This is a genomic window from Ornithinibacillus caprae (assembly GCF_009728145.1).
Lineage (GTDB): Bacteria > Bacillota > Bacilli > Bacillales > Amphibacillaceae > Ornithinibacillus > Ornithinibacillus caprae.
This window is the reverse complement of the sequence record NZ_WOCA01000007.1, coordinates 1-115,343: the sequence shown is the minus strand read 5'-3', so window position 1 is coordinate 115,343 and position 115,343 is coordinate 1. Positions and strand designations below refer to the sequence as shown.

Annotated in this window: 110 protein-coding genes, 1 tRNA gene, 1 other RNA gene and 1 riboswitch (1 of these 113 running past the window's edge); of the genes, 84 read left to right on the top strand and 28 right to left on the bottom strand. The window is 36.0% G+C overall.

From position 1 onward, the window contains the following. Both floT and GMD78_RS10810 read right to left on the bottom strand, forming a co-directional pair. Nucleotides 1-609: the beginning of a flotillin lipid rafts scaffold protein FloT gene (gene floT / locus GMD78_RS10815; protein WP_155668842.1), read on the bottom strand. It extends 957 nt beyond the left edge of the window; only the first 609 of its 1,566 coding nucleotides appear in the window; the start codon lies at nt 607-609; the stop codon falls past the left edge of the window. A 62-nt stretch (nt 610-671) separates the two neighbouring features. Next, complete coding sequence (locus tag GMD78_RS10810; protein ID WP_155668841.1) at nt 672-1,211, bottom strand: NfeD family membrane protein; 540 nt, start codon at nt 1,209-1,211, stop codon at nt 672-674. A 184-nt stretch (nt 1,212-1,395) separates the two neighbouring features. Between GMD78_RS10810 and csaA the strand changes: the two genes are divergently transcribed. From csaA to GMD78_RS10795, 3 genes are all read left to right on the top strand, one after another. Beyond that, nucleotides 1,396-1,728 (top strand): chaperone CsaA, encoded by a 333-nt coding sequence (csaA, locus tag GMD78_RS10805; RefSeq protein ID WP_155668840.1) that lies wholly within the window; start codon nt 1,396-1,398, stop codon nt 1,726-1,728. A 49-nt stretch (nt 1,729-1,777) separates the two neighbouring features. Then, the gene (locus GMD78_RS10800) at nt 1,778-2,719 is read left to right on the top strand and encodes a glycerophosphodiester phosphodiesterase family protein (RefSeq protein ID WP_246187630.1); all 942 of its coding nucleotides are present in this window, start codon (nt 1,778-1,780) and stop codon (nt 2,717-2,719) included. Between the two features lie 78 nt (nt 2,720-2,797). Then, nucleotides 2,798-3,490, top strand: a complete 693-nt coding sequence (locus GMD78_RS10795) for a CBS domain-containing protein (protein ID WP_155668838.1) — start codon at nt 2,798-2,800, stop codon at nt 3,488-3,490. 14 nt (nt 3,491-3,504) lie between these two features. On the opposite strand, the gene GMD78_RS10790 is transcribed toward GMD78_RS10795, so the two are convergent. Next, nucleotides 3,505-4,287: an NRDE family protein gene (locus GMD78_RS10790; protein WP_155668837.1), complete on the bottom strand. Its 783-nt coding sequence runs from the start codon at nt 4,285-4,287 to the stop codon at nt 3,505-3,507. 171 nt (nt 4,288-4,458) lie between these two features. Here GMD78_RS10790 and GMD78_RS10785 point away from each other — a divergent pair, with 171 nt between their 5' ends. The 6 genes from GMD78_RS10785 (at nt 4,459) to GMD78_RS10760 (ending at nt 11,238) form a co-directional block, all read left to right on the top strand. Further along, a complete protein-coding gene (locus GMD78_RS10785; protein ID WP_155668836.1) occupies nt 4,459-5,880 on the top strand; it encodes an MDR family MFS transporter in 1,422 nt (473 codons plus the stop codon). A gap of 159 nt (nt 5,881-6,039) precedes the next feature. Continuing rightward, on the top strand, nt 6,040-6,639 hold the full coding sequence (locus GMD78_RS10780) for a short chain dehydrogenase (RefSeq protein ID WP_343042253.1): 600 nt from the start codon (nt 6,040-6,042) through the stop codon (nt 6,637-6,639). A gap of 249 nt (nt 6,640-6,888) precedes the next feature. Beyond that, nucleotides 6,889-7,671: an HAD family hydrolase gene (locus tag GMD78_RS10775; protein WP_155668834.1), complete on the top strand. Its 783-nt coding sequence runs from the start codon at nt 6,889-6,891 to the stop codon at nt 7,669-7,671. 893 nt (nt 7,672-8,564) lie between these two features. Next, nucleotides 8,565-9,401: an alpha/beta fold hydrolase gene (locus GMD78_RS10770; protein ID WP_343042266.1), complete on the top strand. Its 837-nt coding sequence runs from the start codon at nt 8,565-8,567 to the stop codon at nt 9,399-9,401. 169 nt (nt 9,402-9,570) lie between these two features. After that, nucleotides 9,571-10,587, top strand: a complete 1,017-nt coding sequence (locus tag GMD78_RS10765) for a C45 family autoproteolytic acyltransferase/hydrolase (RefSeq protein ID WP_155668833.1) — start codon at nt 9,571-9,573, stop codon at nt 10,585-10,587. Nucleotides 10,588-10,779: 192 nt separating this feature from the next. Continuing rightward, on the top strand, nt 10,780-11,238 hold the full coding sequence (locus GMD78_RS10760) for a hypothetical protein (RefSeq protein ID WP_155668832.1): 459 nt from the start codon (nt 10,780-10,782) through the stop codon (nt 11,236-11,238). 197 nt (nt 11,239-11,435) lie between these two features. Here the strand turns inward: GMD78_RS10760 and GMD78_RS10755 are convergent, their stop codons facing one another. Next, nucleotides 11,436-12,053: a flavin reductase family protein gene (locus tag GMD78_RS10755; protein ID WP_155668831.1), complete on the bottom strand. Its 618-nt coding sequence runs from the start codon at nt 12,051-12,053 to the stop codon at nt 11,436-11,438. A 95-nt stretch (nt 12,054-12,148) separates the two neighbouring features. Between GMD78_RS10755 and GMD78_RS10750 the strand changes: the two genes are divergently transcribed. From GMD78_RS10750 to GMD78_RS10735, 4 genes are all read left to right on the top strand, one after another. Then, a complete protein-coding gene (locus GMD78_RS10750) occupies nt 12,149-12,832 on the top strand; it encodes an ArsR/SmtB family transcription factor (RefSeq protein WP_155668830.1) in 684 nt (227 codons plus the stop codon). Nucleotides 12,833-13,047: 215 nt separating this feature from the next. Beyond that, entirely contained in the window at nt 13,048-13,698 is a 651-nt protein-coding gene (locus GMD78_RS10745) for a YdeI/OmpD-associated family protein (RefSeq protein ID WP_155668829.1), read from the top strand. A 242-nt stretch (nt 13,699-13,940) separates the two neighbouring features. Continuing rightward, nucleotides 13,941-14,918, top strand: coding sequence for an HD domain-containing protein (locus tag GMD78_RS10740; protein ID WP_155668828.1), 978 nt, complete (start codon nt 13,941-13,943; stop codon nt 14,916-14,918). A gap of 121 nt (nt 14,919-15,039) precedes the next feature. Further along, nucleotides 15,040-15,828, top strand: coding sequence for a class I SAM-dependent methyltransferase (locus GMD78_RS10735; protein ID WP_155668827.1), 789 nt, complete (start codon nt 15,040-15,042; stop codon nt 15,826-15,828). 146 nt (nt 15,829-15,974) lie between these two features. On the opposite strand, the gene serA is transcribed toward GMD78_RS10735, so the two are convergent. From serA to GMD78_RS10715, 4 genes are all read right to left on the bottom strand, one after another. Further along, nucleotides 15,975-17,561: a phosphoglycerate dehydrogenase gene (gene serA / locus GMD78_RS10730; RefSeq protein WP_343042251.1), complete on the bottom strand. Its 1,587-nt coding sequence runs from the start codon at nt 17,559-17,561 to the stop codon at nt 15,975-15,977. After that, nucleotides 17,558-18,715: a pyridoxal-phosphate-dependent aminotransferase family protein gene (locus GMD78_RS10725; RefSeq protein WP_155668826.1), complete on the bottom strand. Its 1,158-nt coding sequence runs from the start codon at nt 18,713-18,715 to the stop codon at nt 17,558-17,560. The genes serA and GMD78_RS10725 overlap by 4 nt, the downstream gene beginning before the upstream one ends. A gap of 121 nt (nt 18,716-18,836) precedes the next feature. Beyond that, a complete protein-coding gene (locus GMD78_RS10720) occupies nt 18,837-19,025 on the bottom strand; it encodes a hypothetical protein (RefSeq protein WP_155668825.1) in 189 nt (62 codons plus the stop codon). Between the two features lie 429 nt (nt 19,026-19,454). Continuing rightward, nucleotides 19,455-20,561 (bottom strand): 5-methyltetrahydropteroyltriglutamate--homocysteine S-methyltransferase, encoded by a 1,107-nt coding sequence (locus GMD78_RS10715; protein ID WP_155668824.1) that lies wholly within the window; start codon nt 20,559-20,561, stop codon nt 19,455-19,457. Nucleotides 20,562-20,649: 88 nt separating this feature from the next. After that, a riboswitch (SAM riboswitch) is annotated at nt 20,650-20,751 on the bottom strand. A 435-nt stretch (nt 20,752-21,186) separates the two neighbouring features. Between GMD78_RS10715 and GMD78_RS10710 the strand changes: the two genes are divergently transcribed. The 7 genes from GMD78_RS10710 (at nt 21,187) to GMD78_RS10685 (ending at nt 30,366) form a co-directional block, all read left to right on the top strand. Then, nucleotides 21,187-23,826 (top strand): cation-translocating P-type ATPase, encoded by a 2,640-nt coding sequence (locus tag GMD78_RS10710; RefSeq protein WP_155668823.1) that lies wholly within the window; start codon nt 21,187-21,189, stop codon nt 23,824-23,826. A 247-nt stretch (nt 23,827-24,073) separates the two neighbouring features. Then, entirely contained in the window at nt 24,074-27,496 is a 3,423-nt protein-coding gene (locus tag GMD78_RS10705) for a hypothetical protein (RefSeq protein WP_155668822.1), read from the top strand. 111 nt (nt 27,497-27,607) lie between these two features. Then, entirely contained in the window at nt 27,608-28,228 is a 621-nt protein-coding gene (locus GMD78_RS10700; protein ID WP_196493781.1) for a 3'-5' exonuclease, read from the top strand. A gap of 38 nt (nt 28,229-28,266) precedes the next feature. Continuing rightward, on the top strand, nt 28,267-28,440 hold the full coding sequence (locus GMD78_RS21350) for a hypothetical protein (protein ID WP_196493780.1): 174 nt from the start codon (nt 28,267-28,269) through the stop codon (nt 28,438-28,440). Nucleotides 28,441-28,442: 2 nt separating this feature from the next. Further along, nucleotides 28,443-28,661 carry a YdbC family protein gene (locus GMD78_RS10695; protein ID WP_155668820.1) on the top strand — a complete coding sequence of 73 codons (219 nt, stop codon included), beginning with the start codon at nt 28,443-28,445 and terminating at the stop codon, nt 28,659-28,661. A 229-nt stretch (nt 28,662-28,890) separates the two neighbouring features. Continuing rightward, nucleotides 28,891-29,883 (top strand): signal peptide peptidase SppA, encoded by a 993-nt coding sequence (sppA, locus tag GMD78_RS10690; protein ID WP_155668819.1) that lies wholly within the window; start codon nt 28,891-28,893, stop codon nt 29,881-29,883. A 15-nt stretch (nt 29,884-29,898) separates the two neighbouring features. Further along, nucleotides 29,899-30,366, top strand: coding sequence for an RDD family protein (locus GMD78_RS10685; protein WP_155668818.1), 468 nt, complete (start codon nt 29,899-29,901; stop codon nt 30,364-30,366). A gap of 228 nt (nt 30,367-30,594) precedes the next feature. Here GMD78_RS10685 and GMD78_RS10680 read toward each other — a convergent pair whose 3' ends face one another. Continuing rightward, nucleotides 30,595-31,098 carry a spore coat protein gene (locus GMD78_RS10680; RefSeq protein WP_155668817.1) on the bottom strand — a complete coding sequence of 168 codons (504 nt, stop codon included), beginning with the start codon at nt 31,096-31,098 and terminating at the stop codon, nt 30,595-30,597. A gap of 204 nt (nt 31,099-31,302) precedes the next feature. Between GMD78_RS10680 and GMD78_RS10675 the strand changes: the two genes are divergently transcribed. Continuing rightward, on the top strand, nt 31,303-32,922 hold the full coding sequence (locus tag GMD78_RS10675) for an acyl-CoA synthetase (RefSeq protein WP_155668816.1): 1,620 nt from the start codon (nt 31,303-31,305) through the stop codon (nt 32,920-32,922). Between the two features lie 47 nt (nt 32,923-32,969). Here the strand turns inward: GMD78_RS10675 and GMD78_RS10670 are convergent, their stop codons facing one another. Then, complete coding sequence (locus tag GMD78_RS10670; protein WP_155668815.1) at nt 32,970-34,214, bottom strand: TraB/GumN family protein; 1,245 nt, start codon at nt 34,212-34,214, stop codon at nt 32,970-32,972. Between the two features lie 120 nt (nt 34,215-34,334). Between GMD78_RS10670 and GMD78_RS10665 the strand changes: the two genes are divergently transcribed. The 5 genes from GMD78_RS10665 (at nt 34,335) to GMD78_RS10645 (ending at nt 37,299) form a co-directional block, all read left to right on the top strand. Beyond that, on the top strand, nt 34,335-34,475 hold the full coding sequence (locus tag GMD78_RS10665) for a small, acid-soluble spore protein L (protein WP_155668814.1): 141 nt from the start codon (nt 34,335-34,337) through the stop codon (nt 34,473-34,475). 23 nt (nt 34,476-34,498) lie between these two features. After that, nucleotides 34,499-34,747 (top strand): sporulation protein, encoded by a 249-nt coding sequence (locus GMD78_RS10660; protein WP_343042265.1) that lies wholly within the window; start codon nt 34,499-34,501, stop codon nt 34,745-34,747. 81 nt (nt 34,748-34,828) lie between these two features. Further along, nucleotides 34,829-35,011, top strand: a non-coding RNA gene (gene ssrS, locus GMD78_RS10655) — 6S RNA. An 859-nt stretch (nt 35,012-35,870) separates the two neighbouring features. Next, a complete protein-coding gene (locus GMD78_RS10650) occupies nt 35,871-36,239 on the top strand; it encodes a VOC family protein (RefSeq protein WP_155668812.1) in 369 nt (122 codons plus the stop codon). Nucleotides 36,240-36,348: 109 nt separating this feature from the next. Beyond that, complete coding sequence (locus GMD78_RS10645; RefSeq protein WP_155668811.1) at nt 36,349-37,299, top strand: alpha/beta hydrolase; 951 nt, start codon at nt 36,349-36,351, stop codon at nt 37,297-37,299. A 38-nt stretch (nt 37,300-37,337) separates the two neighbouring features. Here GMD78_RS10645 and GMD78_RS10640 read toward each other — a convergent pair whose 3' ends face one another. After that, nucleotides 37,338-37,868, bottom strand: coding sequence for a hypothetical protein (locus GMD78_RS10640; RefSeq protein ID WP_155668810.1), 531 nt, complete (start codon nt 37,866-37,868; stop codon nt 37,338-37,340). Nucleotides 37,869-38,030: 162 nt separating this feature from the next. On the opposite strand from GMD78_RS10640, the gene GMD78_RS10635 reads away from it, so the two are divergent. Continuing rightward, a complete protein-coding gene (locus GMD78_RS10635; protein WP_155668809.1) occupies nt 38,031-39,482 on the top strand; it encodes an MDR family MFS transporter in 1,452 nt (483 codons plus the stop codon). A 110-nt stretch (nt 39,483-39,592) separates the two neighbouring features. Here the strand turns inward: GMD78_RS10635 and GMD78_RS10630 are convergent, their stop codons facing one another. Both GMD78_RS10630 and GMD78_RS10625 read right to left on the bottom strand, forming a co-directional pair. Beyond that, complete coding sequence (locus GMD78_RS10630) at nt 39,593-40,540, bottom strand: DMT family transporter (RefSeq protein WP_155668808.1); 948 nt, start codon at nt 40,538-40,540, stop codon at nt 39,593-39,595. A gap of 70 nt (nt 40,541-40,610) precedes the next feature. Continuing rightward, on the bottom strand, nt 40,611-41,186 hold the full coding sequence (locus tag GMD78_RS10625) for a Maf family protein (RefSeq protein ID WP_155668807.1): 576 nt from the start codon (nt 41,184-41,186) through the stop codon (nt 40,611-40,613). Nucleotides 41,187-41,315: 129 nt separating this feature from the next. On the opposite strand from GMD78_RS10625, the gene GMD78_RS10620 reads away from it, so the two are divergent. Beyond that, nucleotides 41,316-41,684 (top strand): cytochrome-c oxidase, encoded by a 369-nt coding sequence (locus GMD78_RS10620; protein WP_155668806.1) that lies wholly within the window; start codon nt 41,316-41,318, stop codon nt 41,682-41,684. A 61-nt stretch (nt 41,685-41,745) separates the two neighbouring features. Here GMD78_RS10620 and GMD78_RS10615 read toward each other — a convergent pair whose 3' ends face one another. Then, nucleotides 41,746-42,519, bottom strand: a complete 774-nt coding sequence (locus GMD78_RS10615) for a ribosomal eL19 family protein (protein ID WP_196493779.1) — start codon at nt 42,517-42,519, stop codon at nt 41,746-41,748. A 43-nt stretch (nt 42,520-42,562) separates the two neighbouring features. On the opposite strand from GMD78_RS10615, the gene GMD78_RS10610 reads away from it, so the two are divergent. From GMD78_RS10610 to GMD78_RS10595, 4 genes are all read left to right on the top strand, one after another. Beyond that, nucleotides 42,563-43,417 (top strand): GNAT family N-acetyltransferase, encoded by an 855-nt coding sequence (locus GMD78_RS10610; RefSeq protein ID WP_246187629.1) that lies wholly within the window; start codon nt 42,563-42,565, stop codon nt 43,415-43,417. A 4-nt stretch (nt 43,418-43,421) separates the two neighbouring features. Continuing rightward, nucleotides 43,422-43,880, top strand: coding sequence for an NUDIX hydrolase (locus GMD78_RS10605; protein ID WP_155668804.1), 459 nt, complete (start codon nt 43,422-43,424; stop codon nt 43,878-43,880). A 55-nt stretch (nt 43,881-43,935) separates the two neighbouring features. Continuing rightward, a complete protein-coding gene (locus tag GMD78_RS10600) occupies nt 43,936-44,529 on the top strand; it encodes a DUF4352 domain-containing protein (RefSeq protein ID WP_155668803.1) in 594 nt (197 codons plus the stop codon). 211 nt (nt 44,530-44,740) lie between these two features. Continuing rightward, on the top strand, nt 44,741-45,415 hold the full coding sequence (locus GMD78_RS10595) for a RibD family protein (protein WP_155668802.1): 675 nt from the start codon (nt 44,741-44,743) through the stop codon (nt 45,413-45,415). 627 nt (nt 45,416-46,042) lie between these two features. Here the strand turns inward: GMD78_RS10595 and GMD78_RS10590 are convergent. Continuing rightward, nucleotides 46,043-47,143, bottom strand: a complete 1,101-nt coding sequence (locus tag GMD78_RS10590) for an SDR family oxidoreductase (protein ID WP_155668801.1) — start codon at nt 47,141-47,143, stop codon at nt 46,043-46,045. Between the two features lie 109 nt (nt 47,144-47,252). Between GMD78_RS10590 and GMD78_RS10585 the strand changes: the two genes are divergently transcribed. The 10 genes from GMD78_RS10585 to GMD78_RS21960 all read left to right on the top strand — a co-directional run bounded on the left by GMD78_RS10585 (nt 47,253) and on the right by GMD78_RS21960 (nt 56,803). Further along, entirely contained in the window at nt 47,253-48,542 is a 1,290-nt protein-coding gene (locus tag GMD78_RS10585; RefSeq protein ID WP_155668800.1) for a M20 family metallo-hydrolase, read from the top strand. A 15-nt stretch (nt 48,543-48,557) separates the two neighbouring features. Next, nucleotides 48,558-49,661, top strand: coding sequence for a histidine kinase (locus GMD78_RS21860; RefSeq protein ID WP_155668799.1), 1,104 nt, complete (start codon nt 48,558-48,560; stop codon nt 49,659-49,661). Further along, complete coding sequence (locus GMD78_RS10575; protein WP_155668798.1) at nt 49,649-50,284, top strand: response regulator transcription factor; 636 nt, start codon at nt 49,649-49,651, stop codon at nt 50,282-50,284. The genes GMD78_RS21860 and GMD78_RS10575 overlap by 13 nt, the downstream gene beginning before the upstream one ends. Nucleotides 50,285-50,377: 93 nt before the next feature. Further along, complete coding sequence (locus GMD78_RS10570) at nt 50,378-51,184, top strand: cytochrome c oxidase assembly protein (protein ID WP_155668797.1); 807 nt, start codon at nt 50,378-50,380, stop codon at nt 51,182-51,184. A gap of 171 nt (nt 51,185-51,355) precedes the next feature. Next, nucleotides 51,356-52,288, top strand: coding sequence for an ABC transporter ATP-binding protein (locus GMD78_RS10565; RefSeq protein ID WP_155668796.1), 933 nt, complete (start codon nt 51,356-51,358; stop codon nt 52,286-52,288). A gap of 12 nt (nt 52,289-52,300) precedes the next feature. Continuing rightward, nucleotides 52,301-53,566: an ABC transporter permease gene (locus tag GMD78_RS10560; RefSeq protein WP_155668795.1), complete on the top strand. Its 1,266-nt coding sequence runs from the start codon at nt 52,301-52,303 to the stop codon at nt 53,564-53,566. Next, a complete protein-coding gene (locus GMD78_RS10555; protein ID WP_155668794.1) occupies nt 53,563-54,654 on the top strand; it encodes an ABC transporter permease in 1,092 nt (363 codons plus the stop codon). Before GMD78_RS10560 ends, GMD78_RS10555 begins: the two co-directional genes overlap by 4 nt. 84 nt (nt 54,655-54,738) lie before the next feature. Further along, nucleotides 54,739-55,239 carry a DinB family protein gene (locus GMD78_RS10550; RefSeq protein ID WP_155668793.1) on the top strand — a complete coding sequence of 167 codons (501 nt, stop codon included), beginning with the start codon at nt 54,739-54,741 and terminating at the stop codon, nt 55,237-55,239. A gap of 122 nt (nt 55,240-55,361) precedes the next feature. Further along, nucleotides 55,362-56,318, top strand: coding sequence for an alpha/beta hydrolase (locus tag GMD78_RS10545; RefSeq protein ID WP_155668792.1), 957 nt, complete (start codon nt 55,362-55,364; stop codon nt 56,316-56,318). 62 nt (nt 56,319-56,380) lie between these two features. Next, complete coding sequence (locus tag GMD78_RS21960) at nt 56,381-56,803, top strand: hypothetical protein (RefSeq protein ID WP_155668791.1); 423 nt, start codon at nt 56,381-56,383, stop codon at nt 56,801-56,803. Between the two features lie 67 nt (nt 56,804-56,870). Here the strand turns inward: GMD78_RS21960 and GMD78_RS10535 are convergent, their stop codons facing one another. Next, nucleotides 56,871-58,874: a S9 family peptidase gene (locus GMD78_RS10535; protein WP_155668790.1), complete on the bottom strand. Its 2,004-nt coding sequence runs from the start codon at nt 58,872-58,874 to the stop codon at nt 56,871-56,873. Nucleotides 58,875-59,096: 222 nt separating this feature from the next. Further along, the gene (gene dat, locus GMD78_RS10530) at nt 59,097-59,966 is read right to left on the bottom strand and encodes a D-amino-acid transaminase (protein WP_155668789.1); all 870 of its coding nucleotides are present in this window, start codon (nt 59,964-59,966) and stop codon (nt 59,097-59,099) included. A 201-nt stretch (nt 59,967-60,167) separates the two neighbouring features. On the opposite strand from dat, the gene GMD78_RS10525 reads away from it, so the two are divergent. From GMD78_RS10525 to GMD78_RS10470, 12 genes are all read left to right on the top strand, one after another. Continuing rightward, nucleotides 60,168-60,857 (top strand): Crp/Fnr family transcriptional regulator, encoded by a 690-nt coding sequence (locus GMD78_RS10525; protein ID WP_155668788.1) that lies wholly within the window; start codon nt 60,168-60,170, stop codon nt 60,855-60,857. Between the two features lie 157 nt (nt 60,858-61,014). Next, a tRNA-Gly gene (locus tag GMD78_RS10520) sits at nt 61,015-61,088 on the top strand. A 271-nt stretch (nt 61,089-61,359) separates the two neighbouring features. After that, nucleotides 61,360-63,063, top strand: coding sequence for an ABC-ATPase domain-containing protein (locus tag GMD78_RS10515; protein WP_155668787.1), 1,704 nt, complete (start codon nt 61,360-61,362; stop codon nt 63,061-63,063). Nucleotides 63,064-63,077: 14 nt separating this feature from the next. Continuing rightward, nucleotides 63,078-64,220 (top strand): tRNA epoxyqueuosine(34) reductase QueG, encoded by a 1,143-nt coding sequence (queG, locus tag GMD78_RS10510; protein WP_155668786.1) that lies wholly within the window; start codon nt 63,078-63,080, stop codon nt 64,218-64,220. Between the two features lie 10 nt (nt 64,221-64,230). Beyond that, nucleotides 64,231-64,749 (top strand): methylated-DNA--[protein]-cysteine S-methyltransferase, encoded by a 519-nt coding sequence (locus GMD78_RS10505; RefSeq protein ID WP_246187628.1) that lies wholly within the window; start codon nt 64,231-64,233, stop codon nt 64,747-64,749. Nucleotides 64,750-64,810: 61 nt separating this feature from the next. Continuing rightward, nucleotides 64,811-65,107, top strand: coding sequence for a DUF5316 family protein (locus GMD78_RS10500; RefSeq protein ID WP_155668784.1), 297 nt, complete (start codon nt 64,811-64,813; stop codon nt 65,105-65,107). Between the two features lie 43 nt (nt 65,108-65,150). Beyond that, nucleotides 65,151-65,996: an amidase domain-containing protein gene (locus tag GMD78_RS10495; RefSeq protein ID WP_155668783.1), complete on the top strand. Its 846-nt coding sequence runs from the start codon at nt 65,151-65,153 to the stop codon at nt 65,994-65,996. Between the two features lie 43 nt (nt 65,997-66,039). Further along, on the top strand, nt 66,040-66,513 hold the full coding sequence (gene trmL / locus GMD78_RS10490; protein ID WP_343042247.1) for a tRNA (uridine(34)/cytosine(34)/5-carboxymethylaminomethyluridine(34)-2'-O)-methyltransferase TrmL: 474 nt from the start codon (nt 66,040-66,042) through the stop codon (nt 66,511-66,513). 511 nt (nt 66,514-67,024) lie between these two features. Further along, on the top strand, nt 67,025-69,892 hold the full coding sequence (locus GMD78_RS10485) for a 2-oxoglutarate dehydrogenase E1 component (protein ID WP_343042246.1): 2,868 nt from the start codon (nt 67,025-67,027) through the stop codon (nt 69,890-69,892). Continuing rightward, the gene (gene odhB / locus GMD78_RS10480) at nt 69,879-71,147 is read left to right on the top strand and encodes a 2-oxoglutarate dehydrogenase complex dihydrolipoyllysine-residue succinyltransferase (RefSeq protein WP_343042245.1); all 1,269 of its coding nucleotides are present in this window, start codon (nt 69,879-69,881) and stop codon (nt 71,145-71,147) included. Before GMD78_RS10485 ends, odhB begins: the two co-directional genes overlap by 14 nt. Before the next feature lie 651 nt (nt 71,148-71,798). Beyond that, nucleotides 71,799-73,091, top strand: a complete 1,293-nt coding sequence (locus tag GMD78_RS10475; RefSeq protein ID WP_155668929.1) for an NCS2 family permease — start codon at nt 71,799-71,801, stop codon at nt 73,089-73,091. Nucleotides 73,092-73,299: 208 nt separating this feature from the next. Then, on the top strand, nt 73,300-74,487 hold the full coding sequence (locus GMD78_RS10470) for a NupC/NupG family nucleoside CNT transporter (protein ID WP_343042244.1): 1,188 nt from the start codon (nt 73,300-73,302) through the stop codon (nt 74,485-74,487). Between the two features lie 20 nt (nt 74,488-74,507). Here GMD78_RS10470 and GMD78_RS10465 read toward each other — a convergent pair whose 3' ends face one another. Then, the gene (locus GMD78_RS10465; protein WP_155668782.1) at nt 74,508-75,881 is read right to left on the bottom strand and encodes an MATE family efflux transporter; all 1,374 of its coding nucleotides are present in this window, start codon (nt 75,879-75,881) and stop codon (nt 74,508-74,510) included. A gap of 192 nt (nt 75,882-76,073) precedes the next feature. Here GMD78_RS10465 and GMD78_RS10460 point away from each other — a divergent pair, with 192 nt between their 5' ends. From GMD78_RS10460 to GMD78_RS10445, 4 genes are all read left to right on the top strand, one after another. After that, entirely contained in the window at nt 76,074-77,147 is a 1,074-nt protein-coding gene (locus GMD78_RS10460; protein ID WP_155668927.1) for an undecaprenyldiphospho-muramoylpentapeptide beta-N-acetylglucosaminyltransferase, read from the top strand. Between the two features lie 503 nt (nt 77,148-77,650). Next, nucleotides 77,651-78,643 carry an ABC transporter substrate-binding protein gene (locus GMD78_RS10455; RefSeq protein ID WP_155668781.1) on the top strand — a complete coding sequence of 331 codons (993 nt, stop codon included), beginning with the start codon at nt 77,651-77,653 and terminating at the stop codon, nt 78,641-78,643. Between the two features lie 94 nt (nt 78,644-78,737). Further along, on the top strand, nt 78,738-79,595 hold the full coding sequence (locus GMD78_RS10450) for an ABC transporter permease (RefSeq protein WP_155668780.1): 858 nt from the start codon (nt 78,738-78,740) through the stop codon (nt 79,593-79,595). Beyond that, on the top strand, nt 79,595-80,803 hold the full coding sequence (locus GMD78_RS10445) for a quaternary amine ABC transporter ATP-binding protein (protein WP_155668779.1): 1,209 nt from the start codon (nt 79,595-79,597) through the stop codon (nt 80,801-80,803). Before GMD78_RS10450 ends, GMD78_RS10445 begins: the two co-directional genes overlap by 1 nt. 35 nt (nt 80,804-80,838) lie before the next feature. On the opposite strand, the gene GMD78_RS10440 is transcribed toward GMD78_RS10445, so the two are convergent. Genes GMD78_RS10440 through GMD78_RS10430 form a run of 3 tightly spaced genes read right to left on the bottom strand, consistent with a single transcriptional unit; the run spans nt 80,839 to nt 84,601 of the window. Beyond that, nucleotides 80,839-81,972 (bottom strand): Ger(x)C family spore germination protein, encoded by a 1,134-nt coding sequence (locus GMD78_RS10440; RefSeq protein ID WP_155668778.1) that lies wholly within the window; start codon nt 81,970-81,972, stop codon nt 80,839-80,841. Next, nucleotides 81,969-83,084 carry a GerAB/ArcD/ProY family transporter gene (locus GMD78_RS10435; protein WP_155668777.1) on the bottom strand — a complete coding sequence of 372 codons (1,116 nt, stop codon included), beginning with the start codon at nt 83,082-83,084 and terminating at the stop codon, nt 81,969-81,971. The genes GMD78_RS10440 and GMD78_RS10435 overlap by 4 nt, the downstream gene beginning before the upstream one ends. 8 nt (nt 83,085-83,092) lie before the next feature. Beyond that, the gene (locus tag GMD78_RS10430) at nt 83,093-84,601 is read right to left on the bottom strand and encodes a spore germination protein (RefSeq protein ID WP_155668776.1); all 1,509 of its coding nucleotides are present in this window, start codon (nt 84,599-84,601) and stop codon (nt 83,093-83,095) included. 1,303 nt (nt 84,602-85,904) lie between these two features. On the opposite strand from GMD78_RS10430, the gene GMD78_RS10425 reads away from it, so the two are divergent. The 5 genes from GMD78_RS10425 to GMD78_RS10405 all read left to right on the top strand — a co-directional run bounded on the left by GMD78_RS10425 (nt 85,905) and on the right by GMD78_RS10405 (nt 92,620). Further along, nucleotides 85,905-87,656, top strand: coding sequence for an ABC transporter ATP-binding protein (locus GMD78_RS10425; RefSeq protein WP_343042243.1), 1,752 nt, complete (start codon nt 85,905-85,907; stop codon nt 87,654-87,656). After that, entirely contained in the window at nt 87,656-89,689 is a 2,034-nt protein-coding gene (locus GMD78_RS10420) for an ABC transporter ATP-binding protein (protein ID WP_155668775.1), read from the top strand. Before GMD78_RS10425 ends, GMD78_RS10420 begins: the two co-directional genes overlap by 1 nt. A 27-nt stretch (nt 89,690-89,716) precedes the next feature. Continuing rightward, entirely contained in the window at nt 89,717-90,541 is an 825-nt protein-coding gene (locus GMD78_RS10415) for a S1C family serine protease (protein ID WP_155668774.1), read from the top strand. Between the two features lie 199 nt (nt 90,542-90,740). Beyond that, nucleotides 90,741-91,475 (top strand): RNA polymerase sigma-I factor, encoded by a 735-nt coding sequence (gene sigI, locus GMD78_RS10410; RefSeq protein WP_155668773.1) that lies wholly within the window; start codon nt 90,741-90,743, stop codon nt 91,473-91,475. After that, the gene (locus GMD78_RS10405) at nt 91,472-92,620 is read left to right on the top strand and encodes an anti-sigma-I factor RsgI family protein (protein ID WP_155668772.1); all 1,149 of its coding nucleotides are present in this window, start codon (nt 91,472-91,474) and stop codon (nt 92,618-92,620) included. Before sigI ends, GMD78_RS10405 begins: the two co-directional genes overlap by 4 nt. Nucleotides 92,621-92,655: 35 nt before the next feature. Here the strand turns inward: GMD78_RS10405 and GMD78_RS10400 are convergent, their stop codons facing one another. Continuing rightward, complete coding sequence (locus GMD78_RS10400; RefSeq protein ID WP_155668771.1) at nt 92,656-92,892, bottom strand: YhdB family protein; 237 nt, start codon at nt 92,890-92,892, stop codon at nt 92,656-92,658. A gap of 170 nt (nt 92,893-93,062) precedes the next feature. On the opposite strand from GMD78_RS10400, the gene GMD78_RS10395 reads away from it, so the two are divergent. The 8 genes from GMD78_RS10395 (at nt 93,063) to GMD78_RS10360 (ending at nt 99,885) form a co-directional block, all read left to right on the top strand. After that, entirely contained in the window at nt 93,063-93,737 is a 675-nt protein-coding gene (locus GMD78_RS10395; protein WP_155668770.1) for a YhcN/YlaJ family sporulation lipoprotein, read from the top strand. 129 nt (nt 93,738-93,866) lie between these two features. After that, entirely contained in the window at nt 93,867-94,505 is a 639-nt protein-coding gene (locus GMD78_RS10390; protein ID WP_155668769.1) for a class I SAM-dependent DNA methyltransferase, read from the top strand. A gap of 20 nt (nt 94,506-94,525) precedes the next feature. Further along, nucleotides 94,526-94,987 carry an S-ribosylhomocysteine lyase gene (locus GMD78_RS10385; RefSeq protein ID WP_155668768.1) on the top strand — a complete coding sequence of 154 codons (462 nt, stop codon included), beginning with the start codon at nt 94,526-94,528 and terminating at the stop codon, nt 94,985-94,987. Between the two features lie 19 nt (nt 94,988-95,006). After that, nucleotides 95,007-95,927: a PLP-dependent cysteine synthase family protein gene (locus GMD78_RS10380; protein WP_155668767.1), complete on the top strand. Its 921-nt coding sequence runs from the start codon at nt 95,007-95,009 to the stop codon at nt 95,925-95,927. Nucleotides 95,928-95,948: 21 nt separating this feature from the next. Beyond that, the gene (locus GMD78_RS10375; protein WP_155668766.1) at nt 95,949-97,082 is read left to right on the top strand and encodes a bifunctional cystathionine gamma-lyase/homocysteine desulfhydrase; all 1,134 of its coding nucleotides are present in this window, start codon (nt 95,949-95,951) and stop codon (nt 97,080-97,082) included. A gap of 70 nt (nt 97,083-97,152) precedes the next feature. Beyond that, nucleotides 97,153-97,566 (top strand): hypothetical protein, encoded by a 414-nt coding sequence (locus GMD78_RS10370; RefSeq protein ID WP_155668765.1) that lies wholly within the window; start codon nt 97,153-97,155, stop codon nt 97,564-97,566. Nucleotides 97,567-97,602: 36 nt separating this feature from the next. Then, entirely contained in the window at nt 97,603-98,970 is a 1,368-nt protein-coding gene (locus GMD78_RS10365; RefSeq protein ID WP_155668764.1) for a dipeptidase, read from the top strand. A gap of 156 nt (nt 98,971-99,126) precedes the next feature. Next, nucleotides 99,127-99,885, top strand: a complete 759-nt coding sequence (locus GMD78_RS10360; protein ID WP_155668763.1) for a (S)-benzoin forming benzil reductase — start codon at nt 99,127-99,129, stop codon at nt 99,883-99,885. Between the two features lie 162 nt (nt 99,886-100,047). Here GMD78_RS10360 and GMD78_RS10355 read toward each other — a convergent pair whose 3' ends face one another. The 4 genes from GMD78_RS10355 to GMD78_RS10340 all read right to left on the bottom strand — a co-directional run bounded on the left by GMD78_RS10355 (nt 100,048) and on the right by GMD78_RS10340 (nt 102,771). Further along, nucleotides 100,048-100,152 carry a YjcZ family sporulation protein gene (locus GMD78_RS10355; RefSeq protein WP_155668762.1) on the bottom strand — a complete coding sequence of 35 codons (105 nt, stop codon included), beginning with the start codon at nt 100,150-100,152 and terminating at the stop codon, nt 100,048-100,050. Nucleotides 100,153-100,197: 45 nt separating this feature from the next. Next, nucleotides 100,198-100,293 carry a YjcZ family sporulation protein gene (locus GMD78_RS10350; protein WP_155668761.1) on the bottom strand — a complete coding sequence of 32 codons (96 nt, stop codon included), beginning with the start codon at nt 100,291-100,293 and terminating at the stop codon, nt 100,198-100,200. A gap of 116 nt (nt 100,294-100,409) precedes the next feature. Then, nucleotides 100,410-102,053 carry a putative ABC transporter permease subunit gene (locus GMD78_RS10345; protein ID WP_155668760.1) on the bottom strand — a complete coding sequence of 548 codons (1,644 nt, stop codon included), beginning with the start codon at nt 102,051-102,053 and terminating at the stop codon, nt 100,410-100,412. Continuing rightward, nucleotides 102,046-102,771: an ABC transporter ATP-binding protein gene (locus GMD78_RS10340; RefSeq protein WP_155668759.1), complete on the bottom strand. Its 726-nt coding sequence runs from the start codon at nt 102,769-102,771 to the stop codon at nt 102,046-102,048. The genes GMD78_RS10345 and GMD78_RS10340 overlap by 8 nt, the downstream gene beginning before the upstream one ends. Before the next feature lie 152 nt (nt 102,772-102,923). Between GMD78_RS10340 and map the strand changes: the two genes are divergently transcribed. The 5 genes from map (at nt 102,924) to GMD78_RS10315 (ending at nt 106,312) form a co-directional block, all read left to right on the top strand. Continuing rightward, nucleotides 102,924-103,676: a type I methionyl aminopeptidase gene (map, locus tag GMD78_RS10335; protein ID WP_155668758.1), complete on the top strand. Its 753-nt coding sequence runs from the start codon at nt 102,924-102,926 to the stop codon at nt 103,674-103,676. A 20-nt stretch (nt 103,677-103,696) separates the two neighbouring features. Continuing rightward, complete coding sequence (locus tag GMD78_RS10330) at nt 103,697-104,473, top strand: cobalamin-binding protein (RefSeq protein ID WP_155668757.1); 777 nt, start codon at nt 103,697-103,699, stop codon at nt 104,471-104,473. 235 nt (nt 104,474-104,708) lie between these two features. Then, the gene (locus GMD78_RS10325) at nt 104,709-105,437 is read left to right on the top strand and encodes an AzlC family ABC transporter permease (protein ID WP_155668756.1); all 729 of its coding nucleotides are present in this window, start codon (nt 104,709-104,711) and stop codon (nt 105,435-105,437) included. Beyond that, on the top strand, nt 105,434-105,733 hold the full coding sequence (locus GMD78_RS10320; RefSeq protein ID WP_155668755.1) for an AzlD domain-containing protein: 300 nt from the start codon (nt 105,434-105,436) through the stop codon (nt 105,731-105,733). Before GMD78_RS10325 ends, GMD78_RS10320 begins: the two co-directional genes overlap by 4 nt. 42 nt (nt 105,734-105,775) lie before the next feature. Then, a complete protein-coding gene (locus GMD78_RS10315) occupies nt 105,776-106,312 on the top strand; it encodes a GNAT family N-acetyltransferase (RefSeq protein ID WP_155668754.1) in 537 nt (178 codons plus the stop codon). Nucleotides 106,313-106,340: 28 nt separating this feature from the next. Here GMD78_RS10315 and GMD78_RS10310 read toward each other — a convergent pair whose 3' ends face one another. Beyond that, nucleotides 106,341-107,057, bottom strand: a complete 717-nt coding sequence (locus tag GMD78_RS10310) for an anti-sigma factor (RefSeq protein ID WP_155668925.1) — start codon at nt 107,055-107,057, stop codon at nt 106,341-106,343. A 5-nt stretch (nt 107,058-107,062) separates the two neighbouring features. Then, nucleotides 107,063-107,632, bottom strand: coding sequence for an RNA polymerase sigma factor (locus GMD78_RS10305; protein ID WP_155668753.1), 570 nt, complete (start codon nt 107,630-107,632; stop codon nt 107,063-107,065). A 152-nt stretch (nt 107,633-107,784) separates the two neighbouring features. Between GMD78_RS10305 and GMD78_RS10300 the strand changes: the two genes are divergently transcribed. From GMD78_RS10300 to GMD78_RS10270, 8 genes are all read left to right on the top strand, one after another. After that, nucleotides 107,785-108,927, top strand: coding sequence for a COG1470 family protein (locus GMD78_RS10300; protein ID WP_155668752.1), 1,143 nt, complete (start codon nt 107,785-107,787; stop codon nt 108,925-108,927). A 3-nt stretch (nt 108,928-108,930) separates the two neighbouring features. Next, complete coding sequence (locus GMD78_RS10295) at nt 108,931-109,896, top strand: ABC transporter ATP-binding protein (protein WP_343042242.1); 966 nt, start codon at nt 108,931-108,933, stop codon at nt 109,894-109,896. Next, complete coding sequence (locus tag GMD78_RS10290) at nt 109,874-110,896, top strand: ABC transporter permease (RefSeq protein WP_155668751.1); 1,023 nt, start codon at nt 109,874-109,876, stop codon at nt 110,894-110,896. Before GMD78_RS10295 ends, GMD78_RS10290 begins: the two co-directional genes overlap by 23 nt. Nucleotides 110,897-111,040: 144 nt before the next feature. Then, entirely contained in the window at nt 111,041-111,286 is a 246-nt protein-coding gene (locus GMD78_RS10285) for a hypothetical protein (protein ID WP_155668750.1), read from the top strand. Between the two features lie 443 nt (nt 111,287-111,729). After that, nucleotides 111,730-113,190, top strand: a complete 1,461-nt coding sequence (locus tag GMD78_RS10280) for a methyl-accepting chemotaxis protein (RefSeq protein ID WP_155668749.1) — start codon at nt 111,730-111,732, stop codon at nt 113,188-113,190. Nucleotides 113,191-113,294: 104 nt separating this feature from the next. Beyond that, nucleotides 113,295-114,581 carry an MFS transporter gene (locus tag GMD78_RS10275; protein WP_155668748.1) on the top strand — a complete coding sequence of 429 codons (1,287 nt, stop codon included), beginning with the start codon at nt 113,295-113,297 and terminating at the stop codon, nt 114,579-114,581. Nucleotides 114,582-114,602: 21 nt separating this feature from the next. Continuing rightward, on the top strand, nt 114,603-114,755 hold the full coding sequence (locus tag GMD78_RS21345; protein ID WP_196493786.1) for a hypothetical protein: 153 nt from the start codon (nt 114,603-114,605) through the stop codon (nt 114,753-114,755). Between the two features lie 419 nt (nt 114,756-115,174). Continuing rightward, the coding region (locus GMD78_RS10270) for an HTH domain-containing protein (protein WP_343042264.1) at nt 115,175-115,343 on the top strand (169 nt) is incomplete at its 3' end.

Below are 115,343 nucleotides of genomic sequence, written 5' to 3'. Positions count from 1 at the left end.
TAATGATTCCAAATAACCATTTTTATCTCGTACATCTTTTATGGTAAAGGAGACAATAATAAGTCCCATTTTCGCTAAGTCTTGAGAGGCTACACGTTGTACCTCTTGAGAGAACTTCTCACGGTTTTTATAAATTTCTTCGACTGTCATTGAACCTAGAATAGAACGAAGATGCCCTTCTAATACTTCTCTAGCCTCGTTTTCACGGTCTTCTTTTGATTTACCTAAAAATTGTTCTGCTGCTGTTGCAATTTCACCAATGGAACCACCAATTTTAATAATAGCTGTTCCATCAGCCATTACTGGAACCCCTTGTTCCGTATAAACTTCTGGGGTTGTAACATCTAGTTTGCTAGATAGTAAGCTTAGAGGTTCTGCTTGTTGGAAAACTGGTAATACAAACGTACCTCCACCACGAATGATTTTAATTTTATTACCAGATTCATCCGTATGTACGGTTTTTCCACCTAGGTAACTACCAGTTACAATAAGTGCTTCATCAGGACCGGCAGTTCGATATTTCTTAACAAATACTGCTACTAATGCAATTAATAAGAATACGACAATACCTATTACAATTGATATGCCTGTCAAGCCATCTGTAAACATGTATTTCCTCCTTTAAAATAATTATTTATAAATATACAGACCCTAATGGGATTGCATAATTATTAAGATTGCTCAGTATCCAAGTCTTCATAGGGAACAACGTGTAGGACACCTTTTTCAACTTCGATTACAAGTACTTGTGTACCTTCTTCTATGGGTGTATTTTCATAGCTAGCTACTGGTTTGGAAATGGTACCACTTTTACTTTCGATAATGATTTCACCAAATCCATCATCTGGGATCGGAATGATAATTTTTCCTACCCTTCCTTTCAGGGATTCTTCAGTGTAACTTAAAGATTCTTCCGCTGATGATAGAGGAACAAGTACAAAGAAATGTAGAATGGTATCTAGTATAAAAGCGGTAATTACTGAGATAACAATTATTAGAATGCTAGATAGTGAGGTAATTACTTCTAATATATAACCAGATGCAGAAAAAAACGTAATAAAGGATAAAATTAGGGCAGGATTTAAGAAGACAATACCTTCTCCTACGGCGTCCAACACATCTCCAAAGAAAATATATAGAACAGTGATACATCCTGAAACAAGTAGTATTGTTAAATAAAATGAGTGAATATCCATTCCAAAAACAGTCATATGCATCCATCCTTATCATCTGAAAATCTCGTATGTTATGACATACTATACGTTCATCATAAAGAAATAGTTTCAAAAAATCAAAATTATTTTATTTTTTTGGTGCCTGTCACTTGTCGAAATTCGACAAGTGACAGGCACCATTGGTATGATATAAGCAAAATATTTAGTTGGAGGGAAGTTTATGGCAACGTTTGATGATTTTATGAAGTTGGATTTACGGATTGGAACAGTAGTCAAGGCAGAGCCATTTCCAGAAGCTCGGAAACCTGCTATCAAGTTGGAGGTTGATTTTGGTGAGGAATTGGGGATTAAACAATCTTCCGCACAGATTACCAAACGATATGAAGCCGATCAACTGATTGGTCGACAAGTAGTAGGAGTAGTAAATTTTCCACCAATGCGAATTGCTGGATATAAGTCGGAAGTTCTAATCATTGGAGGAGTACCTAAAGAGGGTGATGTCGTTCTATTAAAACCAGATGAGGATGTAGAGAACGGGACAAAAATCTCTTAATAATGGATATCCATGTCTACGCTTATTAAAAATGGGGGGGATTACTTCATTGAATGGGAATGTTGAACTAAAAACAACAGCAAACAAAACAAAAAAGAAATCTTTGTTGAAAATAATAGGGATAATTCTCGGGGGATTGGTATTACTATGGGGTATTCTTTATTTTTTTCCAGTACCTAAAATTTCAGAACATCCCTACTTTGAGAATGATCGTCCTCTAGTAATAGCACATCAAGGTGGAGAGCATTTAGCGCCATCTAGTACGTTAGAGGCATTCCGTAATGCTGCGGATTTGGGAGTAGATGTCATTGAATTCGATGTGCATATAACGAAGGATGGTCACCTAGTAGCCATTCATGATCCTACGGTTGATCGCACAACAAATGGCGAGGGAATAGTCAACGATATGACATTAGCAGAAGTACAATCCCTTGATGCAGCAACGTATTTTACGGATATAAATGGAGAGAATAGGTATCACGACCAAGATGTGTATATACCGACCGTGGAAGAAATTTTTGATGAAATCCCCAATATGCGTTGGAATATTGAAATAAAGGATTCTAATTATCCTGAGTTGTACCTACCAATCGCTGAAAAACTTTGGAGTTTAATTCAGCAGTATGATCTAGAAGAGCATGTTCTGATTGCATCTTTTGATCAAGAAATAATGGATATGGTTAAGGAAATTTCCAATGAAGAAGCTTTAGTTAGTGGTGGAAGAAAGGAAGTTACCAAGTTTGTTGCCTTTCACAAATTTTTACTTAATGGATTATATTGGCCAACTGTAGAAGCGGTTCAAATACCAACACAAGAAGGCAGCTTTGATTTAATGGATCCGAAACTGATTAAAGGTGCAGAACGAATCGGATTGGATGTTCATTATTGGACAATCAATGAACAAAATCTAATGACTGACTTAATCGAACTAGGCGCAGACGGCATTATTACTGATAGACCAGATCTTTTAATAGACTTATTAGAGAAATAATTGATTCTATAAAATTATCGTAACATCATACTAGGGTCTCAAGTGAGAGTCTCTATTTTTTTCGAAGGAGTAAATATGATGTATAAGAATTCAGAAAAATTTTTAGCGGCTTTTAATCGAATTGAAAAAGCATTAAGACAGGAATTGCAAAATAGTAAAGGAATAGGGTTTGCAAAAGCAGTCAAGATTCTTGCGAAATATAATTCTATTGTAAGTAAATACAGTGATGATCTGTTAGAGTATGCGGAGCTACGTAACGCTATTGTTCACGATAAGATTGATACGATGCATGCTATTGCTGAACCTCATGACTCAGTAGTTAAGCATATTGAAAAAATTGAAAAAGATATTACACAACCAAAAGTAGTCATCCCTATGTTTTCTAGAAGGGTAGTATCCTTTCAGGTTAAAGATTCATTATCCGACGTTTTAGAGGCAATTCATGAAAAAGGTTTTTCAAAATTTCCTGTTTATTACGAGGATGAATTTAAAGGGCTTTTTACAGAAAGTGCTATTACAAAGTGGTTAGCGGATAATAAATTTTCTTCGGGTTCAGAAACTTTAATAGAGGAAATATTACCATATCAAAAGAACAGTAATTTTAAATTTATTGGTAGGGATACAACTGTATATGAAGCGATTGGCATCTTTAAAGATCAAATTGAAAAAGGAAATCGAATTGATGCATTACTTATTACAGAAAATGGTAAGAATTCTGAGGAACTATTAGGTATTATCACATCCTGGGATATGATGGGGATTCAATCATGAACATACCGACAGGGTTATATCTGTCGGTATTTTTCAATCTGAAAGGTATATTTCTTCTCATCAACGTATTTCCCGCTTTTATAGGTACGCTCTACAAAGGTCACTTGATTATCTTGATTAACGAGTAAAATCGTTGAACAACGAGTACCGTAGTCAGGCATATCGATGAAGAGTGGGGACAGCTTCCGTTCTAGTTTTGACCCCACTCCAGTGTCAGGAAGTTCTTCATCTTTTGCTTCTTCTGCATCCATTAGAATGTGAAAAAGCTCGTCTATGCTTAACTCTTTCTTATTTTTAACATATTGTTGCAAATTATTTTTCCCTTTAATCACTTTTGGCCAGGGAGTATTTAAGAAATGGTTGCTCAAGCCATAGGTCTGGCCACGTTCGATTTCTTTAATTTCATCTTCAATATTATTATAGTAATATAGTTGGTCAAGATTGCCTACTAGTACATTGAATCCAATATAATGATCTTTCTTGTCTTGTATATCTTGAAGATAATCGCTTGGTAGAGTATGACTTGCTAAGTAATTACTTACGATTTCTCCGCGTGAACGCTTTCCTACTCCCATATGTGCTGGGTCTCGATAATTGGTTAATGCAGCAAATTTTCCTTGCTTTGTTATTCCAAGCCATGTTCCCATTTGCAATAGATCACGTCCAGCTAAAATATTCGGGTGGTCTTCCCAAAACGTTGCTTGAGCAGTAGGTCGATTATAAAATTCATCACGATTTGCTGCAACAATTAGTTTATATGCTGGATGCTCATGAAATTGGAAGTTTATTAAGCACATTTGATAGACTCCTATTTTAGATTATTTATATAAGCATCTTTCTTTTCGTTACTTTTTCATTTGTGATACAATAACCTATTGTTATACAGTTAAAGGTCACAATAAGCATTCATAAAAAATGCTTGTTGTGGTATCAATATAGTAACAGAAATAGAGGAAAGAAGGAAGAATATGGTTAAAAGTCAAGTTCCTGAACAACCAGGAGATCAAACCACTATAAACAAAACACCACTGATGATTGTATTGCTTTCAGGGGCTTTTGTAGCTATTTTAAATCAGACACTTTTAGCCACTGCATTGCCTCATATCATGGCTGATTTACAATTAACAGAAAATACAGCCCAATGGTTACAATCAATTTTCATGCTAGTTAACGGGATCATGATTCCAGTTACAGCGTTTTTAATTGGTCGATTTACGACTCGTAGACTTTTTCTCACTGCAATGGGATTATTTGCTTTAGGAACATTAGTTGCAGCGTTATCACCAAACTTTACGTTTCTATTAATGGGTAGGGTACTCCAGGCAGCCGGTGCAGGGATTCTCATGCCGCTAATGCAAACGATCATGTTTTTGATTTTCCCAATAGAAAAGCGAGGGCAAGCAATGGGAATGTTTGGGTTGATCATTTCCTTTGCACCAGCAATTGGTCCAACACTATCTGGTTATCTTGTAGAACATTTTCCGTGGCGTAGTTTATTTTATGTCATTTTTCCAATAGTTGTTGTTGATATTATTGTTGCTTATTTCATTCTTAAAAATGTGACGAAGCAAACCTTTCCGAAGGTCGATGTTTTATCGATTATCTTATCTACATTTGGATTTGGGGGACTTCTATATGCGTTTAGTACGGCAGGAAGTACCGGCTGGACTAGTACACATGTATTAATTTCTCTAATTGTTGGAGCAATCACATTAACATGGTTTATCTTAAGACAGTTGAAAATCGATGAACCAATCCTTGAATTTCGAATCTTTAAGTATCCTGTCTTTACATTGACAACGATACTGGGTATGGTTGTATTTATTGCAATGATTGGTGGAGCTGTCATTTTACCGCTATATGTTCAGAATATGCTTGGATTTACTGCATTTGAGTCTGGGTTAATATTGTTACCAGGTGCACTTGTTATGGGATTCATGAATCCTATAACTGGGAGATTATTTGATAAATTTGGTGCGAAATGGTTATCCATTATTGGATTTATAATTTTAACTGTCACAACATTTATGTTTGCGATTTTAACGGAAGAAACAACATTTACTTATTTAACAGTCGTTCATGCATTCCGTATGCTGGGCGTTGCAATGGTTATGATGCCAGTTACAACTGCTGGTTTAAATTTATTACCTAACGATCTACTTCCTCATGGTACTGCAATGAGTAATACAATGCGTCAAATAGCAGGTGCAGTAGGTACAGCCTTACTTGTGTCCGTGATGACGTCTGCAGCAATACCGAAAGAAGGGATTCAAGGTGCTATTCATGGGGTAAATGTATCCTTTATTGTGGCAGGTATTACATCTGTACTGGGGTTAATAATTGCTATCCTAATAAAATACAAAAAACCTGAGCAAGAGAATACCACTTAATCGAAGGCAAATTTAAAAAAGCGACCCAGCGGGTTGCTTTTTATTACTATAATTATATGGCATATGAACAGCAGTTAGTGGATATGTTTTTATATAGAGGATTTTATAAAACATAATATGACAATAGTATCTCTAATTCGTAAAAAGGGGCTGTTATGCGTGAGGATACTTCTCGTCGGTGCAAGTGGAACAATTGGAAGTACAATTGCTAAAGAGTTAGAAGGAGAACATGAAATTATACGTGCAGGAAGAAATGGGGCAGATGTTTCCGTTGATCATACTTCTGTAGAAAGTATAAAAAACATGTATCAACAAGTTGGAAAAATAGATGCAGTGGTGAATGCGGCTGGTGGTGCTAATTTTGCCTCTCTATCTGAACTGACTCCAGAATTAAATGAACGGGGCATCCAGAGTAAGCTAAAGGGACAGGTAAACCTTGTTTTACTAGGGTTAGACTACGTTAATGATGGAGGGAGCTTTACGTTAACAACTGGTGTCATGATGGATGATCCTATCCCGCTCGGTGCATCCGCAGCGATGGCAAATGGTGGTGTAAAGGCCTTTGTTAAAGCTGCATCTATTGAAATGCCAAGGGGAATTAGAATCAATAGTGTTAGTCCTAACATTGTGCAGGAATCCTGGGATCGATTGGGAACCTTTTTTGCAGGATTTGAACCTGTTCCAGTTCAACGAGTAGCTCGTGCATTTAAGAAAAGTGTTGTTGGAAAGCAAACTGGGCAAAATTTTGAAGTGTATTAATTTTAGTTAACCAGAATAATCCAGTATCTTGTTAGCGAAAATCATGTTATCCTAGTATAGCGATGAGCTGATTTGTGTAAGTCGAGGAATAACGTAATACATGTGCATGTGAACCACATGATTCTTCGCCACAAATATACGTATAAAGAGACGTCTACTAATAGGCGTCTCTTTATTTTTGTAAATTTTTATTTGAAGCCGTGATTTAATACGTAACATGTAATATAGTGAAAGAAGGGGGCTGAAGTGATGATTAAAACTATTATATTTGATCTAGATGATACGTTGATCTGGGATGAGAAAAGTGTAAATGCTGCTTTTCATAATACTTGCTCCATTGCTGAAGAGAAGTATGGGGTAGCTCCATCCTTGTTGGAAGAAAAAGTAAGACTACATGCCAGGGAACTTTATGCGTCTTATGATACATATTCCTTTACTAAGAAAATTGGAATTAACCCATTCGAGGGGCTTTGGGGAGAGTTCGACGATGAAGGAGAATCGTTTCGTGAATTAAGGAAACTTGCTCCATCCTATCAAAATGAAGCGTGGACAAGAGGATTAAAAGAGATAGGTGTTGACGATGCATCATTGGTCGAGGAAATGTCTAATAAATTTCCAGAGGAACGGAAGAATAATCCATTTGTTTTTGAGGATACGTTCGAGGTTTTAGAAAAGGTAAAAGAAAATTATCAGCTACTACTTCTAACGAATGGTTCACCAAGCCTACAACAGACAAAATTAAGGATTACTCCACAGTTAAAAGATTATTTTGAGTATGTGGTGATTTCCGGTGACTTTGGAAGTGGTAAACCAGATCCTAATATATTTGATCATGCACTAGAGTTAGGTTCTGCAAATAAAGATGAAGCAATTATGGTAGGGGATAACCTACATACAGATATCCTTGGTGCGACAAGAGCGGGAATAAAATCTGTATGGATCAACCGAAAATTAAAAGAATCAACAAATATAAAGCCTAGTTATGAGATTGAAAGACTTGAGGAACTTTTGACTATTTTACCCCAAATATAATGAGGTGCCAGTCATTCGGGATGCGACCTTTATTCTTTTTACCCAAAAGCATATCGGAAAACTCAAAACGGTAACTCATCGAAGTGATGAGAGCCCAAACGCTGATGGGAAAATGCAAAACGGTAACTCATCGAAGTGATGAGATCCCAAATGAAGCGAGGAAGCACTCAAACGGTAACTCATAGAGCCGATGAGTGCCCAAATGAAGCGAGGAAGCACTCAAACGGTAACTCATAGAGTTGATGAGAGCCCAAATGAAGCGAGGAAGCACTTAAACGGTAACTCATAGAGTTGATGAGTGCCCAAATGAAGCGAGGAAGCACTCAAACGGTAACTCATAGAGCCGATGAGTGCCCAAATGAAGCAAGGAAGCACTCAAACGGTAACTCATAGAGCCGATGAGTGCCCAAATGAAGCAAGGAAGCCCACAAACGGTAACTCATAGAGCCGATGAGTGCCCAAATGAAGTAAGGAAGCCCACAAACGGTAACTCATAGAGTTGATGAGAGCCCAAATGAAGTAAGGAAGCACTCAAACGGTAACTCATAGAGCCGATGAGTGCCCAAATGAAGCAAGGAATCCCACAAACGGTAACATCCATGCGCAATGAAAAAATTTAGAATATTACGTTAAAAAATAAATCTGTACAAGAGAAGAGTAAGCAGGGATTCCGTTCTATGAACTTAGTTTTTTTACATAAAGATAAAAGAAAAATGATAATGGATACTGGGAAGCAGTAAGTATCCCTACGTTATTCACGGTACATATAAAATAGGATAAAGTTTTTGGTCAGATAGGAAAGTATAATCTTTTCTATCCTACATAAGTGCAACTTGTCATTCTTCATAAGACTTGTCGAATGCCGAGTTTTCTAAAAACCATGGAAGGATAAAATTAGGTGGACGAAAAGATATATTGATACCAATAGAGGAATTTTTGAAATCTTTGAAAAAGGAGAGGGAGAACCATTAGCAGTAACACATCATTATAGTGCTTTTGATGAGCGGGGAAATTCCTTTGCCAATCCTTTTACAGAATTTTATCACGTGTATTTGATTAATTTAAAAGGAGCGGGTAATTCAGAAAAAGCAATAGATGATCATGAATATAGTATGGATCATGCAGTGAACGATCTAGAAGCGATTAGAGAAACCCTCGACATAAACAGGTGGGCATTCGCAGGTCATTCAACAGGTGGAATGTTGGCATTAACATATGCGATTAAGCGATCCCCATCGTTAACGAAAATTATTGCGGGTGGAGCAGCTGCAAGTTATGAGTATGGAGCAGACCCTGAATGTATTTACTGTAGTAAAAATTCTAATTTTAAACGAATAGTTGAAATCATGGATAAATTAAATGATCCGACAACCCCTATTGAGAAACGCAGAAAATTAGGCTATGAATGGGATCTAATGTCTTATCACTCGGAGGAGAAACTCCAACTTGCGATGACAAAACCAAATAGTGGAAAAACTGTTGGAGAGCGGCTGGATTATTTTAGGAAGGTTGAATATCCTACCTATGACGTTAGGGAAGAATTAAAAACTGTAACTCTACCAAGTTATATCTATACTGGGAAATATGATGTTCAATGTCCAATGAAGTTCGGAGTCGAAATTGCAGAATTAATTCCGAATGCTAGATTAACGATTTTTAAGGAGAGTAATCATAATCCATTTTCAGAGGAGGAAGATAAGTTTAGGGAGTTTGTGATTAGCACACTATAAAGTTATTAATTCTCTCCGCAATTTCTTTAATGTTAAACGAAAAAGTTTTATATAATCAAAATTGTAAAAAAATCAAATCAGTCCAAATAAAGCACAAAATATCAAGCTAGATAAAAACATTCCGTATATACTTCCAATAAAGAGTATGGATAAGGAAGGGGGACTGATTTTGCGGGAATTTACAGTTCAAGTACTTCAAATGAGAGAAAGTTCATTTAGGATTGGGCTAAATATGGGAGAATATATTCGAAATAAACCAATAGTAAAGCTCTTGGAAGCTATTACAAGAACAGAGATCGATTATCAAAATATGAAATGTATATATTCTTCCTTTGCTCCACATTTACTAGACGAGTTAGAAGGATTATCACAAGGTTTAGAGATTTCATCTAGTAAAGCAGCTGCTTTATTTAGTGGATATGATGTTCCAAAAATGGAATCGATGGGATGTTCTTCCATCATTACAAAAGATTATTATGTCAGGAACTATGATTTTTCACCAGATTTTTATGATGGGATATTTAGCTTAATTCAATCGAATACCTCTTTCGCCTCAGCAGGGTATAATCTTCAACTATTGGGAAGGCATGATGGGGTAAACCAAGAAGGATTAGTGGCAGGATTGCACTTTGTAAGTAATAACGGATATACAACTGGTATTTCTCCTTGGGTTGCAATAAGGGTCATATTGGACCAATGTTCTTCAGTTGATGATGCAATTAATATGCTGAAAGAAATGCCTCATGCGGCCTGTTACAATTTTTCGCTCGGAGATAAAAAAGGTAGTATAGCTGTTGTAGAGGCAAGTCCAGAAAAAGTACATGTGAGAAGAGGAGAAGTATTATCTTGTGTTAATCATTTTCAGGACGATAGACTTAAAGATAAGAATAGAGTATCAATTGGAGGATCGGTACAACGGAATAGACACCTACAAGATTTATTTAAAAGTAAATTAACACATGATGAAATGTTTGATCATTTTAGAAGGGGAGATTCACCAATTTTTTTTACTAACTATGAAGAATTATTTGGGACCCTTCATACATTTTCATACTCCTATAATAAATCAAGAATTCTTACTACCATTGCACACAGTAATCAGGTTTTAGATATTAATTTTAAAGATTGGGTGCAAGGTGAAGATATAGATCGAGATTTTATACAGGGAGGAATAGTAGAAAAGTGAAGTACGAACACCAGGCTACCATAAGGTGCTTGGTGTTTTTTTGTTCTCTTTTATTAATAGATGCGATTCTTCCATACGAAGGGTCGTTTTTTCTTATTTTAAAGTATAGTTTTTGTAATTTAACAGGCTTTAAGGACAAAAACCCAAACGATACATAGTATGTTATATATTTTTAAAAAGTAGGTGAATGTATTGAATTATTACTATCCATACCGACAAGACTGGTCTTCTGTAGTACAGTATTTAAACTACAGTTTGAACGGTGAACAAATGGTTTGTTCCATGACGTCACAATTATTTCATATTCCTGAAACTGAAAATCTTGAAGGAAATGCAGAAATGCATAATCACCTTGTTCCAGCCTCCTACCATAGGGTTACTGCACTAGGCTGTGCAAATCGATTGCAGAGTGGAGAAGATCATGAATCCATTATTAAAACTCTTATAGCATGTGTTCAGAATGGATTAAAGGAAGACGAGGAAATAACAAAATGGTTAACTGTTATGAAGGAAAATGCTCCAAATAACTATAAGGGATTTATGGACTCAGTTATAGGCTGGCAGCAGCAAACAGAGCAAAGTTTAGCTATTGTCCAGCAGCTTCTAGGACAAATGGGATTAGATATGGAAGTTGAAAATGAACTTTACTAAATTAATCATTTTTAAAGTATACATGTATTAAACGTGGCTGACCCAAAAGACCATAAATCAATGGCTTTTGGAGTCAGCATTTTTCTGTTTTGAATATAGTAGTTATTATAAAAATACAGAAGATGAACTCAAGCGTTTCTTAGTACAAAGTTGGTTAGTAAATTATATTCATTCTTATATTTATAAGGAGTAAATGATCAAGTTTCTGAACGAAAGGTCTTTCCTAGCTCCTGACCCAATCCAAAGTAATGTCTAAAATTATAAATTAAAGGACTCCATTTTGATGGATCGATATAATTTTCATTTTGTATAATACTGTCGTTTGCATGGAAGTGTATTACTTGTGTTTCAACAATAGCAAACAATGAGTTATATTCAGGTATGCGAATAGTTTTAACTACTGCTTCCATATGAATAGGGCATTCTTTAATACGAGTGGGTAATACCGATTTCGAATATAAAGGTGTTAACTCAGCTGATTCGTATTTTTCTTTATTATAAGAGAACCCTATCTCTTTTTTATAAGGTGGTATCTCCTTTTTACCAGTGTAAGATGATATTTTTTCAATATTTCCCCAAAGGTTTGGACTAGGTAAATTGATGACACATTCTCTATGTCTTTCTAAGTTCTCTATTGCCTTTCCTCCAAGTCCAATTCCAAGAACAATACAGTCACCTAAAGCCCAAGATGAAGACATAGGGCTTATGTTTGTTGTTCCATCTTCATTTAACGTGTTTAGAAGTAGTGTTGGTGTCCCATAATACATAATCTTTGGTTTAATTTCTTTAAAGTTATGCGTATCCATTTTCATCATTTTCCGTTTTTTCCTCCCTTTAATGTATTACATTTATATTGTAAATGTTTAAAATTTCAACTATCATCGAAATATGAATGTAAGGAGGGGAAAATATGAATCCAAATGTTTCGAAAGTTGCTTCTCTATTATCTGATCCAACTCGATCTGCTATATTATTAAGTTTAATGGATGGTAGAATACATCCTGCCAGTGAATTGGCTTTTATTGCAAAAGTAAAACCCCAGACAGCAAGTTTCCATCTACATAAAATGCTTGAGGCAAATCTTATCAGCGTAGAAAAACACGGAAGACATCGTTATTATAAATTAATAAATAGTGATGTAGCAAAAGTGATAGAACAAATCTTAAGCATTTCACCTAACTCTCCAGTAACTTCATTAAAAAATTCAAGAGAAAAAAGTGCCATCCATTTCGCTAGAACGTGTTATGACCATTTAGCTGGTTATATGGGTGTGCAGATTACAAATTCTTTAATACAACAAGGTTTTGTCAATAAGGTAGATTTAAACTTTGAGGTAACACCTGAAGGTTCAAACTTCTTTCGAGAGTTCGGAATTGATTTAGAAGAACAAAAAAATAAACGAAGAGCATTTGCACGTTGTTGTTTAGATTGGAGTGAACGACAACATCATATTGCAGGAGCTTTGGGTAATGCATTGTTAGTAAAAATACTTGAATTACAATGGATAACACGTATACCTAACATACGTGCTGTTAAAGTAACATCGAAAGGTAAAACCGAACTACAGAAACTTTTTAATATAAATGTTGAATGATTTTATTCTTCTCTGAGGAAAATCAAATCTAGATCAGTACTCCATAGCATCTGCTTTTACGGATTGTAGAAGCAGGACTCATTTAGAAAAATTCTGAAATTTCGATTACGGAAATATGATATTATGCTAACATGGATATAGATACAGAAAATAGGGTCCATCATATAAATTATTCCGTTCTTTCAATAAGAACTATAATAAGGAGAAGACGTTTTATGACAATCATTAATAAGTTAAACCTTACTAAATACACAAATATGCCGGTTATTAATCAACCAAGTGATTATAATATTTTTACGGATCATCAGACAACACTATCTGGAAATCATGATGCTATTTTTATTTTTGTAGAATCGATTGATGAGATGGTTGAGCATACAAAACATATTATTAACGAGCAACATCTATTAGAAAAAGGTTACTTATTCTTCGCATATCCGAAAAAAGGTAACAAGAGATATCAAACCTATGTTCATAGAGATGAAATATTTCCAACATTGAACGTAGGTGAAGATGGGTATGTAGAAAATAGCCACTTGAAATTTTCGCGGATGGTAAGTATGGATGATGTTTTTACAGCTGTCGGTTTAAAACATGAGAAAAAGAATGCCAAAAAGTCGTCTACTGCAAGTCAATGTGTTGCAGATTATGAGGACAATGTGAAGGATGTAGAAAAACTATTGGCAGGCCATATTAATGAGTTGGAATTTTATCGATCGCTAACACCTGGCTATCAAAGGGATTGGGCACGTTATATATTTTCTGCTAAACAGCAAAAAACACGTGACAAACGCCAACAACAAATGATAGATATCTTATCACAAGGGTATAAATCAATTGACTTATATCGTTTGGATAAGAAATAGGGATTCCTTGCTGTGAAGTATATGTAAACAAAAAAAACTCCCATGGGAGTTTTTTTAGAGAGATGAGAAAGTATAAGCTTTCTTATGCTGCAAAAGCTAAGCTTTTAAATTGACTAACATGATCATAATCCATACATCTTAACTACCCATTAGAAATTTCTTAACTAACTCTTAAATTATTTTGGATACAAAAAATGAACGCCTTAATTAGTCCAAGTTCCAGTGATACGAGGAGGAATATAATGATTATTTCAGACAAGCTTTATGGAAAGGTTAAGGTCGAAAAAGTAATAGAAGAATTAATTTTAAGTAAGCCAGTACAAAGGTTGAAGGGGATACACCAAGGAGGGGCAAGTTATTTAGTGAATGAAAAATGGAATGTTACTCGGTACGATCATTCCATTGGAGTCATGTTACTAATTAAAAAACTAGGTGGTTCCATTGAAGAACAAATTGCTGGGCTATTACACGATGTATCACACACAGCCTTCTCTCATGTGGTGGATTTTGTTTTAGACCATCAAAATGAGGATTATCATGAAGTGATTTATGAATCTGTTATAAAAAACTCTGATATTCCAACCATCCTAGAAAAATATAATTATAGATATGAGGATATGTTGCTGGATGACTCCAAATGGACATTGCTAGAACAATCAGCTCCTGAACTATGTGCAGATAGAGTAGATTATACTTTACGGGATATGTATGAATATGGGCATATTTCTATGGAAGAGGTTCGTACGTTTTTAAGTAACTTAATCGTTATGGATGGAAAAATGTATCTGCAAAACGTTGATATAGCTGAGTGGTTTGTAAGAACATATTATAAAGAGGTCATTGACTTCTTTTTAGATCCTTTAAATATATATGGCTATGATATGTTGGCAAAGGTACTAAAGTTATCGATAGATAAAGAAGTTATTACGCTTAAAGATTTTCTGGAAGACGATGAGAATCTATTAAATAAAATAAAATCTTCTAATGATAAAGAACTCCAGGGTCTATTAAGCCAACTTAATCATCATGTGAAGGTTAGGGAGGATTCAACTAACTACGATATACACCTGAAAAAGAAGATTCGCCTCATTGATCCATCTGTTTTTAATGGCCAGGAATTAGTAAAATCATCTATTCTTTCAGAGAATGTAAGAGAAATGAGCAAAGAGGCATTTGAAAAAGCTTCAAAAGGAATGTATGTGAAGGTAATTCAAAGTTAATTTATGTACCTAGGATTGGGTTTTCTTATATAGTTATTATTAAGAAATATTTTGCTACGTTATGTTATATTATAAATTTTTAGATCAGAAGTCATACAAAATAGAATAGGAACGAATAATCATGATTATTACAACAGCAGGGCGTTCACAAAGTGAATTAGTATCCCAAGCAAAAAGACTGTCTCATTCATACGGTTTGCCTTACTTGGAAAGAAACGGTGCCCCCATTGAGAGATTAAAGAGACAATACCAGGAAGATATTGTTGTTGTTGGTAAGGAACGTTTATTTATTTCTCCACTACAAGGTGAAGAAAAACTGTTTTTTCACCCGAATTTAGCAATGGTTAGAGCGAAGCGCGTATTTAAAGGTGAAGAAGAACCGCTGATTTCGACTGCAAAGCTCAAAGAAGGAATGTCCTTTCTTGACTGTACGTTAGGGTTAGCATCAGATAGTATAATTGCTAGTATTGCGGTAGGGGCTAGTGGTTCTATTACCGGAATTGAAGGTAATCAGCTGCTATATTTTTTAGCTAGAGAAGGATTGGCATCATTTGTTAGTGGAAACGATTTCTTTAATCAAGCTATGAGAAGAATTAATGTTATTCACAATGACCATTATTCATTTTTGCTAGGAGCAGAAACTGGTTCTTTCGATGTTGTATACTTTGATCCGATGTTCCACACAGGTATAAACACGTCAACTGGAATCAATGTAATCAGGAAACAAGCGCTTACTACAAATATTTCCGTAGATGTAATTAATGAAGCAAAACGTGTAGCGAGAAAACGAGTAGTTATAAAAGATCATTGGAAAAGTGAAAGGTTTGATCAACTTGGGTTTACGCAGCATAAGCGAAAAACATCATTGTTTCATTATGGAACAATCGAATTAACATTAAAGAAGAGATGAGGTACAGGTTAGAATGCTGTACCTCCTAATTATCGGCCGTCAGAGCAAACAATCGGCGTTCAGGATGAAGAATCGGCCGTCAGCACAAACTATCAGCATTCATCCCAAAATATCATCCGCCCACTCCACTTCAATATTACCCACATCTACAAATCGATCGCTTTCACATCTTTTATTTCGTCTAAATCTTTTAAAGCCTTAAGTTCATCATTCTCTAGATGCTTATCAATTTTTAGTACCATAATCGCATCTCCACCCATATCGGAACGATCCACTTGCATGGTTGCAATATTAATCTGGTATTCAGCAAGTAGACTACCCATTCTCCCGATAACCCCAGGTTGGTCATTATGGTGAATGAAGACAATATGTCCTTTTGGAATAACGTCTACCCGGTAATTATCTACCTTAACAATTCGTGATCCTAACCCATTTAGTAATGTTCCAGAGATATTTCTTGTATCAGATTTTGTCTTTATTTCACAAGTCATCAGGTTGGTAAATCCTTTTTTCTGAGTTGTTTTACTTTCTTGTATGGTGATACCTCTTTTATTTGCAAGATACATAGCATTTACATTGTTTACATGTGTTCCAAGATGCCGTTTTAAAATTCCTTTCATTGTATTTCTTGTAAGGGGAGCAACTTCCAATTTGGATAATTCTCCTGCATAGGTAATGGTTACTTCTTCCACTGCTTCATCAATCAAGTGAATTAAAAATGTTCCAAGTTTTTCTGCGAGATTAAAATACGGTTCGATTTTATTCATAATCTCTTTAGGGACAGATGGTAGATTAACAGGGTGTCGAACAATTGAACCACTAAAGAAATTTAGGATATCTTCACTTACATCAACTGCAACATTTTCTTGTGCTTCAATTGTGCTAGCACCTAAATGGGGAGTAGCAATTACTTCTGGTAAATCTAAAAGCTTGTGATGGGAAATGGGTTCTTCTTCAAATACATCTAAAGCAGCGCCTGCTACCTTGTTAGAAAGAATCGCTTCGTAAAGAGCATCTTCATCGATAATTCCCCCACGAGCACAGTTTATAATTTGTACGCCTGGCTTCATAAGCTCAAAAGCTTGAGCATTAATTAAGTGCCTTGTTTCCTTTAATAACGGAGTATGTACCGTTATAAAGTCACTTACACGTAATACTTCTTCCAACATTCCATATTCAATGCCCATTTTAGCCGCTTTTTCTGGACTTAAAAATGGATCATATGCAATAACCTTCATTCGCTGTCCTTTAGCACGGGAGGCAACCTCGGCTCCAATTCTTCCGAGTCCAACAATTCCTAATGTCTTTCCTCTGACTTCTACACCAATGTATTTCTTTCGATCCCATTGATGATTTTTTAATGCGTAATAGGCCTGAGGAATTTTACGAGATAAAGCTAGAATCATTGCCATGGTATGTTCCGCTGCTGAATTGGTATTTGCATTTGGAGCATTTACGACCATGATTCCTAGCTCTGTGGCTGCTTCGATGTCAATATTATCAACTCCGACACCAGCACGCCCTATAATTTTTAAACGACTAGCATTCTCCAATAATAATCTCGTTACCTGAGTTTGACTTCTAACGATTAACGCATCAAACTCTGAAATTTTGTCATGTAATTGTATTGCTGATAATCCAGTATCCACAACGACATGTATATTCTTTGCATTCTTTAATGGTAAAATGCCAACTGCGTTTAATGGATCAGCAATTAATACGTTGTACATCACTTACGAAAACCTCCTAGATAAACCTCTTGAGCTGCTTGTGTTCCCGCACCAAGCGTAATCTTTTTACCAATCATTTGTAATCCTATTTCAATACTGCTTATCGTTTGCAAAACATCAGCAGGGGAGCAATACCCCATATGACCGATTCGAAATATTTTCCCTTTTAAATTTGCTTGGCCACCAGCTAAAACGGTATGAAAATGTTCCTTTACTATTTTCCGTAGTGAGTCTGCTTGAAAATCAACAGGTTGTATAGCAGTAACGGTTGGTGAGGCGTTCGTGTCATTTGTTAGTAATGGAATGTTTAGATTTCGGAATGCTGCTCTTGTCATGTGCATCATGAGCTGATGTCTAGCAAAAACATTTTTAAGACCTTCATTTTCGAAGAGCTCTAGAACCTGTTTTAAGCCATATAACAAAGAGAGAGAAGGAGTGAATGGTGTAGAATCTAGTAAGCTATTATCTCTGTACTTTCTTAAGTCTAAATAAAAGCGTGGTTGTTGGTTGGCATTAATAGCTTGCCAAGCTCGATCACTAATCGCAATGAAGGTTAAGCCAGGTGGCAACATGAATGCTTTTTGCGATCCAGTAACTACGATATCTACATCCCATTCATCCATTTTGGTTGGTACGGCCCCCACAGAAGAAACTCCATCAACAATAAACAATGCTTCTGAGGTACGACGTATAATGTTAGCAAGCTTCTCAACTGGATTTAATATCCCAGTAGATGTTTCACAAAAGGTAGCGAATACAGCTTTAATAGCTGGATGATTATTTAGATATGATTCAACTAAATCAAGGGGAACGGCTTCTCCCCATGTAACATTGATTCGGTGTGTTCTTAGGTGGTAGGTTTCACAGATTTGCGCAAAGCGATCACCAAATGCTCCAGTAACAATCACTAATACTTCATCATTAGGCTGTACACTATTTATAACAGCTGTTTCTAATCCAGCAGTTCCACTTCCAGCGATGATGGCAATATCATTTTTAGTATCAAATATCGGTTTGAGCTTTGGTTTTATTGTTTGAAGTAAATGTTTAGTTTCTTGATCTCGATGGCCAACCATAGGTTGACTCATTGCGCGCTGAACACTAGGGGGAATAGGAGTTGGGCCAGGAATACGTAAAAATTGTTGATCAGATAGCATGAATGATTTCTCCTCTCTTTATGCGATAAGTAATGAATCCATTTTACATAAGATTCTTTGGATAATCCACTGAATTTTACGAAAATTAAATCATATAAAAAGAAGGAGTCGCAAGAAAAAATTACTCGCGTTTCCTTCTTCGTGTAGGTTTATCACCTGCAGGAATTTCTTCTTTCCTTTTTAAACTTTTAAACCAATCGATTATTCTGCTTTGTCTTTTTCCAAAGGCAATGCGATTTTCTAGATAGTAAATGGTTTCTTCAATAACAATTAGTAGAATAATAATGCCGATTATCCAGTACCACCACATATGTATTTCTCCTTTTTGGCAGAACGGAACGTACAATATTTCCGATCCTGATAAAGTACAACTAAGTCTTTTACCATAAAAGGTTTTGGCAAAAGCCAAGTTTTCTAAATAATTTCACATTATATATTATATACTAAAGAATACCAATCATTACTAGAAAAGTGAATGTTTTTTTACTAGATTTAAAAAGCTTGCTGAGGTTATTTGTCCCGCATATAACTGGCCAAGTCCTATCGCATTATCGTCACTAGCACGTCCTGTGCGTCGTAAGCCCCCCCACTTCAAACCTACGAGGTAAAACTAAGAAGGTTAACTTGGGGCGCGGGCTACCCGTAAATGTCCGATTTGTTCAGTGGCCTTTAGGTCATAGCATTAAGGTGCAAACAATCAGTGGGGGATGAAGAACCCCCTGACTGATTGAAGCTTCAATTACTTATTCCATATTTCCTCAGCTATGTCTACTACGAATTTTAATTTAGCCCATTGCTCATCTTCAGTTAGTTTGTTTCCATGGTGTGTAGAAGCAAATCCGCACTGTGGGCTTAGGCATAATTGATCTAATGGTACATATTTTGCTGCTTCATTAATACGTGCTTTAATTAATTCTTTATCTTCTAATTCTCCACTTTTCGATGTAATTAGGCCAAGGACAACACGAGGTCCTTCTGTTGGAATATGTTCTAATGGCTGGAATGTTCCTGATCTTTCATCATCATATTCAAGGAAGAAACCATCGACATTTTCTTTAGCTAATAGAGTTGGTGCTATAAGTGCATAACTTCCTTCAAATGCCCAAGTAGATTGATAGTTACCACGACAAAGATGTGTCGTAACAACTAAATCCGCTGGTTTATTTTCTAGTGCACCATTAGCAACCCGTAATGCAAGATCAATTAAGTATTCTCTAGTATACTTTCCATCGTTAAATGGAATTTTCGGAGATGATAGTCCAGCTATATACACGTCATCTAATTGTAAGTAACGTACTCCAGCATTATAGAAAGCTTGGATTGCATCTTGATAGGTCGTAATAATATCAGCTGCATAATCTTCAATGTCTGGATAAATGTCAGGGTTGTAAATGCCTTTGTTAAACAGTTGGTTTGGACTTGGAATAGTTTGTTTTGCAATTGCGCGTCCATCCACAAAATGATTTAATTCAGCAAAGTCCTTGATAAAAGGGTGATCCGGATTAAAGGAGATTTTTCCTGTGTTTCTTACGTCATACTTTTCTGTTTCTAATCCTTCAAATTGATATCCTTGTTCTGGTACATAGCCTTCGATTCCGTTTAGGTGTTCTAAGAAGTCTAAGTGGAACCATGTTCGTCTAAACTCCCCATCTGTAACGACGTCTAGTCCAATTTCAATTTGTTTGTCTACGACACGTTTAATTTCTTGATTTTCAACTTCACGTAACTCGGAAGCTGAAATTTTACCGTCTTTATAATCCTTTCTGGCTTGGTGTAAAACCTCAGGTCTTAGTAAACTTCCTACATGGTCGGCACGGTATGGTGCCTTTGTTAGAGTTGTTGTCATTAGTAAACGCTCCTTTTCCTATTAGTGTTTATATAAAATAAAAAACCTCTTCTTAGATAAGAAGAGGTTGATTTTACACCGATCGCTCTTCTTATCTTCAAGCATAATGCTTCTGGAATTAGCACAGTACCCATTATGGTCTGTTGCTGAGGCTTCAAAGGGCCAGTCCCTCCACCTCTCTGGATAAGAATTGTAAAAATATTAAATTATAATAATTAACTTACACTTCTTAAATAAAGATGTCAAGGGGAAATTAGAATTATGCTTTTGTAAAATACTAATGGTATAATATGGATATATCCGAATAAACCTTGACGATTGTCATTGTAGAGTAACGTTTGGGTTATTAACTCCCAAATATAAAGTCATTTACATGACGTGTCCATTAAATATAAAAGGCTGTGTGATCCGAAAATATGGACTTTAAAGCGAGCTAGGTGAGGATTAACAGCCAGTAAATATCCGATTCGTTCATCTCTAAATAATCGGTGGGTTGAAAGAACTCCCAATGATTAAAGATTCACTTAGTGAGACCTCGCCCATTTTTAGGGTAGAGGTCTTTTTGTTTACATGGAAGATAGATTTGTGAAAAATTGGGATACTACATAATGAAAGGAGTTTTTTCATGGAATTTTATCGTAGAACTGCCGCTGAAGTATTAGATACAGTTAACGCTTCGGAAAAAGGTCTCACCAATGAAGAAGTGCAAAAAAGAATAGAGCAAGAAGGATACAATGAAATTGCAGATAAAGAAAAAGTATCAACCTGGAAGCTATTTTTAGAAACATTTAAAGATCCCATGGTAATTGTACTGTTAATTGCAGCAGGGGTACAGCTTGTTTTAGGTGAGATCGTTGAATCTGTCATTATCTTTTTAGTCTTAATATTAAATTCCGTTATTAGTGTTGTACAAACGAAAAAGGCTGAGAGTTCACTAGATGCATTGAGAGATATGTCTGCTCCAGAAGCGAAAGTTATTCGTAATGGAACGAAGCAATCGATTCCAGCTAGAGAATTAGTACCTGGAGATATTGTGTTTTTAGAGGCTGGTGATTATGTTCCAGCTGATGGAAGAATTATTGATAGTGGCTCACTAAAAGTGAATGAGGGGATGTTAACTGGAGAATCCGAAGCAGTTGAAAAGAGTGTGGATGCGATCCCAGACGAAGTAGCTTTAGGTGATCGTTTCAATATGGTTTTTAGTAGTTCACTTGTAGTTTATGGTCGAGGAACATTTGTTGTAACAGGGACCGCTGAGAAAACAGAGATTGGTAAAATTGCAGGATTGATTGCAACTGCTGAGGCAAAACAAACCCCACTTCAACAAAAACTAGAGGTATTTAGTAAGAGATTAGGTTTAGGGATATTACTTTTGTGTATTCTGATTTTTGCTTTACAGGTAGGAAGAATATGGTTTGGTGGAGATACAGTAGACACAACGACAGCTATTTTAAATGCATTAATGTTCGCAGTTGCTGTTGCAGTTGCTGCCATTCCGGAGGCACTTTCTTCCATTGTAACAATTGTACTTTCTGTTGGAACAAATAAAATGGCCAAACAGCATGCCATAATTCGGAAACTGCCAGCAGTGGAAACGCTTGGCTCAACGAGTGTCATCTGTACGGACAAGACTGGAACATTAACCCAGAATAAGATGACCGTTACCAATCATTTTTTACCCGGTAATCAAAAAGAAAAATTACCAGAAAATCCTGATGATTGGTCGGAAGCAGAAAAAATATTAGTCCATATCGCTGCACTTTGTAATGATTCTTATATCAATAAGGATGAAAAAGAGATCGGTGATCCAACAGAGGTAGCATTAATTAATTTTGTTAATAAAAATAATAAAAACTACCAGGAAATTAGAGATAAGTATGAACGGGAAGTGGAAATACCCTTTGATTCCGACCGAAAGCTAATGTCAACAGTGCATACGATAGATGGTAAGCGGTTAATGCTTACCAAAGGTGGGCCCGATGTTATGTATCGTCGTGCATCCCATGTTTTTTGGGATGGTAAAGAAGAATCGATTGATGACGAACTATTGAACCTATTTGAACAAGCAAATGAGGATTATTCAAATCATGCTTTGCGAGTACTTGCTTTTGGATATAAACAAATCCCACAGGACCAATCAACCATTTCCGAAGAAGATGAATATGATTTAGTACTAGTTGGACTTACTGCAATGATCGATCCTCCTAGAGAAGCGGTGTATGATTCTATTGAGGAGTCGAAAAAAGCAGGTATCCGTACCATTATGATTACAGGTGACCATAAGACCACTGCTCAAGCAATTGGTCGAGATATTGGATTGATGGAAGAAGATGACATCGCAGTTACAGGTCAAGAACTAGATGCGATGTCTGATAAGGAATTAGAAGAAAAACTTGGACAAATATCCGTATATGCACGTGTTTCTCCTGAAAATAAAATACGAATTGTACGAGCTTGGCAGAAAAATGGAAAAATTACCGCGATGACAGGCGATGGTGTTAACGATGCACCCGCATTAAAACAAGCTGATATAGGAATTGCTATGGGTAGTGGAACAGATGTTGCGAAGGATTCATCAGCTATGATTTTAACGGATGATAATTTCGTATCTATTGTTAATGCAGTAGGTGTTGGACGTACGGTATTTGATAATATTAAAAAAGCAATCGGTTATTTATTTGCTGGTAACCTCGGTGCGATTATTGCCATCTTATTTGCAGTCATTCTGAACTGGTCAAATCCATTTACTGCACTGCAATTGTTATTTATCAACCTAGTGAATGATTCGCTTCCGGCAATCGCTTTAGGAATGGAGAAATCAGAACCAGATGTTATGAAAAGAAAACCACGCCATGTTGATGAAGGAATTTTTGCAGGCGGAACAATGAGAGCTGTTTTAACAAGAGGTATTTTAATTGGGATTGCTGTTATTATATCTCATTATATTGGATTACAGCACTCCGCTGAGATGGGTGTAGCGATGGCATTTACTACATTAATATTAGCTAGAACATTACAGACTTTTACGGCACGTTCCAACTCCCAGTCCATTGTTGGAGTTGGGGTGTTTAGTAATAAATATGTACTTGGTGCTGTTGCAGTATGTTTCGTTTTATATAGTATTACCATTATGCCATTTGCGCGTGAGGTATTTGCTATTCCAACAACATTTGGCTGGAATGAATGGATAGTTGCTACAGGCTTAGCTATAGGTTCCGTATTGCTTATGGAGGTAGTTAAAGTGTTTATGCATAGAAGTAAATAGAAAACAGTCCCCAAGGCTTGGGGACTGTTTGATTTTGCGCATATGAGAGCTCTCTTGTGCGCAATTAAGGCTTTTGTCATAAATAATTGGCAAAAGCCTTAGTTATCTAAAAAGAGTATAAATCGGAGGAACCCACTACTTGAAATTTCCGAAAAGATATAAAATTAGGATTGATTTGTATCCATATATTGGTATGATGGAAATATCATGAAAACACCTAAATAAAAGAATTAAAAGGTGGGATAGGATGGACCGTTTAAACCCGAATGATAAACAGGATATAGTAAAAGAAGAGTTGAAAAAATTAGTATATGAAAATTTAATTTCAGAATCGATCTATCAGGAAGTACTTAATGGACATAGGCAATATTATAATGATCTAGCAAAGAAAGAACGTATCGTACCGAAAGAAAAAGAACAGGTGGAAAAATCAGTTGAACAACCGATTGTAAAACAGCCGGTTCAACCCAAAAAAGAGAAGAAGGTATTGACTCCTCAGCAAATTAGAGAACGAAATATTACATGGGCTCTAAATCTTGGGGTCATTTTATTATTGCTTGGAGGATTAGTATTAGCTACTAGTACATGGGAGACGCTCGGAAATTGGACGAAAACAGGAATGATTGCGCTTGTTTCAGTGTTGTTTTTTGGTCTCGCATGGATTTCGAAGCGAGTCTTAAACATAGAAAAAACAGCTTATGCGTTTGTAGTGCTAGGTAGTTTATTTTTACCAATCGTACTAATATCTGCAGGGTATTTTCAATTGTTTGGTACATATTTTTCGTTCTTTGGAGAAGGAAGGTATATTTATGGAGCCCTTGGAAGTTTAGCAATCTTACCACTTTATCTATACTTTTCGTATAAGCTTGGTTCACGTTTATTTGTTTGGTTTTCTTATATGACCATAAGTGTTTTTGTTAGCTTCGTAATTGGTGCGCTATATTTGCCAATCGACGGTTTTTATTTGGGTCTAATGGTATATAATGCAGTTCTCATGTTTGGTTACGGTTATTTAAAAAAGCATAAATTGTTACAGGCGTTTACAAAGGAATTTATTCCTTTTATTCAAGCTAATCTAATTCTGTCAACCTTGTTCATGTTGTTCTTTTCTAATCATGAATTACTTTACAGTTTCAATTTAATGTTAACAGCCGTATTATATTTGGCAATGATTTATGTGACAAATCAAAAATCCTATCACTTTGTATTTACGGTCATGCTCGTTTATGGTGTATACCAATTGATTGAGTTCGCTGGGATACATGAAGTTGGAAACATTTTATATGCGTTGCTTGGGTTCTTATTTATAGTAATTCCTAAGTGGTTGCAAGATAGAAATGATTTAAAGAAGTCATTTCAATATACGAGTGCGATTGTATCCTTTTTAGCATTTATTTATATCAGCTTTGAAGGTATCTTACTTCGAATGAATGAAGCTTCTATTGTTTTAGTCATTGCTTATATCATTATTTCATTGAATTTCTTATTTTTATCCAACCTAGTAAAACAGCGACTATTTATGTATTTGAGTCCTATTTTTATGGTAACTGCTTTATTCGAAATCGCCTTACTGGGGGAAGTGTGGTTTGGATATGAAAAAATCAGCTTGCCATTATTTGGGCTTAATTTGTTGTTATATATTGGGATCGGCTGTTTAATAAGAACATCATTTTTTCGCGTTATTAAACAAAGTACTCGTGATATAAGCAGTGTGATCATGCTGATATGCTTATTAGCAAGTATTCAATCCATGGATTGGTGGCACGTAGCGACGATGTTGTTGCTCTTGAGTTTTATCGGTTTATGGATGGAAAAATTTGAAGATCGTCCACCATTTATTGCGTTAGCTCCTTGGATTCATGCTATCGGTATCGCACTTTCCATTGTTTCTTTATATGCTTCGTTTATTTATTGGGATTGGATGTATGTCTATATATTCCCTTTAGAGGCTGAAGGGTATGTGTTGGGGAGCTTGGTTTTATTAGGAGTTAGTTTTCTATGGAGGTATGTTAAACAAACTGAAAAATTTAAGGCTGGATTTTTTAGTGCACAAATCATTTATGGATATGGAATGTTATTAACGATATTTACTGAGGAATGGATGAGAGTTATTATTCTGATTGGCGGAGTTGGGATGGCTTATCTTTTATATAGAAAAACAAAATGGTCGTCAACTCCTTTTGTAATGAGCGGATTAACACTTGTAAGTTATTTTGCCCTGTTAATTGCGGTTCACAATTATATGGAACAACTTCCTGACTATTTTAACTGGCTACAGTTTGCCTTAGGGACTGTATTATTACTGATTACTAGTGGCTTTTTTAATGATAAAGATACAAGGCTTATGAAAGCTTATCAATGGGTCGGACATCTTTACATGCCTTTTGCATTACTAATTAGCTTATTTCTATATGAAGAAAATGCTGTTTGGTCATTTTTAGTTGCTACTATCATATATGGTGTAACAACTCAATTTATAAAGCATGAATGGTTGATTAGAACATTTCTGTATGCTTGTTTTACGTCTTTTTGGTCTGTGATCAGCTTATTGATATGGTTAATAGAATATGATTCCTATAGCCATTATGGATTTTTAATTACAAGTGTTGTAATTGCTTTTTTCTACTATATAAGTAAGCCTGAATGGAATAAAAGAATTACATATTATCTCGTTCCTTTTTCAAGTATTGGAATAGCTGTTTTTACGGGGGCATATCCAATCGATTTAACCATGCTGGTAGTAACTATTTTATATGCCATTGGGTTGTTAGTGATTTTGCATAAACAAATGTGGACGATATTAAATGTAATTCCATTAATGCTGGTTTTTATTTCTACTCAAAATTTTGGTTATGAAAGACTAGGCTGGGAAGGGCAAATAATATTAATCGCTGCCTTTGCAGTAATTTTAATCATAGTTGGATTTGTAATGTATCCATCCATAATTGAAAAGTCTTCTTCTAGTAAACTACAGTTAAAAACAATAGATTGGTATTCCATAGTGGGCTTATTTGTCTTATTTATACTTTATGAATATAGTTGGGCTGGGCTTTGGACTAGATTACTACCTGGTATACTGATTTCTATATATATCGTATTACAAAGAAATCGTATACCGTTGCTCTCGGCAAGGTGGTTCATCTTTGCAGGAGGAATTTATCTATTACAGCCATACTATGTTCTCTTAGATCATTACGCACTACCAGAGTTGTTTGAGCGAGAACTATATGTACTTCCATGGGTCATTTACATTGTACTGTTGAAAAAAATAATTACTGAGAATAATAAAGCATTAGTGAACAACATACAATGGGTGGTTTTAGTAATTGTTTCCTTATTACTTGTTCAGGATGGATTAGCAAGTAATACGATTTATGATGCTTTAATTGTTGGGGGATTATCACTTGCCTCCATGGTAGGAGGAATGGTTTATCAACTTAAATCTTTCTTCTTTATTGGAGCGGGTGTATTACTGCTTAATGTCTTTCTACAAACACGACCATATTGGGGGAATCTTCCATGGTGGGGCTATTTATTAATCGCTGGGTCAATCCTGATTTCAGTAGCTAGTTACAATGAGTGGCATAAACAAAAAACATCTGATGGAAAAGAAACCTTGTTAACGAAGTTTAATAGAAAAGTTGTTCAAAAGGTAAGGAAGTGGGAATAACATCAGAGAGCAGTTCATGTATAGGGGTGCTTCTAATGTATTTGTTAAGGGACTGTCGCCAAAATCTATGATACGATAGAAGAAATTAATGCTTATAAAGGGATGTTTAGATTGGAATATATTTCAATAGACTTTGAAACAGCAAATGAAAAAAGGTTTAGTCCATGCGCTGTGGGGATTGTAGTAGCTAATGAAACGGGTATTATCGATGAATATTACAGCTTAATTAATCCAAATATGTATTTCAGTTCATTTAATACTCGAATCCACGGAATTACGGAGGATGATGTAAAAGAAGCACCCACGTTTGAAGAAGTATGGCCAACATTAAACCACTTTTTGTCAAACAGTCTAGCAATTGCTCACAACGCTAGTTTTGATATGAGTGTCATACGCCAAACACTAGACCGCAATAGAATCCAATATCCTGAACTGGACTATCTTTGTACCGCAAACATTGCTAAAAGCGTGTGGCCTGATTTACATAATCATAAATTAAATACGCTTGCTGATTATCATGGAATTTCATTTGATCATCACCATGCTTTAGAGGATGCTCGGGTAGCGGCAAAAGTCTTTTTAAAGGCACTAGAAGCATATGAAGCGGATTCGATTGATACCTTTTTAGAAAAAAGTAAAATTACTAAGGGTAGAATTTTTGAACGAGGCTATTATCCGCCAAAAGTAAAACGCGCGAAAAAACAAACGACGAAAATATATCTGCAACTATAAATTTTAAAAAATGAGGGAAGAATCGAGGGTATAGGAGAATGGATGGATCTTATTATGTTGGCTGGGGAACGTTAGCTTTAATTAATGCTGGTATTGCACAAGGGAAGAATCGGAGTGGATTAAATTGGTTCCTACTTTCCCTATTATTAGGGCCAATCGCTACACTGTCTTTAGTTCTTTTTGAAAAACGTGAAAGTAATGAAAGGATGTAAATATGGCGGAAATAAAATATGAAATCGTAGAAACGATTGCGGTATTATCTGAATCTCCTAAAGGATGGAAAAAGGAATTAAATCTAGTGAGCTGGAATGGCCGTGATCCGAAGTATGATATTAGAGATTGGTCACCAGATCATGAAAAGATGGGCAAAGGTATTACCCTTTCGAAAGAAGATGTTCAGAATTTAAAAGTAGCATTAGAAAACATTAACTAAATGCAGGATTTTTGATTGAGTGCCACAAATTTCTTCAATAAGCAGGGAACATTCACTCATATCTTTATAATACGAACTATATGTTCTTTACTAAAAACATGGGATCTTCAAGAAAGATTTCCATGTTTTTTATTATCTTTTGTTTTAGGTGGTCATATTAGAGATAAGCTATAAAATAGTGTATCATTTTATGTATAAAATCAACTTGGAAGAATTTGGAGGAGATAGAATGAATGCAAAGCGTTGGTATGCACTACTTGCAGCCGCAGTTCTATTAATTGTATCTGTCGGCTTTCAATTTATAAGTAGTTTTGCTACTTCTAACTTTGAACAGATATTTGCGCTTCAAGACAAGAAATTCAATGAAGAGGTAATCGAAGAAGGTCTTGGAAACAAAATAGTTGTTCTTCATCTTGATGGTGTTATTCAGGATACAGCACCAAGTACTCTCATAAACACTACTTCATATAACCATAAACGATTCTTAGAAATGCTAGAAGAAGCAGGGGAAGATCGTAGTGTCGATGGGATTATTTTACGTATCAACACACCTGGTGGTGGAGTAGTAGAAAGTGCAGAAATCCATGACAAAATCGTAGACATACAGGAAGAGTACAATAAACCGATCTATGTATCTATGGGGAATACTGCAGCTTCTGGCGGATATTACATTTCAGCACCAGCCAATAAAGTTGTTGCACACCCAGCGACATTAACTGGATCCATAGGTGTTATTATGGAAGGATATGACCTTTCTGGCCTAGCTGAGGAATTAGGAGTCGAATTTAATACGATTAAGAGTGGAGAATTTAAGGATATCATGTCTATATCACGAGAAATGACGGATGAAGAGCGTGAACTACTGCAAACAATGATTGATGATATGTACGATGATTTTGTTCAAGTAATTGTTGACGGTAGAGATATGTCAGAAGCTACTGTTAGACAATTAGGAGATGGACGAGTGTACACTGGTAGACAGGCTCAGGAGAATGGGCTTGTAGATGAGCTTGGTTCATTACAGGATGCCATCTCGATTATGAGTGAGGACTATGAATGGAATGATGTACAGGTAGTGAGATATAATAACCAATTAGGATTTGAACAATTCCTTGGTATGTCTATGCAAAGTCTATTTGCCAAGGAAACAGAATTTTTTAGCATGATGGATATGATTAGAGAATCCAATGCACCACGTGCTATGTACTTATATTCGAATTAAGGAGGTGCCATCATCATGGGTGAGGAAAATGCTCATACAGCAACAGATCATCTAATGCCGACAAAACGATATGCAGGGTTTTGGATGCGATTCTGGGCCTACATACTAGATTTAATTGTTGTATTTAGTATAAACGGTATTCTGTTTGTTCCATTTAAATTTATTAATGATGGTACAGTCATTAATATCGGATTTTGGACGTTAACAGGGATTATAGGTTCGATTATTTTCTATTTATACTTTTTATTAATGACAAGAAAGTTTGGTCAAACTTTAGGGAAAATGATCTTAGGCATCAAAGTTATACGAGAAGATGACCAGCCATTAGAGTGGAGTGATTTACTATTCCGGGAGGTAGTTGGAAGGTTTCTTCACCGTATTTTTGGATTTTTAGCCTTGCTTTATATTATTGTTGGTTTCACAAAGGAAAAACAAGGGTTACACGATATAATCGGAAACACGAGAGTCGTATTTGATGAGTAAAATAAAATTGGAAGAACATTATCTTTCAAACTAATGGATTGACTACCCATTAAAAGTGAATTTTAACGGAATGAGGATCCACTCTACTGATTTATCCGATCGGATCCTTATTCCGTTTTTTCTAATGCATAACGTTCATGGGTCAGTCATCTTTATACAACATAAAAACATACAGTTCACTCTGAGTTGAACTGTGCGATTAACTGTTTGAGTTTAATTGTAAAGGCGTTAATACCCCATTTTTAACGCCTTATTAGCTAGGTTCATATCATTTTGTAATAACTTTTGTATATCATAAGCTGGGTAAAGACCGTTTGCATACATATAGTTGAATACATTAGCGTGGCAGTTAATTGCTTTTTGAAGGTGATTTGTTAATGTCTTACGGACTTCGGGAGTTGCTGTTTCTGTAATTGCAATGGCATAATTCCGCACCGCAGTCTTACAAAATGCTAGTAGGTCTCCTGCAAAAAATCCTTGATCGAGCCTAGCAGAATCTTCATCCACCTCTGCTCTAGGTGCCAAGGAATAAAATTTTAATAAATCATTAATATTATTTTCAAGATCCTTAATGGTCTGCACATATAAAGCATGTAGTTTTTTATCACTGATTTTGCCAACTGAATTCTTTATCTTCATTAATCCCACCGATTGAAACGCTACCAATTCATGTATTTCTAGTGTTTCATGCCATGCTAAATGACGTGGCTGTCTATTCTCTGTCGTATCCATATTGAGTTCCTCCTAATATATAGTCATTTTCACTATATTCACATGAAAATTTTTAGGGACTTGACCATATGAAAATAGGCATGCATCACAGATAAGAGAAGGTTGAATTACACTTGCGATGAATATTTTTCTGAATTATAATAAAAAATAGAATTTTCCTTTTGTTTGTAGTCATCAAAATACTTTTGAGGAGTGGGAATTTATATGAACACAAATACAAACGTACTTGATGGTCTTGATAAGGTGTTGGAACGGGTAAGGAGAAATACGTTAGGTGATTTACTTGCTAGATCAAGAGAACGAATGCCTGAAAAATTTGCTTTAGCATATAAGGATCATCGCCTAAACTATGCTGAATTAGATGACTTTGTGAATCAAACTGCTCATGCATTTATGAATGATGGTATGAAAAAAGGTGACATGATTACAGTAATGTCGAAGAACAGTTTGGATTTTACTATCGTTAATTTTGCTTTGGCTCGGATTGGGGCGGTAATGATCCCGATAAATTACATGCTGACTGTGGAAGATGTAGCATATATTTTAGAGCATGCAGAGGTAGATGGATTTATTGCATCAGAGGAATATGCACCAATACTTGATGAAGCGACAGGACGATTAGTAATTAAATATCGTTATTTAATGGATGTAGTATCTGTAGATAAACTAGCAGACAACTTATCTTCATGGAAACCATTAATAACAGCTAGACAAGGACAATCAACTGATTTAGTTGACGCAGAGATAGCAGATGATGATTTAGCACATGTATTATATACCAGTGGTACTGAATCTCGTCCAAAGGGCGTTATGCTAACGCACAAAAGTATTATCAGTGAATACATGAGCTGTATTATCGATGGCCACATGTCTGAAAGTGATGTTTTAATTCACGCACTACCACTTTATCATAGTGCACAGCTTCATTGTTTCTTAGGACCAAGCATCTATTTAGGATCGAGTGGTATTATTCTGCCGGGTGCAAGTCCGGAATTGATTTTGGAGACAATTGAAAAGGAAGCAGCAACCCAGCTTTTCTGTCCTCCAACCGTATGGATTGCTTTATTGCGTCATCCTGATTTTGATAAACGTAATCTTTCTACTTTAGAAAAATGTTACTATGGAGCTGCAATCATGCCAAGAGAAATTTTGAAGGAGCTCTCAGAACGATTACCAAATGCGAGGTTTTGGAATTTTTATGGTCAGACAGAAGTAGCTCCATTAGCGACTGCTCTTCAACCAGGGGATCAGTTAAGTAAACTAGGTTCAGCTGGAAAACCAACACTAAATATGCAAACAAAAATTGTTGATGAAAATGATGTAGAACTTCCAAGAGGAGAAGTAGGTGAAATTGTTCATCGTACACCACATGCGATGAAAGGTTATTTACATGATCCAGAGAAAACAGCAGAAGCCTTTAAAGGTGGCTGGTTTCACAGTGGAGATCTTGGTGTGATGGATGAAGAAGGGTATATCACCATTATTGATCGTAAAAAAGATATGATTAATACTGGTGGTGTCAATGTATCCAGTCGTGAAGTAGAAGAAACGATATACCAGTTAGAAGGAGTATCTGAAGTAGCTGTAATTAGTATTCCAGATAAATACTGGATCGAAGCAGTTACGGCAATTATTGTTCCAAAGGACGGGGCAGTTCTAACCAAAGAGGACGTTATTGATTATTGTAAGCAAAAGCTTTCCTCATTCAAAGTTCCGAAATATGTTGATTTTACAGATTCTTTACCAAAGAACCCTAGCGGAAAAGTATTGAAGCGTTCATTGCGAGATCAATATGAGGATTTAGGGGGAAATGAAGAGCAATAATCATTCAAAACAAAAACACAAGTCCCGACGACTTGTGTTTTTGTCTACTAAAGAACTGGTTCTACCTCGTAACCTTCATCTTCTAAAATGGAGATTACATGTGGTTCAAGGATTAGATGTAGACTACCTACGATTACGAAATACGTTTCTCCACTATCTTCTTCTAAAAATTCTATAATCGTCTCAGCCATGCCATAATTTCGATTATCATTTAAAGCTTCCATAAATGCTTGTTCTTCATCACTAGCTTCTACATCTTCTGCAACTAGATAATTCAGTAGTTCTTCTGGATCACCTTGCTTATACATGGAAAACATATCTTGCATCTGTTGATCGAACGCTTCTATATCGATTAAGGATTCTTCTAGCATTTGAATTTGATATTCAGGGCTTGTATCAGAAAAAATACGTAATTGTTCTTCAACCGTTTCTAGTCCAATTACCTTCTTGTTATCCTGATCTGCTCTGTTTAAAAAGTATTCATCAACACCGTGGACATAACCTAATTGTTCCGTCATTAGCTGCTGTATGGTAGAAGATAAAAACCATGGTTTAAAGTTATTTAACATTTGGAGAGGCAGTCCTAATTCCTGTAATGTTTCATCTAATAGGCCATACAAATCCTCAGGAATATGGTCTTCTATTGTAGTGCCATCTTCATATGTAGCAAGTTCCATTGTAATCCCCTGCATTTCAAATGGGTTGACATTGTTTAAGTCGATCTCAGGCACCACTACATTGGATTCTGCATATGCCTGTTCAATTTTTTCATTAAGCGGATAGAAATCTTCTGTTCCAGCATGAATAGTTCCTTGTAAATATACAATTGTATCCCCATTTTCTACTTTCCACAGGAATCCACCTGGGCCATCTGGTGAACCAACGACTTCAACATCGAGTGTAGTAATAACTTCAATACCTTGTTCACTCAGTTTACTCAATAGATTTGATGTTTCATCAAAAGGGTTACCTACAATGATTACTTCTTTTAGATTATCTAGCTGTTCTAGTATGGAAAAGTCTTGAATGTTATTATCTTGTAAATTTAATGTCTCTAATGCATCGAAGAATTCTAGTCCTTCCAATTCTTCAATCTCTAATCCTGAGAGATCCAGTTCTGTAACTTCGTTAACATCAGATTCATATAGTTCCTCTTCATTTTGCTTTTCAATCTCTCCTCGTATCGCATCTTCCAACCTTTCATCAGAAAAAGATAGGGTCTCTTCTGATTGACATGCAACTAATATGAGAGTAAGAGCTAACGCAAAACACACATGTAAAAACTTTTTCATAAAATCAACTCCTCATCTAAGTTTATCCTAACTAAGTTAATTTTCACAACGATAATCTACATATTTTACAAGGATAAAAGCAAACTATTTTGAAACAATAATTAGTGGAGGTGTAGTTTCATGAGTAAAAAAAATGAAAATTGGAGTAAGAAGCGGGTAGATACGAGTGTAAACCCCCAAGGATTGACAGATGATGTTGCAGATCAACAACCAAGGTCCCAATTAGAGCAGCGGACAAAAAAGAAGAATACGAAAATTTAGTTGTGACAAAGTAGGTGAATATCATCGACAATACATTACTTTATTTGAGAGAATCGTTAGCAAACTATATTGAAAATGATTTGTGTAAGGAAATTTACCGTAAAATAGAGTCCAATCACTATGAAAGTGAAGAAGAATTTATTGAGGATTTAGATGACAAAGAAATGGCTTATTTGGATTCATTATTGGAAAGAGAGTTGAATTATGCTAAAAACGTTGGAGATGATACCAGAATTGACCAATTAACTGAGGTATTTGAACTACTTTTTTAAGTGAATATAGGCTGATTCACTCATTTTCCAGTATTGGTTGGAATTAACATTGATATATGTCCCTAACCATAGTAATATATAAACAAGCTACGATGTTCGTATTTATTTAAGTTTTAACCTCTAATGAGATAATAGGGAGTTTTACATTGAAGCTCTAATGTCGTGCCGTCAAGAGCGGAAGGCAGGAAGGTTTCTGCAAACACCCACTTTGGTGAAGTGGTGGTTTAAAACTTTTTATGAAAATACGGCATAGGTGGCTATTGAATACTAAATTGGCTGACCAACTTCCTTTAGGAGGTTGGTCTTTAACTTTTATGTTTAACTTACAGATTTTAAGAGATAGTAAGCCATTTCTTCAGATATGGGATGAATAATTAATTTGAAATGGTTACGCAAGACGGTAACTCATCGATGTTATGAGAGCCCAAACGCTGGTCGGAAAAGTCCAAACGGTAACTCAAGGGAGTAATGAGAGCCCAAACGCTCGTTGGAAAACGCAAAACGGTAACTAATGGGAGTAATGAGAGCCCAAACGCTTGCAGGAAAACGTAAAACGGTAACTCATGGATGTTATGAGAGCCCAAACACTGATCGGAAAACGTAAAACGGTAACTCAAGGGAGTAATGAGAGCCCAAACGCTGATCGGAAAAGTCCAAACGGTAACTCATAGACGTTATGAGAGCCCAAACGCTGATCGGAAAACGCCAAACGGTAACTCAATGGAGTTATGAGAGCCCAAACACTGGTCGGAAAAGTCCAAACGGTAACTCATAGACGTTATGAGAGCCCAAACGCTTGCCGGAAAACGTAAAACGGTAACTCATAGACGTTATGAGAGCCCAAACGCTGGTCGGAAAACGTAAAACGGTAACTCATAGACGTTATGAGAGCCCAAACGCTGATCGGAAAACGTAAAACGGTAACTCATAGGAGTTATGAGAGCCCAAACGCTGGTCGGAAAACGTAAAACGGTAACTCATTCCCGTTAAGCTGTGAGAGTATCAAAGGATTTTTTTGTAGTACATATAAGGAATTCTTTTCATCCTTGATTTGTAATTTGTATTATGCAAACGTACGTATTTCCCATAAGCTAGAACTATAAAGATTATGGGAGGAAATGGTATGGAATTTGAATACGATAGAATTGATCATGTTCAATTAGCAGCTCCGATTGGTGGGGAGCAGAAAGCACGTGATTTTTATCAACATATTTTGGGGTTCAAAGAAGTGGAGAAGCCCGATACCTTACGAAGACGTGGAGGCGTTTGGTTTCAAGCTGGAACTGTCCATCTACATATTGGTGTTGAGGAACCTTTTACCCCAGCTAAGAAAGCCCATCCTGCCATTCATGTGAAAAATATTGAAGGTCTGAAAAAGTATTTAGCTAAGATGGGAGTTTCTTTTCTAAATGACACAAATTTACCTGGAGCAAATCGGTTTTATGTAACCGATCCTTTTGGAAATAGACTGGAATTTCTAGAATGGGAGTGACTTTAGGAGACCTAGTTTGGGTCTCTTTTTTGTTGTTACTAAAAATTATGTGAGTATAAATAATGATAGAATAGTAGTAGGGGGCGTGTCATAGAGATGGGGGAAGATGATGAAAAAGCGAATCATAATGATTTCAGGAATAATAGCTGGGATCTTTATAATAGCTACGATATTTGCAGGTAATTATTTTTACAATGAAGGAATAAAACGTGGAACGGAAGTACAATTACATCAGGAATCAGAAGCGGTAAATGCGACAGTAGGTGAAGAAGCGCAATCTATTATTAAGGATGCAATAGAATGGTATAGTAATCAACAACCACAGGTTCTTGAAATAACTTCTTATGATCAGTTGAAGTTAGTAGCTGGTTTCATTGAAAATGAAGCGGATACAGGGAAAGCAGTAATTTTAGCACATGGATACCGAGGAAATCGAGATCATATGGATGACTTGGTTAAATTTTATTATGATCAAGGCTATGATATTTTAATGCCGGATGCTAGAGGTCATGGAGAGAGTGAAGGAGATTATATTGGCTACGGCTGGCATGATCGACTAGATTATTTAGAGTGGATTGATTTGATCATTGAAGATTACCAAGCTGAACAAATCATTCTACACGGTAATTCGATGGGAGCATCATTAGTGCTAATGGTTAGTGGAGAAGATTTACCGCAAGAAGTGAAAGGTATTGTAGCTGATAGCGGTTATACAACGGTGAAAGAGGAGCTAAACCATCAATTGAAGCACCTATATAATTTACCTCCGTTTCCGCTTCTAGATATAACAAGTATGATTACAAAAATCAGAGCAGGATATACCTTTGGGGAAGCTTCAGCTATTGATCAAGTAACGAAAAATACGAAACCCTTATTTATTATTCATGGGGATTCGGATGAGTTAGTCCCAACCGAAATGGCATATGAGCTTTTTGATGCTGCTGGTGGAGAAAAAGAATTATGGATTGTTCCAAATGCAGGTCATACAAAAGCTTATACTGTTGCAACAGTAGAATTTCAAGAGCGTTTGAGCGAATTTTTAAATAATAGTACAGAATAAAAATTAGAAGCACTTTCCAAAGTGGGGTGCTTCATAAATTATTCGTCTTCTTTTTTCACAAAGCCCTCAAAATCAATGTATTGCTCTTGCTTCAATCCAAGTGTCTCATATTCGATCAAGATTTGATGAATATCATGATCGTGGTTGAAATCCTTGAATTGAACTTTTAGTATAAGTCTTAATTCGCTTTCTTCCATCCTATAGTCGTTTACGGGGACATAAAAATCAGTAAAACCTTCACTTATTGCATACTCTTCATCGATAGCACCAGTGATAAGTTCACCTGTCTCCATGTAAGGTATTATGGTAAGCTGTTGATCATCTGTCCCCAACATTAATCCATCTTTTTTGATAAAGGAGATATGATGAATAGTCGGTGTGGTTATTCCATCCCAATGTAATGTATATCCCAAATAAAGGGCTTCATGACTTTCTATAGCTTCCTCGCCTGGCCAAGTATGGTTCCATTTAGAAAACTCTCCTTGTTTTACAACAAATATAAATAATGCAGGTATCACTAGAAAAATAAATAGAGATAAAGAGAGTATAAGTTTTTTTGACTGGATCATTTATACACCACCGACTTGTAATCTTGTTTTATATGAAGCTGTTTAAATTATATATGAAATTTTCGAAAAATAACACAAAATATTTGGATGTAGATATACGTGAGAAAATGGTATAATAAACATTCGACTAAAGAGAGTATTTAAACGGCATTCGTGAAGGAGATGAGGAGATTGAAGCAACCTTCTACAGTAGATATTCATCAAATGAAAAAATTTCCGATCGTTGCTGTATTGCTACCAGGTGCATTTTTAGCTATCTTAAACCAAACATTATTAGCTCCGGCGATTCCAATAATGATGGACGATTTACATATTACGGAAAACACAGCTCAATGGGTAATGACCATATTTATGTTAGTGAATGGTATTATGATTCCGATTACCGCTTTTTTAATTGAGACATTTACAACGAGAAGGCTATTTCTGTTTGCCATGACCTTGTTTGCGTTAGGAACGGCTGTATGTGCGGTGTCACCAAATTTTACAATACTTATGATTGGACGGATTATTCAGGCATCAGGTGCTGGCATAATGATGCCGTTAATGATGACTGTATTTTTACTGATTTTTCCTATTGAAAAAAGAGGAACTGCCATGGGAACAGTTGGTTTAGTTATTGGTTTTGCTCCAGCAATTGGACCTACACTATCGGGATGGTTATTAGAAAAATATACATGGCCGGTACTATTTTATATCGTATTGCCATTAGCAATTATTGATATGATTATCGCTTACTTTGTAATGAAGAATGTAACTACTAGAACATTTCCTAAGGTTGATGTCCTGTCTATTATCTTATCCACCTTTGGCTTTGGAGGTTTATTATATGGGTTTAGTAGTGCTGGAAATTATGGATGGTCTAGTTTATCAGTAATCGCTTCAATTATGGTTGGTGCCGTAACCTTAATCTTATTTATTCAAAGACAATTCAAATTAAGGCAGCCGATATTGGAATTCCGTGTATTTAAAAATCAAACATTTCGTATAACTACGATCATCGGGATGATTGCCTTTTTAGGTCTAATTTCGGCAGAGACCATATTACCAATCTACATGCAAAACATGGCAGGGTACTCACCACTTGATACGGGGCTAGTACTTTTTCCAGGAGCATTATTAATGGGGTTAATGTCGCCAATTAATGGACGAATCTTTGATAAATTTGGAGCACGTTGGCTAGTGATCATTGGATTAACGTTATTAACCGTAACTTCTTTCTTATACACACAGCTTACACCAACAACTTCTTTAAGTTTTCTTGCGATCGTATTTACTATTCGAATGCTAGGGATATCGATGGTCATGATGCCGGCAACAACAGCAGGGTTAAATCAGTTGCCCAATCGACTAATTCCTCATGGTACAGCAATGAATAATACAATGCGACAAGTTGCCGCATCAATTGGTACGGGAATTCTTGTTACGGTAATGACAAGTAAAGCATTTTTAACATCAAACTCTCCTGGATTAGTTGAACAAATTCAAGGGGTAAATGTTGCTTTTTTCGTTTCAGCTATTTTATCTTTAATTGCTCTTGGGCTAGCTTTCTTGATCAAAGGAACAACACCTGCAGAAGAACGAGCAACAATTGCTGAAGCAGAGAGTAAGTCATAAGGTAATCTTCAATCCTTCACTTCTTATAAATATCAGGTATGAAGTTGGTTGATCGTTTTATATAGAAAAGGTGCCTTTCATGTTAATGGGCACCTTTTCTACGTAATAAATTATGAAACTTGTTGGGTTAGTTCACTTTTTTTCTTATTAACATGTGATGATACCACACTATGCAATATCATCCCGAAAATTACAAGAAACATTCCAATAAAAGAAATAACTGTTGGAAAAGCAATATTTAGAACGATTAACTCACCAACTAAAGCAAACACGACTTCACCAGATTGTGTCGCCTCTACTCCTGCTAACTTTTGGTTATCATTCCGTACGAGTTCCGTTGCATAAAAGAATAAGACAGTGGCTATTATCCCAGAAGAAACAGCAACGATAAAGGTTTGCGTAAGTTGACTAGAACTTGGTGCGCCATGTGCAATAGCACCATAGATTGAGAGAATTAACCAAAATGGCATGGATGCAATAGTCATTCCTAAGATTCGTTGAAACGTGTTTAAACTTCCATCAACAACCTGCATCATTTTTCGATTTCCCAGTGGATAGCAAAAAGCTGAGATAATTAATGGAATGACACATAATACAACACTAGTAATTGGAACAGCTGAGGCATGTTCCAACTGCATAAGGAATACACCTGCTAGAATAACCAATGAAATAAAAACACTTTGAATGGGAATGCCTTGTTTAGCATTTTTATATAACAATGGAACTAATAATGAACCAGCAATAATGGTGATTTGGAAGGTTGCCGCAACAAGCCACCCTGGTCCGTAAATCGTAGCAAATGTTAAAGGTGCATAAAATAAACCAAAACCAATGGTACTCCAAAGGAACCATGAAAGTGGATTGTTTTTTATATGTTGGAGTACAGGCTTCATATTCTTTTTATATCCAACAATAATTAGTAACATGGGAAGCATAAATATAAAACGAAGGGAAGCACTCCATACCCAACTTCCCCCGTCTAGCTCCATGGAACGGTTTAAGACAAAAGTAACAGAGAAAAAGAATGCAGATAAAATACCTAGTAGAATCGCCTTCATTGTTCCCTCCAAAATTTAGAATAATTCGAATCTAATATTTATCATAACAGGTATTTTTAGGAGGGGAAAGTTATTTTTGGGGGTATATAGAGAAGCTTCTGAGTTCTCTTACTACCCGTGATATAGGCAAACCAACAACGTTGTAATAATCTCCAATGATTTTCTTGACTAATATTGCCCCCATACTCTGTATCCCATATGCACCTGCCTTGTCGTACGGCTCCTGAGTGGATATGTACCAATTAATATCTTCTTCTGATAATGTCCAAAACTCGACCGATGTTTTTTCAACAAATACTATCTCTTTTTCCAAGCTTCGGATCATAACACCAGTATACACCTCGTGTGTATTTCCACTTAATGCAGTGAGCATCTGAAATGCATTATCTTGGTTAACTGGCTTTTCAAAAATTCTTTGCTTAAAAGACACTACGGTATCAGCAGCTAGAATTACTTCATCATCATGATGAATTACTGCATTCTTCCCCTTTAGAGTTGCTAGTTTTCTTACTTTTTCCACGGGGTCATCTGAAATAATTTGCGTTTCATCAACAGATTGTTTTCGTGTGGAAAATGGAATCATTGCTTGTTGTAATAGTTCTTGTCTCCTTGGTGAGGATGAGGCTAATATTAATTTGTTAGACATGAAAAATTCCTCCAGTGACTTTTAGGATAATTGTAATGTATTTTTCTTGATTTGAAAAAAATATAGTCTTTTGTATTCTACTCTTTTCATATACTTTATAACGAACAAATTGAAAGGAGGGGGATATCGATGGGTAATACATTAATTAAAATATCAATTTGGTACTTTATTGTGGGAGTGACTTTAGGACTGTATATGTCTATGGCTCATAACTATAATCTTACTGGTGTGCATGTCCATGTGAATTTGTTAGGTTGGGTATCATTAGCCATTGCTGGTATCTTTTATAATCTTTATCCACATCTTGTTGAAACAGTATCTGCTAAGATTCACTTTTGGCTACACAATATAGGATTACCAGTAATGATGGGTGCATTAGCGTTAGCAATTCTAGGTGCAGGAGACATTTTCCTTACTTTTGTAGCAATAGGCGGCGTAGTAACTGTTCTAGGTATATATTTTTTTGGTTATAACATGATTAAGAATTTAGAGCAATAGTAAGCACCCCCCTTTTTACTTGTTAGAAGGGGGTTTTATGTGCTGTCATTTAAGGCAATTGCTATAAAGCCTTGGCAAAAGCCGAGTTATCTAAGGAGAAAATGATTAAGTTAAGTAGGAGAAGAGCGGAAATGTGTCGAATGATAATGTAGAAGAGAGTCAGTAAAGTTATATCATCGGACAGAAGCGTGAGAATATCGGACACAAGAGCGGGAACATCGGACGCAAGAGCGGGAACATCGGACGCAAGAGCGGGAATATCGGACGCAAGAGCGGGAATATCGGACGCAAGAGCGGGAATATCGGACGCAAGAGCAGGAACATCGGACGCAAGAGCGGGAATATCGGACACAAGAGCAGGAATATCGGACACAAGAGCAGGAATATCGGACACAAGAGCGGGAACATCGGACACAAAAGCAGGAATATCGGACACAAGAGTGGGAACATCGGACACAAGAGCGGGAACATCGGACACAGGAGCGGAATCATCGGACACAAGAGCGGGAATATCGGACGCAAGAGCGGGAACATCGGACACAGGAGCGGAATCATCGGACACAAGAGCGGAATCATCGGACACAAGAGCGGGAACATCGGACACAAGAGTGGGAACATCGGACACAAGAGTGGGAACATCGGACACAAGAGCAGAAACATCGGACACATGAGCGAGAACATCGGACACAAGAGTGGGAACATCGGACACAAGAGTGGGAACATCGGACGCAAGAGCGGGAATATCGGACACAAGAGCGGGAATATCGGACGCAAGAGCGGGAATATCGGACGCAAGAGCGGGAATATCGGACACAAGAGTGGGAACATCGGACACAAGCTCTCCCACACCATCCAAATTCAAAGTAGGAGGGAAATTATTGAACCATTCACCTGTAAAGTATACCGATCGATTAAGGAGAGTACTTGACCTAGCAATAGAGGAGATGAATCGGAATAATCAAAAGTCTATAAGACTAGAGCATATATTGATTAGTTTTTTTGAAGAAAAAACAGGAGCTCTAGCTGAAATCAGCCTTAAAGTAGGCGTAGATTTAGAGAGCCTTCGAAGTATTCATTTTCCAAACGATGAAGAGACCACAATATACCATGAACAACTTCAAACAACTTTAACTGCTGGAGTACAAACTGTGTTGGAGCAAGCAGAGAAGTACATGCATCGTTATAATCAAATCATGATAAACGAGGGACATGTGTTGAAAGCATTATTAAATGATCCTATGATAAACAGTATTTTTACGGAACAACAGAAACAGTTGTTATTAAACCTTGGTACCACAGCGAGAGATATGATTACCCATTTAGCGGATTACAACTTACCGAGAGATGCCCATACTCAACAGATTAGAAAAGCGATGAAGTCTGATAGCGATCATTTACTTTCTTTTATTGAAAAGGAGTTCTCTAGTGAGTGGATGCGTACCATTGAATCTGGTATGCAGGATGAACATCCGTCTATTTTTATTGCTATTGATGATGCTGAGAAAATAATAGGATTTGCTGCTTACGATGTATATCAACATAAAAAATGTTATTTCGGACCGATGGGAGTTGCAAAACGAAATAGAGTGAAAGGAATTGGTTATTCCTTACTGCATCATTGTTTAAAAGATATGAAGGAAATAGGCTATGAATACGCAATAATTGGTGGGGCAGGGCCGATGGAGTTCTATGAAAAAGCTTGTGACGCAGTAGTTATTCCTAAAAAGTGGTGATGTGATGATACGAATAGCAGTTGGCGCGATTGTAACATGTGGAGATCAGTTTTTGCTTGTACATAAATCAAAAATTAATACGAAAAACGGTAAACAAGATATGGAGAGTGAATGGGATTTTGTTAAGGGGGGTGTAAAATTACGTGATGCTGATCTAGAGAGCGCACTTATTCGTGAATTGGAAGAGGAAACAGGGACAAAGAGCTACAAAATATTAAATCAATTTGATGAGAAGTTATGTTTTCATTTTCCTGAAAAAATTCGGGGGGAGATTGGTTATGATCGTCAAGAAACGACTATGTTTCATGTTAAGTATATAGGAGATAAAGACAAGTTGATTCCACATGATGATGAAATAAAAGATGTGCAATTTGTAGATAGGGAGACCGCATTCTGTTACTTAACACATAAGGATACGAAGAAGTATTTTAAGAAACAAGTTGAATTAGGTAGGATCGTATAGTTTCAAAGCTTTTGGAAATAAATAGATGTGATAAAACTTATTTGGAGGGAACAAATTGAACAAAATAAGTAGTATTACATTATATTTATTGATTGCTTTTATACTAGTGTTATCAGGCTGTGGTGGAGACGATGCAGACAACGGTAACGATAAGGAAAGCCAAGATCAGGGCACCGAAGAAAACGGTGATGATAATGAAGAAGATGCTGCTGAAGATGAAAAAAATGGTGATAAACAAGAGGATAAAGATACAGAAGAACTGAGTGTGGGTGACTCTGCTGACTTAGAAGGTTTAAAGGTCACACTTAATGAAGTACGTGTAGAGCCAGGCGGAGAATTCGATGAACCGGAAAATGACCAATTTGTGGTGGTTAATTTAACTGCTGAAAATAATTCAGATGAAGAAATAGTGGTTAGTTCTATTATGAACGTTGAGTTATATGACGAAGAGGGGTATAGCTATACAACTACTATATTAACAGAAGGAATACAGGGACAGTTTGACGGAACGGTAGCACCTGATAAAAAATTGCGTGGAGAAATACCATTTGATGTTCCAGAGTCAGGGGAGTACGAGCTTCATTTTAGTGATCCGTTTGACTCCGGAAGAGCAGTATGGATTATTACATCAGAGGATCTTGGTAAATAAAAATAGTGGAAGGAGGGTTTCCGACAATGGTTACCTCCTTTTTTTATTCAGAAAAAGGGCAATATATTTCATGAGACAACACCCTATTTTTATATTTCATTAACGGAAGATCATGTGATCGTTCTACAAATAATTAAAAATTTCAAACATTTAATGACATAATTTTTGAAATTATTGTATAATTATAGTGAGCTATAAGAGAGGTGATTTTTTGAAGAGACCAGAGGTAATCTTGAACATTTTTTCTTCTGTTGATGGAAAGATTACAACAGCACCTAATCGGAATGTAGCGGAGTGGACGGTGGCAGGTATTGATGGGAATGCACATGATCAGGTGTATCGTTTGTATGATGAACTAAATTGTGATGGACTTATTTCCGGTAGTGAAACATTAATGGTATACGGAGAGCACTGGGTGGAACTAGAGGCCCCCATATATGAGCCGCAAAAATCGAAGGGGTATATTGTATTTGACGGCCGTGGGCGAGTCAATTGGTATCAAACTGATGGGCTTTTAGTTGTAACACGGGAAGATGTATCTCAGGAATATATCAATCAATTAAAGGAAAAAGGGATCCAATATATTCAAGCTGGTAAGGGAGAACATATAAATTTGTCTCTTGCGCTAGAGAAGATATATGAATTAGGCTTTAGAAAGCTAGGATTAAGTGGTGGTGGGGCTATAAATGGAGCGTTTTTAAGACATGGATTAATTGATGAAATCAGCTTAGTTCTTTCTCCAATAGCTGTAGGTGGAAGAACTACACCTTCTATTTTTGATTGTGATGAATTGAAGGAATTAGAAAATATAACCAAGCTAGAATTACAAACCATGAACAAAATTGGAAATGGTTCGGTTTGGTTACACTATAAAGTTAGTAAATAATAGAACTAATAGGACAAGCTATTAAATAATTTAGAGGAAAGATTGAGACGTGGAAGCAAGTATTAAATTCTATGTAGTATTTACCTGCTTCCATGGATCGAAATAAAAGATTAAAAATTTTGACAAAAATATATTGTAGTTAGCTTGGTTTATTTTGTATAATAGTTTTTGGGAGTGTTTAGCGACCATTCAAAAAAAATTACAGTATTATTTTCACATGGAGCTGAATACAATAAAAATCGAGTCGTAAGCGGCAACTTACGACTCTGACAGTTCATGTAAGATGCGGCGACTTCATTTAGGGAGCGAAAAAAGGTAATTATCCTGGGTTTTCCATACCGACAGGCTGATTACTTTTTTTCTTTGCTGTTTACAACCAACAACATGAGCGTTGAAAACATCAGCATCAATTCAATCGCTTTATCAATTGGTATCACAGACTTCAACCCCTTTCATAAGGGATTTAAAGTCGCCGATACTGCTCCTCTTGCTTTTAAGTCTTATTCACCCTACAATTCCTGTCCCCACCATTATACTATATTTTCAAAGTTTTAATATGAAATTAATTAGAAATGGTACAATATTCACTGTAATCTGTATGTTATGACAAATTTACTAGATGTTTTTTCAATTGATTTTAATTTGTCTTGAGTTATCGTGTTTATACTTTCGATAAAATTGAATCATTGGCTGTATGGTAGCTTTGAAATCAGGGCATGTAATACCAGAACCTTCTAAGTCAGTTACTGCTTGAGAGCAGTCATATGAGGAATGGACTGTAAAATAATCCAATGCTTCAGGTTCTATCTGTAACCATTTTCGTATTGAACTGCTTGCTAATGTTGCTTTAGCTACTGGAATAGGAATTTTTCCTTTTGGTGTTTTTCCTAAATAGTGCTCTGACAACATTCTTTGTAGTTCCCACATTTTATATGGCTTTGGATCTGTTAAATGATAGGTTTTCCCTTCTCCATTTGGATGAATAGATAAGTAACTTGTTGCTTGTAAGACATAATCTGATGGAACGAAATTTCCTTCTGCAGTTCCCTCTCCGAAATAAGGAATAATAGGAAATAACCTCAACTTGTCGAAAATATTCAACATAAAATAAAGGCCGTCAAATTTAATGGTTTCTCCAGTTTTGGAGTGTCCTTTTACAACACCTGGCCGAATGATGGTAGTGGGAACCTTATTTTTTATTTGTTGAACTAAGATCTCGGCATCATACTTCGTTTGTTCATAGTGATTTCGAAATAATTGCCCTTTAGATAATTCATGTTCAAAAATACGCCCCTCACGTTTGCCAGATACATAGGCTGTGCTGAAATAAATATAACGTTTTAATTCAGATAATGTGATAACCCAGTCATTTATATTTTTAGTACCGTTTACATTTACAGTAAAAGCAATATTTTTTGGTACAGCTAAGTCATATATTGCAGCAAGATGAAATACATGGGTTACAGATTGTTGTAGCACACGGTTAACCTTATCATCTAAATGAAGCTGTTTCTTTGTAATATCTCCAGTAATAAGTGTGAATTGTTTGTTGTTTAATGCGCACTTAGAAGAAATACGACTTAATTCTTCTAACGCCTGTTCTTTTAGGGTAGGCAGAACAAGTAAATAGATCTGGTCAATATGTTGCTGATGATCTTGGATGAGTTGTTGAAGCAAATTAGATGCTAGAAAGCCAGGATAACCAGTAATAAAATAAGTATCCTTCATATATGCACTACTCCTAATTTAGTGTTTAAACCTAGTATACTAGTACTCCAACCAAAAGTATGTAATTTTTGCAATATTTTTGGTAGGCTTAGATAAAGAGGTGAAAACAATGAGTACATTTAATTTAGAGAAAAAATTAATGGATCTTTACGATGGAAATAAAGATTATGAAGGAGTTTCAGGAAGTAGGTTAGCACATCGCTTAGGAGAAATTTCTAAAATTGGACTTACTACAGATTACGGCTCCAATCGTCCTGGATTTTCATATGAAGAAAAACAAGCAAAAGAGCTTGTGATGAAATGGATGCGAGAAGCTGGGTTAGAGGTTCGTATGGATGGTGCGGGCAATGTGATTGGTCGCCTAGAAGGGAAAAAGGATTTGCCTGCAATCTTAAGTGGATCCCACGTGGATAGTGTTCCAAATGGTGGACATTTTGATGGTCCACTTGGTGTTTTATCTGCCTTAGAAGTTGTTGAAGCATGGAAAGAGACTGGATACCAACCAGAGAAACCCTTTGAAGTAGTTATTTTTACGGATGAAGAAGGTGCTCGATTTAATGGAGGCTTTGGTGGTAGTGAAGCAATGCTGGGAACTGCCGATATAGATGAAAAACAAAAACAGGTTGATACAAACGGTTTAACTTTTGCAGAAGTGTTAGAGGAAATCGGTTTAACGGTAGATGGCTACGCAGCTTCCAATCGAAATCTGGATAACATAGAAATGTTTGTGGAAGTACATATTGAACAAGGAAAACGTCTGGAAAAAGAAAATCTTCCTTGTGGAATTGTTACTGGTATCGCAGGTCCTTGTTGGTTAGAATTTACCTTTATTGGAGAAGCAGGTCATGCAGGTAATACCCCAATGAACGATCGTAAAGATGCATTAGTGGCTGCTAGTGAATTTATTCAAGCGGTTCATAAACTACCTAGTCAGTTTAGTGATTCAGCTGTGGCAACGGTTGGGAAAATTCAGGTAGAACCAAATGGGGTCAATGTAATTCCTGGTGCTGTAACGTTATTTGTTGATATTCGTGATATTTATAAGAATACAAGAGATGCTCTTATTGAAGCCGTTATAGATACAGGAAAATCCGTTGGAAAGAAACATCATGTAGCGGTTACATCGAAAGAAAATATGCGTGTGAATCCTGTTCCTATCGAAGAAGAAACACAAAAGTTGTTAGAAAGATCTTTCAAGGAAAAAGGAATTAGACCATATAAATTGCCAAGTGGTGCTGGTCATGATGCAATGGTTGTTGGAGAAAAGCTACCAATTGCGATGCTTTTTGTCCAAAGTAAGGATGGGATCAGTCACAACCCTGCTGAATGGTCTGAACTTAAGGATTGTGTCGAGACAGTACATGTATTAAAGCAGTTTGTGGAGAGTCTACAAGTGTAAGGGTGGCCTATTATCGTGAAGATTTTTTTGCTTCGTTTTAGCTTATTTGTCCTATTGTGGGCTTATATGATTTGGCAATACAGCCCACAACTTTCTTTAAGTATATTCATTTTTTCAATAGCAGTCACTCTGTTTTTCTTCTTATCCTTAGAACGGATGCTGCTATTTCTTTACATAGGTCTATCATTAGTCACGATGATACATAGTATACTATTAATGGATGAGACTTTTATTACGTTTTTAATCATCCTATTTGTTACAGCTATTTCAGCATTTCAGTTGAGGGGTAGCCAAGAGCTGTACTATCTCATAGTTAATTTCATCATAATTGGTGGCTTGGCTCTGTATCACAGAAGTAATTTTATAGAGGTTATCCTTATGCTCGCGCTTTTTTACTTCTTTATCATTTCGTTGAATCGATTAACGAATGAACGGCAAGAGCAAATCGAAATCTACGATCAACTTTTAAGCGAATATCGAAAGTTTAAACGGATGAATTTGGTTGCTGAAGAGGATACCAGGCTACAGGAACGTAATCGGATTGCACGCGATATTCATGACTCTGTTGGACATAGATTAACAGCTTTGATTATGCAGCTAGAGATATTAGCCATACAGGAAAAGAAAGATTCTTATCGAGAGTTAAAGCGAATGGCTAATGAAAGCCTAGAGGAAACTAGGCATGCAGTAAAGGCATTACAGTCGGATGAGAATGAGGGTATTGCTACGGTAATACATTTAATTCGTAGATTAGAAGCAGAAAGCCATATTAGGGTTCAATTTACAACGCAGCAAGGCGTGTTATCTGTTAAACTTTCTAACGATCAGAGTGTAGTTTTATATCGAGTAATTCAAGAAGCACTGACAAATGCTATGCGTCATGCTCAATCAAGAGAAATACACATCATTCTAGGTAAATCTGCAATAGGAGATATTTCCTTTGATATAACAAATTCTATATATGAGGTAAGAAATTTTACCGATGGTTTTGGACTTACCAGCATGAAAAAACGAGTGGAAGAGATAGGTGGGAAAGTTGAGGTTTATCAAACAAACAGCCAGTTTATTGTAAAGGGAAGCTTTCCAATTGATCAGGGGGAGTATGTATGTGGAGGGTAATAATCGTTGAAGACCAAGCGATTGTGAGGCAAGGTTTAAAAGTAATTTTAGAACAGGATCCAAATATTACGGTTACACATCAAGCGGAAAATGGTGAAGAAGCAATTAGGATAGTGGAAAAGCATATGATAGATCTTGTTATGATGGATATTAGAATGCCTGTAATGAATGGCATAGAAACTACGAAAATCATTAAAACAAAATGGCCACACATAAAAATATTAATGTTAACAACATTTAATGATGACGAATATGCGTTACAAGCGTTAAAAGAAGGTGCAAATGGTTTTATGCTAAAAACTGCTGAATCTGTAAAGCTCATCGAAGCGGTTTACAGTTGTATGCAGGGTGGAATGACCATTCATGATGAAGTAGCTGCAAAAGTAATGCCTCGTTTATTGAATGCAAAAATAAATACAAGCTTGGATATTGATCTTTCAACACGTGAGTTAGCTGTAACGAAGCTCGTAGGGGAAGGGAGAACGAATAAAGAGATAGCAGAAGAATTATATTTGTCAGTTGGTACGGTAAAAAATCATATTACCCATATATTGCAAAAAGCAGGTCTACGTGATCGAACACAATTAGCTATTTATGCTGTAAAACATGATATAACGGATTGAAGTGTTCAACATATTGTTACATATTCGCCACACAGTAAAATCTGAATCCTTTATACTTAGTTATGAGGAACGATTTACAAGAAGGTGAATGTAATGCTCGATATCATTTTAGAAGAATTTCACTTTTCGTCATTATGGAATGGTGGAATTTTCTTATTGCTAAGTTTTGCAGCTATTATTTATTTGTTTTTATTGCCACATGACCAACGTCATACGATTTGGAAGTCGTTATTGTATTTAGCAGGGCTTATCATACTATTTATAGGTATTGGCAGTCCTATTAATATTATCGGAAGAATAGAATTTAGTACACATATCATTCAAATTATTTTATTATTATATGTGGCACCACCCCTTCTACTACTAGGTTTCAAACAAAAACCATTGGAAAAGCTCTTATCACTTTCCTTCTTTCACCATATAGTAAAGATTCTTAGTCATCCGATCTTAACAATAGGTTTATTTTATCTATTGTTATATGGGTATCATCTACCTGCAGTATTTGACCATGCAAGAATAGAACTCTATGCTAATTATTTTTATATGCTGGGTTTATTTATTTCGGCAATATTATTATGGATCCCATTACTTTCTCAGAATATCTTAACGGTTACCCAAAAGACCCTATACTCTGTCTTAAATATTATGTTGATCGTTCCATTTAGCTTGGCTCTATGGTTAATTAATGAAAGTTTATATACCGTATATACAGATATGACTACTTTTGTAGCATCTATGGAGCTATGTTTACCGCCTGGTGAGACATTATCTCCCGAATACTTTGCAATGCTTCTACCTTTTTATCCTATTGGTGAGCAAAAGCAAGGTGGTATGATGTTATTAATATCTCAACTCATCATTTTTGTTAGTGTAATTCTTATAAGTAGAGTAAAAAGATAACCTTCTATTTCGGTAGAAGGTTATTTTTTGTCCATTACTTGTAAAACAAATAGAAAACTGCCTTTTTTAAGAAAGTGACTTAAGTCATGTTTTAAATAGAAATGTTGTGACTGTGGTTAGTATTGGTAAATGATCAATTATTGTAATTTAAGTATATAGGGAGGAATACGGATGATTGAATTAGTTGAACTAACAAAGAAATTTAAACAAATACACGCTGTGAAAAATGTAAGCATGTTCATTGAAAAAGGTGAAATCGTCGGCTTACTAGGACCGAATGGAGCAGGAAAATCAACGGCAATTTCAATGTTATCTTCATTAATGGAGCCTACAGGCGGGGATGTACGTTACTTAAATAAAAGTATGTTGAAAAACCCTGCTCCTTTACGCAAGGTTACTGGCATGGTACCACAAGAGATAGCATTGTATACGGAACTAACCGCTGAAGAAAACTTGCGATTTTTTGGAAGGTTATACAGGCTGAGAGGAACAGAGCTAAATAAGAAAATAGACGAGGTTTTAGAACAAATAGGATTGACAGATAGACGGAAGGAAGTGGTTAATAAATTTTCAGGTGGAATGAAAAGAAGGTTGAATATTGGAGTTGCGATGTTGCATGATCCAGAACTACTAATTATGGATGAACCGACTGTTGGAATTGATCCACAATCAAGAAATTATATTTTAGAAACGGTAAAGAGGCTGAATTCAGAGAAACAAATGACAGTATTGTATACAAGTCATTATATGGAAGAAGTAGAATATCTCTGTGACCGAATTTATATCTTGGATAAAGGAAATTTAATTGCCTCTGGAACACAGGAACAAATAAAAAGCATTCTTTCCACAGAAAAAACTATTTTAGTTCAGGCAAATCGACTAACTGATGAATTTGTGAATGCGATTAAGACTAACCCTACAGTAAACCGCATAATTGTAGGTGAAATGGAAATCACCATCATAGTTCCAAAAGAAGTAAATATATTTTCTTGGCTAATTAAACTAGCTGAAGAATCAGGACTTGAATTGAGTTCTGTAAATATTAAAACGCCTACGCTTGAAGATGTATTTCTTCACTTAACTGGTAGAGCGTTAAGGGACTGAGGTGGGTGTAGTATGACCTGGAATATTATAAAAAAACAAGGATTACAGCTACTTCGGAATCCTCAGCAATTACTGTTGTTAATTGGGTTACCCATTATCTTAATTACCATATTAGGAACAGCACTAAGCAGCTGGATGAATGGTGAAAATCCAGATATCCGTGCCAAGGTTGCTTTTGTTGAACATTCAAATGAAAAAGAACAAGTGGAGCAATTTATAGACGGACTAAAAGAGACGATGCCATCAGGAGAGCTAGAATCTATAAGTGGAAATGTAGAGAATTTGATGGTTATTGATACGTTGAAAAACGACATTTTTGGTAATGAAGAGATTCAAGAATTTGTTGAACTTGATATAACTAATCCTTCGATGCTTAACCAACTTAAAGAAGACAATACCTTTACCGCAATAATTGAAGTACCTGAAAACTTCACGTATAACATGCTAGAAAAAATAATATTGGATAAAAATGTAGAGCCGTCCCTCTCCGTTTTATATAATGATACCCATCAAATAGGGGGTAGTATTGTAGAGAGTATTGTTACCCAGTTTCAAGAACAGTTTACCTTAAGTGTATTTGTAAACAAAAATGAACTCGACCAATCCGTTCTTCAAATGGATGAAGATGGAATAATTGGTGAAGTTACTACCATTAATCAGAAAAATTCAATTACATCTAAAGATTACTACAGTATAGGAATGGCGGTGATGAATGTATTGTTTATTGCTGCAACCATTGGTTCGATGGCGTTATATGAGAAAAAGAATTTAGTATTTGATCGAGTAATCTTAGCAGGTGTATCAAGATGGGTTTACTTTATAGGTGTATTTCTATCTGGAGCGTTATTTGGATTTATGCAATTAATGATTATTTATCTTTTTGCTTGGATTGCATTTGGTGTAACGTGGCCAAACTTATTAGCATTTTTAGTTGTAACAGTATTTTTTTCTATAGCAGTTGGAGGAGTAACAGTACTACTTACTGCTTTAAGCTATCGTATTAATTCTGAAATGATTACCAATTTTTTCTCCAGTATTATTGTTACGATTATGGCGTTTTTAGGAGGAAGCTTCTATCCAATTGGTGATTCATTGGTGGTTATTCGGACAATGGGTAATTTCACGCCAAATGGTGCTGGGATGTCAGCGTATTTGTCGATTTTAAGAGGAGACGGATTATCCGAGATTTCTGAGCATATTCTGTTTTTACTCATCTTTGCTATCACTACTATAATCGTTGCAGCATTTAGCTTTCCGAAGAGGGGGGCAGTAAAATGATTGGAATTTTATTAGCAAAATTTAAGCTGTTTTTACGAAGTCCGGGAACATTTGTGATTTTTACTGCTATGTCAATTGGATTTGCCTTTCTTTTAAGTGGTGCAGGAGGAATGACTTCTTTTCAAGTTCCAGCCTATGCCACAGAGGAAAAGATACGGGATAGTTATATTGGGGAACAGTTGGAGGAAGTAAATGCGTTATCACTACAGTGGATGTCTGAAGCGGAAATGGTGGAACAGATTGCCAATGGTAAGGCTGAAGTTGGGGTGGTTTTAGGTGAAGATAGCTTTAAAGTTATCGTTGGAGTAGATTCACCTAATGTAACGATGATTGAACAATCTATTCGTGATATTTACAAGAAAAAACATCAACTGGAACAATTAGTTGGGCAGTTACAAGATACGGAGATGGACATTCAACAGGTAATGCGTTCCCCGATTTTTTCTATACAAACAGGGAGTTTTAGAAGTTCAGATGCTGTTGTTTATGATAGCTCCTATCAAGCTTTATTTGGATTCACCTTATTTTTTGTCATTTACACGATTGCATATAATGTTTTGCCGATTTTGATCGAGAAGAAAGAAGGAGTATGGGATCGAGTTATTTTATCTCCAGTACGAAAATGGGAGATGTACGTGGCGAATTTAATATATAGTTTTATTACGGGATATTTGCAAATACTCATTATCTTTTTTGTTTTTCGATATTTGGTTGGAGTTGATTTTAATGGTAATTTCTTTATTACGTTAGGGCTTTTGATTCCTTATGTGTTTGCAATTGTATCCTTATCCGTAGTAATTACTGCTATTGTAAAAAACGTTCAACAATTTAATGCAGTAATTCCTATTGTTGCAGTGAGCATGGCAATGATCGGTGGGGCATATTGGCCATTAGAGATTGTCGAGTCAAAAGTGATATTAACCTTATCCAAAGTAAATCCATTAACCTATGGTATGGAGGTTTTAAATGGATTCGCAATATATGGATATTCTGTGGAGGAACTGTTATTTCCAATTAGCATTTTAGTTATGATGGGAGTTCTCTTGATGGGACTAGGGATTCACTTGATGGAAAGAAGACATGTTTAAACTTAAAAGTACAGCTATAAGGGATAGCTGTACTTTTATTATTTTCTAAAAATTGTTATAATAATTAAAAACTAGGGGGAGAACATGGAAGTAAATAAGAAAGCTCGAAATGAGTTGTGGAATGAGATTAATGGAATAGCCGAAGAAAACTTGAGCAAGAATACTTCTAATGATCGATGGTCTATTAAACAAATATTAGAGCATTTGTTTTTAGTTGAAACTGCATTTACTAGGATGATAGGGAAACAATTGAAAAGTGGGGAACTTGTTTATGCGGATGACCAACCTATTGAGTTAACCCTTAATCGTAGCTATAAGGTCCAGGCTCCTGAAACTTTACTACCGAGTGAAGAGGATAATAGTTTAGAAGAATTGAAGGAGAAGTTAACTTCATCTCATGAGGCATTATTGAAACTAGTTAAGAGAGCAGAACAAATAGATCTCGATGGAAAATCTATCCCCCATCCAGCGTTTGGGAAATTAAGCTTGCGACAGACCATCGAATTTATTGGTTATCATGAACTACGGCATATTGATCAGATTAGGGAAGTGAAAGAAGAGCTAGGATTGTTGGAAAAGAACTAGGTGATCGATCGACTAAATGTTAAATTGTGTAATCTGTTTGTAATACTTACCAGTAGAAAAGTCCCCTATATGGTCCGAATTTTTTGTATAATAGAATTATAGTTTTCGGAGGGGGCAGCATGATGAAACGTAAAAAGGTTCTTAAAATAGTTATTACGATTATTACAGTTTTATTAATTATAGATATCATTGCAGGCTTTTATTTTTATAATCTAGCAATTAGCCGTGGTCAAAAAGATTTTTTACAAGGAAATCAAGATTTAGAAGTATCTGCTGAGGCAATGACTGCGTTTACCGAGGGGGGATGGCGCAAGTGGGTAAGAGAACAGGATTTTGAGGAATTAGAAATGAATTCCTTTGATGATCTAACCTTAAAAGGATATCTCCTTGAAGCAAAAGAGCCCACGAATAAATTAGTAATTATGGCACATGGTTACCTTGGGAGCGGCTCACAAATGGGGTTGTATGGTCAGTATTATTATGAGGAATTAGGTTATAGCTTTTTCACAGCTGATGCAAGAGGACATGGTAATAGTGAAGGAGATTACTATGGCTTTGGTTGGCATGACCGATTAGATTATGTGAAATGGATTGATCTTCTAATTGAAAAACTAGGGGAAGATACGGAGATTGTTTTGCATGGTCTTTCAATGGGAGCAGCAACGGTTCTAATGACCAGTGGGGAAGAGTTACCTGATAATGTAAAGGTTGTTATTGCAGATAGTCCTTTTACTAGTGTACAAGATTTATTTTCATATCAAATAACAAGAATGTTTAAGCTGCCGTCATTTCCTGTATTAGATACTACAAGTCTAGTATCTAAAGCAAAGGCTGGATATTCATTCACTGAAGCATCAACATTAGAACAAGTAAAAAAAGCAGAACGACCAATTCTGTATATCCATGGGAACGCCGATACGTTTGTACCAACTGAAATGACTCATGAATTATATGAAAATACGAAAAGTGAAGCAGAAATGGTTACTTTCGACAACGCTAACCATGGAGAAGCATTTGTAATTCATGAAGAAAAGTATATCAAAGTATTGAATGAGTTTTTAAATAAGTATATGGACTAATAGGAAAGAGTTCTCTGCTAGAGATGGTGGAGAGCTTTTTTTTTTGACATTAGATATGTAATATGGAAACATCGGACACGGGAGCGAGAATATCGGACACAGGAGAGGGATCATCGGACACAAGAGCTGAAACATCGGACGCAGGAGCGAGGACATCGGACAGATGTGGTAGAACATCGGACACAGGAGCGAGAACATCGGACACAGGAGCGAGAATATCGGACACAGGAGCGAGAATATCGGACACAAGAGCGAGGACATCGGACAGATGTGGTAGAACATCGGACACAAGAGCGGAAACATCGGACACACGAGCGAGAACATCGGACACAAGAGCGGAAACATCGGACGCAAGAGCGAGGACATCGGACACAAGAGTGGAAACATCGGACACAGGAGCGAGAACATCGGACGCAGGAGCGAGAACATCGGACACAGGAGCGAGAACATCGGACACAGGAGCAAAGAATATCGGACACTTCTAAAACAACCACACCACCCCCAAAAAAAGCTGACGCACCAAAAAGTGCGTCAGCCCCTTAGCTATAAATCTTACAAATACTTTTCAAACCATCTGCAGATGTGGTTTAATCGTTCAATTCTCATTTCTGGTTTACCACTTCTACTTAATTCGTGGCTTGCGCCTGGGAAGCGAACGAATTCTACTTCCTTGCGGAGATGCTTTAAGGCTACAAATAATTGCTCACCCTGTTCAATTGGACAGCGGTAATCTTGTTCCCCGTGTAAAATTAGTAAAGGTGTTTCTACCTTCTCTGCATATTTTAATGGGGAGAATTCCCAAAGTTTTGTTGTATCATCAAGTAAGTTATGACCAAGCTCCCATTTTGTAAAGAAGTAACCAATATCACTTACCCCATAGAAGCTTAACCAGTTACTGATTGAACGCTGGGTAACAGCTGCTTTGAAGCGGTTTGTATGACCAACAATCCAGTTTGTCATAAAGCCACCATAGCTTCCACCAGTTACACCAAGTCGGTCTTCATCAATAAAGCTATAGTTTTCTAGTGCATAATCGACCGCACTCATCAAGTCAGTATAGTCATTTCCACCGTAATCAGCTCGGCAGGCATCAACAAATTCCTGCCCATAACCGTGGCTTCCGCGTGGATTCGTATATAGTACAACATAACCTTTTGCAGCTAATAATTGCATCTCATGGAAGAAGGTTTGTCCATACATTGCATGTGGACCACCATGAATTTCGAGTACAAATGGGTATTTTTTCCCTTCTTCAAATCCATATGGACGTAATAACCAACCTTGAATATCCCATCCATCATTAGCTTGATATGTTATCGTTTCTGGCTCACTTAATTCAACTTCTTCTAGAAATTTGGTATTGGCGTTTGTTAATCGAGATAAATTCGACTCATGATCTAATAAGTAATAGTTACAAGGATTAGTTGGTGTACTCACACCAATAACAAAGGATTCTGTATTTTCGTCATAAGTGAAACCAAATACATGATTATCATTCTTATAAAGAACCTTCAATTCTCCTTGTAAATTGACTTGGTACAGACCAGTTGCTCCATGGTCAGTACCGATAAAAAATAGTTTATCCTCGTTCTTTGACCATACTGGACCAGTTGTCGATGAACCTAGTCGAGTATCTCCAATCATTAAATCACCAAGTTGAAAATCCCACTCTCCACTAAGACAAGTTCGTTCTCTAGATTCTACATCTAAAATATATAATTCGTTTAATGTAGCTCCAGCATGTGTTTGTTCGTGACCAAAGAAAGCAATCTTATCTCCACTTGGAGAATAACTAGCACTATGATAGGAACCATTACCATTTGTTAGTTTCGTAACTTCTTTCGTTGTAACATTTACTGTATAGAGGTCATTGGTAAGTTCATATTCTGCATCCTCATTTAAGTTTCCGGCAAATAATACATTTGTTCCATCTGGAGAAATATCCTGATATCCATGGTGAGAATCCTCAGTAGTTAGTTGGGTAAATGTTTCACCTTCTACATCATATAAAATAATTTGACTCTTTTTATCATCATGAAAGCCTTTTGCATCAGATTTATATCTTAAACTTGTTACTATTAACGGTTGCTTGTTTTTTTCTTCTCGTTCCTTTTTACGTTCTTCTTTTGATTGTTCTTTTTGGGATTTTACATCATCATCACTATCTAGTGATGCAGTGAAGATAATGGTTCGTCCATTCTTAGACCACTCTGGATTTATAGCACCATTTTTAAACGTGGTTATTTGTTTTGCCTCGCCACCATCTGTATGTAATAGCCATAGTTGAGGTACACCACTTCTATTTGATTGGAAAACTACTTTTTTACCATCAGGAGAAAAGCGAGGATTACTATTTTTGTCATCTCCATATGTCCATTGTTTTAACTTATTAGTAGATAATTCTTGTACAAAAATTTGAGATGCATAATCATTATTATCCGTTACAGTAGTAGAAACAAATGCATATCCGCTTCCATCTGGTGTGAATTGTGGATCACTGTAAACCGCTAATTTTTTGAAATCGTTAGCTGTGATTGGTCGTTTTGAATTGGCCATGAAATAACCTCCAGTATATGTATGAAATTTTCTAATCTTTGTTTCAGTCTAAACTATTTCGAGTAACGAATCAATTAGATTGATATATTTTTTGGAGTTGGTCTATGCTGTTTTCTGTATGAAATAATCAATCCAGAGAGATCTTAATTAGATTATAACTTAATTTTCTGAAAAACACTAAGATAAAAGAGCCAACCCATAAAGAGTCGGCCAATCTAAAGATTAAACAGTTATTTTATTCTCTGTAATATTTGCATCTTTTTCATATGCATCTTGAAGTTTTCTAGTAATTATTTGTGGTTTTCCATTACTTACTTGTTTTCCGTTCACGTTAATGATTGGCATGATTTCCGATGTGCTACTTGATAAAAATAATTCATCTGCCTCAGCAATGTCATCCAATGTAAATGCTTCCTCGATAAATGGAATATTTAGGTCTTCCGCAAATTGTTCAACACGAAGACGTACACAACCATGCAAGATATTTCTAGTAGCTGGATGCGTATAAATTTTCCCGTCTTTAACGAGATAAACATTGGAAGAACTGCATTCAGTGACAAGTCCATCCTTGTGTAGGATTGCTTCAAAGCATCCTTTTTCACTTGCTTCTTGTTTGGCAAGTACATTCGGTAGTAGGTTCAAACTTTTAATATAGCAATTTTCCCATCGAACATCTCGCTGTGTAATAACATGAACACCATTTTCTAGCTTTGAGAGGTTACGAGGTAATTCCTGGGCGTATGCGTATATATTTGGTGAGACATCTTGAGGGAAGATATGATCACGTGGTGCAGATCCCCTAGAAACCTGTAGGTATACCTTAGCATCTCCATCAATATTATTTCGTTTTAATAATTCTAAAAGCTGGTCTGTAATCTCTTCCTTTGAGGATGAGAGTTGTATTTTAATTGCTTCAGCAGAACGAAACAAACGATCCACATGTTCTTTTAGTAAATAGTACTGTCCATTGTAGATTCGAATTACTTCATATACGCCATCCCCAAACTGAAGTGCTCGTTCTTCGATTGGGTACTTAACACCATCTCGATGAGTAAACTTCGTTTGAGAAAGGATGATTGGAAAAACAGACAATTATTTCGCCCCCTTCGTAGTTACGAATATTTTATAACGTATACGTATCATTGTAAATCAATATTTAGCATTAAACATTACATTACTTTCTATATGCTATTCTTTCATTTTTTTAATGTTATTTTTAAAAGAGTGATGGATATCACAAAGAATGGAGGTGATGTGGTTGTATAATGATGATGTACGAAGGAGGGAAATTAAATGATTCCTTTATTACATAGATTAGAGCCACATGAATGTGAATTAATTATAAATAGTTCTCAGCAAGTAGATGTTAAAAAAGGTGATAATGTCTATTCAGAGGGTGACCCTGCAAATAAACTGTATTTTATTAAAAAGGGAAAAATAAAAAACATAAAGCGAATAGGGAAAGGGAAAGAATTAATTCTGTTTACTCGCAAGGAACAAGATTGTTTTGGAGAAATTGGTCTTTTTAGCGGATTAACGTATACGAATACTGCGGTAGCTATGGAGAAAAGTAGTCTATATGTCCTTGAAAAAGAATGGGTTGAAAAATTAGTAACAGATAATGGAAGGATGGGCTTAAAGTTTACTAGATGGGTTGCTGAATCCTTAGAAGCTAGCAATGCTAAAATTCGAGACTATATTGCTTTTGGTTCAGAAGGAGCAATTGCAGCTGTGTTCATTCGTTATTCAAATATGTATGGAATAGTTACAAAAGAAGGAATTCGTATTACTGAACCAATTATGTTACGTGATGTCAGCAAACATATCGGGATTTCAAGAGAAACAGTTAGCCGTGTTGTGAATATGTGGAAATCTCAAGGTGTTCTTTCCAGTGAGAATAAATATTTCCTTATCAATGATCTTTCATATTTTCAAAGGTTGCTGTCTTGTGAAACGTGTTCCATTGAGAATTGTACATTATAGGGATTATGTTAGGGCTGAAATGTACTATTTTAGCCCTGTTAATTTTTTTGTAGAAAAATGTAATATTTTCTATTGCAAAGAGTAAGATAAGTTGTTATAATTAATTTTACATTCGAAATAGGTTATATAATTATTATAAATAAATATTACTTTAAATGCGGGTGTAGTTTAGTGGTAAAACCTCAGCCTTCCAAGCTGATGTCGAGGGTTCAATTCCCTTCACCCGCTCCATACATATGTCATAACGCAGTGTTTCGTAACATAACTTACGAGGTGTTGCGTTTTTTCCTTTTTAAGCGGATAGGAAAGCATAAACTTTCCTATCCTGCAAAAGTGTAACTATGCAATCACCATAAGTGCTAGGTGAATGCCAAGTTTTCTAATGTCTGTTGTTCCACATGATCATTCCTCTTTTACATAACCTATTCATCACATCACTTGAACATTTACTTATCCATACGTATTCTTAACATAACTATTACTTTAATATGAGGGATTTATGATGAAAAACATAATTCAACAATTAAAACAATTAGATGGAAAGGGATATAAGGCTTACAAAAGTGTGCAAGGTCACTACGTTTATCCCAATTTTGATTTATATATAGATTATGTACAGGGTGATCCGTTTGCATCTCCATCCAAAATTCGTGTAGTTGTTTCTAACTCGAAGAAATTAATCCATTCCGAATGGTTTACAGAAGTGTATCGAAGAATCGCTGTAGAAGATGCATTTGCAAGAGTGATCGGAAAAGCTGTTGATCAGAATAATACTTTTATTAAAGGTTCAGGAAAGAGCGGTGCAATATTTTTCGATAAACCAGGTCAAGAAATTTTAGAACGTACTGCTGTCTCCATTGATCCATCTAGTATTACAATCTGTTTGTCTATTGGCCTTCCTGCAAACGGGCGAAGAATAAATGGGCGTGAAGCAGAGAAACTTTTTACAAAAGTTATCCCTGGGATAGTTAATAACTCTGTTTTTAAAATCAAGGATGATACGCTCACACAAGCTATTCAGCTTGTTGACCAACAGGCTAAAATTCGTACGGAAATGTATAAAAATAACTGGATTGCATTTATTGCTAATGGATCTATATTACCTAGGGAAAGTGGGATCAGCAATCGTCCTTTAAAACAAGCTATTCCTTTTCAAAGTCCTATTGAAAATGAAGTTAGCATTGCCATTCCACATCAATCAGAACCAATCAAGGGAATGGCTATCAAAAAAGGGATAACCTTAGTTGTTGGTGGAGGTTATCATGGGAAGAGTACATTTCTAGAAGCGATAGAGAGAGGTGTGTACTCCCATACTTTTGGTGATGGGCGTGAGTTTGTGTTGACTGATCCAAATGCCATGAAGATTCGTGCAGAAGATGGACGTCAAATAACCGGGGTAAATATTTCGCCATTTATTAAAAATTTACCACATGGACAAAACACCAATGAATTTTCTACGGAAAATGCAAGTGGAAGTACTTCACAAGCTACTAATGTAATGGAAGCATTAGAGGTTGGTGCTTCTACCCTACTTATTGATGAAGATACGAGTGCAACTAATTTTATGATTCGCGATGAACGAATGCAACAGTTAGTTCGTAAAGATAAAGAACCAATTACCCCGTTTATTGATAAAGTTAAGCAAATGCGAAATCAGTTAGGTATATCAACGATACTTGTTATGGGTGGATCTGGAGATTATTTTGATGTTGCAGATACAGTAATTATGATGGACGAATACGTGCCACATGATGTTACGAGTCAAGCAAAGGAAATTATGAATCAACTTCCAATTAAACGAGAAACACCATCTGAAGCTGAATTTTGGACTGTATCTAATCGGCAGTTTCATCAAAGTTCGTTACAAACTAGAAAAGGAAAACGATCCAAAACACAGGCAAAAGGATTATATAAAATAGTAATGGGGCAAACAGAGATTAGCTTTGAAAACACAGAACAATTGATTGACGCATCCCAAACAAGAATGATTGCCGAAATCATTCAACATTTGGATCGTACCAATGGGCTTAAACAAAGAACCCTATCTAAGTTATTGGATGATATTGAAATGCAAATGGAGCAAAAAGGACTAGCATCGTTCACCATATTTGGAAATCAGCATCCGGGTGATCTGGCTCGGCCACGTCGATTCGAGATTGCTGCAGTATTGAACCGCATGCGAACAGCAAGTATTACGCAACAATAAGGAGGGGATCCCCCTTGAATACAGAACAATTAAAACAAGAAATAATTAAATACAGTAAAGAAATAGGGATTGATAAAATCGGGTTTACGACAGCTGATGTCTTTGGGGAATTGAAAGAACGACTTAGGAGACAACAAGAGCTTAAATATCAATCAGGCTTTGAAAAAGGAACGATTGAAGAACGAACAGAACCAAGACGTTTATTACCAGAAGCACAGTCAATTATTTCTATTGCTATTGCATACCCTTCTCGAATGAAGGATGCCCCCAAAAGTACCAAGGAAGAACGAAGAGGTATTTTTGCTCGTGCATCTTGGGGAATTGACTATCATCATGTATTACGAGATCGGTTAGAGAAATTAGAAGCTTTTATAAAAGAAAAGGTTTCTGATGCTAATACGAAGGTAATGGTTGATACGGGGGAACTTTCTGATCGTGCTGTTGCAGAAAGAGCTGGAATTGGTTTTAGTGGTAAAAACACATCCATTATTACTCCAGAGTTTGGCTCGTTCGTTTATTTAGGAGAGATGATAACCAATATCCCATTTACTCCTGATTCACCAGTTGAGGATAGCTGTGGTGACTGTACCAAGTGCATGGATGCATGTCCAACTGGTGCGCTAGTTGAAGGCGGCCAATTAAATGCACAACGTTGTATTGCATTTTTAACACAAACGAAGGACTTTTTACCAGATGAGTTCCGTTCTAAAATTGGGAACCGTGTATATGGCTGTGATACCTGTCAGATCGTTTGTCCCAAAAATAAAAAAGTTGATTTTCATATTCATCCCGAGTTTGAACCAGAACCTGAGATTACCAAACCGAAACTTAAACCAATGTTACGAATCTCTAATCGGGAGTTCAAAGAAACTTTTGGCCATATAGCTGGTTCTTGGCGAGGAAAGAAACCGTTACAACGTAATGCGATCATTGGATTAGGACATTACAAGGATACTACGGCGGTAGAAGAACTGATTGCTGTCATGAATAATGATCCACGTCCAGTAATTCGTGGAACTGCTGCTTGGTCATTAGGGAAAATTGGAACAGATGAAGCGTATGCTGCAATCCGTGAAGCAATGGAAAAAGAAAACGATGAACAAGTATTGTTTGAAATGAACAAAGGCCTAGAGTTTCAAACAGTAACAAATGGATAGAGGGATAATCATGCAAACCATTCTGTACTATGGAGAACTAGATACACCAATCGGTACGATAGTCATTATTAGTAATGGGGAAAATATCGTGCGGATCGATTATGGATCAATGACTGCATTGGAAGATAAATTAATGGGTTGGGCGAACAAGTTTATTGGGGAAGTTACATTCGTTTATATGCCTAAAAAAGTCAATCATGTCGTAGAACAATTGAATGGCTATTTTAGTGATGATCATCAGAATTTTTCTATTAACTTTAAATTCTATGGAACTCCTTTTCAATTAAAAGTATGGCAGGCTTTATATGATACGATCCCATTTGGAGAAACAAAATCATATAAAGATATTGCGCAAACAATCGGCAATGTAAAAGCAGTTCGAGCAGTTGGTGGAGCGGTAAACAAAAATCCGTTATCGATTATCGTTCCATGCCATCGGGTTATTGGAGCAAATGGAAAACTTGTTGGATATAATGGAGGTCTAGATAAGAAAGAATACTTGTTATCACATGAATCCATTAACTTATGAAACATTTAATCAATCCTTTTCGTATAGATTAGTAGCTAGCTTATAGAAAGGATTGTTATTTGTGAAAAAATCATTTTTCATTGGTTTGTCGCTGGCTACTGTTATATTGATAATAGGATTTTTTACTAATAACATTGAACTATATCGTTCAATTATTTTAGGGATTGGAATTGTATTTGTGTTAATTAGTGGGCTTATAGGTGGAATATTTACAACATCAGGACATCAGCAAGCTAATTATTCCGAACCAGAAGAGGATCGGAGGAAGAGAAGGAATTTCTTCCTAATTACTTCAACATTTGCAATACCTAACTTAGTAATTGGATTTTTACTTTATCTGTATCAAATACAACTTTGACAAGCTTCCCCTCCATATACATATAGTGGAGGGGATTTTTATGATGGATAAATTAAAATCGCTTTGGCTGGATTACTTAGAATCGGATCGCAATGATAGTAGTTGGTGGAATCGAAAGAAAGAATTATGTGAAAAACGAGGAGTTGATATTGTCCGGATAAGTGGGAATGGTCGAATTTATCAACGTATGAATCTAAGAAATGGAGAAACGGTAAACTATTTATTACATTTAACATTTTTAATGAAGCAAGAAGAACATTTTTATATGGAAGAAAATGTGAAGGCTTATCAATTTAGACTTGTTGATGGTCAACTATTAGATCATCAAGAGATATCCACGCCATACGATGATGTGGAGAAAGGAAAAGTCGACCCAGAATCAATTAGAAATGGGCATATAGAACGTTTTTCATATGATCGAATGGCGGCAGTACAATATGCGGAGCGCTGGTGGAATAGCTATAATCCTGAATACAGAAAATTTGATGTAGATTGTACCAACTATGTATCACAATGTTTAAGAGCAGGGGGAGCACCGATGCGTGGTGCACCGAATAGAAATCAGGGGTGGTGGTACCAAAATAATAACTGGAGCTATAGCTGGTCTGTCGCCCATTCGTTGCGTTGGTACCTAAGTGGTTCTACTCAAGGGTTAAAGGGGACAGAAGTTGCATCTGCTAGTGAACTTTCTCCAGGTGACATTATTTGTTATGATTTTGAAGGCGATGGTAGATGGGATCATAACACAATTGTTGTATCTAAAGACAATCATCGGATGCCATTAGTGAATGCACATACAGATAATAGTCGCCATCGCTACTGGTCTTATGAGGATTCTACTGCTTATACACCAAACATAAAATACAAGTTTTTCCGAATTGGTGAGTAGTGTTATAATATAAAAGTTAACATAATAGCAAGGAGAATGAGCAGTGAGTTTACACGTAGTACTATATCAACCAGAAATACCTGCAAATACAGGAAATATAGCTAGAACTTGTTTGGCAACGGATGTTACACTTCATTTAATTCATCCATTAGGATTTTCGACCGATGATAAAATGGTACGTCGTGCTGGCCTGGACTATTGGAAAAATGTAGATATCCAAGAGTATAATTCGATTGAGGAGTTGTATGATCGTTATCCGAATGGATCATTTTATTATATTGAAAACTTTGGAACAAAGCATTATACAGATTTTGATTTTAGCAATACTGAAGAGGATATATTATTTGTCTTCGGGCGAGAGACAGATGGGATACCGAAGAGTTTGTTAGTTGGTAAAGAAGATCAGTGCTTACGGATCCATATGAATGATAAAGTCCGTTCGTTAAATTTATCGAACACAGCAGCGATCATCATTTATGAGGCATTAAGGCAACAAGGATTTCCACATATGACATAAAGAAAATCCGTCATGAATAAACATGACGGATTTTGGTTGTTCATTATTGATTATTCTTTGGTACTCCTGGTTTTGCTTCATACCCAGAAGTAAACATAGAAGTAATGAATACGACAATTACACCAAGGATCAATGCTAATTTCATTTTATGCCCTCCTCAAAAGTACAGATTCCATATGTAAAATAATTATTACAATATATTCTGCCCTTATTATACCGAATAATGTCTATAATGTGAACTAGAAGAAATGGAAATTTAGTGAACAACTTTAGCATTTTACTTTATACATTCTTTTGAATATTTAATCACTTTTCGTCAAGATTAGTCAAAAAAACATACATATTTTAAAGAAATGAAAATAATTTGCATAATCCAACCAAGATATATTGTTCTCTTACGTAAAATAAGGTATATTAGTTGATGAAGTGATTCCTGAGTTCTATAATGGGAAATAATGAATTTAAAACCGTTTACAACGGAGAAAGTTAACTTCAAATGGGGGTATAAGACGTGGCACAGAATGAAGAATCTGCAGAAAGATTCTGGGGAGAATTTTATGGTCCAAACATGGGGTATGTAGAGGAACAATATGAGTTATATAAAGAGGACCCTCAAGCAGTTGATCCATCGATTAAAGAATTATTCGATCAGTACGGGGCTCCGGATTGGTTGTATCAAACAAAAGGTGTGATACAAGAAAATTCTCAATCTACTTCTATAAAAGATGTGAAGAAACTTACCTCAGCAATGAAACTTGTTGAGGCTATTCGTCGTTTTGGTCATTTGGAGGCGGATATTTATGCAGTTGGACTGCAAAAGGAACGCACATCTGACTTGGTAGATCCAAAAACATATGGTTTAAATGATGAAGATTTAAGATCTATCCCAGCAACTTGGTTATGGGAAAAAGCACCTAACAATGTCACAAATGGTTTAGATGTTGTTAAGGAATTGAAAAAGTATTATACAGGTACGATTACGTTCGAATATGATCATGTTAATAATGAGGATGAACGTGATTGGTTATTAAATGTAATTGAATCAGGTGAAGCGCGCCTAGATTTATCAAATGAAGAGAAAAAACAATTATTAGACCGTCTAGCACAGGTTGAAGGATTTGAAGGATTCTTATCTAAAACATTTGTCGGACAAAAACGTTTCTCCATTGAAGGATTAGAATCCATGGTGCCGATGCTTGATGGAATTGTAAAATATGCAATCCAAGATAGAGTAGAAAATATTATGATGGGAATGGCTCACCGAGGAAGATTAAGTGTGTTAGCACATGTACTCGGTAAACCTATGGATAAGATTTTTTCTGAGTTCCATCATTCACCGAATAAAGAGTTAATTCCTTCTGAAGGTTCAAGGGGAATCAATTATGGTTGGACTGGTGATGTTAAATATCACTTTGGTGCTGTAAAAGAAGTGGTAGACGGGGAGGAAACAACTACACGAATTGCCTTGGCGCATAACCCGTCGCATCTTGAGTTTGTAAATCCAGTGGTAGAAGGGTTTGCTCGTGCAGCACAAGATGATCGATCAACATCTGGATATCCAAAACAAGATGTCAATAAGGCGATTCCTGTATTAATTCACGGGGATGCAGCATTTATTGGTGAAGGGGTAGTAGCTGAAACCTTGAATTTAGCTAATCTACCTGGATATTCAACAGGTGGTACACTACATATCATTGCAAATAACTTAGTAGGGTACACAACAGATCAAGAGGATGGCCGTTCAACTCGCTATGCAAGTGATTTAGCGAAGGGATTTGAAATACCAATTATTCATGTAAATGCTGACGATCCAGTTGCTTGTGTGTCGGCTATTAAAGTTGCATATGAATACCGTAAAAAATTCAATAAAGATTTTCTTATTGACTTAGTTGGTTACCGTCGTTATGGACATAACGAAATGGATGAGCCAAGAATGACTCAGCCTAAATTATATAAGGAAATCGATAGACACCCTACAGCAGCAAATGTATTTGCGAACGTATTAGCGGAAAAGGGTATCGTTTCTGAAGCTGAATTTAATCAAATGAAGGATCAAGTTGAAAGTAAACTGAAAGAAGTTTATAACAGCATGAAAGAAAATAATGCTCGTAAAGTTGAGTGTCAACCGATTCCTGAAGCATTGAATGCAGATTTAAATCAATTTGATACAGCAGTTTCACTAGAAAAACTTGAAGCTTTAAATGAGGGAATGTTAAAACGTCCGGAAGGTTTTAACGAAAATAAGAAGTTAAGTAGAATATTAAAGCGACGTAAAGATGCTCTTAAAGACGGCAATAAAGCTGACTGGGGTGCAGGTGAGGCGTTAGCTTATGCATCGATTTTACAGGACGGAATTCCAATTCGTTTAACAGGGCAGGATTCAGAACGTGGTACGTTTGCTCATCGTCATGCAGTATTAAATGATACGGAGACGAATGAAAAATATTGTATTATGCATGGCTTAGATGATGTGAATGCCTCCTTTGATATTCGTAATAGCCCATTGTCTGAAGCAGGAGTACTTGGGTTTGAGTATGGATATAGTGTTCACTCACCAAACACGCTCGTACTTTGGGAAGCTCAATTTGGTGATTTCGCAAACGCAGCTCAAGTAGTGTTTGATCAGTTCATCTCCGCAGCTCGTGCGAAGTGGGGCGATAAATCAAATATGGTTATGTTGTTACCACATGGTTATGAAGGGCAAGGTCCGGAGCATTCTAGTGCTAGACTTGAGCGATTCTTACAAATGGCAGCTGAAAATAACTGGATTGTAGCTTATGTTACATCATCTGCACAGTTTTTCCATGTTCTTCGAAGACAGGCAGCGTTACGCGGACGTGAAGAAGCACGCCCGCTAGTAATCATGACACCTAAGAGTAGTTTGTTACGTAACCAAATGATTGCTTCGGAAGCGAAGGAATTTACGGAAGGAAAATTTCAATCATTACGTAATCAACCAAACCTTAAAGTAAGCAAGAAAAATGCGAAGCGATTATTAGTTGGTAGTGGAAAAATAATGGTTGATATTGAAGAAGCTATATTAAATTCAGAAGAAAAATTTGACTGGCTACGTGCTGTAAGAGTAGAGCAAATTTATCCATTCCCGAAAAAGGAATTGGAAAAAGTAGTAAAAGAACTTCCGAATTTAGAGGAAATTGTCTGGGTACAAGAAGAGCCTAAAAATATGGGAGCTTGGGATTTTGTAGATGACTACTTGAGAGATTTATTACAAGAAGGTCAAACATTACGCTACATTGGTCGTCCAAAGCGATCAGCACCAGCTGTTGGGGAACCAAATGTTCATAAACACGAGCAACAACAAATTATACAACAAGCAATTAACTTGAGCTTAGGAGGAGATTCTAGTGAAAGAAATTAAAGTACCAGAACTAGCTGAGTCCATAACAGAAGGAACAATTGCCGAATGGTTAGTAAAAGTAGGGGATAAAGTTGAAAAAGGAGACCCTGTTGTTGAACTTGAAACAGATAAAGTTAATGTAGAAGTAAATGCAGAGGTTTCTGGAGTTCTGACTGAAGTTGTTCGCGAAGAGGGAGATGACGTCGAAGTTGGAGACGTGATCGGAAAAGTAAGTGAAGAAGGGGAAGCAACAGCAGATTCACCTGCTCCTGAGGCAACGCCAAAAGAAGAAGTAAAAGAAGAACCAAAAGTAGAAGAAAAAACAGAAGCAGCTCCACCAAAAGAAGAGGTGCAAGAAGAGTCATCTAAGCATGATGTGATTGCATCCCCTGCAGCAAGAAAGAGAGCTCGTGAATTAAACATTGATCTTAGCGCTATTACTCCACGTGATCCTTTAGGAAGAGTTCGTCCAGAAGATGTGGATGCTGCAGCTAAAGCAGCTAATGAGCCAAAAGCAGAAGCAAAACCAGCTAAAAAAGAAGAACCAAAGTCTGTGGAAAAAACAGAGTTTGATAAACCAGTTGAACGAGTGAAAATGACTCGTCGTCGTCAAACAATTGCTAATCGCTTAGTAGAAGCACAGCAAACAGCTGCAATGTTAACTACATTTAATGAAGTAGACTTAACTAATGTAATGAAGCTTCGTAGTGAGCGTAAAGAAAAATTCGTGGATAAACATGGGGTAAAACTTGGTTTCATGTCATTCTTTACGAAGGCAGTTGTTGGTGCTTTGAAAGACTTCCCACTATTAAATGCGGAAATCCAAGGTAATGAAATAGTCATTAAGAAATTTTATGATATTGGTATTGCCGTTTCTACTGATGATGGATTAGTTGTACCAGTAGTACGTGATGCTGATCGTCTAGACTTTGCTGGTGTTGAACGCGAGATTGCAAACCTTGGTAAAAAAGCTCGGGATAAAGCATTAGGATTAAATGATCTTCAAGGTGGAACATTTACTATTACGAATGGTGGAACATTCGGTTCTATGCTATCTACTCCAATCTTAAATGCACCACAGGTAGGTATTTTAGGGATGCATAACATTCAAAAACGTGCGGTAGTAATGCCGGATGATTCGATTGAAGTTCGTCCAATGATGTACCTAGCACTATCTTATGACCACCGTATTGTTGATGGAAAAGAAGCAGTACAATTCCTAGTACGTGTAAAACAACTACTAGAAGATCCTTATGATCTATTGTTAGAAGGTTAATACGAAATTTATTTTAGAAACCTCGTAATGATGATATGTCATTGCGAGGTTTTTTTGATGTTTGGACAGATGTTTTTACTCAGTAATAATGAATATTTACATAGAATAAACGGCAACATATAGCTCAAACACTCCGAAAATACATTTCGCTTTCACATCCAGTACAATGGAGACATCCCGTTTAATCAGCTTCTATTCGATTTTACAGTTGCTTGGGTTAATACTTCGTAGGCTAAGTTAGTAGACACAAGTGTATCTATGTGGGTCTCCCCCGATGCCTTCCTAGTCCAGCGGGAACAGCATGTGTCTGAAGTACCGTAGTGAGGCTGGAGCTATATGATGAAAGGTAGTCACGGACAAATTGAATGCAAAATGTGAGAAAACGTCCATGAGGGAGATTAACCTTCCTTGCTCCCTTGTGCTGAGGAAACTCTTGCGAAGCGTTACTATAAGACACATGTGCAGTTTCGTTTTGTCCAGGAGGGAGCCGTGACAGTGGAAACCACCTACATATAGCTAGAAATTATGTAGATATTACTCGGTTATTGCCAGGAGAAATCATAAAAATAAGTGAAAATCATTGAAAAAGGAGTTAAAAACGAATATTATAGTATTTGTTGTAATTATTATTCGGAAAGAATGGTGTTTTTAATGAGTAATTTCTTTAAACTAAAACAAAATAATACAGATATCCGAACAGAAATTACTGCTGGAGTGACGACCTTTTTGACTATGGTTTATATTGTCGTTGTAAATCCTGCAATTCTTTCTTCTGCCGGAGTTCCGTTTGATCAAGTATTTATGGCAACGGTGATTGCTGCCGTTGTTGGTACACTTTTTATGGCTTTGTTTGCGAACTATCCTATTGCAATTGCACCAGGAATGGGGTTAAATGCTTATTTTGCAAGTGTTGTAGGTGCACAAGGGTTATCCTATCAAATTGTGTTTGGTGCTGTATTTTTAGCAGGTCTTATATTTATCCTTTTAAGTCTTACAAAACTTAGAGAAACATTAATTGAAGCAATACCAGCTTCACTGAAATATGGAATAACCTCTGGTATAGGGTTATTTATCGCTTTTGTTGGATTAAGAAACTCAGGAATTGTTGTTCCAAACGAAGAGACTATTGTTGGAATGGGCGATTTACATGATCCAATGATCATTCTTACTATAGTAGGTCTATTTGTAACAATCATTTTGTACGTATTGAATGTAAAAGGCGCTTTATTCTTAGGAATGATTGTAACTGGTATAATTGCCTATATGTCAGGGCAGTTAAATTTTACTGAGGGATTTGTTTCTGTGCCACCATCACCTGTTTTCTTCGATATCGATATTGCGGGTGTGTTTACACACGGACTTTACACAGTAGTTTTCGCGTTTTTATTAGTCACAATATTTGATACAACTGGAACAATGATTGGAGTAGCTGAACAAGCTGGTTTTATGAAAAATGGAAAGATGCCACGGGCTAAACAAGCTTTACTAGCGGATGCTACAGCAACAACAGTTGGATCTACGTTTGGTACCAGTCCTTCTACAGCTTATATAGAGTCTACATCAGGTGTAGCAGCTGGTGGAAGAACTGGATTAACTTCAGTAGTTGTTGCAGTATTATTTTTCCTTTCGATCTTCTTTACTCCAGTTATTAGTGTCATATCGAGTATCCCTGCAATTACTGCACCAGTCCTTATTATTGTAGGAACTTTTATGATGGAAGGATTATCAAGAATTGCCTGGAAGTCATTTGATGAGGCATTTCCAGCGTTTGCGATTATACTGACAATGCCATTTACGTCAAGTATTGCAACAGGGATAGCAATCGGATTTATTACGTACCCTGTCCTAAAGCTTGCTAGAGGTAAAGGTAAAGAAGTACATTGGTTACTCTATGTATTTGGTATTATTTTCTTGATTCAAATGATTTATTTCCCAGCACATTAATATGATAATGGCTTAAGCCTAGACCTTTTGTGGTCTAGGCTTCTGTTTTTTCTGTGGTAAAAACAACTGATATAGGAAATAACTAACTTAGAAATAAAAAAAGATTATTTTTATGGTTGAAAGACGTCTGACAACCTGTTAAAATGCAAAAGTGAGTTATTTTTTATGTAAGCATTTTCAATTATAATATTTTAAGGAGGCTACATCCGTGGATAAACTTCTAGGTTTATTAGCAATCATTGTCGTCCTCGGACTAGCATTCTTGATGTCAAATGATAAGAAAAGAATCAATTATAAAGGCATCGGGATTATGTTGGTTGCACAATTATTAACGACTTGGTTCATGTTCACGACTAAAATTGGACAAGCAATTATTAATGGTATTTCTGCTGGTTTCAATAAATTGATTGAATTTGGTTCAGAGGGAGTAAGTTTTATTCTTGGAGGAGTATTAAGTGGAGAAGGTGGCGTATTCTTCTTTGATGTATTATTACTTATCATCTTCTTTGCTACTATTCTTTCGGTGTTAACTTATCTAAGAATTTTACCAACGATTATTAAATATCTTGGTGGTATTATTTCTAAAATTACAGGGCTTCCAAAAGTGGAATCCTTCAATGCAGTGAATAGTATCTTTTTTGGGCAATCAGAAGCATTAATTGCTATTCGATCACAGTTCCATCATTTAAATAATAATCGACTATATATAGTAAGTGCTTCTGCAATGGGATCGGTATCTGCATCTATTGTAGGTGCATATTTGCAAATGCTTCCACCACAATACGTATTGGTAGCATTACCACTAAATATGTTTAGTGCTTTAATTCTTGCATCCGTGATCGCACCAGTAAATGTTCCAAAAGAAGAAGATCACGTTGATATTAAAGATGTATCAAATGATAAAAGTATTTTTGAGGCGATGGCTAATGGTGCACTTGAAGGTGGAAAAATAGCATTAATTGTTGCTGCTATGCTTGTAGCATTTATTGCTTCTTTAGAATTGGTAAACTGGATTATTCAATTAGTATTTGTAGGAACAACATTACAAGAAATTTTAGGTTATATTATTGCACCTATCGGTATTCTAATGGGGATTGCACCAGGGGAAGTTATTGAGGCAGGAGCTGTTATGGGGACTAAGATTGTTACCAACGAATTTGTGGCTATGCTTCAATTTGAAACCATGATTGGAGATCTTTCAGAGAAAACAGTTGGTATTGTTTCTGTATTCTTAACAAGCTTTGCAAACTTCTCTTCGATTGGTATTATAGCTGGTACTGTTCAGGGTATTGATAGTAAGAAAGCTGGAAAAGTTTCAGGCTTCGGTATGAAATTGTTGATCGGTGCGACACTTGCATCTATCTTATCAGCAACAATGGTAGGATTATTCCTATAATAAAAAACTCATCTCCAGTCTTATGCTGGAGATGAGTTTTTTGGTTTTTCAACCTGGTACCTTTTTTGAAGTTGGAACAATCTAAACAATAATGCGACTGCTCCACTACTTAATCCAATAATAATACCGACCCAATATCCGAAAGGCTCAAGTGCAGTGTAATTCGCAAGGAACCACCCGCTAGGAAGACCGATGATCCAAAATGATACAAACGCAATTACTAGTGTCGTGTTTACATCCTTATACCCACGTAACGCCCCTTGGATAGGTGCGCCGAATGCATCTGCCAATTGATAGAAAATAGCAAAGTAAATAAATTGCTTCGTTAACTCAATTACATCTGGGTTTGTATTATACAAACGGGCAACAAAGTCATCAAATAATAATAAAATTATACCGTTAAATATTGCAATAAATACACCACCGCTGATGCCGATTAATCCGTATGTTCGAGCATCCTTTAAACGATTGGCACCAACCTCAAATCCTATTGCGATTGTTAATGCCATTCCTACACTTAATGGAATCATATATAAGAGTGATGCGAAGTTCATTGCTGCTTGATGAGCTGCAATTGTATTGGTACTATAGACACTCATAAGTAATGTCACAGCTGAAAATATGCTTGTTTCAAAGAAAATAGCAAATCCAATCGGAATTCCAATTTTTAATTGTTCCCACCATTCAACAAAGGCAGGTTTAACCCAATTCGAAAATATATTATACCTTTGAAATGGTCGTATTCTTTTTAGAATAATTATAGCAATCACACTAACGAGCCAGTACGAAATTGCTGTAGCGATTCCAGAACCAATACCTCCAAAAGCAGGAAAGCCAAGTTTTCCAAAGATGAAAACATAGTTGAAAAATAAATTGATTGGTAATGAAATTAAAATAATTATCATAGATATACGTGTTTGCCCTAACGCGTCAATGAAACAACGTAGCGTATTAAATATAAATAATGGAATAATACCTGTACTTAACGTAATCAGATAGAATTTTGCAATATGTCGTACACTAGGTTCTAAGTCCATCGCGTTTAATATAGGATTAAGGATGAATGCGCCAATGATGATAACAGTTAGTGCAAGTGCTGTTGCTAAGTACATTCCTTGTTGTATTTTTTTTGGCACATCTTTAGTTGCATTTGCTCCGATCAACTGGGCGATAATAGGAGTAATTGCTAAAAGAATTCCATTTATTCCAGTAAAAATTGGTACCCAAAGACTTGAACCAATGGCTACACCAGCTAAATCTTCAGCACCGGCACGCCCCGACATTACCGTATCAAAAAAGTTCATTAAATACATGCTCAACTGAGTAATCAGGATAGGTAAGCTAATAATGGTAAATAGTTTAAATTTTTCTTTCAGTGTTTTTGTTTCATACATATAAAACTTCCTTTTTTATCTGATAAGAAAACTTTCTCATCTTACATACGTGTGACTAAGATTTTCATCATAAAACTTGACGAAAGTCAATTTTTCTAATATTTTCTAATAGGATAGAGGAGTGATTATTTAAATTCATATAAATGATATTATACGACTTTATGAAGCAATGTGAAAGAGAGGCATCTTATGATGAAAAGAAAACGAATTCTCTTTACCGGTGGAGGAACTGCCGGCCATGTAATTGTTAATTTAGCATTGATACCTGTCTTTCAACGAGAAGGATGGGAAATTGATTATATTGGTTCAAAAGATGGTATTGAACGGACGCTGGTTGAGCAATTGAATGATGTTACATATTATCCAATCTCGACTGGAAAACTAAGACGTTATATGTCTAAGGAAAACTTTAAAGATCCTTTCAAAGTATTAAAGGGTACACTAGAGGCTGCCAGGATTATCGGAAAGAGAAAGCCCAAGATTATTTTCTCAAAAGGTGGGTTTGTATCGGTTCCAGTCGTCTTAGCCTCAAAAATGCGCGGTGTACCTGCTGTTATCCACGAATCTGATTATACTCCAGGTTTGGCAAATAAGATAGCAATTCCTTTTGCAAAAAAAGTATTAGCTACCTTCCCTGAAACAATGGAATATTTACCTGATAAAAAGGCCGAATATGTTGGAGCCGTAATTCGTGAAGAACTATTTGATGGAGATCAGGAAAAAGGATTGGCGTTATGTAATTTTAACCGTGGAAAGCCTGTGCTACTAATCATGGGGGGAAGCGGTGGAGCAGTAAAAATCAATGAAACTGTAAGAGAAAGCCTAGATACGTTATTACCACAATTTCAAATTATTCACATCTGTGGTCAAGGTAAATTGGACCCTACAGTTAAACGTGATGGGTACGCTCAATTTGAATATGTGAATGAGGATTTAAAGGATATTTTTGCTGCAACCGATTTTGTGCTTTCTCGCGCAGGTTCAAATGCGATTTTTGAATTCTTAGCACTGTGCCTACCGATGTTATTAATACCATTATCCAAAGAAGCAAGTAGAGGAGATCAAATAATTAACGCAAATTCTTTCGAAGAGAAAAAATATGCACGTGTTTTACAAGAAGAGGAGCTTACAAAGGATACGTTAATAAAGGAACTAGAGATGTTGAAAAGGCAAGCTCCGGTTATGTTAGATTACATGAAAAAGTACCAAAGTGAAAAATCCCGTGACCGCGTAATTGAAATTATAAAGGAATATAGTAAAAAATAATGATATGCTCCTCCTTAAGGTAGACAGGTTATAAATAAATCTTGTTTATCTAAGGGGGATTTTTCTTTGTAAAAGGGAAAAGCATAGCATATGCAGATTTATATTTAAGTTTAATCTCCATAATGTTATGTTTTTTTATTTCCAATAATTGTATTTCTAAGCAAATCAAGAGAATAATAGAGTTATAGAGAGGAATTATCGCAATAATGCCATAATGTTGTTGATATGTTATCTAAACAATAAGAAATCCATAATAATCCCATAATATCCGCAATTAGTGCGTTTGATAAATATCGACAAATTCGATAACCTTAATGATGTTGCAATCATGATCACATAATCTTCACTTCCACTATTTTCTTCATCACCTATAAGCACGCCTTATTATTATCAAAAATACATTATCATTTTTACATTTTTTATAACTTCATAGTGTGATGAGAGATTAGGGAAATCATCATGGATTTGCTGAGATTAAAAACTTTTAGAGAAGGGGATATAAGATGAAAAAATTAGTAGCTCTTTTAGGTGTACTATTACTTACAATACTAGCAGCATGTGGTTCAGACACTGAGGGAGAAATAGATACAATCGTTCTAGGTGATGCTGGTTGGGATAGCATTCGTGTACATAATAGTATTGCCCAAACCATAATGGAAGAAGGGTTTGGATATGATACAGAAGTAACTTCGGGGTCAACCGCGGCTACTGTACAGGGACATCGTGATGGAGATATTAATGTTTACATGGAAATTTGGACAGATAACATTAAAGAGGTTTATGAAGAAGCAACAGAAGCTGGTGATTTCGAAACTGTTTCTGTGAACTTTGATGATAATAATCAAGGATTATATGTTCCAACGTATGTTATTGAAGGAGATCCAGAGCGTGGAATTGAGCCAATGGCGCCAGAATTAAGAACAGTAGAAGATTTAAAGAAATATCCAGAAGTATTTGAAGATCCAGAGGACCCTGGTCGAGGACGTATTATTAACGCTCCAAGTGGTTGGGCAGTTGCAGAAACTATTGATGAAAAATTTGAAGTATATGGTTTAGATGAAACAATGAATAACTTTATGCCAGGTTCTGATTCGGCTGCAGTTGCTGATTTAGTAGATGCATATGAAGCAGGACGAGCGTGGGTTGGTTATTATTGGTCACCAACATTAGTAACAGCAAAATATGATCTAACATTGTTAGAAGAACCAGAGTATGATGAAGAAATTTGGAATGAAACAAGAGGAACAGAGTTTCCACCAAATGATGTAGTTGTAACGGTTCATAAAGACTTTCCAGAACAAGCACCTGATGTTTATGAGTTTCTACAAAACTATGAAACTAGTAGTGAGTTAACAGAGGAAGCATTAGTTTATATGGATGAAAATGATGCAGAACCTGAAGAAGCTGCAAAATGGTGGATGGAAGAACATGAAGATATTTGGACTAGCTGGGTATCAGAAGATATCGCTGAAAAAGTAAAAGATGCTCTAAATTAATTATATGAGCAGCTGGCCATTTGGTTAGCTGCTTTTCTAAATTAATAAAATATAGTAAAGAGAGGTGTAATGGCTGCCAAGTAGCAGTCTGCCAATGGGGAATTTTCCGGATATAACCACCAATATTGGTGGTTTCGTAAAAAACTTAGTAGATTTTTTAGATGATAAACTAGAACTGTTTTTTGATTTTATCTTTTTTATTTCTTCACGCACAATTAATGGGATTGAGGAAGTACTTGTTTGGATGCCGTGGTGGAGCTTTATTTTAATTATTTTCTTATTAGGCTGGTATTTTAAATCGTTCTTCTCCGGTATACTTTACGGCTTCTTTATCTTTTTAATTGGAACGTTTGGTTTATGGGAAGATATGATGACGACGATTGCAATTATACTGACGTCAGTGATTATTTGCTTAATTTTAGGGATTCCATTAGGTGTTTGGATGGCATTTAATAAAGGGTTCTCCAATGTAATGCGACCATTGCTTGATGCGATGCAGACGATGCCAAGTTTCGTATATCTTATTCCTGCAATATTTTTCTTCGGACTAGGAAATGTATCTGCAATTTTTGCGACTTTAATCTACGCATTACCTCCAGTAATTCGCTTGACTGAACTTGCAATTCGTGGAGTTGATAAGGAAGTAATTGAGTCAGCACAGTCATTCGGATCATCTAGATGGCAAATGCTGAAGAAAGTTCAACTACCTCAAGCACTACCTACCATTATGGCCGGCGTGAACCAAACAACTATGATGGCGTTAGCTATGGTTGTTATCGCATCTATGGTTGGTGCACAAGGTCTAGGTGAGCAAGTTCTTGTGGCTATTAACCGAATTGACATTTCTTTAGGATTTGAAGCGGGTATTAGTATCGTATTCTTAGCTATTATTATTGATCGTATTACAAATGGGGTAGCTGGTAAGTTTCAAAAGCATAGGGGGGTAAGCTAATGACTACCAAGATAAAACTAGAAAATGTTTCTAAAATATTTGGACCTAAACCAAAATCTGTGATCCCTATGATCAAAGATGGTAAGTCAAAAGAAGAAATCTTAGCTGAAACGAATCATACGGTTGGTGTTTATGATGCTTCATTAGATATTAAAAAAGGGGAAGTATTTGTTATTATGGGGCTTTCTGGTAGTGGAAAATCGACACTAATTCGTTGCTTTAATCTACTAAACAAGCCAACAACAGGTTCTATTTTTATTGATGATGTAGATATTGTTTCTGCAGATAAGACTCTTCTTAAACAAATTCGCCAAGAAAAAATTGCTATGGTTTTTCAGCATTTTGGTTTGTTTAGCCATCGTACCATTCTTTCCAATGTGGAGTATGGACTTGAAGTTCGCAATGTACCAAAGGAAGAACGTCGAGACATAGCTATGAAGAACATTGAAATAGTAGGATTAAAAGGGTATGAAGATAAATATCCGGATGAATTATCAGGTGGAATGCAGCAACGTGTTGGACTTGCACGTGCACTTGCGAATGATCCCGATGTGTTGTTAATGGATGAACCATTTAGTGCACTTGATCCATTAATCCGGCGTGAAATGCAATTAGAGCTTTTAGATATTCAAGAAAGATTACAAAAAACGATTATCTTTATTACGCACGATGTCAATGAGGCTTTTAAGCTAGGGGATCGTGTTGCGGTTATGAAGGATGGACATGTTGTTCAGGTTGGGACTCCTGAAGAAATTATAGAAAGTCCAGCAAATGATTATATTACAGAGTTTATAAAAGATATTGATCGTTCAAAAGTGTTCCAAGCAGAGCATATAATGATTAAACCAAATGCATTAGTTTCTACAAAAGATGGAGTAAAGGTTGCCATAAAAGAAATGAAAGAAAACGGAATATCTTCGGTGTTTGTTGTTGATCGTAGTCGACAAGTAAAAGGAATAGTCACGATTGATGATGCAATTGCAGCGGTTAAAGAGAAAAAGACTTTAGAAGATATATTACGTGATGATTATTCTGTTGTGAACAAAGACGAATATATTAATGATCTTATTCCTAAAGCACTTGAATCGAAGTATCCACTTGCGGTTGTTAATGATGAAGATAAATTAGTTGGTTTTATTCTACGTGTGCATGTGCTATCAGGTTTAGTTTCAGAAGATGTAGAAGAAAGTGATCAATATTTTAATTAACAAAAAAACTGGCTGATTGATCGGCCAGTTTTTTGCTATATATTAATCGTACCGTGTCTTGTTATTCTTGTGTTTACTTTAAATTCAACGTTAATGTCGGGATATATTTCCTTCCATTCTTTTGGTTCAAGTTTTCCGTCATCCGTATTAATTCGGTAGATAATGCCATAACCGAAGGGATCTGCTTTCATTTCTTGTAACTGCTGCATAATATCCTCATAACGGGATGAGATCTTCTTCTCTATCTCTTTTTCGATTGCCTTAATTGATTCAGGGTTGTCTAAATCTATTTGGTCTGAGAGTTCTACTAGAGAAAGATCCATATTTATCTCTGTTATAAAAGATAACTCATCCTTTTTATCTTGTTTAATTTTACTTTTTCCCTTTTCAATGGTGTAGGCTGTATGAATACTATCTTCCTTAGGCTCTTTAACAAAAAAATCACGAAGAGGCTCTGTAGGGAGAGTTATTTCTAGAGTTCTTGCCTCTACTCGTCTTGTCATCAGATTAAACAATTCTAATTCTTCAATCGGAAGCGTACCTACTTGTTTATCTTCACTGAATATAGCAATGGAATTAATCTCTGGAACATCTAAATCCCCAATGGAAAACACAGGTAAAATAGGATCTTTACCAGCCATATTAGCAGTAGTTCCGAATTCCTGTAAAGTTACTTTAGGAAAATAGTTATTCGCAGCACTTTCTTCTATAACTCCTTGTAAGTATTGACCAATATTGGTGGTTATTTTTTTGGGTGGTGTCATAAGGATTTCTTTTGCAGTTGTATCACTTACTGTCAAATACACTCTGTCAGGTACCCTAGCATCACGTTTCAATGTGTCAAGAAATGGAGTAAGACCATCCTTGGCAACCTCTGCTCCGTAAACTTCAACCTGTAATTTTCCGGGAACTAATTTATAGTCTGATTCATTACTAGCATGATTGATCGTACCCTTTATAGTACTACCTCTACCCGTAACAATCTTCGTGAATTCTTCTGATTGTGCTTGAAATTGAAAAATAGCCATCGTGGCATCGATTTGTCCATCATCGCTAACATCAATTCCTCTAGAATGAATAATTGCCAATTTTTCGAGTTGATTAGACTCAATACAACTTGTTAGTAGACCCATAAGGAAGATTAATATAATACTGATTTTTTTAATCATTTTGCAGCACTTCCTTTATTCTTTCTCCACTTTTTTTTGATGATTACTAAGGGAAAAAGTATTAATGGATAGACAAATATGATCCAAAAGCTAACTTGGGAAACATAATCAGTAATAATTGAGATATGATGTTCATATTCCATGAAACTTACGATTACTAGAAAAATGACGGAAAATACATACACTGATATTCGTTGTGGGACTTTGTATAAACGTTTTACACCATAGGTTATTGCCCACATTAAAACTACTATGTTAGGTAGAATAACCATGACCCACTCGACGATTACAATATAATCTAATCGTTCAAAAAAGGTTAGAGAAACACTTTTAAATAATATTAATACAGACCAATCTACATGTTCTAATCCTTTGTGAGAAAAGTAGCCAATTGAAATAACGGTTGTTACCATCAAAATAAATGTCGTAAATGCGAGACCAAGTAAGGCTGGTAGTTTTATTTTTTCTTTATTTTGGATAAATGGGTATATGAGAAATAGAATCTCAAACCCTGCTAAAGTATAGGTAGTCGCACGAGCTCCTTTTAATAATTCGGGTACAGTGGCCTGAAACATTGGTAATAGGTTTGTCCATTCCATCCTCGTTATTGGGTCATAAAATAGGAGTATTAACCAAAAGGTTAAGAAGAAAAATATAAAAGTCACACCTACAACAACCCTAATTCCACCAAAAACAGCATAGATGGTTAAAAATAATAACATCGCTCCAAGTGTAAAATTAGGGAATGTGTGGTAAAGGAATATTTTAACAACTTGACTGTAGGTAAGTAGAATCGATAACAAACTGGAAGCAAGATATAAAACATATAATGTACCTAGTATAGTCCCAATCCATTTTCCGAACACATCGGTCTGAATGCCAAAAATATCAGCATTTTCGTACTGTTTTAGTATTGTTATCATCACTAAAACAACTATGGACATAAATACAAAAGCGATCAGTATGGAGACCCAAGAGTCTTGTCTGGCTTCTGTAAATATGAATCTTGGAGCACCCATTATCCCTACTCCTATCTGGGTACCTACAATAACATAGAATAAATAAAATGCTTTAATTTGTACATTTGATTTAACATTAACATTTATATCCATATAGGCACCTACTCATCAATGTCACGTTTTTTTGTCGCATCTTTTTTGCTGAAACGGATTAGATCCTTTGGTCGATAGGACTGAGCTCGGTTATACGTATAGTTAAATGGAGTACGGAAAAAAACCTTATTAAAATCGTGTAATTTTAATGGATATAATGGCACAAGGTAAGGTCTTCCTAATGATGTTAGACGTAATAAATGAATAATTAACCAGCATATACCAAATATGATTCCAAGAAATCCTAAAAATCCTGCAAGAATCATCATTGGAAAGCGGATTAATCGAATAGTTGTACCAAATAAATAACTAGGAATCGTAAAGGATGATAGTGCACTCATTGCTACGACGATAATTAGAATATTACTTGTAATACCAGCTTCTACAGCTGCAGTTCCTACTACGATACCTCCTACAATACCCATGGTTTGGCCAACTTTAGTTGGTAGTCTTGCACCAGCTTCCCGTAAGAGTTCAAGTAAAAACTCTAAAATTAAGGCTTCAATTATTGGTGGAAATGGTACAGCAGCTCTTGATTGTCCAATCGTTAATAAAATTTGTGTAGGTATGATTGTATATTGATACGTAGCAGCTGCTATATACATTGGTGTTACCAAAATCGAGAAAATAACGGCAATAAATCTTAATATCCGTAAAAAGGTTCCTGCTTGCCATCTCATATATAAGTCTTCGGTCGTTTCCAAAAAACTATATAGAGTTGCTGGAGCAATGAACCCAGACGGGCTATTTTCCACTAGTATGCCAATCTTTCCTTTTTTAACTGCATAGGTAAATCTATCAGGTAACTCCGTATGGTCAAATTGAGGAAATAAATTGGTTTGTGAATCTTCTAGATATTGTTTTAAGACGACACTGTCTTCAATCTCATCCACATCTAACTCTTGAAGGCGCTGTCGCACCGTGTTCACATCTTCTTCATTAGCAATGGATTTCATATATACTAATCGGATATCATGTGGCATTGTTTTTCCTATTTTGAATTCTTCTAGGACCAAATCAGTAGATTTAATGCGCCACCTTACAATATTCAAATTGGTAGCTAATGATTCCGTAAATGAAATCTTAGGGCCGAGAACAAGAGATTCAGTCTCTGCTTTCTCGAGTGATCTGCTCTCTTTGTGAAGTAGTAAGTAGGATATAGCTTCCTCTTCGCCTTCCGCGTAGATGAATACTTCCCCTATAACAAGTTTTTTCAATATATCTTCGAATGAAGAAATTTTAGTACCAGAATTTATTGGTATTTCATTTAGAATGGAGTCATTCGTCCATTCTTTTTTCATGCCTAACAAAGGAACTAATAGAGCCTGCTGTAATTTATCTGAAGAAACTTGATAGTCAATGAAAAATACTGCAATCTTTTGTCCTTGTTGATCATATTTAGAAAACTTTAAATCAGGATTGTTTTCAAATTTACTGGATAAAGTTTTTTCCAATTCATCGATTGTGATTGGGAAAATGGAATCTTTCTTGTTTTTAGAACCATGTCTTCTTCGCATTAGAACCTCCAAAACGAATAACTAGTAGTTTGTAGTATGTGTAATTATGAAATAAATTATGAAATAGTTGGAATAAATGGTGAGAAAAAGCACAAAGTGTCAAATGAAAGAAGAAGTATTTATTTTGATTAGTTTGTCGCTGAATGTAAAATTTGAAGTAACTTAAAATGGTGATTAATGCGTATATGCCGCTCCGAAAATACACTTCGCTTTCCGCGGGCGGCTGGTGAGCTTCCTCGTGCTGTCGCACTGCGGGATCTCACCGATGCCTGTGCTCCCGCAGGACAAGGAAAGCTACGTCAGCGTTTCATCGCACGCAGAAAAAGTGCTTTTCTTTTTCAAGGAGTCTTCGTGTATTTTCTCCGCTATTTTTGCAGTTTTTAATTATAGTGAAAATCTTCTTTTAATAAAGTAGGTCCTTTTATGTCTGGTAATTGAATCTGAGGGCAGTCGAACCCTCGAAAATAAAAATCAATTTTCTTCGTGGGATTTAATACTTTCGAAGTATTCCTTGGGCCTGCGATTACTTGGCCCACCGAAACCCTTTGTCCTGTGGGAACAGCACATGCCTGAAGACCTTGCAGTGTTGCTCCTGCGTCCTCTAGTATCGCTTCGTAGCATAGTTCCTCGGCGCAAAGGCAAAGAAGCGGATTAAAGATGATCCCTGGATGAGACCATGCCCACGGCAAAGTAGACACTGTGAAAGTAACTGGAAGGAGCTTGAACAGATGTCGCCCTTGTACTGGAAGTGAAAGCGAAGTATTCTGACGGAGCGATATTATAGGGCTTGTTAAAATCAGGGTGTTACAGCAAATGCTCAACAAAGTAACCGCGCAATTCTACATCAATTTTTCGTTAAGATTTATTGCCAGGAAAATGCAACGATCTTTTAGTAAAACACCAAAAAATAATTTTTTAGAAATTTTTTCTAAAAAATAGTTGACTAAAAATATTCTAAATAATATAATTGTTGGGAATCAAAAAATGAAAAGGAGGTTACAACAATGGAAAATAGAGTATTGCAAGAAAAAATGAACTTAATATGTATTGTGACCTTCGGAGAAACTGTATAATTTTTATACATAATTTATTGTCTTTTAAAGGTCACATCGTTCTGTGGCCTTTTTGTGTATATAAGTGAAGTAGGTATAGCTGTGTTCTCTCTATAACTCTAACCTTGCATACGTCGCAGGACGACGTATGCATTTTTTTATGCAAAAAACAAAAGGGGATTACGGGAAATGTAAGATTTAAATATTATTTTACGTAGAAAAACTTAGAAAGAGAGAAGAAGGTGATTTTTGTGTTTGAAGTATTTAAAAAGTTAGATTGGTTTTTTAAACATTATTGGAAGAGATATACGTTCGCAATTATTTCATTGATTATTGCTAGTGCTATCGGATTGATTCCTCCTAAGCTAGTGGGGTATGCAATCGATCACATTCAGTTTGAAACCTTAACAATGCAATTATTAGTCACATTAATAGTTGGGTATCTGTGCCTAATCGTTGTTCATTACGCTATTTCATTTTTATGGGATTACACATTATTTGGTGGAGCAGTTATCTTAGAACGATGGATTCGCAGCCGTTTAATGGACCATTTCTTAAAAATGACACCGACGTTCTATGGAAGAAATAAAACAGGTGACTTAATGGCAAGAAGTACAAATGATCTAAAGGCGATTGCTCAGACAGCCGGATTTGGAATATTGACATTAGTAGATTCTACAACGTTTATGTTTATGTTAATCGCGGTGATGGGATTTACGATTAGCTGGAAGTTGACCTTAGCTGCATTAATTCCACTACCAATTATGGCAATAGTAATGAATAAATATGGTGCTGCGATACACGCACGCTTTACAAAGGCACAAGCAGCTTTTGGAAATATGAACAATGAAGTATTGGAATCTATCCGAGGTGTACGCGTTATTCGTGCATTCGTACAAGAAAAACAAGATGCCAAAAGATTTAAAGAGATGACAGAGGACGTATACGATAAAAATATTGCTGTTGCTAAAATAGATGCTTTATTTGAGCCTACGATGAAAATACTTGTGGGGCTCTCTTATACCATTGGATTAGGGTATGGTGCATTATTGGTTTTTGAAAACCAAATAACATTAGGAGATTTAGTTACCTTTAATGTTTATCTTGGGATGTTAATTTGGCCAATGTTTGCTGTTGGGGAATTAATTAATGTATTACAGCGAGGGAATGCTTCTTTAGACCGTGTAAATGAGACAATGAATTATGTAGCGGATGTACAAAACCCGGAAAATCCAAAAACAGTAGCTTCGGTCGATACGATTGATTTTGATGATTTATCATTTTCATACCCAGAAACAGAGACAAATCAATTAAGCAATATTTCTCTACAAGTGAAGAAAGGGCAGACAATTGGTATTGTCGGAAAAACAGGTGCAGGTAAAACAACTTTATTTAAATTAATGCTGCGTCAGTATCCAGGAATTAACGGCAAAATTAAATACTCTGGTCAAAAAATTGAAGATATTAGTTTAGAACAGATACGTAATTGGATTGGATATGTTCCACAGGATCAGATGATGTTTTCAAAGACGATTCGAGAAAATATTCAATTTGGTAAAGAAGATGCAACAGATCAAGAAATATACCGGGTAATGGAATTAGCTCATTTCTTAGACGATATCAAACAACTGCCAAATGGATTAGATACCCAGGTAGGAGAAAGTGGGGTTACTTTATCTGGAGGACAAAAACAACGTGTTGCATTGGCTAGGGCTTTTATTAAAAAACCAGAGGTATTGATTCTTGATGATTCGATGTCTGCTGTTGATGGGAAAACAGAGGCAAAAATCATTGAGCATTTGCGACAAGAACGTAAAAACAAAACAACATTTATTGCCGCTCATCGAATGTCAGCTGTTACGCATGCGGACCATATTATCGTATTAGAAAATGGAAAAATCGTGGAAGAGGGTACACATGATCAGCTAATGAAAATAGGTGGGTGGTATAAAGAACAATACGAACAGCAACAAATGGGAAATGACGAGGAGGTGATCTCCTAATGAAGAAGAGATCAACAGAAAGACGGCTTTTACATTATGCATGGCAATTTAAACGTGGAATTTTGCTAGGAATCATGTGTTTAATCATTGCGACCACACTTGAACTAGCAGGTCCGTTAATTGCAAAAACAGTTATCGATGACCATATTCTTGGTATTGAAGGAAATTGGCATGAAGTTGAGGAGATCCATGATAAAAATACAGTATCTTTTAGGGATACCTATTATAAACGTGAGGATCGTTTAACGGACAATGATCAATCACTAGATGTTAACACTTTATTACAAATTGGAAGGGACTATTATTTTATTCAAGATGATGTTCCATTAAATGGAAAACGAACGGTGGATGATGGTTTACTTACGATAGAAACTGCTGATGGTAATGTAACATTTGAAGCAGAACGAATATCACTCTCTGAGGTTTATGGTTTCTTTAAACCGGAGCAAAGACCAATTCTTTTGTTACTAGGTCTATATATGGTATTACTCGTAATAGCTGGTTTTTTCCAATTTTATCAGACGTTTATTTTACAAAAAGCATCAAATCAAATTGTTAAAAAAATGCGTAATGATATATTTGCGCATACACAACGAATACCAATTGATTATTATGTCGATCAACCGGCAGGAAAAATAGTCGCACGTATTACAAACGATACGGAAGCAATTCGAGATTTATATGAACGAGTGCTTTCTATTGTAGTAACAAGCATGATTTATATGACAGGTATTTTTGTTGCTTTATTTATATTAGATGCCAAGCTTGCTGCATGGTGTTTATTGCTTATTCCATTAATCCTGGTTTGGATGAGAGTTTATAAATATTTCGGGTCAAAATATAACAAAGTAATTCGCTCTACCATCAGTGAAATTAATGGAAATATCAATGAAGCGATCCAAGGGATGCCAATTATTCAAGCATTTCGAAAAGAGAAGAAAACGAAAGAAGATTTTGAAGTACTAAATGAACGACATTTTACCTACCAACGAAAGCTTGTAAAATTAAGTGCGTTAACTTCTTTTAATTTAGTTACTGTATTTCGTAACCTTGCTTTTGTTGGGTTCATCTGGTATTTTGGTTCGTTTTCATTAGATCCTGGAAGTATTATTTCTATTGGTATGCTTTATGCGTTTGTTGATTATTTAACAAGACTTTTTGAGCCTGTTAATGATATTGTCAATCAACTTCCATTAATTGAACAGGCTAGAGTTGCAGGAGGAAGAGTATTTGAGCTGATGGACCTTGATGGAGAGGTTGTAGAGAATAAACCTGTTAATAGATATCAAGGGAATATTAAATTTGACCATGTTTCATTTGCTTATAAGGAAGATGAATATGTACTGAAGGATCTTTCATTAGAGGTGAAGGCAGGGGAGACAGCAGCATTTGTTGGTCATACGGGTTCTGGAAAAAGCTCGATCATGAATTTACTATTTCGTTTCTATGACCCACAAAAAGGGAAAATAACCATTGATGGTTTTGATACAGAAGAATGGTCGAGACAACAGGTTAGAAGTCATATGGGAATCGTGTTACAAGATCCATTTTTATTTTCTGGAACAATCGTAACAAACGTAACAATGAATGATCCTAGTATTTCTAGAGAAACTGCAATAAAGGCGCTGAAAACGGTTGGTGCAGATCGTTTTATCGAAAGATTGCCTAAAAAGTATGATGAAAAGGTAACAGAAGGAGGAAGTACTTTCTCGTTAGGGGAACGTCAATTAATTTCATTTGCTCGTGCATTAGCATTTGATCCAGCGATTCTAATTTTAGACGAAGCTACAGCGAATATTGATACAGAAACAGAAAGTATTATTCAGCATGCATTAGAAGTATTAAAGCAAGGAAGGACAACATTGGTTATTGCCCACAGATTATCAACGATCCAGCAAGCAGATACGATTTTTGTTCTAGAACATGGTAAAATAATAGAACAAGGAAATCATGAAAAACTGATTGCAGAAAAAGGTACGTATTATCAAATGTATCAAATGCAGCAAGGAAGTTCACAGCAAAAAGCAGTCTAGTGACATTCTACCAATGTGGGGTGGCTTATGGATAAAGAGGATCACAAGCACGATATTATTGATGAAGACCTATATGAAGAAATTGAAGACGAAGAGCTTTACGAGCTTGTACAAGAAGAAAAGAGAAAAGCTTTACAAAAAGCTGCATTAGAGAAAGATGATGGTATGAAATCAAAACGCCCATTTCCAAAGTGGGTGTTTTGGCTCATAGCTATTGCTATGTTTATGAATGTAGTTGCTATATTACCACAGACATTTTCAATACCAGCAATTGACTTTTTAATGACTTCGGCAAGACTTTCTGCACAGGAGGACATTCAAGCGTATAAACAGTCAGTAGTTGTTGTAGAAACAGGCGAGAGTAAAGGGACGGGTTTTTCGATTTCTGATGATGGGTTGATTGTTACCAATTATCATGTAGTGGACGGAGAAGATACAGTAACGATTGCCTTTCCTGAAAACGGATTATTTTCCGCCTCCGTAACAGAAACATATCCTGAGGTGGATTTGGCAGTCCTGCAAATAAATGACGCCGAAAACTTACCTTTTTTAGAGTTGGCTTCAGAGACAACATTTGATGTAGATGAGGAAATTTCCTTTATTGGTAATCCATTAGCATTCAACGGAATTGCTAATGAAGGCACTATTATTGGCTATACACAATTATCAAGCTGGGATGAACCAGTATTAATGCTTGAAGCTCCCGTTTACAGAGGGAATAGTGGTAGTCCAATTATTAACCAAAAAGGAAAGGTTATTGGAGTTGTGTTTGCGACTTTGAATGACGATGACCATGGTAAGGTTGGACTCTTTATCCCAATTGATTATTTTCATAAAAGATATGACGATTAAGTATAATTTTTAGAAGAGATCTTTCTCTTCTATTTTTTTGTCGAATTTAATCTTTTCTTAATGAAAATGTAAATAATTTGAGATAGCGAGTTGACAAGCTTTCATGTATATTTATATGTATATGGATATTTTTAATAACGACACCCAAATATTCACTTTGGGATACGAAATTTATAAAAGTCAGGGGTGTTCATAATCTATGGCCACTGTAAGAAATACAATTGAAGACATCCCGTTAGAAGAAATGGTTGCACTAGCCCAACAAGGAGACGAGTCTGTACAAAATTACCTATTACAGCAATATCAGCCGTTTATTGCTAAATGTGTCTCAGAAGTTTGCAAACGTTATATTGATCCAAAAAGGGATGATGAGTTTAGTATTGGACTTTCTGCGTTTAATGAATCAATAAAAACATACTCCGAAGATCGTGGTACTTCATTTTTAACCTTTGCAACATTAGTAATTAAACGCAAGGTTATCGATTATATTAGATACATGAAAAAGGGACCATCTTCTGTTTCGTTAGACGAAACGTATGACGAGGAACAAATGGAAAACCCGATGGAATATAGCGTAGTGAAGGATCAATACGAAAGGGAACAAGATTCTTGGTATCGTAGGCAAGAGATCTTAGATTTTAGTAAGAAGCTCTCTTCGTATAAATTATCACTAAAAGAATTGACAAAGGTTTCCCCTAAACATAAAGATTCTAGAGATACAGCTGTACGTATTGCCAGAATGATATATGATGATGTACAATTGCGTGAGTTCGTGAAAGAAAAGAAAAAACTTCCGATTAAAGAGCTATCCAAACAAGTGGAGGTAAGCAAAAAAACGTTGGAACGAAATAGAAAATTTATTCTTGCGATATTTATTGTTCTTGATGAGGATTATGTATATCTCCAAGACTACCTTAAGGGGGTGGGATGTTGAATAAGGGAATAGTAATGGAACATCAGCGGAATTATACGATTGTAATGACAAAGGACGGCTTATTTGAAAAAGCACATCCCGTCAGTAGTGAAATAGGTGAAGAAGTGCTATATGAGCCATTTACTTCTAAAAATTGGTTTCTAGATGGTTTATTAGCAATGAAAGAAAATGCTTTATCTTTTCGCGTTATAGCAATGGCATGTGTAATTACACTAATAATGATTCCAGTACTTACAATTATGAATCAAGATAAAGCATATGCTTATGTGGATATCGATATCAATCCTAGTGTTGAATTAGAAATTGATAAAGAATATCGTGTCTCTTCGATTAATCCTATAAATGAAGATGCTTCGATGATTGTACAGGAACTTGATCATGTGATAGGAAAAAAAGTAGAAACAGCAATTGAACTAGTCATTCAAGAGGCGGAGACAACAGGGCTATACAATCTTGATAGAAATGTTTTAGTCGGAATCAATTATGTGAAGGACGGGGATACAACCCTCGATGAACTCCTAGATGGTTATTTCTCTGAGGATCCTAATTTTGAATGGAATATTGTTACTATGCAAATTCCAACTGAAATAAGAGATGCAGCCAAAGAAATGAAGCGCTCCATGAACCAAGTTTTAGCAGAAACAATAGAGGAAGAATCTTCAGAAGAGATTGTTGAACTGGTAACAAATGATGAAAGAGAAATTATTCAATCTTTTTATAATGATACGGATGAAAGCCTTGTTATCGAAGAAAAATCTGATGAAGCTGAAGATGATCAAAATGCTAAAGAGAATAACGGTAAGAGCGACATCTCTAAGGATGATGAGGAACACCCTAGTGAGTTAAAAGGTGAGAATGGCAAGGTTAACTCTAGCGGCAAAAATATTGAGAATAATTCTAAAGTCAAAAATAGTGTAAACAAAAAAGATGATAATGCTAAGCCTAGTAATAGCCAAGCCGATAAAGCTAAGAAAAAGCAAAAAGATAAGGGTAAAGAACCAGGTAAACAAAAAGATAATAAACAAAAAAATAATAAGAAGAATGACAAAAAAAATAATAAAAAAAACGACCATAAAAACAATAAAAATAAGAACAACGGCAACAAGAGTAAAAATCATCCAAGCGAAAAAAACTATTGGAAATAAGGAAAGAGGAATGCATCGCATTCCTCTTTCTTTTTTTATACTTCCATAATCGCTGTTGGTGTGTATTTCATAGCGTGGTCTATATAATACAGAAGGTTGTCATGTGATTGTAAAATTTTTTGCTCATCCAGTGAGTAGTGGTAGGCATGTAAAAATTGTTGGATCTTCTTTGACAATAAATCATCATTGGTCCTTACCATTAATACAAGTAAATCATCCCATTGTCCCCATAACGTGTAATACAATGCTTTGTCATAATCTGGTATATCCATAAATTCCCCTCCTTAACATCCAAGGGTAATTATAGTTTCCCCGTATTATATATATATTTACTTAAACAAAAATGGTGTAGTTACCAATTTAAGGATTACAAATGATAAAAGAATAAACGATATTCCATGTTACATACTAACATCAAACGGGAAAGGGAGGTTTATAATTAATGAAGTGGAAAATTCTCAGTTTAGTCACTGCGTCTTTTATTTCGCTTGCAGCATGTCAAGCAGCAGATGAACAGGGACAACGCTACGATAATAATGATGCAAACAATAATATTGAACAAACCAGATTCGGTAATGGTTATAATACCGGTAATACAACGAACAACAATACTGGTGATAATTTCAACCGTGACCGTAACTATACAATGGATCGTGATATTGAAGAACGGAACAACCGTAATAATATCACGAATACACGAAACCAAAATAATCAAGGAAATCAACAAAATACTCGTTACGATGTTGCAGATGAAGCTTCTGACCAAATCACTAGTCAGATTGATGAAATTGAACGTGCGTATGTCCTAACAACTGACAACAACGCATATGTTGCTGCGGGATTAGATAACGGTGACCGTAGAAATTCACAATACAACAATCTTACGAAAAATAATAATAACCGTGGCGATGAATTAACAGATGAAGTAAAAGATCAAATTGGTGACATTGTTAAATCTGTTGATAACGACATCGATAATGTATATGTGTCAACTAACCCTGATTTCGTGGATTTAACGAACAACTATGTTAATGACATGAATAATGGGGAACCAATTGAAGGTTTTTTCGATCAGATGGGGAATATGATTGAACGTTTATTCCCACAAAATAGATAAAGTAATAAACGAGTGCTCGTAATTTAGGCACTCGTTTTTTGCTTAAATCGATAACATTTGGTATAGTTATACATATAATTCGTATTAAACAGAGTTGAATACTAAGAATTAAAAAATGGAGTTGAAAAAATGGGGAGAGAATTTATCGATATATTTGAGGATTGGGCTGAGGATTACGACCATGCGGTATCCGGACACGATCCACAATATAAAGCTGTTTTTGCGGATTATGAAAATATTTTACATGAGGTTGCTAAAGCATCTTATGGCAATGTACTTGAATTTGGAGTAGGAACTGGAAACTTAACCGACAAATTACTTCAAGCTGGTTTACAAGTAACGGGAATTGAACCATCACCTGCTATGCGTGAAATTGTTCGTGAAAAACTTCCAGAAATCGAGGTAGTAGATGGAGATTTTATAACGTTTCCAAATCCTACAATCGAAATTGATACGATTGTCAGTTCGTACGCTTTTCACCACTTAAATGATGTGGAAAAAGAACAGGCAGTAAGGCAATTTGCAGAAATGCTTCCTGTTGGTGGGAAAATTGTTTTTGCTGATACCATGTTTGAGTCCAATGTAGTAAAAGAAAATATTATTCATGATTCTATGCAAAAAGGGTATACCGATTTAGTAGACGATTTAAACAGAGAATATTATCCTATAATTGATGATATAAGAAATATATTTGAACGAAGTCATTTCGATATTTCGTTTAAACAAATGAATGATTTTGTTTGGTTAATCATAGCTAATAAGAAATAAGAGAAAAAGGAGAGGTTCTAATGGTTAAAAAAATGAATGTAGAAAGCTTTAATCTTGATCATACAAAAGTAAAAGCACCATACGTGCGTTTAGTTGGTGTTACAGAAGGTGCAAATGGGGATAAAGTGTATAAATACGATATACGTTTTAAGCAACCAAACAAAGAGCATATGGAAATGGCAGGGTTACATTCCATTGAACATTTAATGGCTGAAAATATACGTAACCATATGGAAAACGTATTAGATATTAGTCCAATGGGATGTCAAACTGGATTTTACCTAGCTATATTGAACAATGATAATTATGATGAAGTATTAGTAGCTCTAGAGAAAACACTAAAAGATGTGTTAGAGGCGGATGAAGTCCCAGCATGCAACGAAGTGCAGTGTGGTTGGGCAGCTAATCACAGTTTAGAAGGTGCAAAAGAAATTGCACGGGAGATGTTGTCTAAAAAAGAAGGATGGAAAGAAGTGTTCTAATATTGTGAGGAGAATATAAATGGCTATATATCAGTCAATTCGAGAGTTGATTGGTCAAACTCCTTTGTTGGAAATCAAACAATTTCCATTACCAGAAGGAGTTCGTTTATTTGCAAAGCTGGAGTTTTTCAACCCAGGAGGAAGTGTGAAAGATAGGCTTGGAGTTGAATTAATCGAGGATGCCTTTAAAAGAGGCAAGCTTAAACCGGGTGGAACAATTATTGAACCTACTGCTGGGAACACTGGAATTGGATTAGCACTTGCAGCAAAAGAAAAGGATGTAAACGTAATCTTTTGTGTCCCAGAACATTTTAGTAAAGAAAAGCAAATCATCATGCAAGCATTGGGTGCCAAGATTGTCCATACGCCTCAAGAAGCTGGAATGGTAGGTGCTATTCAAAAAACGGAAGAATTAGTGAATGAAATTCCGAATAGCTTCTCGCCACAGCAATTTGCTAATCCAGCTAACCCAAGGACATATTATAAAACACTAGCACCCGAAATATGGGATGATTTAGGTGGGCACATTGATATTTTTGTTGCAGGTGCAGGTTCTGCTGGAACATTTATGGGATGCTCTACTTATTTCAAGGAAAAGAATCCGAGCATACGAACGGTTATTGTAGAACCAGAAGGATCAATTATAGCAGGGGGAGAACCTGGCCCTCATCGAACAGAAGGAATTGGAATGGAATTTTTTCCAAGCTATATGAAAAAAGAATATATTGACCAAGTTCATACTGTCTCAGATGGTAATGCGTTTCAAATGGTTGAAGAACTTGCAGAAAAGGAAGGACTCCTTATCGGTAGTTCTTCTGGTTCAGCTATGTTTGCTGCCTTATCGGAGGCAAAAAAAGCATCAGCAGGAACTAATATCGTTACCGTTTTTCCAGATGGTAGTGATCGCTATTTAAGTAAAAAAATATATCCTGAAGTATAGAGGATAGACAGAGGTGAAAAAATGCGTGCAAAAACGAAAATGATTCATGGTGGGATCACTGGAGATGAACAGACAGGAGCAGTATCCGTACCTGTGTATCAAGTAAGTACGTACAAACAGGATGGTGTTGGAAACCATCGAGGATTCGAATATTCTAGAACTGGAAACCCAACAAGACATGCTTTAGAGACAGTCATTGCCGAATTAGAAAATGGAGAAGTAGGCTTTGCTTTTGGCTCGGGAATGGCAGCAATAACATCTGTCATGATGCTATTTGATGCTGGTGATCATGTTGTTATGACCGATGATGTTTATGGTGGATCCTATCGTTTAATGACAAAAGTATTAAATCGATATAACCTGGATCACTCGTTTGTAGATACGAGCTATCCTGAAAAAGTAGAAGCTTCGATAACAGAAAAGACAAAAGCGTTATATATTGAAACACCGACAAATCCATTACTAAAAATTACTGATTTAGAAAAAATGGCTGAGATTGCTAAGAAACACGATTTATTGTTAATCGTGGATAATACATTTGCAACACCATACTGGCAACAACCTTTAGATTTTGGTGCAGATATCGTATTGCATAGTGCAACAAAATATATCGGTGGACACAGCGATGTTGTAGCAGGATTAGTGGTAGTGAATTCGGATGAATTAGCTGAACAACTCCATTTTATCCAAAATTCAGTAGGTGCTGTATTAGGACCACAAGATTCTTGGTTATTAATGCGTGGAATTAAAACTTTAGCCATTCGTATGGAGGCAATTGAAGCAAATACACAAAAATTAGTTGCATTTTTACAAAGTCATGAAAAAGTGTCCAATATTTATTACCCAGGATTAGAAGAGCATCGAGGGCATGAGATTGCAGCGAAGCAAGCTTCCGGACATGGTGGCATGATATCCTTTGATGTCGGTAGTGGTGAATTAGCAGAAAAGGTATTACAACGTGTTAAATACTTTACACTGGCTGAGAGCTTAGGCGCAGTAGAGAGCTTAATATCTTTACCAGCTAAAATGACTCATGCCTCTATACCTGCTGATAGAAGAGCAGATCTCGGTATTACAGATGGGCTTATTCGTGTTTCGGTTGGAATAGAAGATCATGAAGATTTAATTGAAGATTTAAAACAAGCATTAGAATAAAAGAGAGGACAGTCTGTTATGGGCTGTTCTTTTTTGCAATATTAGAATTTATAAACGGGTTCCTTTTTTTGTGGGATTGGTAGTACACAGGAGGAAAAACATTGGACACAGCAGTGAGAACATCGGACACAGTAGAGAGAACATCGGACACAGGAGGAAGAACATCGAACACAGGAGGAAGAACATCGAACACAGGAGGGAGAACATCGGACACAGGAGGGAGAACATCGGACACAGGAGGGAGAACATCGGACACAGGAGCGGGAACGTCGGACACAGGAGCGAGAACATCGGACACAGGAGCGGGAACATCGGACACAGGAGGGAGAACATCGGACACAGGAGCGAGAACATCGGACACAGGAGCGAGAACATCGGACACAGGAAGGAGAACATCGGACACAAAAAAGAAACCATCAGACATAAGAACCAAATTACCTTCTACAAGCCTCAAACATTAACGTCTCTTTACATAGTATGCTAAAATTAAGTAAATAAACATTACAAAGGGGTGCCATGAATGAGTGAACAAGCTTTACAGTATTTATCAGATCATCGTGATCGATTATTAAACAAGTTAAATGATTTTTTAGCTATCCCTAGTGTGAGCACAGATAGCGTACATAACAATGATATAAAAGAAGCTGCAACTTTCCTGCAAACATATTTACAGGATATTGGTTTTGAAAACGTACAGCAGCTAGAAACAGATAAGCATCCGTTAGTGTATGCGGAGTATAATGGAGCAGGACCAGAAGCACCAACTGTATTATTTTATGGGCACTATGATGTTCAGCCGGTGGATCCAATTGAATTATGGCAAAGTGATCCTTTTAAACCTGAAATACGTGATGGGCGTTTATATGCGCGTGGGTCGAGCGATGATAAAGGACAAGTCTTCATGCATTTAGCAGTATTTGAAGCAATCATGAAAACTGAAGGAAAGCTACCTTTAAATGTAAAGGTTTGTATTGAAGGGGAAGAAGAAATCGGCAGTGAAAACTTGTATGATATGCTTCATGAAAAGAAAGAATTATTCGATGCAGATTTTGCAGTAATTTCTGATTCAGGTATGGTTGCAAAAAATCAACCAACTATTTTGTATGGACTTAAAGGATTTACAGGTATTGAAATTACAGTAAATGGGCCTGATCATGATCTTCATTCAGGTATGTATGGTGGAGCAGTAAAAAATCCAGTTATGGCATTAACACAAATTCTAGCTTCAATGAAAAATACGGATGAAGTAGTTACAGTCGATGGTTTCTATGATGGAGTAGAACCTCTAACAGATGAAGAACGAAAATTAATTAAAGAGGTTCCAGGGGAGGATTATAAAGAGGCAACAGGTATAACAGAAACAGCTTCTGAAAAAGGGTATACTCCCAAAGAGCATACGATGGCTCGTCCGACATTTGAAATTAATGGAATTTATGGGGGTTATCAAGGAGAAGGAACAAAGACAATTATTCCATCTTCAGCTACTGCAAAAATCACATGTAGATTAGTCCCAGGACAGGATCCTGAAAAAATTCAAGGATTACTAGAAGACCATGTTAACAAAGTTGCGCCAACAGGTGTTACAGTAGAAGTGAAAAAAGAAAAACTTTCTGCGAAGGCCTATAAGGTAGAACCAGATCATCCATTGATTCAAAAAGCTGCTGAAAGCTATACGAAAGCTTTCGAAAAGGAAACAGTATTTGTTCGCATGGGTGGCTCTATTCCAGTAGTGGAGTGGATTGAAGACATCTATAACATTCCGATTGTACTTTTAGGGTTTGGGACGCCTGACGATCGCTTACACTCACCAAATGAAAGCTTTCCATTAGATAGCTATGATAAAGGAATGGAAACCTTAGTTTACTATTGGGATTCTATTAACAAATAAAAAATAGGGCTTCTCATGTTTCAACATTAGAGAAGCCCTTACCATTTTACAATCAATGGGGAAGTTTCCCCACTAATTAAAGATTTACTTTATGTTAAAAATCAGCATTAGGGGTATTACTATGTATGAAAAAAAGAGCTACAAGGAGTAATGTTAATGAAAACGGCGGTAATTACAGGAGTATCAAGGGGACTGGGAGAAGCTGTAGCAGAGTTATTTTTGGAATCAGGTGTGTACGTGATTGGTATTTCACGTAATGCCAATAGTCATTTAGATGAAGTTGCTAAAGAGAACAATTCAACGTATAAGCATCTTGCTTGTAATTTAGGTAATCAGCAAGCCTTAGAGAATACGTTAGAAAGCGTAAAACAATATGTGATTAATAATGAACCATCAATATTATATCTTGTTAATAATGCAGCGGTGATTGATCCAATTGATCAGTCAATGAACATAGACAGTAAAGCATTGGTAACTCATGTTCAAGTCAACACAGTTGCACCAATGGTTATTATGAATTCGTTATTAAAACTTGCTACGGAAGTAAAATCAACTTTAATTGGCGTTAATGTATCTTCAGGAGCAGCCGAAAGACCGATTTACGGTTGGAGTGCTTATTGTAGTACAAAAGCTAGCATCAATATGTATACACAGACAGTTGCGCTAGAGCAAGCAGAACGAAAAACAGGACATAAAGTCATCGCTTTTAGTCCAGGTGTGATGGACACCAATATGCAAGAAAAAATCCGTTCAAGTTCACGGGAAGCATTTGTAGAAGTAGATACATTTAAAAATTATAAAGAAAGTAATTTATTACGGGATGCCAATTCTGTTGGAAATGTATTATTTGATATTATGAGAGATGAAGTAAATTTAAAAAGTGGAAAAATTTATAATGTAAAGGATTATTTTTAAAGATAGTCCTAAACGAAAATCTGCCTGTTATAGGCAGATTTTTGTTTAGCGGATAGAAAAGTATAAAGCTTTTCCATCTTGCATAAGTGTAACTAAGGCATTCACTATAAAGGCCCTGCGAATGCCAAGTTTTCTAATCAAATGGAGGATTATTGTTTAATCTTAGTAGACTCCTCTTCCAAATCCACCTGCACCAACGATAATCAAAAGAATAAATAAGACGACAATTAATGCAAAACCGCCGCCATAACCACCAGCGTAGCCCATGATCTCACCTCCAACTAAAGATGTATATTTGAAGTAGGGTTAGTTTTACCATACATACCCACTAGCTCCAACAATAATTAATAAGATAAACAAAACAACAATAAACGCAAAAGCACCACCAGCTGCTACTCCTTTACTCATCACTTCCCACCTCCTCATTATAAGATATGTTCTGTTATGGGTATTGACAGGGCGAATGTACCTGTTAAAACAAAAGACATGTATCCACGAATGAATACATGTCTTAGACTATTGCTCTATATAATTTTTTGATAATCTTTATTAGAAATTTTCTTCTGTAGCAAGTAATGAACAAGTGCAGTTGCAATGAACATTAAAAGTAACAAAAGAACAAACGTAACGATTCCCCCTTGAACAAATGGAGTATTCCATATGATGACTACTATAATACCTAAGGGGACAAATTCAAAAAGCAAAGCTAAGAAGCCAATTAATCTTGCTTTAAAAACCTCTTGTTCATCCGTCCAATGTAACTTCGGATGAGAAAAGTCTAGATAGGTCCCCATTAGACTCGTAAACCAACTTGCTACAAAAGAAAGTGCTAACCATAGGGAAAAAAGTAGCCATGAAATATCTAGTACAACTATTAATCCTATAGCAATCAAAAGAATTGAAACTAAATTAATGGTCCAACCCGCTGCAATCTTACTTAAAAATACTTGCTTTAAATCTAAAGGTAAAAATAAATTAGTATGCCAACTTTTTCCTTCTCTAGAAATGGAAGAAATTCCTGTTGCATTAGCAGATAAAATAAATAGAGTTGCAGCAAATAATATTAAAATTTGTTGCTTATAACTAAATTGATCAAGTGTACCAGAAAGCGAGTTGAAATTTGAATCCATCATCAATATGATCACTAAAAATATTGGACCAAATAAGCTTTGTACAACACATTGCATGAAAAATGTTGGTGTACGAAAAATGATCCGTAACTCCTTTTGTAAATACGATAACCAAACTGGATGCTTTCTAAGTTTCTTATGAAGTCTTTCGCTTGATATATTTTTCTTATTACCAACGTTAATACCAAGTACTCCACCTAAGTACAGCTTCTGTCCAACTATAATAAATAAGAAGATGAATCCAATGCTGATACTAATCATTAGCAAGAAATATAATAATGATTCCCAACCTGCAACAGTTAACGCCTTAGATCCGATTAAAGCTGGTGGATATGCAGCTGTGATCATTTGCAATAAGCCATCTTTTTCTTGGATGAATTGTGCAAAATTCTCCATCATCTCATCCGGGTTGGCATTTAAACGAACTACCACATTAAGTAGAATGATCATGAGTAGTACAAATATACCACCAAGTACCTTCGAGCGATCTTTGTTTTTAGCTATATTAACAAAGCGCATGATAAACATGACGAAGATCGCAGCAAGTACGAACGGAATAAATGGCAAAAACACAAAAAGGATGATCCCAAGTAAATAGTAAACAATAGAAGCATTGCTGTTACTACCAAAGTAAAATAGAACCGGAAAGTAAATAGCAAAAGTAGTTACGTATAAATATAAAAGCGGAACAGTAGCCTTTCCTAAAAGTATTTGATAGGGTTGGATCGGAAGCGGTATAAACGAATTTATATCCTCCGCAAAGTAAAAGGAACTAATAACCAACACAAAGCTTATAATAAACAATAGGGCAGTTAACAGTAAGAATAATAGACCTATAATAACGGAGCTTTGTCCAAAAGGTTCTAGTAATTCGTACAATCCACTTACTGCATTGTTAATCAATCCCAAATAAAAAAATAAAAAAGGAAACAAAAATATTCCTGCAATACTAAGTAAAATGATTTGTGAATTATTATTTCCCGCTCTTGAGTAGTGTATTTTTAACATGTTTTTCATAACGATCCATGTTTTACTCATCGTTAGTCAACTCCAAAAATACATGTTCTAAGGATTGGTCGGATTGGTATGTTTTACGCATTTCATCTAATGTTCCATAAAACAACAATTTTCCATTATGAATAATCGCAACCTCATCACATAATTGTTCGACTACTTCTAACCCATGGCTAGAGAAAAATACTGTATTACCTTTATTAGCGTGTTCGCGCATCATTTCCTTCAACATATAAGCTGACTTTGGATCTAACCCTGTTAATGGTTCGTCTAGAATCCAAATGTCGGGGTCATGTAGTAAAACGCCTGTTACAATTATTTTTTGTCTCATACCATGTGAATACGTTTGAATATAATCTCCTAACGCATCATGAATATTAAATGTTTCTGTTAAGGTTTCAATCTGTTCCTTACGAATATCGACTGGGATATCGAAAATATCTCCAATAAAATTTAAATATTCGATCCCTCTTAGGCGTAAAAACATATCAGGTTGGTCTGGTACGTAACCAAATATTTTTTTAGCCTGTAATGGTTGTTTTTCAATGTCATGTCCATTTAATGTAATGGAACCATCATCAATAGGCAAAATTCCTGTCATCATCTTGATGGTTGTTGATTTCCCAGCTCCGTTTGGTCCGAGAAATCCCACAATCTTTCCATCAGGTATCGTTAAATTTAATGAATCAATTGCACGTTTTTTTCCTGCAAAGTCTTTGGAGACGTCTTTAATTTCAATCATTTAGATCCTCCGTCCTTACGTAATTATTTTTATTCAGGTGGTTGCTACTGAAAGAAGTTTAATTATATGATAAACTTATTGAATGTAAAATATATATAGTATTAGTTTAACATAGAGAATATGTCTGTTAGTGATAGAAAGGAAGTTTTTTTATGATTACAAGAAAAAGTAAACGAGAAATTGAACAAATGCAAAAAGCTGGTGATTTGCTTGTAGAAATTCACAAAGAAATTGGCAAAATGATCAAGCCAGGTATTACGACACTTGAAATTGATACCTTTGTAGAAAAGTATTTAGAAGAGCATGGTGCAACTGGAGAACAAAAGGGATACAATGGGTACCCATACGTAACATGTGCTTCTATAAATGATGAAATTTGTCATGGTTTTCCTCGTGATGAAGAATTAAAAGATGGTGATATTGTTACGATTGATATGGTTGTCAATTTAAACGGTGGTTTAGCAGATTCTGCATGGACATACGCAGTAGGTAATGTAGATGAGAAAGTTAAACGCCTTATGGAAGTAACAAAAACCTCTCTTTACAAAGGATTAGAGCAGGCAAAAGCAGGGAATCGTATTGGTGACATAGGTCATGCCATTCAATCATATGCTGAGGGAGAAGGTTTTTCCGTTGTCCGCGATTTCACTGGTCACGGAATTGGACCAACTATTCATGAAGATCCTCATATCCCACACTTTGGGTTACCAAATAAAGGACTTCGCTTAAAAGAAGGTATGGTTATAACGATTGAACCGATGATTAACGAAGGAAGCTGGAAAAGCCAGATGGATAGTAATAATTGGACCGCAAGAACAATCGATAAAGGACGTTCGGCTCAATATGAGCACACGATTGTTATAACGAAAGATGAACCAATCATTCTTACAGACCAAGACAAGTAACGTAATAGGGGGAGTATGAGATGCGGGTGGTTTCACTTTGTCCAAGTAATACAGAGATTGTAGCTTATTTAGGAAAAACAGACTGTTTAGTTGGAGTTGATAATTATTCGGATTGGCCAGATGCTGTACGTAATCTTCCTAGAGTAGGTCCTGATCTTTCCATTGATATGGATAAAGTTGCTCAATTACAACCCGATCTAGTTCTAGCATCCCTCAGTGTTCCAGGAATGGAAAAAAATATTGAAGCGCTAGAAGAAAAAAAACTCCCATTTCTTGTTCTTAACCCTAATTCATTATCCGAAATTGCAGAGGATATTAGGATGGTTGGAATTGCCTTAGGCTACGCCGACCTAGGAGAAGAGAAAGCTCATGAGTTCTTACAAGAAATAGAAAACGTTAAGCATAGAACTTCTAATAATGATAGGACTCCATCGTTATATTGGGAGTGGTGGCCAAAACCGATTTTCACTCCTGGCCGCTTGAACTGGCTAACGGAAATAAGTCAACTTGCTGGAGCAAAAAATATTTTTGAAGATCAACCTGTGGCTAGTTTCCAAACAGACTGGGATGATGTGAAAAACAGGAATCCAGAGCATATCTGTATGGTTTGGGTTGGTGTAAAGGAAGAGAAAATGAATCCTGAATTGCTTAAGAAAAGACCCGGATGGAATGAAATGCAGGCAATCCAAACAGGAAAAATTCATATGCTAGAGGAGTCTTTATATTGTAGACCATCCCCTCGATTGCTAGAAGGCTTGAAAAAACTTGTAGATGTGTTGGAATCTGAAGGAATATAAATTGGGATTGAGAAGAAAGCCGATACTTTGAGGTAAAGATTGGTAACTGGAGCTGTTAGCTCATCCCACCATCAAAGCCATCACTAAATAATAATAATTTCCAGTACAAAGAAAGAGAGTTCTCCTTTACTAGATAGAGTGCTCTTTTTTTCATACACTAAGTTCAAATTCTTTTTCATTTTTGAAAAATCAGTTATAATAAATGGAAATTTTCTAAGTAAAAGGGGAACACGGGATGGAGACATTAGATACTGAAAAACAGCACGCATCACCATCATTACATATGATCAAGAGGGGAATAACTGTTGGGTTTCCGATTATGCTTGGCTATTTACCAATTGCGGTTACATATGGTGTACTTGCGAAGCAAGCAGGTATGACATTAACAGAACTGACGTTAATGAGTATTATGGTTTTTGCCGGAGCAAGTCAATTCATGGGGGCAAATATGATTGCTGTTGGTGCTGGTGCTTTAGAAATTATCATCGCAACTTTCGTCCTTAATTTCCGGCATTTTGTAATGAGTTTATCCTTCATGAATCGGCTTAGAGGGATCAGTTTAAATTGGAAAGCACCATTATCGTTAGGGCTAACAGATGAAACCTTTGCTGTATCCGCATTACATACAAAAGAAGCAAAAATGGAAAAAGGACCGCTATTTTATACGTCTTTATTTTTAACTGCTTATATTTCATGGGTGCTTGGTTCTTTGTTAGGTGGTGTGCTCGGTGATGTGATTCCTGAGCAATTAAGTCAAAGCATGGGAATTGCGTTGTATGCTATGTTTATTGGTCTATTAGTTCCTTCTGTTAAAAAAGAATTACGGGTTGGGTTAATTGCTCTCATAGCAATGCTAGTTAATGTAATCTGTGTTCAGTTTATGAGTACGGGATGGGCTATCGTTATTGGGACGGTAGTTGGTGGCTTTAGTGGAATCTTTTTATTGAAGGGGGAAGAGCAATGATTCTACTCATCATTTTAGGAATGTCACTTGTTACGATGATACCAAGAATACTTCCTGCCTTTATCGTGGATAAACTCCAATTCCGTGATTGGGTTAATCGATGGTTAAATGCAATTCCTTATGCTGCTTTAGGAGCTCTTATTTTCCCTGGAATATTATCAGTGAAGGAAGACGCACCACATATTGGTCTGATTGGTGGACTGGTTGCAATTGGCTTAGCTTATATTGGACTAAATGTAATACTAGTTGTTATTGGAGCAATTGTTACTGTTTTCCTTTTAACTGCCGTGATATAGTAGAGTGGGATGTAAAGTTACGGGAATTTGGAGGGGAACAGATTGTTTACAATCCGAAAGGGAAATTTTGAGGATGCAGAACAGATTGCTGATGTACATGTAAGTAGTTGGAAAAGTACTTATCAGGAATTATTAGATGAAAAGGATTTATCTAATATTACATATGAAAATCGAAAAACTTTATGGGAAACCATTTTAAAAATACAAAAACAAGATCAGTGTGTATATATCATTAAACAGAATGAAGATGATAAAATCATTGGTTTTATTTCTGGAGGTCCAGAACGGACAAAGAACTTTAATTACGATGGTGAAATCTATTCGATCTACCTACTAGATGAATATCAAAAGAAAGGATTAGGTGCTCGTTTGCTGAAAGTTTTTGCTGAGCGAATGAAGGTGTTAGGGTACCGGTCGATTCTAGTTTGGGTTCTTACACAAAATCCTTCTAGTAGATTTTATGAACGATATCAAGCAAAACCAATTGGAACAGAAAAAGTAACAATCGGCCAAGGAACCTATCAAGAAACAGCTTATGGCTGGGGAAATATTGATGATCTATTAAAATTAATAGATTAGAAAAGGCAGATACACATTCATCTGCCTTTTAATAGTTGAAATTCAAGTAAAATGTCTCCGGACCAGTTGGTGTGTGGCTGCCTCCAAGTGGTTCAATACTTACTTTAATAAGCTTTAATTGATTTATATCCGAATTACGGTAATAGATATGGGCGGTGCCATCACGTAAATGTAATAACTCACCATTCCAATGGTCATCCTGATCAACGAACCATAATTGGTAATCCTGGGTTGGCAATGGATCCAATCCATCTACTCGTAAAACCATTTCATTTGTTACTTCATTTAACCAAACATCACCTTTTACATTTTCATTGATCGTAGCAGGTAATATATCTAAACGATTAGTATCCGGATTTTCCATAAAGCTTTTTTCGGGGATTTGTTCATGTTGTGCCGTCACAAAGTATGGATCTGATTCAACGAACATTTCAGGTTGATTTAATTGGTGGACACTTACAATCAGTAATAAGATGATCGCAATACCTGCAACGATGATCCCATGTTTCTTTGGCCATCTCCATTTACGTTTCTGTTCTATTTCAGAGATGGTGTGATTTATTCGGTTTTGAAGCTCTAGTGATGGGCTAGTTTGGTTATCAGTTGATAATATCTGTTGCCAATAATTCAATTCATGTTGGCACTTATCACAGGTCATTAAATGTTTTTGAATGGCTTTTGCTTGGTCTTGGGATACCTTTCCCAAAGCATAATCGATAATCAGTTCTTCATTTATATGCTTCATAAATCTCACTCCCTATCGGTCTTTGCCCATTGTAATAAGGATTTTTGTTTCCGTAAATTCTGTAATCCATATCGAATAGAAGATTTGATGGAACCAAGCGGTTTGTTTAATGTCTGAGATAATTCTACCTGTGTTTTTCCTTCAAAGTAGGCACCATAGATTACTTCCTGCTGTTTTTGTGGCAATTGTTTTAACGCATCTAACAAAATCTTGTTTTCTATTTTAGACAATACGTCAACCTCTGTTTTAACCGCCTCAATCGTATGTAGTTGCTCCAATTTATGTAACAATACAGGTTTACGTTTTCGAAGTCGATCAATACATCGATTTCTTGTTTTTACAGCGAGCCATGCCTGTATGCTGCCACGCTGGACTTGGTACTGTAATGGTTTTTGATAGACTTCCAAAAAAATGTCATGACAAACGTCTTCTGCCTCATTTCGATCTTGTAAAACCTTTATAGCAACATGCAGGACAAAAGAGATATGAGATTCATAAAATTGATTGAAGGCAGATTGTGACCCTTTTGCAATTAATTTTAAAAGCCTGATATCTTCTTCTTGTTGCCTATCCATTTTCTTTCCCCCTCTTATAAGGATTCTATTGCGCATCAAGTGTATCTTTATTTAAACCAAAAAAATTTCTAAAAAAATTTTAAAAAAACAAATCCATTTTTTCAACTTTTACGTACCATGGTTGAAATAATTTTAAGGAGGATTTGTATACGATGAAAAAAACTATCTTTTTACTAGTTATGTTTTTGTTTGGGGGTATCATGATAAGTACAGATACATCACATGCAGATGTAACAGTGTATACTCCTTATACAGGTCTTTCAGTTACACCAGGGGAAGACGTTGAGTACAGTGTTGATATTATAAATAATGGCAGTTCGATTGAAAATGTAACCTTTGATGTAGAGGGATTGCCAGAGGATTGGGAGTACTCTATTTCCGCAAATGGAACGAGTATTCAACAATTGTCTGTTCGACCAAACAGTGAAGAAGACATTCGATTAGTAGTAACAGTTCCGCTACAAGTGGAAAAGGGAGAATATCAATTTAATTTAGTTGCCAATGGAACGAGCGAAGATATGCTTCCTTTTATAGTAAATGTAACAGAAGAGGGAACCTTTGAAACAAATTTTACGATGGATCAACGAAATATGCAAGGACATGCAGAGTCAGAATTCACTTATAATGCAACCTTGAAGAACCAAACAGCTGAGCAACAGCACTATTCTTTAACCGCTCAAGCTCCACAAGGATGGACTGTCCAATTTAAAGCAGAAGGTAATGGGGTTACTTCCATTACATTAGAGCCTAGTGAAGAAAAAAGTATCGAAGTACTTGTTACACCAGCAGAAAACGCCAAAGCAGATACGTACACCATACCTATAGTAGCTTCAGCAGGTGCAACTTCTAGTGAAATAGAGCTTGAAGCAGTAATAACTGGAACATATGGTATAACTTTATCAACACCTGATGGTAATTTAAGTGCAGATGTTACAGCTGGTGGAAGAAGAACCATTGAACTAGTAGTAGAAAATACTGGTACAACAGATTTAACGGAAATCAATTTAAGAGCAAATACACCACCAAATTGGGAGGTAGAATTTAATGAAGATACTATCCCTACATTGAAGGCTGGTGAAAAATCAAATGTAAAGGCTTCGTTAACTGCTCCTGACAATGCAATAGCCGGTGATTATGTTACGACATTTACTGCTCAAACTGCAGAAGCTTCATCCGATGCTACGTTTCGGATGTCAGTTAAAACCTCTACACTTTGGGGATTAGTTGGGGTAGGAATTATTATTGCAGTAATCGCTGGATTGTATTTGATCTATAGAAAATATGGGAGGAGATAAGTCGTGAGCGAGACAATTATTACGATAGAGGAATTAACCAAAATATACGATGACAAGCCCGCTGTTGATCGGCTGTCACTCTCTATAAATAAAGGTGAAGTTTTCGGGCTGTTAGGTCCTAATGGTGCTGGTAAATCTACAACGATTTTTATGCTACTTGGCCTAATTGAACCGACGAGTGGTAGTCTACAGGTTTGTGGGATAAATTCTACGAATAATCCTATTGAAGTTAAAAAACTAGTGGGCTATTTACCAGATGATTTAGGTTTCTATCAGAATATGTCTGGTTTAGAAAATCTCATCTATACGGCATCATTGAATTCGATTCCAAGAAAAGAAGCAGAAACAAGAGCCCGTAGATTATTAGAGCAGGTTGGCCTAGAGAATGCTATGGATAAAAAAGTAGGAAAATATTCTCGGGGGATGAAACAGCGACTTGGCCTTGCAGATGTGTTAATTAAAGAACCAGAAATTATTATCCTAGATGAACCTACCCTTGGAATAGATCCTAAAGGAGTGCAAGAATTACTCAAACTTATCAAGAAGTTAAACAAGGAAAATAATATTACCGTTCTATTATCATCCCATCATTTACATCAAGTACAGCAGATATGTGATCGTGTAGGTATATTCGTTGATGGACAATTACTTGCTCAGGGGAATGTAGAAGATTTAGCGCATCAACTATTTGGAGAACAATCCTATGTAATTAGTGTAGAAGTGAAGCCATTACATGAAGGGTTATTACATGAGCTGCAAAATATTTTCGGAGTGAAAAGCATAAAACGAGTAAACGATTCTAGTATTGATATTTATTGCAACAAGGAGATTACACCGGAAATTTCAGAAACAATTGTAGAACAGCATGCCAGTCTATATAGCATTAATAATAAAAGCTACGGTTTAGACGAAATATATCACCTCTACTTTGAAGGGCGTGAAATTGATGAGACAACTACCATTCCTTAAAAAGAAAGAGGAACTAGAAGAACAGGTAAGATCTAATAATGGGGTCTTTTCAGTTATTGTTAGGAAAGAATTTACGGATTTTATAAAAAGCTGGCGGATCATCATTTTATTAGTAATTATTGCCCTTACCTGTTTAGGGTCATTATATACGGCATTTACAACCATTAAAGATGCTATTTCCCAATCCGAAGATGCAACAGGGATTGCTAAAGACTCTTACTTGTTTTTAAAACTATTTACAACATCAGATGGTACGTTACCACCATTTATCACTTTTGTTTCTTTTTTAGGTCCATTACTAGGAATTGCTCTTGGTTTTGATGCAATAAATTCAGAACGAAACAAAGGTACGTTAACACGGTTAATGGCACAGCCTGTTCCAAGAGATTATGTAATCAATGCAAAATTTGTAGCTGCTTTATTAGTAAGTACGATTCTTTTTTTCTCATTAGGATTACTAGTGATGTCATTAGGTATCTTACTAATTGGGATTCCGCCTACACTGGAGGAATTCTTAAGGGTACTTTGCTTCCTTGTTTTATGTATTGCCTATATTGCATTTTGGTTGAACCTAGGAATATTATTTTCAGTTCGCTTTAAACAAGCAGCAACCTCAGCATTGTCCAGTATTGCTGTTTGGATATTCTTCAGCCTCTTTTACAATATGATTATTGATTTTATAGGAAAGAGCTATGTAAATCCAGAGTCAATAAGTAGTACAGAAGAAATGATTAATAAACAAGAAACGATTTTAAACCTACTTCGCTTATCACCGAACTACTTATTCTCAGAATCAACATCAACCCTGTTATCTCCATCTGTCCGAACGTTGGGTCCACTTACCATGGAACAAACAGTAGGAGCAATTGCAGGTCCGTTACCATTCGGGCAGAGTTTATTATTAATTTGGCCACGGTTAACCGGGCTGATTGCAGCTACATTAATCTGCTTTGCAGTTTCCTATGTATTATTTATGCGACAAGAAATTCGAACAAATTAAGAAAACAAGCTCTCTACATGTGGAGAGCTTGTTTTCATATACCTCCATAACCGTACATACATGTTAAAATTTTTATAAAATTTCCATTGCAATTATTCATAAAATTTAGGATAATAGAGTAAAGGAGCAAAGGGGCGTGTTCCCATGAAAAAGGAAAAGGTTATTTTCCGATATCATCCGTATAATGGAAAAGTATTGCAAGCAAGAAGAGAAATTCCTTATGAAATAAAATTAACTGCAAGATTATTATTGGATGAATTATGCTTTAATTGGAATAAAGAACACTTAGAAGCACAATTAAATAGCTCCATTGAAAAAGGAAATAAAGAAGAGTTTGAACAATTACGTAAAGTATATTTGGATTATATTTGGGAATCAAATACACCTTAATACATCTTAGCCTTGCCTAGTTTGGTGAGGCTATTTTAATGCAGGCTGTTTCAAGCAGTCACTCTTAACACGTAATTGATGTAAAATGCGAAGTAATTTGGAAATGATGGTTAGTGGTATAATACCGCTCAGAAAATACACTTCGCTTGTTTTCTGCTATTTAATTTCATAACAATAAATACTCATGAGGGAACAGCACATGTCCGAAGACTCCGCATTGATGCGCCTGCGTCTTCTAGGATCGCTTCGAAGCATAGTTCATCGGCGCAAAGGCAAAGAAGCATATTCAAGATACTCCCTGGCTGAGGCCGTGCCCGCGGAAAGCACGTTGCTGTTACTTGACCAATACTAAGTGTATTCTACACCCATCATTTACTGCGCAATCTATATCAATAGCGACGCAAATGAAACTTAATAAAAAGAATGTATTAAAGGAGGAAGCTATGAAACTAGATGCAGCAATTAAACATCGACAAAACGGAATATTATTTTATATCCTTGTATTTTCCTTATTTCTAGGATTAGGTGCAGAAATCATCGTTGGTGCACCAATGGAAAATATGTTAACGCTTGGCATAGGTGGAGGTTTTTGTGTCCTTTTAATTGGTCTTTTTCGGTACAAGCAAATCTATAGTGGAATCGTGCCTTATATTGCTATTGTCGGCTTAACAGGAGTAGCACTTGTTATTATTTTAAGTTCCGATTATGTAACTAATATGTTATTTACATTTTATATTTTAGCAGTTGCCGCAGTATCATTATCTCGTGCTGTTTTAGTTACCGGGGGCAGCCTGGGCCTATCCTTATTAACCTTTTTTGTTATGACAAAAGGTTCTTTGATTGGATTTGATAGTAGGGCTACAGCTATTACGATTGTATTTTTTATCTTAGTTTTTATTGTATTATTCATTCAGGTGAAAGTAGCACGTAATTTCTTAAGTGAAATGGAAGTTACGCTATCAGAGAGTGAAGCTGTATCCAAGGAACAAATGAACCAAACGCAGCTTGTTCAATCTGGAGCTAAAAATGTCCTTACTCAAATGAATATAATTGAAAAGGATAGTAGCTTTAATGCTCAAACAATGCAGGAAATGAGAGAAGGTTTTCTTGAAATAGCTAAAGCAAGTCAAACACAGTCGGAAACAGCCGCCACCATATCATCTACAACAAATTCCACAACCGAATTACTGGAAAAAATGATGGGTTCATTTACAAGGAGTACAAAAGATGGGGAAGAGTTAATTGAGCTTTCGTCACATGGTAAACAGTCTATGGAAGATCTATCTAAAACAATTCAAGGGTTTCAATCGTCCTTCGAAAAATTGATGATTAATATGGAGAACTTGGTAAAGAAGATACAAGAAAATAATACGTTTGCTGCAAAGATACAAGATATAGCTGAACAAACAAATCTGTTAGCACTAAATGCAAGTATTGAAGCAGCAAGGGCTGGTGAATCAGGGAAAGGTTTTGCGGTAGTTGCTGGTGAGGTTCGGAAATTAGCTGAGGTATCACAACAAACGGCAAAACAAATAAGTGAAAATTTAGCAATGGTAGAACGAGATGCAAAAACGGCTCAGCAGGAAGTTCATAATAATAAATCACAACTTCAGGCAAGTGCAGAGAGTTCTAAAGAAGCGAAATTAAACTTTGAAAAAATAACAGATCAATTAATGAACTTTATAAAATATCTACAATATTTAAGAAAGCAAGCTACAGAGATCCAACATTCTTCCAAAACGATCGATCAGTCAGTTGATGATTTAGCATCTGTTATTGAGGAAACTACAGCAACAATAGAAGAGCTTGAAGCGATGGTAGATGAACAAGCCCATCGTATAGAAAATTTAGCAAAGGCGATTGAAGAAACAAGTCAAACCGCGGCAACTCTTGAAAAGGTTTAACTTTGTAAACGTTTCCTAACTTTTGTAATGAAAAGTTTACGTAAATTATATAAAAGTTTGAAGCTTGTTTGATAAGATGAAAGGGAAAGGGGTGTTTGTGAGGGTTGAATAAAAATAAGAAATCACAACTGAGCTGGGCACTTTATGATTTTGGTAATTCTGCATTTGCAACAACAATTATGGCAGCAGTACTGCCTGTATATTACTCAAGTGTTGCGGCTAAAGGGTTAGACGAAGGTTTAGCTACAAGCTATTGGGGATATTCGAACTCAATCGCAGTGTTTATAGTAGCTATTTTAGCACCGATTTTAGGCGCAATTGGAGATTATTCTGCTGCTAAAAAGAAATTTTTACGCTTTTTTGCTTTTATGGGAATCATAGCGAGTATTTTATTAGCATTTGTAGGGGAAGGACAATACATATTTGCTTCACTCCTCTTTATTATTGGTTCAATTGGATTTTCTGGTGCTAATGTATTTTATGATGCATTTCTTCCTGAAGTAGCTGATGAAAAGGATATGGACAAGGTTTCTTCAGCTGGGTTTGCATGGGGATATGTTGGTGGTGGACTATTATTACTTATTAACGTATTAATGATACTAAATCCAAGTTGGTTTGGATTGCCAAATACAACTGTAGCTAGTCAAGTATCATTTGCAACTGTAGGAATTTGGTGGTTGATCTTCTCAATTCCATTATTAAAAAATATCAAGGATGAAAAAAGAGCTCCTGTAAAACGAGATAAATCGTATATACGGATTGGTTTTTCTAGGGTAGGATCAACCTTTAAAGAAATTAAACAGTATAAGCAACTTTTAATCTTTTTATTTGCTTTTTGGATGTACAATGATGGTATTTCCACTATTATACGAATGGCAACCATTTATGGTAGTGAAATTGGCATTGATCAGAATTCATTAATTGTGGCTTTATTGATTACGCAATTTGTCGGTATACCATGTACGTTTTTCTTTGGTTGGTTAGCTACAAAAATAACTGCCAAAAGAGCATTGACGTTATCTTTATTTGTATATTTAGGAATTGTTGTTTTAGGGTACTTCATGTCATCAGCACTCCATTTTTATTTACTAGCAATTTGCGTAGGACTTGTTCAAGGTGGAGCCCAATCGTTAAGTAGATCAATCTTTGGAAAAATGATTCCAGCTGGAAAGCAAGGAGAATTCTTCGGGTTTTACGGTATATCGTCCAAGTTCGCAGCTATATTTGGACCATTTTTCTTTGGATTAGTTGGTCAATTAACAGGAAATAGCCGATTAGGGATCTTATCTTTGGTATTCTTCTTTATCGTGGGTATTCTTTTACTAAGCTTTGTTAATGTAGACAAGGGTATAAAGGATGCCAAAAAAATGTCGCCTATTCATCCAAATTGATCGTTAAGGAGGATTATGGCGGTGAAAATAAACAAAATTAGAAGAACATTATATTGTTTTGCACGGATACTTGGAGATATAAATGCGGTTAAAAAAGGCAGAGTAGGAAAAAGAGTAGGAAAAAGAGTAGCGGGTAGGGCTACTGGAAAAATGCTTCGAAAGCTATTTAAATAGGAAGTAAATAAGAATTTATCCTATAGCTTAAATGGATCAAATCATATATTTTCCACACGTGAGTTCACGAGATACTCACGTGTGTTTTTTGAGTCTAATGAGTTAATCAAACCATTTTCAAGTTAAAAGGATCGGAGGTTATACCAATGGGAGAAGCAATCGTGGTTTCATTTTTATTAGTAATTTTACTAGTTTATTTATATGATTTTGCAAAGATTAGAAGGCAAAATTACACAATGATTAAACAGAATGAAAAAATAATATCTCTTTTGGAGGATATTAAGTGTAATAAGTAAAGGATCAAAAAAAAGCACATTTCTAGATAAAATGTACCCTATAGAGTAGACACTTTAAAAAAAGTCTACCTATAGGGTACTTTTGTGTAATAATAAAGAAAAAATAGTAAATGGGGAAAGAATATGAGTAAGAGATTGTTTACGGAAAAGGAAATTAAGATATTATCTAAAAATCTCTATGTAAAATCTGTTAGTGAAAAAGGAATCACTTATACCGATGAGTTTAAAAGGATATTTATCACTGAGAACGAACAGGGTAAATTTCCAAGACAAATATTTGGGGATCATGGAT

Coding starts and splice junctions, on each gene's coding strand:
- GMD78_RS10810 (WP_155668841.1), bottom strand. CDS start 1,211: ATGACTGTTTTTGGAATGGATATTCACTCATTTTATTTAACAATACTA.
- csaA (WP_155668840.1), top strand. CDS start 1,396: ATGGCAACGTTTGATGATTTTATGAAGTTGGATTTACGGATTGGAACA.
- GMD78_RS10795 (WP_155668838.1), top strand. CDS start 2,798: ATGTATAAGAATTCAGAAAAATTTTTAGCGGCTTTTAATCGAATTGAA.
- GMD78_RS10790 (WP_155668837.1), bottom strand. CDS start 4,287: ATGTGCTTAATAAACTTCCAATTTCATGAGCATCCAGCATATAAACTA.
- GMD78_RS10785 (WP_155668836.1), top strand. CDS start 4,459: ATGGTTAAAAGTCAAGTTCCTGAACAACCAGGAGATCAAACCACTATA.
- GMD78_RS10775 (WP_155668834.1), top strand. CDS start 6,889: ATGATTAAAACTATTATATTTGATCTAGATGATACGTTGATCTGGGAT.
- GMD78_RS10755 (WP_155668831.1), bottom strand. CDS start 12,053: ATGATGAAAATGGATACGCATAACTTTAAAGAAATTAAACCAAAGATT.
- GMD78_RS10750 (WP_155668830.1), top strand. CDS start 12,149: ATGAATCCAAATGTTTCGAAAGTTGCTTCTCTATTATCTGATCCAACT.
- GMD78_RS10745 (WP_155668829.1), top strand. CDS start 13,048: ATGACAATCATTAATAAGTTAAACCTTACTAAATACACAAATATGCCG.
- GMD78_RS10740 (WP_155668828.1), top strand. CDS start 13,941: ATGATTATTTCAGACAAGCTTTATGGAAAGGTTAAGGTCGAAAAAGTA.
- GMD78_RS10735 (WP_155668827.1), top strand. CDS start 15,040: ATGATTATTACAACAGCAGGGCGTTCACAAAGTGAATTAGTATCCCAA.
- GMD78_RS10725 (WP_155668826.1), bottom strand. CDS start 18,715: ATGCTATCTGATCAACAATTTTTACGTATTCCTGGCCCAACTCCTATT.
- GMD78_RS10720 (WP_155668825.1), bottom strand. CDS start 19,025: ATGTGGTGGTACTGGATAATCGGCATTATTATTCTACTAATTGTTATT.
- GMD78_RS10715 (WP_155668824.1), bottom strand. CDS start 20,561: ATGACAACAACTCTAACAAAGGCACCATACCGTGCCGACCATGTAGGA.
- GMD78_RS10710 (WP_155668823.1), top strand. CDS start 21,187: ATGGAATTTTATCGTAGAACTGCCGCTGAAGTATTAGATACAGTTAAC.
- GMD78_RS10705 (WP_155668822.1), top strand. CDS start 24,074: ATGGACCGTTTAAACCCGAATGATAAACAGGATATAGTAAAAGAAGAG.
- GMD78_RS21350 (WP_196493780.1), top strand. CDS start 28,267: ATGGATGGATCTTATTATGTTGGCTGGGGAACGTTAGCTTTAATTAAT.
- GMD78_RS10695 (WP_155668820.1), top strand. CDS start 28,443: ATGGCGGAAATAAAATATGAAATCGTAGAAACGATTGCGGTATTATCT.
- sppA (WP_155668819.1), top strand. CDS start 28,891: ATGAATGCAAAGCGTTGGTATGCACTACTTGCAGCCGCAGTTCTATTA.
- GMD78_RS10685 (WP_155668818.1), top strand. CDS start 29,899: ATGGGTGAGGAAAATGCTCATACAGCAACAGATCATCTAATGCCGACA.
- GMD78_RS10680 (WP_155668817.1), bottom strand. CDS start 31,098: ATGGATACGACAGAGAATAGACAGCCACGTCATTTAGCATGGCATGAA.
- GMD78_RS10675 (WP_155668816.1), top strand. CDS start 31,303: ATGAACACAAATACAAACGTACTTGATGGTCTTGATAAGGTGTTGGAA.
- GMD78_RS10670 (WP_155668815.1), bottom strand. CDS start 34,214: ATGAAAAAGTTTTTACATGTGTGTTTTGCGTTAGCTCTTACTCTCATA.
- GMD78_RS10665 (WP_155668814.1), top strand. CDS start 34,335: ATGAGTAAAAAAAATGAAAATTGGAGTAAGAAGCGGGTAGATACGAGT.
- GMD78_RS10650 (WP_155668812.1), top strand. CDS start 35,871: ATGGAATTTGAATACGATAGAATTGATCATGTTCAATTAGCAGCTCCG.
- GMD78_RS10645 (WP_155668811.1), top strand. CDS start 36,349: ATGAAAAAGCGAATCATAATGATTTCAGGAATAATAGCTGGGATCTTT.
- GMD78_RS10640 (WP_155668810.1), bottom strand. CDS start 37,868: ATGATCCAGTCAAAAAAACTTATACTCTCTTTATCTCTATTTATTTTT.
- GMD78_RS10635 (WP_155668809.1), top strand. CDS start 38,031: ATGAGGAGATTGAAGCAACCTTCTACAGTAGATATTCATCAAATGAAA.
- GMD78_RS10630 (WP_155668808.1), bottom strand. CDS start 40,540: ATGAAGGCGATTCTACTAGGTATTTTATCTGCATTCTTTTTCTCTGTT.
- GMD78_RS10625 (WP_155668807.1), bottom strand. CDS start 41,186: ATGTCTAACAAATTAATATTAGCCTCATCCTCACCAAGGAGACAAGAA.
- GMD78_RS10620 (WP_155668806.1), top strand. CDS start 41,316: ATGGGTAATACATTAATTAAAATATCAATTTGGTACTTTATTGTGGGA.
- GMD78_RS10605 (WP_155668804.1), top strand. CDS start 43,422: ATGATACGAATAGCAGTTGGCGCGATTGTAACATGTGGAGATCAGTTT.
- GMD78_RS10590 (WP_155668801.1), bottom strand. CDS start 47,143: ATGAAGGATACTTATTTTATTACTGGTTATCCTGGCTTTCTAGCATCT.
- GMD78_RS10585 (WP_155668800.1), top strand. CDS start 47,253: ATGAGTACATTTAATTTAGAGAAAAAATTAATGGATCTTTACGATGGA.
- GMD78_RS10575 (WP_155668798.1), top strand. CDS start 49,649: ATGTGGAGGGTAATAATCGTTGAAGACCAAGCGATTGTGAGGCAAGGT.
- GMD78_RS10570 (WP_155668797.1), top strand. CDS start 50,378: ATGCTCGATATCATTTTAGAAGAATTTCACTTTTCGTCATTATGGAAT.
- GMD78_RS10565 (WP_155668796.1), top strand. CDS start 51,356: ATGATTGAATTAGTTGAACTAACAAAGAAATTTAAACAAATACACGCT.
- GMD78_RS10560 (WP_155668795.1), top strand. CDS start 52,301: ATGACCTGGAATATTATAAAAAAACAAGGATTACAGCTACTTCGGAAT.
- GMD78_RS10555 (WP_155668794.1), top strand. CDS start 53,563: ATGATTGGAATTTTATTAGCAAAATTTAAGCTGTTTTTACGAAGTCCG.
- GMD78_RS10550 (WP_155668793.1), top strand. CDS start 54,739: ATGGAAGTAAATAAGAAAGCTCGAAATGAGTTGTGGAATGAGATTAAT.
- GMD78_RS10545 (WP_155668792.1), top strand. CDS start 55,362: ATGAAACGTAAAAAGGTTCTTAAAATAGTTATTACGATTATTACAGTT.
- GMD78_RS21960 (WP_155668791.1), top strand. CDS start 56,381: ATGGAAACATCGGACACGGGAGCGAGAATATCGGACACAGGAGAGGGA.
- GMD78_RS10535 (WP_155668790.1), bottom strand. CDS start 58,874: ATGGCCAATTCAAAACGACCAATCACAGCTAACGATTTCAAAAAATTA.
- GMD78_RS10525 (WP_155668788.1), top strand. CDS start 60,168: ATGATTCCTTTATTACATAGATTAGAGCCACATGAATGTGAATTAATT.
- GMD78_RS10515 (WP_155668787.1), top strand. CDS start 61,360: ATGAAAAACATAATTCAACAATTAAAACAATTAGATGGAAAGGGATAT.
- GMD78_RS10505 (WP_246187628.1), top strand. CDS start 64,231: ATGCAAACCATTCTGTACTATGGAGAACTAGATACACCAATCGGTACG.
- GMD78_RS10495 (WP_155668783.1), top strand. CDS start 65,151: ATGGATAAATTAAAATCGCTTTGGCTGGATTACTTAGAATCGGATCGC.
- GMD78_RS10475 (WP_155668929.1), top strand. CDS start 71,799: ATGAGTAATTTCTTTAAACTAAAACAAAATAATACAGATATCCGAACA.
- GMD78_RS10465 (WP_155668782.1), bottom strand. CDS start 75,881: ATGTATGAAACAAAAACACTGAAAGAAAAATTTAAACTATTTACCATT.
- GMD78_RS10460 (WP_155668927.1), top strand. CDS start 76,074: ATGAAAAGAAAACGAATTCTCTTTACCGGTGGAGGAACTGCCGGCCAT.
- GMD78_RS10455 (WP_155668781.1), top strand. CDS start 77,651: ATGAAAAAATTAGTAGCTCTTTTAGGTGTACTATTACTTACAATACTA.
- GMD78_RS10450 (WP_155668780.1), top strand. CDS start 78,738: ATGGGGAATTTTCCGGATATAACCACCAATATTGGTGGTTTCGTAAAA.
- GMD78_RS10445 (WP_155668779.1), top strand. CDS start 79,595: ATGACTACCAAGATAAAACTAGAAAATGTTTCTAAAATATTTGGACCT.
- GMD78_RS10440 (WP_155668778.1), bottom strand. CDS start 81,972: ATGATTAAAAAAATCAGTATTATATTAATCTTCCTTATGGGTCTACTA.
- GMD78_RS10435 (WP_155668777.1), bottom strand. CDS start 83,084: ATGGATATAAATGTTAATGTTAAATCAAATGTACAAATTAAAGCATTT.
- GMD78_RS10430 (WP_155668776.1), bottom strand. CDS start 84,601: ATGCGAAGAAGACATGGTTCTAAAAACAAGAAAGATTCCATTTTCCCA.
- GMD78_RS10420 (WP_155668775.1), top strand. CDS start 87,656: ATGAAGAAGAGATCAACAGAAAGACGGCTTTTACATTATGCATGGCAA.
- GMD78_RS10415 (WP_155668774.1), top strand. CDS start 89,717: ATGGATAAAGAGGATCACAAGCACGATATTATTGATGAAGACCTATAT.
- sigI (WP_155668773.1), top strand. CDS start 90,741: ATGGCCACTGTAAGAAATACAATTGAAGACATCCCGTTAGAAGAAATG.
- GMD78_RS10400 (WP_155668771.1), bottom strand. CDS start 92,892: ATGGATATACCAGATTATGACAAAGCATTGTATTACACGTTATGGGGA.
- GMD78_RS10395 (WP_155668770.1), top strand. CDS start 93,063: ATGAAGTGGAAAATTCTCAGTTTAGTCACTGCGTCTTTTATTTCGCTT.
- GMD78_RS10390 (WP_155668769.1), top strand. CDS start 93,867: ATGGGGAGAGAATTTATCGATATATTTGAGGATTGGGCTGAGGATTAC.
- GMD78_RS10385 (WP_155668768.1), top strand. CDS start 94,526: ATGGTTAAAAAAATGAATGTAGAAAGCTTTAATCTTGATCATACAAAA.
- GMD78_RS10380 (WP_155668767.1), top strand. CDS start 95,007: ATGGCTATATATCAGTCAATTCGAGAGTTGATTGGTCAAACTCCTTTG.
- GMD78_RS10375 (WP_155668766.1), top strand. CDS start 95,949: ATGCGTGCAAAAACGAAAATGATTCATGGTGGGATCACTGGAGATGAA.
- GMD78_RS10365 (WP_155668764.1), top strand. CDS start 97,603: ATGAGTGAACAAGCTTTACAGTATTTATCAGATCATCGTGATCGATTA.
- GMD78_RS10360 (WP_155668763.1), top strand. CDS start 99,127: ATGAAAACGGCGGTAATTACAGGAGTATCAAGGGGACTGGGAGAAGCT.
- GMD78_RS10355 (WP_155668762.1), bottom strand. CDS start 100,152: ATGGGCTACGCTGGTGGTTATGGCGGCGGTTTTGCATTAATTGTCGTC.
- GMD78_RS10350 (WP_155668761.1), bottom strand. CDS start 100,293: ATGAGTAAAGGAGTAGCAGCTGGTGGTGCTTTTGCGTTTATTGTTGTT.
- GMD78_RS10345 (WP_155668760.1), bottom strand. CDS start 102,053: ATGAGTAAAACATGGATCGTTATGAAAAACATGTTAAAAATACACTAC.
- GMD78_RS10340 (WP_155668759.1), bottom strand. CDS start 102,771: ATGATTGAAATTAAAGACGTCTCCAAAGACTTTGCAGGAAAAAAACGT.
- map (WP_155668758.1), top strand. CDS start 102,924: ATGATTACAAGAAAAAGTAAACGAGAAATTGAACAAATGCAAAAAGCT.
- GMD78_RS10330 (WP_155668757.1), top strand. CDS start 103,697: ATGCGGGTGGTTTCACTTTGTCCAAGTAATACAGAGATTGTAGCTTAT.
- GMD78_RS10325 (WP_155668756.1), top strand. CDS start 104,709: ATGGAGACATTAGATACTGAAAAACAGCACGCATCACCATCATTACAT.
- GMD78_RS10320 (WP_155668755.1), top strand. CDS start 105,434: ATGATTCTACTCATCATTTTAGGAATGTCACTTGTTACGATGATACCA.
- GMD78_RS10310 (WP_155668925.1), bottom strand. CDS start 107,057: ATGAAGCATATAAATGAAGAACTGATTATCGATTATGCTTTGGGAAAG.
- GMD78_RS10305 (WP_155668753.1), bottom strand. CDS start 107,632: ATGGATAGGCAACAAGAAGAAGATATCAGGCTTTTAAAATTAATTGCA.
- GMD78_RS10300 (WP_155668752.1), top strand. CDS start 107,785: ATGAAAAAAACTATCTTTTTACTAGTTATGTTTTTGTTTGGGGGTATC.
- GMD78_RS10290 (WP_155668751.1), top strand. CDS start 109,874: ATGAGACAACTACCATTCCTTAAAAAGAAAGAGGAACTAGAAGAACAG.
- GMD78_RS10285 (WP_155668750.1), top strand. CDS start 111,041: ATGAAAAAGGAAAAGGTTATTTTCCGATATCATCCGTATAATGGAAAA.
- GMD78_RS10280 (WP_155668749.1), top strand. CDS start 111,730: ATGAAACTAGATGCAGCAATTAAACATCGACAAAACGGAATATTATTT.